General features: G+C 65.2%; 116 protein-coding genes (2 of these 116 only partly in view). 66 read left to right on the top strand and 50 right to left on the bottom strand.

Annotated features, from left to right (window positions below; genetic code table 11):
• Nucleotides 1-110, bottom strand: the start of a protein-coding gene (gene rimK / locus B597_RS34735; protein ID WP_003281074.1) for a 30S ribosomal protein S6--L-glutamate ligase. It extends 796 nt beyond the left edge of the window; 110 of the gene's 906 nt are visible here — the first part of the coding sequence; its start codon is at nt 108-110; the stop codon falls past the left edge of the window.
• Nucleotides 107-574 (bottom strand): retropepsin-like aspartic endopeptidase RimB, encoded by a 468-nt coding sequence (locus B597_RS34740; RefSeq protein ID WP_024162005.1) that lies wholly within the window; start codon nt 572-574, stop codon nt 107-109. Before B597_RS34740 ends, rimK begins: the two co-directional genes overlap by 4 nt.
• Nucleotides 575-673: 99 nt before the next feature.
• On the opposite strand from B597_RS34740, the gene B597_RS34745 reads away from it, so the two are divergent.
• The 4 genes from B597_RS34745 to B597_RS34760 all read left to right on the top strand — a co-directional run bounded on the left by B597_RS34745 (nt 674) and on the right by B597_RS34760 (nt 4,602).
• Nucleotides 674-1,072, top strand: a complete 399-nt coding sequence (locus B597_RS34745) for an RNA-binding S4 domain-containing protein (RefSeq protein ID WP_024162006.1) — start codon at nt 674-676, stop codon at nt 1,070-1,072.
• A gap of 107 nt (nt 1,073-1,179) precedes the next feature.
• Nucleotides 1,180-2,067 carry an Hsp33 family molecular chaperone HslO gene (hslO, locus tag B597_RS34750; RefSeq protein WP_024162007.1) on the top strand — a complete coding sequence of 296 codons (888 nt, stop codon included), beginning with the start codon at nt 1,180-1,182 and terminating at the stop codon, nt 2,065-2,067.
• 222 nt (nt 2,068-2,289) lie between these two features.
• The gene (locus B597_RS34755; RefSeq protein WP_024162008.1) at nt 2,290-3,834 is read left to right on the top strand and encodes a phosphoenolpyruvate carboxykinase; all 1,545 of its coding nucleotides are present in this window, start codon (nt 2,290-2,292) and stop codon (nt 3,832-3,834) included.
• 165 nt (nt 3,835-3,999) lie between these two features.
• Nucleotides 4,000-4,602 (top strand): nitroreductase family protein, encoded by a 603-nt coding sequence (locus B597_RS34760; protein ID WP_024162009.1) that lies wholly within the window; start codon nt 4,000-4,002, stop codon nt 4,600-4,602.
• Between the two features lie 73 nt (nt 4,603-4,675).
• Here the strand turns inward: B597_RS34760 and B597_RS34765 are convergent, their stop codons facing one another.
• On the bottom strand, nt 4,676-4,918 hold the full coding sequence (locus B597_RS34765) for a DUF2790 domain-containing protein (protein WP_024162010.1): 243 nt from the start codon (nt 4,916-4,918) through the stop codon (nt 4,676-4,678).
• A 349-nt stretch (nt 4,919-5,267) separates the two neighbouring features.
• On the opposite strand from B597_RS34765, the gene B597_RS34770 reads away from it, so the two are divergent.
• Complete coding sequence (locus B597_RS34770) at nt 5,268-7,193, top strand: RecQ family ATP-dependent DNA helicase (RefSeq protein WP_024162011.1); 1,926 nt, start codon at nt 5,268-5,270, stop codon at nt 7,191-7,193.
• Here B597_RS34770 and B597_RS34775 read toward each other — a convergent pair.
• Complete coding sequence (locus tag B597_RS34775; protein ID WP_024162012.1) at nt 7,190-9,211, bottom strand: FIST N-terminal domain-containing protein; 2,022 nt, start codon at nt 9,209-9,211, stop codon at nt 7,190-7,192. The genes B597_RS34770 and B597_RS34775 overlap by 4 nt on opposite strands.
• A 297-nt stretch (nt 9,212-9,508) precedes the next feature.
• Between B597_RS34775 and B597_RS34780 the strand changes: the two genes are divergently transcribed.
• The 5 genes from B597_RS34780 (at nt 9,509) to B597_RS34800 (ending at nt 15,042) form a co-directional block, all read left to right on the top strand.
• Complete coding sequence (locus B597_RS34780; protein WP_024162013.1) at nt 9,509-11,143, top strand: methyl-accepting chemotaxis protein; 1,635 nt, start codon at nt 9,509-9,511, stop codon at nt 11,141-11,143.
• Nucleotides 11,144-11,594: 451 nt separating this feature from the next.
• Nucleotides 11,595-12,512: an aldo/keto reductase gene (locus B597_RS34785; protein WP_024162014.1), complete on the top strand. Its 918-nt coding sequence runs from the start codon at nt 11,595-11,597 to the stop codon at nt 12,510-12,512.
• 10 nt (nt 12,513-12,522) lie between these two features.
• On the top strand, nt 12,523-13,860 hold the full coding sequence (locus B597_RS34790) for an NTP/NDP exchange transporter (RefSeq protein WP_024162015.1): 1,338 nt from the start codon (nt 12,523-12,525) through the stop codon (nt 13,858-13,860).
• Between the two features lie 60 nt (nt 13,861-13,920).
• Nucleotides 13,921-14,343 carry an HPF/RaiA family ribosome-associated protein gene (locus B597_RS34795; protein WP_024162016.1) on the top strand — a complete coding sequence of 141 codons (423 nt, stop codon included), beginning with the start codon at nt 13,921-13,923 and terminating at the stop codon, nt 14,341-14,343.
• Between the two features lie 132 nt (nt 14,344-14,475).
• Entirely contained in the window at nt 14,476-15,042 is a 567-nt protein-coding gene (locus B597_RS34800; RefSeq protein WP_024162017.1) for a hypothetical protein, read from the top strand.
• Between the two features lie 600 nt (nt 15,043-15,642).
• Here B597_RS34800 and B597_RS34805 read toward each other — a convergent pair.
• On the bottom strand, nt 15,643-16,194 hold the full coding sequence (locus B597_RS34805) for an ATP-dependent Clp protease proteolytic subunit (RefSeq protein WP_024162018.1): 552 nt from the start codon (nt 16,192-16,194) through the stop codon (nt 15,643-15,645).
• On the opposite strand from B597_RS34805, the gene B597_RS47015 reads away from it, so the two are divergent.
• Entirely contained in the window at nt 16,174-16,407 is a 234-nt protein-coding gene (locus B597_RS47015; RefSeq protein WP_152028166.1) for a hypothetical protein, read from the top strand. The two genes, B597_RS34805 and B597_RS47015, sit on opposite strands and share 21 nt — an antisense overlap.
• On the opposite strand, the gene B597_RS34810 is transcribed toward B597_RS47015, so the two are convergent.
• Both B597_RS34810 and B597_RS34815 read right to left on the bottom strand, forming a co-directional pair.
• Nucleotides 16,404-16,751 (bottom strand): con-10 family general stress protein, encoded by a 348-nt coding sequence (locus B597_RS34810; protein ID WP_024162019.1) that lies wholly within the window; start codon nt 16,749-16,751, stop codon nt 16,404-16,406. The two genes, B597_RS47015 and B597_RS34810, sit on opposite strands and share 4 nt — an antisense overlap.
• 230 nt (nt 16,752-16,981) lie before the next feature.
• Nucleotides 16,982-17,893 carry a LysR family transcriptional regulator gene (locus tag B597_RS34815; protein ID WP_024162020.1) on the bottom strand — a complete coding sequence of 304 codons (912 nt, stop codon included), beginning with the start codon at nt 17,891-17,893 and terminating at the stop codon, nt 16,982-16,984.
• A gap of 102 nt (nt 17,894-17,995) precedes the next feature.
• On the opposite strand from B597_RS34815, the gene B597_RS34820 reads away from it, so the two are divergent.
• The 4 genes from B597_RS34820 (at nt 17,996) to B597_RS34835 (ending at nt 22,859) form a co-directional block, all read left to right on the top strand.
• Nucleotides 17,996-19,234 carry a 3-hydroxyacyl-CoA dehydrogenase gene (locus B597_RS34820; RefSeq protein WP_024162021.1) on the top strand — a complete coding sequence of 413 codons (1,239 nt, stop codon included), beginning with the start codon at nt 17,996-17,998 and terminating at the stop codon, nt 19,232-19,234.
• Nucleotide 19,235: 1 nt separating this feature from the next.
• Entirely contained in the window at nt 19,236-21,026 is a 1,791-nt protein-coding gene (locus tag B597_RS34825) for an acyl-CoA dehydrogenase C-terminal domain-containing protein (RefSeq protein ID WP_024162022.1), read from the top strand.
• Between the two features lie 197 nt (nt 21,027-21,223).
• The gene (locus tag B597_RS34830) at nt 21,224-22,387 is read left to right on the top strand and encodes an iron-containing alcohol dehydrogenase (RefSeq protein WP_024162023.1); all 1,164 of its coding nucleotides are present in this window, start codon (nt 21,224-21,226) and stop codon (nt 22,385-22,387) included.
• A 40-nt stretch (nt 22,388-22,427) separates the two neighbouring features.
• Nucleotides 22,428-22,859, top strand: coding sequence for an acyl-CoA thioesterase (locus B597_RS34835; protein ID WP_024162024.1), 432 nt, complete (start codon nt 22,428-22,430; stop codon nt 22,857-22,859).
• Nucleotides 22,860-22,968: 109 nt separating this feature from the next.
• Here B597_RS34835 and B597_RS34840 read toward each other — a convergent pair whose 3' ends face one another.
• The 4 genes from B597_RS34840 to yrfG all read right to left on the bottom strand — a co-directional run bounded on the left by B597_RS34840 (nt 22,969) and on the right by yrfG (nt 28,016).
• Complete coding sequence (locus B597_RS34840; RefSeq protein ID WP_024162025.1) at nt 22,969-23,424, bottom strand: YMGG-like glycine zipper-containing protein; 456 nt, start codon at nt 23,422-23,424, stop codon at nt 22,969-22,971.
• Between the two features lie 204 nt (nt 23,425-23,628).
• On the bottom strand, nt 23,629-24,483 hold the full coding sequence (gene fdhD / locus B597_RS34845; protein ID WP_024162026.1) for a formate dehydrogenase accessory sulfurtransferase FdhD: 855 nt from the start codon (nt 24,481-24,483) through the stop codon (nt 23,629-23,631).
• Nucleotides 24,484-24,610: 127 nt separating this feature from the next.
• On the bottom strand, nt 24,611-27,169 hold the full coding sequence (locus tag B597_RS34850) for a PAS domain-containing hybrid sensor histidine kinase/response regulator (RefSeq protein ID WP_024162027.1): 2,559 nt from the start codon (nt 27,167-27,169) through the stop codon (nt 24,611-24,613).
• A 166-nt stretch (nt 27,170-27,335) separates the two neighbouring features.
• Complete coding sequence (gene yrfG / locus B597_RS34855) at nt 27,336-28,016, bottom strand: GMP/IMP nucleotidase (RefSeq protein WP_024162028.1); 681 nt, start codon at nt 28,014-28,016, stop codon at nt 27,336-27,338.
• Between the two features lie 119 nt (nt 28,017-28,135).
• Between yrfG and nudE the strand changes: the two genes are divergently transcribed.
• Together nudE and cysQ are read left to right on the top strand one after the other, a co-directional pair.
• Nucleotides 28,136-28,702, top strand: a complete 567-nt coding sequence (gene nudE, locus B597_RS34860) for an ADP compounds hydrolase NudE (RefSeq protein ID WP_024162029.1) — start codon at nt 28,136-28,138, stop codon at nt 28,700-28,702.
• Nucleotides 28,699-29,535, top strand: a complete 837-nt coding sequence (gene cysQ / locus B597_RS34865) for a 3'(2'),5'-bisphosphate nucleotidase CysQ (RefSeq protein ID WP_024162030.1) — start codon at nt 28,699-28,701, stop codon at nt 29,533-29,535. Before nudE ends, cysQ begins: the two co-directional genes overlap by 4 nt.
• 114 nt (nt 29,536-29,649) lie before the next feature.
• On the opposite strand, the gene B597_RS34870 is transcribed toward cysQ, so the two are convergent.
• Both B597_RS34870 and B597_RS34875 read right to left on the bottom strand, forming a co-directional pair.
• On the bottom strand, nt 29,650-30,102 hold the full coding sequence (locus tag B597_RS34870) for a thioesterase domain-containing protein (protein WP_024162031.1): 453 nt from the start codon (nt 30,100-30,102) through the stop codon (nt 29,650-29,652).
• A 182-nt stretch (nt 30,103-30,284) separates the two neighbouring features.
• A complete protein-coding gene (locus B597_RS34875; protein WP_226924969.1) occupies nt 30,285-30,722 on the bottom strand; it encodes a YkgJ family cysteine cluster protein in 438 nt (145 codons plus the stop codon).
• 167 nt (nt 30,723-30,889) lie between these two features.
• Between B597_RS34875 and B597_RS34880 the strand changes: the two genes are divergently transcribed.
• From B597_RS34880 to B597_RS34900, 5 genes are all read left to right on the top strand, one after another.
• Complete coding sequence (locus tag B597_RS34880) at nt 30,890-33,340, top strand: glycogen/starch/alpha-glucan phosphorylase (RefSeq protein WP_024162034.1); 2,451 nt, start codon at nt 30,890-30,892, stop codon at nt 33,338-33,340.
• A 183-nt stretch (nt 33,341-33,523) separates the two neighbouring features.
• Nucleotides 33,524-34,534 carry a class 1 fructose-bisphosphatase gene (locus B597_RS34885; RefSeq protein WP_024162035.1) on the top strand — a complete coding sequence of 337 codons (1,011 nt, stop codon included), beginning with the start codon at nt 33,524-33,526 and terminating at the stop codon, nt 34,532-34,534.
• 3 nt (nt 34,535-34,537) lie between these two features.
• Nucleotides 34,538-35,140, top strand: coding sequence for a DUF924 family protein (locus tag B597_RS34890; protein ID WP_024162036.1), 603 nt, complete (start codon nt 34,538-34,540; stop codon nt 35,138-35,140).
• Between the two features lie 68 nt (nt 35,141-35,208).
• Nucleotides 35,209-35,463, top strand: a complete 255-nt coding sequence (bamE, locus tag B597_RS34895) for an outer membrane protein assembly factor BamE domain-containing protein (RefSeq protein ID WP_024162037.1) — start codon at nt 35,209-35,211, stop codon at nt 35,461-35,463.
• Nucleotides 35,464-35,489: 26 nt separating this feature from the next.
• Nucleotides 35,490-36,023, top strand: coding sequence for a lipocalin family protein (locus tag B597_RS34900; RefSeq protein WP_024162038.1), 534 nt, complete (start codon nt 35,490-35,492; stop codon nt 36,021-36,023).
• Nucleotides 36,024-36,036: 13 nt separating this feature from the next.
• On the opposite strand, the gene B597_RS34905 is transcribed toward B597_RS34900, so the two are convergent.
• Nucleotides 36,037-36,318, bottom strand: a complete 282-nt coding sequence (locus tag B597_RS34905; protein ID WP_051519738.1) for a hypothetical protein — start codon at nt 36,316-36,318, stop codon at nt 36,037-36,039.
• Between the two features lie 78 nt (nt 36,319-36,396).
• On the opposite strand from B597_RS34905, the gene pip reads away from it, so the two are divergent.
• Nucleotides 36,397-37,368 carry a prolyl aminopeptidase gene (gene pip / locus B597_RS34910; protein ID WP_024162039.1) on the top strand — a complete coding sequence of 324 codons (972 nt, stop codon included), beginning with the start codon at nt 36,397-36,399 and terminating at the stop codon, nt 37,366-37,368.
• A 9-nt stretch (nt 37,369-37,377) separates the two neighbouring features.
• On the top strand, nt 37,378-37,815 hold the full coding sequence (gene dtd, locus B597_RS34915; protein WP_024162040.1) for a D-aminoacyl-tRNA deacylase: 438 nt from the start codon (nt 37,378-37,380) through the stop codon (nt 37,813-37,815).
• 13 nt (nt 37,816-37,828) lie between these two features.
• On the opposite strand, the gene B597_RS34920 is transcribed toward dtd, so the two are convergent.
• Complete coding sequence (locus B597_RS34920) at nt 37,829-38,248, bottom strand: UPF0158 family protein (protein WP_024162041.1); 420 nt, start codon at nt 38,246-38,248, stop codon at nt 37,829-37,831.
• A gap of 95 nt (nt 38,249-38,343) precedes the next feature.
• Nucleotides 38,344-38,577: a twin-arginine translocase TatA/TatE family subunit gene (gene tatA / locus B597_RS34925; protein ID WP_024162042.1), complete on the bottom strand. Its 234-nt coding sequence runs from the start codon at nt 38,575-38,577 to the stop codon at nt 38,344-38,346.
• Between the two features lie 171 nt (nt 38,578-38,748).
• On the opposite strand from tatA (B597_RS34925), the gene gspK reads away from it, so the two are divergent.
• Nucleotides 38,749-39,765 carry a type II secretion system minor pseudopilin GspK gene (gspK, locus tag B597_RS34930; protein WP_024162043.1) on the top strand — a complete coding sequence of 339 codons (1,017 nt, stop codon included), beginning with the start codon at nt 38,749-38,751 and terminating at the stop codon, nt 39,763-39,765.
• A 49-nt stretch (nt 39,766-39,814) separates the two neighbouring features.
• Here gspK and B597_RS34935 read toward each other — a convergent pair whose 3' ends face one another.
• Nucleotides 39,815-41,863, bottom strand: a complete 2,049-nt coding sequence (locus tag B597_RS34935; protein WP_024162044.1) for a PhoX family protein — start codon at nt 41,861-41,863, stop codon at nt 39,815-39,817.
• Nucleotides 41,864-42,063: 200 nt separating this feature from the next.
• Here B597_RS34935 and B597_RS34940 point away from each other — a divergent pair, with 200 nt between their 5' ends.
• Genes B597_RS34940 through B597_RS34990 form a run of 12 tightly spaced genes read left to right on the top strand, consistent with a single transcriptional unit; the run spans nt 42,064 to nt 52,870 of the window.
• Nucleotides 42,064-43,698, top strand: a complete 1,635-nt coding sequence (locus B597_RS34940; protein WP_024162045.1) for a bifunctional UDP-sugar hydrolase/5'-nucleotidase — start codon at nt 42,064-42,066, stop codon at nt 43,696-43,698.
• Nucleotides 43,695-44,129 (top strand): pilus assembly protein PilZ, encoded by a 435-nt coding sequence (locus B597_RS34945; protein WP_024162046.1) that lies wholly within the window; start codon nt 43,695-43,697, stop codon nt 44,127-44,129. The genes B597_RS34940 and B597_RS34945 overlap by 4 nt, the downstream gene beginning before the upstream one ends.
• A gap of 4 nt (nt 44,130-44,133) precedes the next feature.
• Entirely contained in the window at nt 44,134-46,086 is a 1,953-nt protein-coding gene (gene gspD, locus B597_RS34950) for a type II secretion system secretin GspD (RefSeq protein ID WP_031323453.1), read from the top strand.
• 5 nt (nt 46,087-46,091) lie between these two features.
• On the top strand, nt 46,092-47,540 hold the full coding sequence (locus B597_RS34955; protein ID WP_024162047.1) for a GspE/PulE family protein: 1,449 nt from the start codon (nt 46,092-46,094) through the stop codon (nt 47,538-47,540).
• Nucleotides 47,541-47,551: 11 nt separating this feature from the next.
• On the top strand, nt 47,552-48,754 hold the full coding sequence (gene gspF / locus B597_RS34960) for a type II secretion system inner membrane protein GspF (RefSeq protein ID WP_024162048.1): 1,203 nt from the start codon (nt 47,552-47,554) through the stop codon (nt 48,752-48,754).
• A 12-nt stretch (nt 48,755-48,766) separates the two neighbouring features.
• Entirely contained in the window at nt 48,767-49,210 is a 444-nt protein-coding gene (gene gspG / locus B597_RS34965; RefSeq protein WP_024162049.1) for a type II secretion system major pseudopilin GspG, read from the top strand.
• 2 nt (nt 49,211-49,212) lie between these two features.
• Nucleotides 49,213-49,677: a prepilin-type N-terminal cleavage/methylation domain-containing protein gene (locus B597_RS34970; protein ID WP_024162050.1), complete on the top strand. Its 465-nt coding sequence runs from the start codon at nt 49,213-49,215 to the stop codon at nt 49,675-49,677.
• Between the two features lie 5 nt (nt 49,678-49,682).
• Nucleotides 49,683-50,039 carry a type II secretion system protein gene (locus B597_RS34975; protein WP_003297240.1) on the top strand — a complete coding sequence of 119 codons (357 nt, stop codon included), beginning with the start codon at nt 49,683-49,685 and terminating at the stop codon, nt 50,037-50,039.
• Complete coding sequence (locus B597_RS34980) at nt 50,036-50,623, top strand: PulJ/GspJ family protein (RefSeq protein WP_003297241.1); 588 nt, start codon at nt 50,036-50,038, stop codon at nt 50,621-50,623. Before B597_RS34975 ends, B597_RS34980 begins: the two co-directional genes overlap by 4 nt.
• 14 nt (nt 50,624-50,637) lie before the next feature.
• Nucleotides 50,638-51,768, top strand: coding sequence for a GspL/Epsl periplasmic domain-containing protein (locus tag B597_RS34985; RefSeq protein WP_003297243.1), 1,131 nt, complete (start codon nt 50,638-50,640; stop codon nt 51,766-51,768).
• Entirely contained in the window at nt 51,765-52,202 is a 438-nt protein-coding gene (gspM, locus tag B597_RS46060; RefSeq protein WP_003297245.1) for a type II secretion system protein GspM, read from the top strand. The genes B597_RS34985 and gspM overlap by 4 nt, the downstream gene beginning before the upstream one ends.
• A complete protein-coding gene (locus B597_RS34990) occupies nt 52,199-52,870 on the top strand; it encodes a hypothetical protein (RefSeq protein ID WP_024162053.1) in 672 nt (223 codons plus the stop codon). The genes gspM and B597_RS34990 overlap by 4 nt, the downstream gene beginning before the upstream one ends.
• 119 nt (nt 52,871-52,989) lie before the next feature.
• Here B597_RS34990 and B597_RS34995 read toward each other — a convergent pair whose 3' ends face one another.
• From B597_RS34995 to ubiE, 9 genes are all read right to left on the bottom strand, one after another.
• Nucleotides 52,990-53,697, bottom strand: coding sequence for a 16S rRNA (uracil(1498)-N(3))-methyltransferase (locus B597_RS34995; RefSeq protein ID WP_003297248.1), 708 nt, complete (start codon nt 53,695-53,697; stop codon nt 52,990-52,992).
• A complete protein-coding gene (gene tatC, locus B597_RS35000; protein ID WP_003297249.1) occupies nt 53,694-54,497 on the bottom strand; it encodes a twin-arginine translocase subunit TatC in 804 nt (267 codons plus the stop codon). Before tatC ends, B597_RS34995 begins: the two co-directional genes overlap by 4 nt.
• On the bottom strand, nt 54,494-54,928 hold the full coding sequence (gene tatB / locus B597_RS35005; protein WP_003297251.1) for a Sec-independent protein translocase protein TatB: 435 nt from the start codon (nt 54,926-54,928) through the stop codon (nt 54,494-54,496). The genes tatC and tatB overlap by 4 nt, the downstream gene beginning before the upstream one ends.
• Before the next feature lie 75 nt (nt 54,929-55,003).
• Entirely contained in the window at nt 55,004-55,234 is a 231-nt protein-coding gene (gene tatA / locus B597_RS35010) for a twin-arginine translocase TatA/TatE family subunit (protein ID WP_003297252.1), read from the bottom strand.
• A 20-nt stretch (nt 55,235-55,254) separates the two neighbouring features.
• Entirely contained in the window at nt 55,255-55,587 is a 333-nt protein-coding gene (locus B597_RS35015; protein WP_003297253.1) for a phosphoribosyl-ATP diphosphatase, read from the bottom strand.
• Nucleotides 55,580-55,975, bottom strand: a complete 396-nt coding sequence (gene hisI, locus B597_RS35020) for a phosphoribosyl-AMP cyclohydrolase (RefSeq protein WP_003297256.1) — start codon at nt 55,973-55,975, stop codon at nt 55,580-55,582. The genes B597_RS35015 and hisI overlap by 8 nt, the downstream gene beginning before the upstream one ends.
• 49 nt (nt 55,976-56,024) lie before the next feature.
• Nucleotides 56,025-57,635, bottom strand: a complete 1,611-nt coding sequence (gene ubiB, locus B597_RS35025; RefSeq protein ID WP_003297258.1) for a ubiquinone biosynthesis regulatory protein kinase UbiB — start codon at nt 57,633-57,635, stop codon at nt 56,025-56,027.
• The gene (locus tag B597_RS35030; RefSeq protein ID WP_003297260.1) at nt 57,632-58,255 is read right to left on the bottom strand and encodes a ubiquinone biosynthesis accessory factor UbiJ; all 624 of its coding nucleotides are present in this window, start codon (nt 58,253-58,255) and stop codon (nt 57,632-57,634) included. Before B597_RS35030 ends, ubiB begins: the two co-directional genes overlap by 4 nt.
• Nucleotides 58,255-59,025, bottom strand: a complete 771-nt coding sequence (gene ubiE / locus B597_RS35035; RefSeq protein WP_003297262.1) for a bifunctional demethylmenaquinone methyltransferase/2-methoxy-6-polyprenyl-1,4-benzoquinol methylase UbiE — start codon at nt 59,023-59,025, stop codon at nt 58,255-58,257. Before ubiE ends, B597_RS35030 begins: the two co-directional genes overlap by 1 nt.
• 184 nt (nt 59,026-59,209) lie before the next feature.
• Between ubiE and B597_RS35040 the strand changes: the two genes are divergently transcribed.
• Entirely contained in the window at nt 59,210-59,488 is a 279-nt protein-coding gene (locus tag B597_RS35040) for a polyhydroxyalkanoic acid system family protein (RefSeq protein ID WP_003297264.1), read from the top strand.
• 184 nt (nt 59,489-59,672) lie between these two features.
• Here the strand turns inward: B597_RS35040 and B597_RS35045 are convergent, their stop codons facing one another.
• The 6 genes from B597_RS35045 to B597_RS35070 all read right to left on the bottom strand — a co-directional run bounded on the left by B597_RS35045 (nt 59,673) and on the right by B597_RS35070 (nt 67,469).
• Complete coding sequence (locus tag B597_RS35045; protein WP_003297266.1) at nt 59,673-61,595, bottom strand: methyl-accepting chemotaxis protein; 1,923 nt, start codon at nt 61,593-61,595, stop codon at nt 59,673-59,675.
• Nucleotides 61,596-61,850: 255 nt separating this feature from the next.
• The gene (locus B597_RS35050) at nt 61,851-62,225 is read right to left on the bottom strand and encodes a gamma-butyrobetaine hydroxylase family protein (RefSeq protein WP_003297267.1); all 375 of its coding nucleotides are present in this window, start codon (nt 62,223-62,225) and stop codon (nt 61,851-61,853) included.
• 84 nt (nt 62,226-62,309) lie between these two features.
• Complete coding sequence (gene hslU / locus B597_RS35055; protein WP_003297269.1) at nt 62,310-63,653, bottom strand: ATP-dependent protease ATPase subunit HslU; 1,344 nt, start codon at nt 63,651-63,653, stop codon at nt 62,310-62,312.
• A gap of 191 nt (nt 63,654-63,844) precedes the next feature.
• Nucleotides 63,845-64,381, bottom strand: a complete 537-nt coding sequence (hslV, locus tag B597_RS35060; protein WP_003297271.1) for an ATP-dependent protease subunit HslV — start codon at nt 64,379-64,381, stop codon at nt 63,845-63,847.
• 142 nt (nt 64,382-64,523) lie between these two features.
• Complete coding sequence (locus tag B597_RS35065) at nt 64,524-66,896, bottom strand: FdhF/YdeP family oxidoreductase (protein ID WP_003297272.1); 2,373 nt, start codon at nt 66,894-66,896, stop codon at nt 64,524-64,526.
• Nucleotides 66,897-66,986: 90 nt separating this feature from the next.
• Nucleotides 66,987-67,469 carry a tRNA (cytidine(34)-2'-O)-methyltransferase gene (locus B597_RS35070; RefSeq protein ID WP_003297274.1) on the bottom strand — a complete coding sequence of 161 codons (483 nt, stop codon included), beginning with the start codon at nt 67,467-67,469 and terminating at the stop codon, nt 66,987-66,989.
• Here B597_RS35070 and B597_RS35075 point away from each other — a divergent pair.
• Nucleotides 67,468-67,902, top strand: a complete 435-nt coding sequence (locus B597_RS35075) for a hypothetical protein (RefSeq protein WP_024162054.1) — start codon at nt 67,468-67,470, stop codon at nt 67,900-67,902. The genes B597_RS35070 and B597_RS35075 overlap by 2 nt on opposite strands.
• Before the next feature lie 169 nt (nt 67,903-68,071).
• Here B597_RS35075 and ntrC read toward each other — a convergent pair whose 3' ends face one another.
• The 5 genes from ntrC to glnA all read right to left on the bottom strand — a co-directional run bounded on the left by ntrC (nt 68,072) and on the right by glnA (nt 73,497).
• Entirely contained in the window at nt 68,072-69,508 is a 1,437-nt protein-coding gene (gene ntrC, locus B597_RS35080; RefSeq protein WP_024162055.1) for a nitrogen regulation protein NR(I), read from the bottom strand.
• Entirely contained in the window at nt 69,505-70,587 is a 1,083-nt protein-coding gene (gene glnL / locus B597_RS35085; RefSeq protein WP_003297277.1) for a nitrogen regulation protein NR(II), read from the bottom strand. Before glnL ends, ntrC begins: the two co-directional genes overlap by 4 nt.
• A gap of 170 nt (nt 70,588-70,757) precedes the next feature.
• On the bottom strand, nt 70,758-71,384 hold the full coding sequence (locus B597_RS35090) for a DUF4124 domain-containing protein (RefSeq protein WP_024162056.1): 627 nt from the start codon (nt 71,382-71,384) through the stop codon (nt 70,758-70,760).
• The gene (locus tag B597_RS35095; RefSeq protein WP_024162057.1) at nt 71,381-71,926 is read right to left on the bottom strand and encodes a DUF4124 domain-containing protein; all 546 of its coding nucleotides are present in this window, start codon (nt 71,924-71,926) and stop codon (nt 71,381-71,383) included. Before B597_RS35095 ends, B597_RS35090 begins: the two co-directional genes overlap by 4 nt.
• A 164-nt stretch (nt 71,927-72,090) precedes the next feature.
• Entirely contained in the window at nt 72,091-73,497 is a 1,407-nt protein-coding gene (gene glnA, locus B597_RS35100; RefSeq protein ID WP_003297280.1) for a glutamate--ammonia ligase, read from the bottom strand.
• Nucleotides 73,498-73,836: 339 nt separating this feature from the next.
• On the opposite strand from glnA, the gene thiI reads away from it, so the two are divergent.
• The 5 genes from thiI to B597_RS35125 all read left to right on the top strand — a co-directional run bounded on the left by thiI (nt 73,837) and on the right by B597_RS35125 (nt 79,389).
• Nucleotides 73,837-75,291: a tRNA uracil 4-sulfurtransferase ThiI gene (gene thiI / locus B597_RS35105; RefSeq protein WP_003297282.1), complete on the top strand. Its 1,455-nt coding sequence runs from the start codon at nt 73,837-73,839 to the stop codon at nt 75,289-75,291.
• A gap of 167 nt (nt 75,292-75,458) precedes the next feature.
• Complete coding sequence (gene typA, locus B597_RS35110; protein ID WP_003297284.1) at nt 75,459-77,279, top strand: translational GTPase TypA; 1,821 nt, start codon at nt 75,459-75,461, stop codon at nt 77,277-77,279.
• A 183-nt stretch (nt 77,280-77,462) separates the two neighbouring features.
• Complete coding sequence (locus B597_RS35115; RefSeq protein WP_003297286.1) at nt 77,463-77,993, top strand: DUF3455 domain-containing protein; 531 nt, start codon at nt 77,463-77,465, stop codon at nt 77,991-77,993.
• Between the two features lie 107 nt (nt 77,994-78,100).
• Nucleotides 78,101-78,664: a sigma-70 family RNA polymerase sigma factor gene (locus B597_RS35120; RefSeq protein WP_003297288.1), complete on the top strand. Its 564-nt coding sequence runs from the start codon at nt 78,101-78,103 to the stop codon at nt 78,662-78,664.
• The gene (locus B597_RS35125) at nt 78,661-79,389 is read left to right on the top strand and encodes an anti-sigma factor (protein ID WP_003297290.1); all 729 of its coding nucleotides are present in this window, start codon (nt 78,661-78,663) and stop codon (nt 79,387-79,389) included. Before B597_RS35120 ends, B597_RS35125 begins: the two co-directional genes overlap by 4 nt.
• A 168-nt stretch (nt 79,390-79,557) precedes the next feature.
• Here the strand turns inward: B597_RS35125 and B597_RS35130 are convergent, their stop codons facing one another.
• Nucleotides 79,558-80,130 carry an antibiotic biosynthesis monooxygenase gene (locus B597_RS35130; RefSeq protein ID WP_003297292.1) on the bottom strand — a complete coding sequence of 191 codons (573 nt, stop codon included), beginning with the start codon at nt 80,128-80,130 and terminating at the stop codon, nt 79,558-79,560.
• A 182-nt stretch (nt 80,131-80,312) separates the two neighbouring features.
• Here B597_RS35130 and B597_RS47330 point away from each other — a divergent pair, with 182 nt between their 5' ends.
• Nucleotides 80,313-80,477 carry a hypothetical protein gene (locus B597_RS47330; protein ID WP_192939398.1) on the top strand — a complete coding sequence of 55 codons (165 nt, stop codon included), beginning with the start codon at nt 80,313-80,315 and terminating at the stop codon, nt 80,475-80,477.
• Between the two features lie 138 nt (nt 80,478-80,615).
• Here B597_RS47330 and B597_RS35135 read toward each other — a convergent pair whose 3' ends face one another.
• Both B597_RS35135 and B597_RS35140 read right to left on the bottom strand, forming a co-directional pair.
• Entirely contained in the window at nt 80,616-81,062 is a 447-nt protein-coding gene (locus B597_RS35135; protein ID WP_003297293.1) for a DUF2147 domain-containing protein, read from the bottom strand.
• A gap of 143 nt (nt 81,063-81,205) precedes the next feature.
• Nucleotides 81,206-81,595 carry a DUF4168 domain-containing protein gene (locus B597_RS35140; protein WP_003297295.1) on the bottom strand — a complete coding sequence of 130 codons (390 nt, stop codon included), beginning with the start codon at nt 81,593-81,595 and terminating at the stop codon, nt 81,206-81,208.
• A 149-nt stretch (nt 81,596-81,744) separates the two neighbouring features.
• On the opposite strand from B597_RS35140, the gene B597_RS35145 reads away from it, so the two are divergent.
• The 5 genes from B597_RS35145 (at nt 81,745) to B597_RS35165 (ending at nt 86,967) form a co-directional block, all read left to right on the top strand.
• Nucleotides 81,745-83,226: a sensor histidine kinase gene (locus tag B597_RS35145; protein ID WP_003297297.1), complete on the top strand. Its 1,482-nt coding sequence runs from the start codon at nt 81,745-81,747 to the stop codon at nt 83,224-83,226.
• Nucleotides 83,219-84,607 (top strand): sigma-54-dependent transcriptional regulator, encoded by a 1,389-nt coding sequence (locus B597_RS35150; protein ID WP_003297299.1) that lies wholly within the window; start codon nt 83,219-83,221, stop codon nt 84,605-84,607. The genes B597_RS35145 and B597_RS35150 overlap by 8 nt, the downstream gene beginning before the upstream one ends.
• A 66-nt stretch (nt 84,608-84,673) precedes the next feature.
• Nucleotides 84,674-85,132 carry a YehS family protein gene (locus B597_RS35155; RefSeq protein WP_003297300.1) on the top strand — a complete coding sequence of 153 codons (459 nt, stop codon included), beginning with the start codon at nt 84,674-84,676 and terminating at the stop codon, nt 85,130-85,132.
• Nucleotides 85,133-85,285: 153 nt separating this feature from the next.
• Nucleotides 85,286-86,554, top strand: a complete 1,269-nt coding sequence (locus B597_RS35160; protein ID WP_003297302.1) for a PQQ-dependent sugar dehydrogenase — start codon at nt 85,286-85,288, stop codon at nt 86,552-86,554.
• A gap of 62 nt (nt 86,555-86,616) precedes the next feature.
• Complete coding sequence (locus B597_RS35165; protein WP_003297303.1) at nt 86,617-86,967, top strand: c-type cytochrome; 351 nt, start codon at nt 86,617-86,619, stop codon at nt 86,965-86,967.
• A 219-nt stretch (nt 86,968-87,186) separates the two neighbouring features.
• Here the strand turns inward: B597_RS35165 and B597_RS35175 are convergent, their stop codons facing one another.
• On the bottom strand, nt 87,187-87,678 hold the full coding sequence (locus B597_RS35175; protein ID WP_003297304.1) for a BCAM0308 family protein: 492 nt from the start codon (nt 87,676-87,678) through the stop codon (nt 87,187-87,189).
• Nucleotides 87,679-87,845: 167 nt separating this feature from the next.
• Here B597_RS35175 and B597_RS35180 point away from each other — a divergent pair, with 167 nt between their 5' ends.
• The 3 genes from B597_RS35180 (at nt 87,846) to B597_RS47335 (ending at nt 89,580) form a co-directional block, all read left to right on the top strand.
• Complete coding sequence (locus B597_RS35180; RefSeq protein ID WP_003297305.1) at nt 87,846-88,514, top strand: phosphoribosyltransferase; 669 nt, start codon at nt 87,846-87,848, stop codon at nt 88,512-88,514.
• On the top strand, nt 88,511-89,164 hold the full coding sequence (locus tag B597_RS35185) for a dienelactone hydrolase family protein (RefSeq protein ID WP_024162059.1): 654 nt from the start codon (nt 88,511-88,513) through the stop codon (nt 89,162-89,164). Before B597_RS35180 ends, B597_RS35185 begins: the two co-directional genes overlap by 4 nt.
• Before the next feature lie 113 nt (nt 89,165-89,277).
• Nucleotides 89,278-89,580, top strand: a complete 303-nt coding sequence (locus tag B597_RS47335) for a hypothetical protein (RefSeq protein WP_024162060.1) — start codon at nt 89,278-89,280, stop codon at nt 89,578-89,580.
• A 9-nt stretch (nt 89,581-89,589) separates the two neighbouring features.
• On the opposite strand, the gene B597_RS35195 is transcribed toward B597_RS47335, so the two are convergent.
• From B597_RS35195 to B597_RS35215, 5 genes are all read right to left on the bottom strand, one after another.
• Complete coding sequence (locus tag B597_RS35195; protein WP_003297308.1) at nt 89,590-90,033, bottom strand: ketosteroid isomerase-related protein; 444 nt, start codon at nt 90,031-90,033, stop codon at nt 89,590-89,592.
• A gap of 132 nt (nt 90,034-90,165) precedes the next feature.
• Nucleotides 90,166-90,561, bottom strand: coding sequence for a hypothetical protein (locus B597_RS35200; RefSeq protein ID WP_003297309.1), 396 nt, complete (start codon nt 90,559-90,561; stop codon nt 90,166-90,168).
• Nucleotides 90,562-90,609: 48 nt separating this feature from the next.
• On the bottom strand, nt 90,610-91,491 hold the full coding sequence (locus B597_RS35205; protein ID WP_003297310.1) for a hypothetical protein: 882 nt from the start codon (nt 91,489-91,491) through the stop codon (nt 90,610-90,612).
• A 15-nt stretch (nt 91,492-91,506) separates the two neighbouring features.
• Nucleotides 91,507-91,983: a curli fiber surface-exposed nucleator CsgB gene (locus B597_RS35210; RefSeq protein WP_003297311.1), complete on the bottom strand. Its 477-nt coding sequence runs from the start codon at nt 91,981-91,983 to the stop codon at nt 91,507-91,509.
• Nucleotides 91,984-92,161: 178 nt separating this feature from the next.
• Entirely contained in the window at nt 92,162-92,746 is a 585-nt protein-coding gene (locus tag B597_RS35215) for a helix-turn-helix transcriptional regulator (protein WP_003297312.1), read from the bottom strand.
• 261 nt (nt 92,747-93,007) lie between these two features.
• Here B597_RS35215 and B597_RS35220 point away from each other — a divergent pair, with 261 nt between their 5' ends.
• The 4 genes from B597_RS35220 to B597_RS35235 all read left to right on the top strand — a co-directional run bounded on the left by B597_RS35220 (nt 93,008) and on the right by B597_RS35235 (nt 96,727).
• Nucleotides 93,008-94,720: an OPT/YSL family transporter gene (locus tag B597_RS35220; RefSeq protein WP_003297314.1), complete on the top strand. Its 1,713-nt coding sequence runs from the start codon at nt 93,008-93,010 to the stop codon at nt 94,718-94,720.
• 70 nt (nt 94,721-94,790) lie between these two features.
• Nucleotides 94,791-95,864 carry an AI-2E family transporter gene (locus B597_RS35225; RefSeq protein WP_003297315.1) on the top strand — a complete coding sequence of 358 codons (1,074 nt, stop codon included), beginning with the start codon at nt 94,791-94,793 and terminating at the stop codon, nt 95,862-95,864.
• 116 nt (nt 95,865-95,980) lie between these two features.
• Nucleotides 95,981-96,289 carry a hypothetical protein gene (locus B597_RS35230; RefSeq protein ID WP_024162062.1) on the top strand — a complete coding sequence of 103 codons (309 nt, stop codon included), beginning with the start codon at nt 95,981-95,983 and terminating at the stop codon, nt 96,287-96,289.
• Nucleotides 96,290-96,433: 144 nt separating this feature from the next.
• A complete protein-coding gene (locus tag B597_RS35235; RefSeq protein WP_003297318.1) occupies nt 96,434-96,727 on the top strand; it encodes a hypothetical protein in 294 nt (97 codons plus the stop codon).
• A 67-nt stretch (nt 96,728-96,794) separates the two neighbouring features.
• On the opposite strand, the gene serA is transcribed toward B597_RS35235, so the two are convergent.
• Complete coding sequence (gene serA / locus B597_RS35240; protein ID WP_003297319.1) at nt 96,795-98,024, bottom strand: phosphoglycerate dehydrogenase; 1,230 nt, start codon at nt 98,022-98,024, stop codon at nt 96,795-96,797.
• Between the two features lie 199 nt (nt 98,025-98,223).
• On the opposite strand from serA, the gene B597_RS35245 reads away from it, so the two are divergent.
• The 4 genes from B597_RS35245 (at nt 98,224) to B597_RS35260 (ending at nt 102,267) form a co-directional block, all read left to right on the top strand.
• Nucleotides 98,224-99,618 (top strand): FAD-binding oxidoreductase, encoded by a 1,395-nt coding sequence (locus B597_RS35245; protein WP_003297320.1) that lies wholly within the window; start codon nt 98,224-98,226, stop codon nt 99,616-99,618.
• Nucleotides 99,619-99,647: 29 nt separating this feature from the next.
• Nucleotides 99,648-100,313: a fumarylacetoacetate hydrolase family protein gene (locus B597_RS35250; protein WP_003297322.1), complete on the top strand. Its 666-nt coding sequence runs from the start codon at nt 99,648-99,650 to the stop codon at nt 100,311-100,313.
• Between the two features lie 94 nt (nt 100,314-100,407).
• The gene (locus tag B597_RS35255; protein ID WP_003297323.1) at nt 100,408-101,304 is read left to right on the top strand and encodes an SdiA-regulated domain-containing protein; all 897 of its coding nucleotides are present in this window, start codon (nt 100,408-100,410) and stop codon (nt 101,302-101,304) included.
• Between the two features lie 75 nt (nt 101,305-101,379).
• A complete protein-coding gene (locus B597_RS35260) occupies nt 101,380-102,267 on the top strand; it encodes an SdiA-regulated domain-containing protein (RefSeq protein WP_024162063.1) in 888 nt (295 codons plus the stop codon).
• 54 nt (nt 102,268-102,321) lie between these two features.
• On the opposite strand, the gene rpiA is transcribed toward B597_RS35260, so the two are convergent.
• A complete protein-coding gene (rpiA, locus tag B597_RS35265; RefSeq protein ID WP_003297325.1) occupies nt 102,322-102,993 on the bottom strand; it encodes a ribose-5-phosphate isomerase RpiA in 672 nt (223 codons plus the stop codon).
• 135 nt (nt 102,994-103,128) lie between these two features.
• Between rpiA and ilvA the strand changes: the two genes are divergently transcribed.
• Together ilvA and B597_RS35275 are read left to right on the top strand one after the other, a co-directional pair.
• Nucleotides 103,129-104,664 (top strand): threonine ammonia-lyase, biosynthetic, encoded by a 1,536-nt coding sequence (gene ilvA, locus B597_RS35270; protein ID WP_082321523.1) that lies wholly within the window; start codon nt 103,129-103,131, stop codon nt 104,662-104,664.
• Between the two features lie 20 nt (nt 104,665-104,684).
• Complete coding sequence (locus tag B597_RS35275) at nt 104,685-105,113, top strand: DUF2269 family protein (RefSeq protein ID WP_003297328.1); 429 nt, start codon at nt 104,685-104,687, stop codon at nt 105,111-105,113.
• Between the two features lie 34 nt (nt 105,114-105,147).
• Here the strand turns inward: B597_RS35275 and B597_RS35280 are convergent, their stop codons facing one another.
• A complete protein-coding gene (locus B597_RS35280; RefSeq protein ID WP_003297330.1) occupies nt 105,148-105,801 on the bottom strand; it encodes a histidinol-phosphatase in 654 nt (217 codons plus the stop codon).
• A 185-nt stretch (nt 105,802-105,986) separates the two neighbouring features.
• Between B597_RS35280 and B597_RS35285 the strand changes: the two genes are divergently transcribed.
• A complete protein-coding gene (locus B597_RS35285; protein ID WP_003297331.1) occupies nt 105,987-106,466 on the top strand; it encodes an RNA pyrophosphohydrolase in 480 nt (159 codons plus the stop codon).
• A 24-nt stretch (nt 106,467-106,490) separates the two neighbouring features.
• Entirely contained in the window at nt 106,491-108,764 is a 2,274-nt protein-coding gene (ptsP, locus tag B597_RS35290; RefSeq protein ID WP_003297332.1) for a phosphoenolpyruvate--protein phosphotransferase, read from the top strand.
• A gap of 15 nt (nt 108,765-108,779) precedes the next feature.
• On the opposite strand, the gene B597_RS35295 is transcribed toward ptsP, so the two are convergent.
• The gene (locus B597_RS35295; RefSeq protein WP_003297333.1) at nt 108,780-109,535 is read right to left on the bottom strand and encodes an NRDE family protein; all 756 of its coding nucleotides are present in this window, start codon (nt 109,533-109,535) and stop codon (nt 108,780-108,782) included.
• Nucleotides 109,536-109,727: 192 nt separating this feature from the next.
• On the opposite strand from B597_RS35295, the gene B597_RS35300 reads away from it, so the two are divergent.
• On the top strand, nt 109,728-110,039 hold the start of the coding sequence (locus B597_RS35300; protein WP_003297335.1) for a sulfite exporter TauE/SafE family protein. Its footprint extends 471 nt past the window's final position; 312 of the gene's 783 nt are visible here — the first part of the coding sequence; its start codon is at nt 109,728-109,730; its stop codon lies beyond the right edge, outside the window.

Below are 110,039 nucleotides of genomic sequence, written 5' to 3' on the forward strand. Positions count from 1 at the left end.
GCGCGCAGCGTATCGATCACCACAACCTCATGGCCCCGTTGCTGGCCGGCTTCGACCAGGCGACGGGTGGAATACAGGCGCGGATTGCGCGACAGCACGGCGATTTTCATTGAGCACCGGAAGAAGTGAGGATCAGGGGTTTGTCCTGGATGTAGGTTCGCGACGGGTCGATCAGCCACTGCCCGTCGATCAGCGCCTTGGAGCCGAGCAGCAGACGGTAGCGCATGGTCTTGCGACACGTGAGGGTAAACTCCACCGGCCACACGTGGCTGCCCAGTGCCAGCAGCGTACGCACCACGTAACGCGTCTGCACCTGGCCGTTGGAGCTCTTGATCAGCTTGCGGGTGACCAGCGGCGCCTCGCAGCGGTGGCGGCTCTGAACCAGCGTGCCCAGATGAGCGGTGAAACGGACCCAGCGCTGGCCGTCGCGTTCGAATTCGCTGATGTCGGTGGCGTGCAGCGCCGATGTGCTGGCCCCGGTGTCGACCTTGGCGCGCAGGCCCACCACGCCGAGGTCCGGCAGGGCGATCCATTCACGCAGACCGATCACGGTGTGGGGGTCGAGTCTCTTCAATGGGGGCGTCCGAAAAATTTGCCGCATTCTAGTCGGCGTACATGACAACTGCATCCGTCTGTAACAACCTAGAACCACGAATACAGACCGAGCTGGCCGATGACTGAAAAAGACGACGACAAGGTGCGCCTGGACAAGTGGCTATGGGCTGCACGCTTCTTCAAGACCCGCGCACTGGCCAAGGCGGCCATCGAAGGTGGCAAGGTGCACTGTCGAGGCGAGCGCTGCAAGCCGAGCAAGGAACCCAAGGTGGGTGACGAGCTGGTGGTTCGCATAGGCTTCGACGAGCGCACGCTGGTCATCCGTGCGCTGTCCGCGGTGCGCCGTGGTGCTCCCGAGGCGCAGGCGCTCTATGAAGAGACGCCGCAGAGCCTGGCTGCGCGCGAGGAAGCGGCTGCGCAGCGCAAGGCGGGTGCGCTGGGCATGCAGACCGACGGACGGCCGAGCAAGAAGCAGCGTCGGCAGATCCAGTACCTGCGTGACTTCAAGCCCGGCTAGTCAATCAATGCAGGCGATCGGTGCCGCCACCCGGCAGTCGCCCTTGGTCCGGACGGGCTTTGCGCCTAAAATCGCCGCTTCCTCCGCCGTTTCCTGCGAGTCCGGGCATGTCCGACCAAACTCAGCGTTTTCTCTTCGATGATTCCGATGTTCGCGGCGAAGTCGCCACGCTCGAGGAAAGCTATCAGCACGTGCTGGCCAAGCACGCTTACCCGGAGCCGGTCGCGCAGCTGCTCGGCGAACTACTGGCCGCCGCCGCCCTGCTGGTCGGCACGCTCAAGTTCGACGGGCTGCTGATCCTCCAGGCACGCTCCAGCGGCGCCGTGCCGTTGTTGATGGTCGAATGTTCCAGCGCCCGCGATGTACGTGGCATTGCCCGCTATCACGCCGAGCAGATCCAGCCGGGTGCGAGCCTCGCCGAATTGATGCCGGAAGGCATGCTGGCGATCACCGTCGATCCGGCCAACGGCCAACGCTACCAGGGCATCGTCGGTTTGGACGGGGTCAATCTGGCCCAGTGCCTGACCAACTATTTCGCCGCTTCCGAGCAGTTGCCGACGCGCTTCTGGCTGAATGCCGACAGCCGCCGGGCCTGCGGCCTGCTGTTGCAGCAGCTGCCGGCCGATCGCATCAAGGATCCGGAAGAGCGCGACGCCAGCTGGCAGCATCTGCGTACCCTGGCCGATACCCTGACCGCCGAGGAATTGCTGGGGCTGGACAGTGAAACCGTGCTACATCGCCTGTACCACGAAGAGCAGCTGCGCCTGTTCGACGCCTTGCCGATTCGCTTTCGCTGCAGCTGTTCGCGGGAACGCTCGGCCCGTGCACTGGTCAGCCTGGGCGAGATCGACGCCCAGCAGCTGGTGGCCGAGCAGGGCGGTGCGGTGAGTATCGACTGCCAGTTCTGCAACGAGAAGTACACTTACGATGCCGCCGACGTCGCTCAACTGTTCGCCGGCGGGGGCAGCGACGCGCCCTCGGATACGCGCCACTGATCAGCCATTGCCGACTGCGGGACGCGTCGGGCCGGGCCTTGGCGCGTTCCCTAACGCTAGCTGGATGGCGCTCGGCGCCAGCAATGAACTATTTGGCCATCACGGCCTCATACCCAGCGCGGCGCATTATCTGGCATAATCGCGCGCACTTTTCGATGTAGCTCGTCGTTCGGCGGGCTACAACAGCATGGAGGAATCGGCCCAGGGCCGACGGGAACACTCATGACGCAAGCCACCAACGCCGTGTACACCGACATCAGCACCGCTCAACTGATTGAAGAAGCCGTCAAGCGCACGGAGGGCGAACTGTCCGCCAATGGCTCTCTGGTGGTGAAGACCGGGCACCGCACGGGTCGTTCTCCGGCTGACCGCTTCATCGTCGAAGAGCCCAGCACCCAGCACAAGATCGCCTGGGGCCCGATCAATCGTCCGTTCCCGGCGGGCAACTTCGAATCCCTGTGGAATCGTGTCGAAGCCTATATCGGCGAGCGTGACAGCTTCGTGTCTCATGTCCATGTCGGTGCCGATCCCGAGCACTACCTGCCGGTCAAGATGACCACCGAAACGGCCTGGCACAACCTGTTCGGCCGTTGCCTGTTCATCACCCCGGAACAGTTCAACCCGGCGGGCCTGAGCGAGTGGCGCATCCTCAACGCGCCTTTCTTCCAGTGCGTACCGGAGCGTGACGGCACCAATTCCGATGGCTGCGTGATCATCAACTTCGCCGAGAAGAAGGTGCTGATCGCCGGCATGCAGTACGCCGGTGAAATGAAGAAGGCGATGTTCTCCGTGCAGAACTTCCTGCTGCCGGACGTCGACGTGCTGCCGATGCACTGCGCCGCCAACATCGGCGAAGATGGCGACACCACCCTGTTCTTCGGTCTGTCCGGTACCGGCAAGACTACCCTGTCGGCCGACGAGAGCCGCTACCTGATCGGCGACGACGAGCACGGCTGGGGCGTTGGCCGCGTGTTCAACATCGAGGGCGGCTGCTACGCCAAGTGCATCGACCTGTCCGAGAAGAACGAGCCGGTGATCTGGAAGGCCATCAAGTTCGGCGCCGTGCTGGAAAACGTGGTGCTCGACGAGCGTACCCGCCTGCCGGACTACGCCGATGCCAGCCTGACGCAGAACAGCCGTGCCGCCTACCCGCTGCAGCACGTCGAGAAGCGTTCCGAGAAGAACCTCGGCGGCGAGCCGAATGCGGTGATCTTCCTGACCTGCGACCTGACCGGCGTACTGCCGCCGGTGTCGATCCTCAACAACGAGCAGGCCGCCTACCACTTCCTTTCCGGCTACACCGCGCTGGTCGGTTCCACCGAAATGGGTTCGGGCAGCGGCATCAAGTCGACCTTCTCCACCTGCTTCGGCGCGCCGTTCTTCCCGCGTCCGGCCGGCGAGTACGCCGAACTGCTGATCAAGCGCATCAACGGTTTCGGCTCCAAGGTCTACCTGGTCAACACCGGCTGGACCGGCGGTGGCTACGGCGTCGGCAAGCGCTTCAACATCCCGACCACCCGTGCGGTGATCGCGGCGATCCAGAGCGGCGCGCTGATCGGTGCCGAGACCGAGCACCTGCCGATCATCAACCTGGACGTGCCGAAGGCCGTCGCTGGCGTCGACACTCAGTTGCTGAACCCGCGCAACACCTGGGCCGACAAGAGCGCCTACGATCAGGCCGCGAAGGAACTGGCAACGAAGTTCGTCGAGAACTTCAAGAAGTTCGACGTCTCCGACGCCATCCGCAACGCCGGTCCGCAGCTCTAAGCTGTCCGCTGCGTCATCGAAAAAGCCGCCTTCGGGCGGCTTTTTCGTTTGGGCCGGATGGCAACTCGGATCAAAGGTGTCGATGATTCTTATCGGACAAGGCGCATGGATTCGATTGGTCGGTGCCCTTAGCATGGCGCCACTGTTTTCTCACGAGGAACCGCCATGAACACTGAAGAAGCCATCCGCACCCGTCGCGCCGTCAAAGCCTACGACCCGAGCTTTCAGCTCAGCCGGGAGGAGAAGGACGAGCTGCTGCAATTGGCATTGCTGGCACCCTCTGCCTTCAACCTGCAGCATGTGCGCTTCGTCGAAGTCAGTGATCCGGCGCTGCGTGCGCAGATCCGCGAGGTGGGCTGGAACCAGGCGCAGATGACCGATGCCTCGATGCTGGTCGTGGTCTGCGCCCAGGTCGACAGCTGGGAGAAGAACGTGCGCCGCGTCTGGGAGGGCGCGCCGGCTGAGGTGCAGGACTACATGGCCGGTGCGATCGACAACTATTATCGCGGCAAGCCGCAGACGCAGCGTGACGAAGCCATGCGCAGTTGCGGCCTGATGGCGCAGACCTTGATGCTCGCCGCCCGCGGCAAGGGCCTGGATTCCTGCCCGATGGATGGCTTCGATTTCGACGCGGTCGGCAAGCTGATCAACCTGCCGGACAACCACGTTATCGCGCTGATGGTCGCGGTGGGCAAGCGTGCTGCCGAGCCCAAGCCGCGCGTGGGCAAGCTGCCGTTCGACGAGGTGGTCATCCGCGACCGTTTCTGAGCGCATCCCTGCAACGGGAGGGGAGCATGTGCTGTGCTCCCCCCCGTCTGATCCAGTTGCGCGCTCTATTGGCTCAGTTCTGGATCTTGCAGGCTTCAGACAGCGTCCGATAGGTCAGCCTGCGCTCTGCACCCGTGGTATCGCGATAGGTCATCAGCGCGTCGGTCACTTCGCAGTAGGGTGTGGGTTCGATCCTTATCGAGGTGACAGAAGCGACATCCAGCTTCGTGCCATAGGTATAGATTTCGGCTGCGCCGTTGTCGGCCTGGGCGAGGGAGGAAAAAAGCAGGGCAGTGGCAATAAGGGTTTCACGCATCGCAGGGCATCCTGTTCTGGTTTATGGGCGGTCCTGTTCGCGTGCCGAATCACTCGACCCGGCGTCGCTTATGTTTTTTCAGGAGCCGGGCAATCGTAGAGCTAGATAGTCACCTAACGATAATTGACGATTGCAATCCTGCCGATTGACCGAAATGGCTAGCCGTTTCGTTCGCGTCTTGTCCCCGGCACGCCCTGCACCCTGCGGCGGCAGCGCGTAGGGTGGATGTCGCTTTTCACATCCACCGTGACGCCAGTGCAGCTATTTGGTGGATCGGTGAAGCGTGATCCACCCTACGCCCCCCGCGCCTTGCTACCCTCCGGCCCTCCAGTCAACGGAGTGACTCAGCATGATCGAACAGACCCTCAGGCAGACATTCGGCTACGACGGCTTCCGCCCCGGCCAGGAACAGGCCATCCGCGCCGTGGTGGCGGGACGCTCGGCCGCCGCGATCTTCCCCACCGGCTCTGGCAAGTCGCTGTGCTATCAGCTGCCGGCACTGCTGCTGCCGTACCTGACCCTGGTGGTCTCGCCGTTGCTGGCGCTGATGCAGGACCAGCTGGCTTTTCTGCACAGGCACGGCATCGCTGCCGGAAGCATCGATTCGGCGCAAAGCCGCGAGCAGGCCAGCGAAACCATGGCGCGGGCCAAGTCCGGGGAGCTGAAGATCCTGATGATTTCCGTGGAGCGGCTGAAGAACGAGCGCTTTCGCCACTTCATCGGCCAGGTACCGATCTCGTTGCTGGTGGTGGACGAGGCGCACTGCATCTCCGAGTGGGGGCACAACTTCCGTCCCGACTACCTCAAGCTGCCCGACTACCAGCGCCAGTTCGGCATTCCCCAGGTGCTGCTGCTGACCGCCACGGCGACGCCGCCGGTGATCGCCGACATGCAGGCCAAATTCTCGATTGCCGCAGACGACGTGGTGACCACCGGCTTCTACCGGCCCAATCTCAATCTGCTGGTGGAGCCGGTCAGTGGCTTCGCCAAGCAGCGTCGGCTGGTGGAATGGCTGGGCGACAAGGGCGGCCAGCCGACCATCGTCTACGTCACCCAGCAGAAGACCGCCGAGCAGGTCGCCGAGCACCTGGCGCAGCGCGGCTTTCCGGCCAGCGCCTATCACGCTGGCATGGCCCACGAACTGCGTGAAGCGATCCAGCGGCGCTTCATGCGCGGCGAGCTGAACTGCATCGTTGCCACCATCGCCTTCGGTATGGGCATCGACAAGGCGGACATTCGCAACGTGGTGCACTACGACCTGCCCAAGTCGGTAGAGAACTACAGCCAGGAGATCGGCCGCGCCGGGCGCGATGGCCAGCCTTCCGACTGCCTGGTGCTGGCCAATCGCGACAGCCTCAGCGTGCTGCAGAACTTCGTCTACGGCGATACGCCGGAACGCGAGGGCATCCGCTGCGTGCTCGACGAGCTGCTGCAGACCGGTGCCGGCGGGCAATGGGAGCTGATGCTCAACCAGCTGTCGGACCAGAGCAACATCCGCCAGTTGCCGCTGAAGACCCTGCTGGTGCAGCTGGAACTGCGCGGCATCATCGCACCGCGTTTTGCGTATTTCGCCGAATACCGATTCAAGTACCTGCTCGAGCCCGAGGCGCTGGTGGCGAAGTTCGAAGGCGCGCGGCGGCAGTTCGTCGAGGCCATCGTGCACACTTCGGCGCGGGCACGGACCTGGTGCACCCTGGATTTCGACGCGCTCTACCAGCAGTACAACGCCGACCGCGCACGGGTGGTCAAGGCGCTGGAGTACTTTCAGGAAAAGGGCTGGATCGAACTGGAGAGCAAGCAGATGACCGAGGTCTACGCATTGCTCGATCAGCGCTTCGATGCCGAGGCACTGAGTGGCGAACTGCACGCCTATTTCAAGCAGCACGAAGCGAGTGAGATCGCCCGTATCGACAACATGCTGGCGCTGTTCGAGTCCGCCGAGTGCCTGAGTCAGCGGCTGGCCGCCTATTTCGGTGATCGCCAGGCGCCGCAGCGCTGCGGACATTGCTCGGTCTGCCGCGGGCAGGTCGCGCAGCTGCCCGAACCGCCTGCGCGGTCGCCGCTCGCCGAGATAGACCTCGAGAGCCGCTGCGCCGACTTCAGCCAGCGCTACCGACAGCTCAAGGGCGACGCGCCCAGCGCCGAATGCCTGACGCGCTTCCTGTGCGGCATCAGCGTGCCCTTGTTCACCCGGCTCAAGGCGCGCCAGATTGCCGGATTCGCTTCGCTGGAGGCCTATCCCTACGCCGAGGTACGCCAGCGGCTGACAGCTTAGCGCGCGGTCAGGCCGATCAGCCGGTCGGCCACGCCTTTGGTCTGGCGCGACGTGTCGGCAGTCAGGTTGCTGGAGTTTTCCAGTGCATCGAGCAGGCCGGTCAGCGAGCCGACGCCCGCCGATTGCGTTTCGATGTGCTGCGCCACCGCGCGGATCTCGCTGGCCAGACGGTCGATGTCGGTGCCAATCTCTTCGGCATTCTTGCCGGTGATCTCGGCCAGCTTGCGCACTTCGTCGGCCACCACGGCGAAGCCGCGGCCCATGTCGCCGGCACGTGCCGCTTCGATCGCAGCGTTCAGCGCCAACAGGTTGGTCTGTCCGGCGATCTGCTGGATGGTCTGCACCACCGACTGGATGCGCAGGCTCGACTGCGCCAGGTCGCGGGCACTGCTGACGACCTCGTCGGCCTGATGAACCATCTGTTTGACCGAGCTGCCGGCCCGTTCGATGACGCTGCCCTGCTCGGTGATGTTGAGTGTCAGGTCGTCCATCGAACCGTGCAGTTCACTGGCGCACTGGCTCAACTGGGCGGACAGCGCATACCGCTCCTCTGCCGCCTGGGACAGGACCTGGCCGAGATCGGCCAGGCCGCGGAATACCGGGCGGATGTGTTCGTCGAGGCCGTTGACGTCCACCGTACTGCTGTAGTCGTGGCACTTGAACTGCTCGATCTGCTTGACCACCACCTGGCTCAGGCCGGTGAGCTTCTTGATCTGCCGGCGCAGGAAGAAGGCCTTGAACTCGCCGTGATAAGCGATGAAGTTGTCGGTGTACTCGTCGCGGAAATCGTCCTTGCCGTTGGTGCGGAAGAAAAACACCGCGGTCAGCGTCTGGTTGAGGTTGAGTCCGAGGATCTCGCCGAAGGTGGAATAGCCCGTTACGGGCACGTCATCGAACACCGGGTCCATGCCGCCCAGTGCCTGCTCGTTGTTCAGCCGGCGCAGGATGCAGTCGTTGAGGATGCCCACCAGCGGCTTGCCGGGTTTGTTGCGCATGAATTGCTGATAGTCGCGGCGCGTGGCTTCGGCCAGCGGGGTGCGCTTGACCATGACCAGCTCCTCGCCGGGCGCCACATCGCAGAACAAGTGCACGCGTTCGTTGGCGAAGTCGATCCGCGAGATCGAGCGGACGAAGACCTCCTCGCCGACGCGGATGGCGAAGGAGTAGTCGGCGAGCCGCTGCTCCAGCTCCTGCGGTGCGCATTTGAGCGCCTCGCACAGTGCCTGCACCATGCTGCGGATATTGCCCCGGGCGTCGACCACCTGGCTGATGTAGCGGTCTTCCAGGGAGGCGCTGAGCACGCTCAGGCTGAGCGGCGTCGGCTCGAAGTTCTGGCTCTTGAACACGCCGAAGCGCACGTCTCGCGCGCACTTGAGGAAGACGATCAGCGCATGGTTCTGATAGCTGCGCTTGCCGTCGTGCAACTGGGTCTTCTGGAAGTCCAGCTTGCCACCGGCCGAGCCGCCGACGAACAGGCAGGGGAAACGCCCGGATTCGTACAGCGCCTCCATGAAGAACGACTCCGAGGCGGACAGCCCGTCGAAGAAGATATTGGCCAGGGTGTCGCGGTAGTCGATCTTCATCGACACCTGCAAGCGCTTGATCGAGGCGCTGAGCCGGGCGATGCGCTCGGCCATCGGCAGGCGCTGGCCCTGGCCACGGATGTCCTCGCTGGCCAGCGGTACCTGCACCACTTCGGCGGCGGCGATGACGCTGGCGTCGAACAGCTGCAGCACCACCCGGTCCCATTGCTCGCCAGTGCCGCAATAGAGCCGCTGGCCCTCACTGGACAGCTCGCCGGCAGTGCTGCAGAGGCTGATCGCCGCCGCCGGGAAACGCTGCGATACCTGCTTCGCCACATGATCCAGATCGAGGTGGGGGGAAACGAATCCGGCGATGTAGGTCGGGTTGAAGCGCAGCGCCGCCAACCGTTGCTCGAGCTGCTGCGCGGAGCAGAGCAGGCTCGCAGTACCGTTGGTTTGCGTGTGGCCTGGCTTGAAGCGGGAAAGCGAAATCATGGGCGGTACTCACGCTCTGACTGATCGGCAGTGGATCAGGCTATTTCGATATCGGTGCCGACGATGTGCTCCGCATGCCACTCGGCGCGTCATCTATCGTCAAGTTATCGGCCGCTGGCTGAAAGATCGCCATGCCACCATGGTCTTCATCCCGAAGTACTGGGTTGGCTGGCGTTCCGACTTGCCATGGCTCAATTGACTTCGGCTGCGCTTGTGCAATTGTCGGCTTGGATCAGCGACTGTTGCCGTAGTCGTTGTAGCCGATAAACCATGAAAAGCCCTCCAAGGAGCGGTCCCATGACCCGCCTGTTCATCGATCTCGGATTCCGCTGGAAAATCACGCTGCCCATCGGTGCACTGGCCATCTTGCTGATGCTGATGGGCATCGTTGGCATGCGCGGCATCGAACGTGTCGCCGATTCCAGCGAAGTACTGGCCACTCGGCATTTGCCGGCGATCGGCCTGCTGCTCAACGCCGATCGCGACCTCTACCAGGCGTTCGTCGCCGAACGCAGCCTGCTCGACAGCGATGCCGGCGAGCATGTGCAGGCGCTCAAGGCCAGCCATGCGGAAAACCTGCAGCAGGCATACGACCGGGTGCAGAAGTACGCGGCCATGCAGCCGGGTGCCGAGGCGCTGGCGCTGGTCGAGCAATTCAACCGTGGTTTTGAGCAATGGTCTGCGCTATCGCTGCGCGTCATCGAGCAGATCGGTGTGGATCATCAGGCCGCCAGCGTGCTCAGTTTTGGCGCCAGCGAAGTTCACTTCAATGCCATGCGCGACGCCATGGACAAGCTCGGCGAGCTTGAAGAGCAGGCGGCCAATGCCGAGGGCGAGGCTGCCATCGCCGAAGGTGCGAGCACTGCCACCCAGCAGGGGGCGGTACTGCTGGTCGGCCTGCTTGGCTGTGTACTGTTGGTGCTTGGCCTGCCGCTGGTGGTACTGCGCCCGATGCGCCGACTGCTCGATCGGCTGCGGCAGATTGCCGAAGGCGATGGTGATCTTCGTGCTCGCCTGGATGTGCATTCGGCCGATGAGCTTGGCCAGCTCGGCAGGGCCTTCAATCGCTTCCTCGACAAGCTGCAGCCGCTGATCGCCGAGGTCGGCCGGGTGACTGGCGAGGTGGAGACCGCGGCGCGCAGCATGGCGGCGATGGCGTCGACCAATGATCAACTGATCAGCCGCGAACACGCTGCGGTCGATCAGGTCAGTACGGCGGCGACCGAAATGAGCGCCGCGGTACATGAAGTTGCGCTCAACGCACGGAGCGCATCGGACGCCGCGCATGCCGCGCAGACACAATCGCAGCAGGGGGCTGCGGTAGTCAGCAGTACCATCCAGTCGATCCGCCAGCTGGCGCAGGATATCGAAGGGGCATCGCAGAGCATCGGTGCGCTGGCCGACGAAACCGCCAGTATCGGCGCGGTGCTCGAAGTGATCCGCGGTATCGCCGAGCAGACCAATCTGCTTGCGCTCAACGCGGCCATCGAAGCGGCCCGTGCCGGCGAGCAGGGGCGCGGGTTCGCCGTGGTGGCCGACGAAGTGCGGGCGCTGGCAGCGCGAACGCAGGATTCGACCAAGGACATCCAGGCGCGCATCGAGCGGTTGCAGAATGGCGTCGACAAGGCGGTGCAGGCCATGCAGACCGGCAGCAGCAAGGCAAGTGACAGCGTCGAGCGAGCCTCGGGTGTCGATCAGGTGCTGGCGCAGACCTCCATGGCGGTGCAACGCATCAACGACATGGCTGCGCAGATCGCCACGGCATGCGTGGAGCAGAGCAGCGTCACCGAGGAGATCGCGCGCAACATCACCGATATCCGTGACCTGTCCAACGAGGCCGCGGCGTACTCCTCGCAGGGCATGCTCGCCAGTCAGCAGCTGTCGGGACTGTCGAAGACGTTGTCGGACCTGGTCGGCCGCTTCCGCACCTGATGCCGGCCGCGCCGTATCAGGGCGAGCCGACAGCAGCCTGCCCAGGCCGCTGTCGGCGGGCAGGAGAAGCAGCTGATGCTGAATACCTGCAGCAGCCCGATGGCATAGGCCGGCAGCGATCAGGCCGGAGCATGGATGCGCGCGGCGATGTGGAGGACACGCAGGCATCGAAGCGCTGCCGGCGAAGGTGAAAGGGCGTGGGGTGTCTCGTCTGTTGCGCGCCAGTCATCACCGCGCGGCAGGCATAAGGTGCGGCGCAGTAACCCGCAGACAAAATCATATTGCCGCTATGGGCGAAGCGCCCGGCTGGTTGCGCAACCCTCAGGGATTGCCGTTCTGAAACATCGGGAAAAGCTCCCGCGTGTCGCCTGGCGGGTGTGTCGGAACGACTCGGCCATACTCATGGATCGAAGTCACAGCCGCCATCCTACCGTCCCCTGGAGCCTTCGCCATGCCCACGCGCCGTCAACTCATTCAACATTCAGCCATGCTCGCTGCGATGCTGTCGCTCGGCCCGTTGCTGGCGACACCGGTACGGGCCGCCGAAGGATTGCGCAGACGCACGATTCCCTCCAGCGGGGAGATGTTGCCGGTCGTCGGCCTTGGCACTTCGCGCACGCACGACGTCGGCCTCGATGATCCCGACATGGACCGCCTGCTCGATGTGCTGCGTGTCCTGGTCGAGGGTGGCGCCTCGCTGATCGACACTGCGCCGAGCTACGGCAATTCAGAGCGTGTCACGGGCGAGCTGGTCAAGCGGCTCGGTGAGCGCAAGAGGGTGTTCCTCGCCAGCAAGGTGTCCTCGACCGGGCGTGAACGCGGCATGGCGCAGATCGAGGCGAGCTTCAGGGCGCTGCAGACCGACACCATCGATCTGCTTCAGGTGCACAACCTGCAGGACACCAGCACCCAGCTGGGTTTGCTGCGCGAACTCAAGCAGGAGGGGCGCGTGCGCTACATCGGTGTGACCCACTATCTGGAGTCTGCCCATGACCGGCTGCTGGAAGCGCTGAAGCAGGAGAAGGTCGATTTCGTGCAGTTCAACTATTCGGTCAGCGAGCGAAATGCCGAGAAGCGGTTGCTGCCGTACTGCGCCGATAACGGCATCGCCACGTTGATCAACCGGCCGTTCACCCGCGGCAACCTGCTCTCCCGGGTCAGGGGCAAGCCGCTGCCGGACTGGGCCGCGGAGCTCGACGCCAGCTCCTGGGCGCAGTTGCTGCTCAAGTTCATCCTCGCCGAGCCGGCCGTCACCGCCGTCATTCCGGCGACCTCCAACCCACGCTACATGGCAGATAATCTGCTGGCGGGGCAGGGGCGGCTGCCGGATGCGCGGCAACGCCAGCTGATCGTCGAAGCCTTCCGCTGAGTCGGGTGGGATGCTCTTGGCGACCGCAGCGCGGATTGCCGCGCTGATCAATGCCCGCCCCGGCGAACTGCGCGCTGCACTGGCCGGCTTCGGACTGTTCTTCTGCCTGTTCTCTGGCTACTTCATGCTGCGGCCGATTCGCGAGTCCATGGGCATTCAGGGCGGCGTGGAGAACCTGCAATGGCTGTTCACCGCGACCTTCGTCGCCATGTTGCTGGCGGTGCCGCTGTTCGCCTGGCTCAATTCCCGGGTGGCGCGCATCCATTACATCGACTGGGTGTACGGCTTCTTTTGCACCAACCTGCTGCTGTTCGCCGCGCTGTTCTTCCTGTTGCGCGACGGCATCTGGCTGGCACGGGTGTTCTATGTGTGGATCTCGGTCTACAACCTGTTCGTGGTGTCGGTGGCCTGGAGCCTGATGGCCGATGTGTTCGACGCGCCCCAGGCGCGCCGGCTGTTCGCCTTCATCGCCGCCGGGGCCAGTGTCGGCGGGCTGGTTGGTCCCGCGCTGAGCGCATTGCTGGTGGGCGTGCTCGGGCAGTTCGGACTGATGCTGCTGGCGGCACTGCTGCTGGCCGTGGCGGTGGCGCTCAAGCACTATCTGATGGCCTGGCGCGACGTGCAGGGTGCCGGGCGTCCCGGTGCCGAGCATGCCGAGACGCCGAAACGTCCGGTGGCAGGCAACCCGTTCAGCGGTCTGACCCGGGTGCTGGGTTCGGGTTACCTGCTGGGTATCGCGGTGTTCGTGCTGCTGCTGACCACGGCCAGCACATTTCTGTACTTCGAGCAGGCGCGGCTGGTGGCGGAACTGTTCCCCGACAGGGCTGGCCAGGTGCGGGTATTCGCTGCGATCGACTTTCTGGTGCAGGCCGGTGCGCTGCTGTCGCAACTGTTTCTCACCGGGCGCATCGCCCAGCGCCTGGGGGTGCGGGTACTGCTCGCCGCGGTGCCGGCGCTGGTCTGCCTGGGCTTCGTCGGCCTGGCACTGGCGCCGGCCTTCGCCGTGCTGGCGGCGGTGATGATCGTGCGTCGCATCGGCGAATACGCTTTCGTCCGGCCGGGGCGCGAGATGCTCTTCGCACCGCTGGATGCCGAGAGCAAGTACAAGGCCAAGAATTTCATCGACACCGTCGTCTATCGCGGTGGCGATGCATTGAGCGGCTGGGCCAGGAGTCTGCTCGACGGCCTCGGGCAGGGGACCTGGCTGGTCGCCGTGTCCGGTGCCGTGCTTGCTGCGCTCTGGGGCCTGGTGGGCTGGTTGCTCGGCGGGCGCGCCGATCGCGCCAGCGCTGGCGAGGATGGGGAGCACCAGGCATCGTCGCGACCCTTAACCGGACGAAGCCGCTGAACCTCGCAGGCGCCAGCGCCTCGAACCCTAGTAGGTACGTCATCTATCAGGAGTAGTCGTATGCATGTTCAGGTCAACAGCAACCACATTCCCGGCAGCGTAGAGCTGCACGAGTGGGTCGGTACTACCGTCGAGGGCCGCTTGGAGCGGTTCGACGATTTCCTGACCCGCGTGGAAGTCCATCTCAGCGACGAGAATGCACAGAAGGCCGGTGCCGATGACAAGCGCTGCCAGATCGAAGCCCGTCCCAAGGGCCATCAGGCGGTGTCCGTCACGCACAAGGCCGAGTCCATGCAGTTGGCCGTCGATGGCGCCGCCGAGAAGATGCACCATGCGCTGGAGCATCTGATGGGCAAGCTGGACACGCGGGTATTGTCGAGCGGCGAGCTAAATGATCCGTTGCTGGATGAACAGCCCCAGGCCGTCAAGGATGCCATGCTAGAAGAGGAGTTCCTGGAAAAGCAGGACGAGCTCGACAAGTGACGGCGATGGCCCCGGTCGGTCGCCGGGGCATCCGTCCTGAGCGGGCCATCGACCCTCTCCTCGCGTTCCGACCTGTCTGGCGCCTGGGCATGGGCCGCGAACGCTTACCTGTGGTCAGTCCGGTCGATATCCATGCAGATCATTCTCGTACGGCACGGTAGACCCGATCACGCCGCGGCGCGCTGGAGCACGCCGGCCGGTATGAAGGCTTGGGTCGAGCGCTATAACTCCGCCGCGGTCGTCGCTGGCGAGCGGCCGGATGGCCTGGTAGTCCTTGCATCCTCGGTGGGTGTGGTGGTCTGCAGTTCGTTGCAGCGTTGCATCGAGTCCCGCTCACACCTGGAGTGCGATTGCTGCGAGGTGCCCGACCCGCTGTTCGCCGAGCCGCACCTGCCCTATCCGGACTGGGGCTTGCCTGTGCTGCCGTCGAGGTTCTGGCGCGTGGTGTTTCGTACGGCATGGTTCTTCAGTTTTTCCAGCCACACCGAGCATGTCCGCGCCACAACCGAGCGCGCCAGCCGGGCGGCGGATCGTCTGATCGAATTGGCCGAAGCCAACCACAGCGTCTTGCTGATGGGGCACAAGATCATGAACGCTCTGATCGCGCGGCAGCTCCGCCAACGCGGCTGGCGCGGTCCTCCCTTTCCCTTGTTTTCTGGCTATTGGCAACCGAGTCGTTATGCGAAGGCGCCGGGCTAATCCAAAGTGCTTCCCGCCGATCCAGACGCACTCTATGAAGGGAATCGGGACTAGGCTCTGTACGAAAAGTGCCTGCGCTCGGTGATGCTTCGTTAAATACGGGTTCGGAATGCTCATTTACAGCACGTAAACTCCGCCTCCTCACCCGTTTTTGCCTCGCCTGACCTTCGCTCGACGACTTTTCGTACAGAACCTAATACGCCCGCTGTGGATGCATTTGAGATGGTGCTTTGAAATGCCGCTCGCACCCCGCTTGTGCCAGCAGTCGAGCGCCGTCCGAACGTGCGGCGAAACGGGCGCCAGGCCGCGGGTCACGGAAGCTGGCATACGACGCTGGGCCATTTCAGGCGTGAGGTATGGCAAAAGGCTTACAGGGCGTAGCGCCGATCTCCGCTTCTGCCAAACCCCACAGGGTAATTAATCTACACACACTCTGAAGCGCAGGAAGCGCTCAGGATCAGGATGATCGACCACCGCCAGGAAGGCATTCGAAAGGACTTCGGACTGGTCAGAAAAAAACCCGCTTCGGCGGGTTTTTTGTTGCCTGCGTCGCCCCGGCTTGATGAGCCGCTGGAGAAAAAGGCCGCAATCCATCCCGCTTCAGCTGGGAATGCTCCAGCAGGTGGCATCGACTGGCTGGGCTGCTTCATCTATCGCGTCGATGAGGCCGCAGCGCAAGGCATCGTTCGGTTCGAGGATGCGTGGGGCGCCGCAAAGGTACGCGCGGATATCCAGTTGCTCTTCGGCGTCACGGGTTCTTTGCGCAACGATTCGCGCGTACAGATCCAGATCCCGGTCCAGGCTCATCGCATATTCGGAAATCCGCGCATGGTCCACCGATCCGCTCAGCGTCCAGTGAAAGGGATGGAACAGGAACTTGCTGTAGCAACAGGCAGTACGGCGCGTCCCGGCCAGGAAAACGATATTGCCCATTGATTCGACCGTGCCGAGGTTATGTGTATGTACCGGCACCGGAAGGGATCGAAGAAAGTTGTACAGGGAGAAACCATAACTGCACTCTCCGCCCATGGTGGCAATCTTGATCACCAGTTCGGAGGCGCCCTGCTTGATTGCCTGGCTGCAGTAATCGATAAGTTGGGCAGTGTTCACAGCATTGATAGGCGCCGTGAAATGAATGATATGGCTGCTCATAAATGGATTCTTTTGGTTTCCATATTGCGAACTGAAATAAAGGGCCCAGCTATTCGCGCTTTTTATATTTCCAGTAATGCTGAAGATTATGCTTTAGACTCGGCGCCGAAACGCTTGTCGGTCATCGGAAAAGAAAAAAGCCCTGTTGCCAGAAAAAATTATGAGCGAAGCGGGAAAGTTATTCCTTACCCGCTTCCCGCTTGCCTGGTTTAACTGTTGCGGCCACCTCCGTGGCTGTTCTCACCGCCCTTGCGGCCTGCCTCGGAGGCCTTTTCGCGGTCGTTGGCGAAATTGCCACCACTGTTCTCGCCGCCCTTGGCGCCGGCTTCGGCCGCACGCTCGGGGTCGTTCTTGAAGTTGCCGCCGCTGTTTTGTCCGCCTTTGCTGCCGGCTTCAGCTGCACGCTCGGGATCATTCTTGAAATTGCCACCGCTGTTTTGGCCACCCTTGCTGCCAATTTCCTGATAGAACTCCTTGTCGTGGCTTGCCGCGGTCGCTTCGCCGCCTTTTTGGCCGGCTTCGTTTACGCTCATGCTGCCCTTATTCTTGTCAACCATAATTGCCTCCGCAGAGTTGTAGTTTATTTCGCTAGCGGCGCTTGCGCTTGAATAAAAACGTTCAAGCAACGCCTCATAAGGTCTGAGGGGAGCCGCCCCAAGGAGTTCAGCGATATTGATATGCGTAGACGAGTGGTTGGCAACGTCTCGTTAAACGTGATTCATGGCGAGCATGAACATAGCGCGCGGCCTCGTGCCTGATATTGCCGCGATATCTGCATTGGGATGTTCTAGAGGTGCGTAGCCTTTGGTGCGGTTGCGCTGATTTGTTCGATCAGCCAGCGCAGCGCGGTATCGTTCTGCCGTTGCGCCAGACTTACGATATCCAGCTGGAATCCGTTCAGTTCGAACGGCAAGTCGAACAACTGCAGCGGCAGCAATCGCGCGAAATAGCGTGCCAGCTGCGTCGGCAGCACGGCAGCCAGATCGCTGCTGGCAATGATGTGCGCAGCCTGCAGGTAGTTGGGCGTGGTATAGACCACGTCCCGGCGCAGATCCTGCTCCTCCAGCCATTGATCGACCATGCCGCGCGTCTGTCCGCCGTGGACCCAGAGATGGCGCAGGCGCAGAAAATCGTCCAGATCGAGCGTCTCGCCAACCTGTGGGTGGCCCTTGCGCACCGCGACCTGCAGGGTTTCGCTGGCCCAGTGGCAGGCATGGAAGCGCGTCGGCACCTCGACGAAGCGGCCAAGAACCAGATCCAGTTCGCCTCTGTCCAGTGCCTCGGTGGGCAGGCTTGGTGTGAGATGCTCGATAGCCAGCTGGACACCTGGCGCAACCTGCGCCAGGCGCGCCATCAGCTTCGGCATGCAGAGCAGCTCGACGTAATCGGTCACGGCGATGACGAAGCGCTGGCGGCTGGTGGCCGGATCGAAGAAATCTCCGGCGTTGAGGGTGTGTTCGATCTGCTGCAGCGCATCGCGGATCGGTGCTTCCAGGCTGAGCGCCCGCGGGGTGGGTTGCATGCCGCGGCCGACACGTACCAGCAGCGGATCGTCGAGCAGTTCGCGCAAGCGATTGAGAGCGTTGCTCACCGCCGGTTGGCTGAGGGAAAGACGCTCGGCGGCGCGCGAAACGTTGCGTTCGCGAAGCAGGACATCCAGTACGCGCAGCAGGTTGAGGTCGAAGTTATAAATATTCATTCGGTGAATCCGAAACATCACAAGACTAAATTTCAAAAATAGTAGCGTCTTCGTCTATGGTTGGTCTCCAGTTTTTCCAGCCTTGCAACGAGGACAGCTGCAATGAGCCAAATCCGCTTCGCTATCCAGACCGCCGCCGTAATCGGCGCGGGCACCATGGGCCGCGGTATCGTCATGAGCCTGGCCAACGCCGGCGTGCAGGTGCGCTGGCTGGACAACAATCCCGAGATGCTCGAGCAGGCGTTGGGCGTGGTCGTCGATACCTACGCGCACAACGTTCGCCAGGGCCGCATCGATGAAGCCCTGGCCGAGGCGCGCCGGGCCTGCATCAGCAAGGCCGCGGATTACCAGGCGCTGGCCGATGTCGATCTGGTGATCGAGGCGGTGTACGAGAACCTCGAGCTGAAGCAGAAGATCTTCCGCGAGCTGGACGGTATCGTGAAGCCGGAGGCGATCCTCGCCAGCAACACCTCGGCGCTGGATATCGACGCTATTGCCGCCGCCACCGGGCGCCCGGAGCAGGTCGTGGGGCTGCATTTCTTCAGCCCGGCGCACATCATGAAACTGCTGGAAATCGTGCGCGGCGCGAAGACCTCGAAGCAAGTGCTTGAGGCTTCCACGGAGCTCGGCAAGCGTATGGGCAAGGTCAGCGTGATCGCCGGCAACTGCCAGGGGTTCATCGGCAACCGCATGCTCGCCACCTACGTGCGCGAGGCGCGGGCGATGCTGCTCGAGGGCGCCTACCCGCATCAGGTGGACGCCGCGCTGCAGGGCTTCGGCTTCGCCATGGGGCCGTTCCGCATGTACGACGTGGTCGGCATCGACCTGGAATGGCGCGCCCGCGAGCTGGCCGGCGAGGGCCAGGACGAGCCGGAAGTGCAGGTCGACAATCGTCTCTGCGAGCTGGGCCGCTTTGGCCAGAAGTCGCGCATGGGCTACTACCGCTACGCCGAGGGCAGCCGCCAGGCCGAGCACGATCCTGAAGTGGACGCGCTGGTGCAGCGCGAGTCCGAACGCCTCGGCTACCAGCGGCGCGACATCGGCAGTGAGGAGATCCTCGAACGCTGCCTGCTGGCGCTGGTCAACGAAGGCGCGAAAATCCTCGAGGAAGGCATGGCCGAGTCCAGCGCCGATATCGACACCGTCTACCTCTACGGTTACGGCTTCCCCGCCGAAGTCGGCGGGCCAATGACCTGGGCCGATCGTCAGGGCCTGCCGGCGATTCGCGACCGCCTCAATGCGCTGGCCGAGCGTCATGGCGAGCACTGGCAGCCGGCCGAGCTGATCGACAGCCTGGCCACCCTCGGCGGCCGTTTCGTCGACTACAAGCAGGAGGCCTGAGATGGAGTACAAGGCACCCCTGCGTGACATGCGCTTCGTGCTGCACGAGCTGTTCGACGCCACGGCCCATTGCGAGCTGCTCGGCAACGGCCTGGACCGCGAGCTGATCGACGGTGTGCTGGAGGAAGCCGCGCGCTACACCGGTGGCGAGATCGCGCCGCTCAATCGCAACAGCGACGAGGAGGGCGTGACCCTGGAAAACGGCGAAGTGAAGACGCCGCAAGGGTTCGTCGAGGCCTACAGGCAGTATGTCGACAATGGCTGGGCGAGCATGACCGGGCCGAGCGAGTACGGCGGCCAGGGTTTCCCACAGCTGGTGGCCTGCAACTTCCACGAGATGCTGATGGCGGCGTCGCTGTCATTCCGCATCTACTCCGGCCTGACCGAAGGCGCGGTGCTGGCGCTGTACAAGCACGGCAGCGATGAGCTGAAGAACGCTTACCTGACGAAGCTGGTCAGCGGCAGCTGGAGCGGCACCATGTGCCTCACCGAGCCGCAGGCCGGCACCGATCTCGCGTTGCTGCGCACCAAGGCCGAACCCCAGGCCGACGGCAGCTACAGGGTCAGCGGCAGCAAGATCTTCATCTCCGGTGGCGAGCACGACATGAGCGAGAACATCGTGCACCTGGTACTGGCGCGCCTGCCGGATGCACCGCCCGGTGTGAAGGGCATCAGCCTGTTGCTGGTGCCCAAGTTCATCGCCAAGGCCGACGGCACACCGGGCGAGCGCAACGCGCTGTCCTGCGGTGCCATCGAGCACAAGATGGGCATCAAGGGCGCGGCGACCTGTGTGATGAACTTCGACGGCGCCACCGGCTGGATCGTCGGAGAGCCCAACCAGGGACTGGCCTGCATGTTCACCATGATGAACGACGCGCGTTTCCAGGTAGGCTTGCAGGGTCTTGGCATCGCCGAGCAGGCGTACCAGGGCTCGCTGGCCTATGCCCGCGAACGGCTGCAATCGCGTGGACTGGCCGGTGCGCAATACCCGGACAAGCCGGCCGATCCGATCATCGTCCACCCGGACGTGCGGCGCATGCTGCTGACCCAGAAAACGCTGGTCGAGGGCAGCCGCATGCTGGCTGCCTACTGCGCGCGGCAGCTGGACCTCGAGCACGGCCATCCCGAGCCGAGCGACCGCAAGGCGGCGAGCAGGCGCGCGGCGCTGCTGATTCCCATCGTCAAGGCGTTCTTCACCGACATGGGCCAGGAAGTCGCCAGCCTGGGCGTGCAGGTCTATGGCGGTCACGGGTATATCCGCGAGTGGGGAATGGAACAGCTGATGCGCGACAGCCGCATCACCCAGCTCTACGAGGGCACCAACGGCATCCAGGCGCTGGACTATATACGCCGCAAGTTGCTTGGTGACGGCGGCGCGGAGCTGTCGGCATTGCAGGCGGAATTCAGCGAGGTCTGTGATCGGCAGATCGACCGGCCGGCACTGCATGACATGGCCAGCAAGGTGCAGGCGCGTATCGGCGAATGGCGCGAACTGAGTGCCGAGATCATCGCGGCCACCGGCCGCGATCCGCAGGAGATCGGTGCGGTTTCGGTGGATTTTCTGCAGTACTCGGCCTATGTCTTGCTGGCCGGATTATGGCTGCAGGCGGCGGGACGGGCACAGGATGCGCTGGAGCAGGGCGCGGGCGAGGCGGCGTTCTATCAGGCCAAGCTGGCCAGTGCGGATTTCTACCTGCGCCGGGTTTTGCCGCGCGCCAGTGCGCATCGTGAAGCGATCCAGGGCGGCGCCGAATGCCTGATGGCGCTGCCGGAAACGGATTTTGCGTTTTGATTTTGCGCTGGGTGAGGGCGCCCGACGAGCATTCCTTGTCGTTGTGGCGGGACGCGTAGTTGGTGTTCGCGAGCAAGCTCGCTCCTACAGGGGCAAACGGCGTACCTCGTCTGTAGGCGCGAGCCTGCTCGCGAAACGAGGAACGACAAAAACGTAGTTGCCTTCTGTAGAGACCCATACATATCAAGAGGATCACCATGCATCCGTTCAGCTTTGCCACAACCGCTCAATTGATCTGCGAGCCCGGCTCGTCGCGGCGGCTGGCCAGCCTCTGCAAGGAGCGCGGGGCGCGCTCGGTGCTGGTGGTGACCGATCCGGGCATTACCCGTTTCGGCCTGCTCAATGAGGTCTTGCCGGGCTTCGAGACCGAAGGGCTGCAGGTCGCCGTGTACGATCAGGTCATCGCCGATCCGCCGGAACACATCGTCACGGCTGCGGTGGAGCAGGCCAAATCGCTCAAAGCCGATCTGATCATCGGCTTCGGCGGCGGCAGCTCGATGGATGTCGCCAAGCTGGTGGCCTTGCTGGCGCATCCGGACTGCAGTCAATCGCTGCAGGATATCTATGGCGTGGGCAACGCCAAGGGCCAGCGCCTGCCGCTGATTCAGGTGCCGACCACCGCGGGCACCGGCTCGGAAGTCACGCAGATCGCCATCATCACCACCGGCGAAACAACCAAGATGGGCGTGGTCTCCACGCTCTTGTTGCCGGACCTGGCACTGCTCGACGCCGACCTCACCCTTGGCCTGCCTCCGGCGGTGACCGCAGCCACCGGTATCGACGCCATGGTGCATGCCATCGAGGCCTACACCAGCGCGCTGAAGAAAAACCCCATGTCCGACCTGCTGGCCCGCGAAGCGCTGCGCCTCTTGGCGGCCAATCTCGACGAGGCGGTGCACAACGGCAGCAACCGCGAGGCACGCCAGGCCATGCTGCTCGGCGCCTGTCTGGCCGGTCAGGCTTTTGCCAACGCGCCGGTGGCGGCGGTGCACGCGTTGGGCTACCCGTTGGGCGGCAATTTCCATATCCCGCATGGGCTGTCGAATGCGCTGGTGTTGCCGCAGGTGCTGCGTTTCAACGTCAGCGCGGCGGCTACCCACTATGGCGAGCTGGCGCCGATCATCCTCGGCGATCGCCTGCGCCAGGACGACCCTTCGAGCTACGCCGAGCAATTGATCGAGGCGTTCGAGCAGATGAGCGCGCGGGTTGGCCTGCCGACCCGTCTGCGCGACGCCGGCGTGCCGGAGGCGATGCTGCCGCAACTGGCGAAGGAAGCGATGCTGCAGCAGCGGCTGCTGGTCAACAACCCTCGCGAAGTGACCGAGGCCGATGCCCTGGCGATTTATCAGGCGGCGTACTGAGCGAACCCTTTCAATCACTGCGCTCCCGTGGAGAACGAGCATGCCCGAACAACCCAAGCACCTGCGCCGCGACTACAAGCACTTCCAGCCGATCACTACGCGCTGGCACGACAACGACATCTACGGCCATGTGAACAATGTCGTCTATTACGGCTTCTTCGACACCGCGGTGAACAACTACCTGATCCAGCAGGGCGGTCTGGACATCCGGGACGGCGAGATCGTCGGCTTCGTGGTCAGCTCGGCCTGCGACTATTTCGCCTCGATCGCCTATCCGGATCTTATCGAGGTGGGTGTACGGGTGGCGAAGCTGGGCAACTCTTCGGTGCAGTACGAGTTGGCGATTTTCCGCGAAGGCGAGCAGGAGGCCAGTGCCGCGGGCAGGTTCGTGCATGTGTTCGTCGAACGGGCAAGCAACCGCCCGACGGCCATCCCCGGGGGCTTGCGCGCCGCGCTGGAAGCGCTGGCCTGAGGCGGCTCGCTGCGGCAACTAAGGCAGCTGGAAAGATCGCCCGGAGCGGCTGAGGCTGGTCCGGGCGGTGCGCTGCCGTCTGCGAATGGCATGCTGCCGTCTGTGGTCCTCAGTGATGCTTGTGCTTGTGCTTGTAATGGCCTTTGGCCTTGCCGGGATGCCCGTAGTAACGGCGATCGTCCCGGTAGCGGCGGTCGCTGCGATCGTCGTCATCGCCATAGGCATTGCCGATTGCCCCACCGGCACCACCGCCGACGGCTGCGCCGATGAGTCCGCCGGTGCTGCCCCCGACGCGCTGCCCGATGACGTTGCCGCCGGCTGCACCGAGGCCGCCGCCAATCGCCGCTTCGGTGCGGCTGCGTTTGTCCGCGCCGACCATGCCGCCTGCCGCGCCGCCAACACCGGCACCGATGGTGGCGCCGGTAGCGCCCCCCAGATGCTCTCCAACCACCGAACCGAGGGCACCGCCCAGGGCACCACCGACGGCGGCTTCGGTGTTATTGCCGGCGAAGGCGGCACCGCTGAGCAGAGAGGCGGACAACAGGCAAATCGAGGCGTACTTCATGGCGTGTTCCCGTAAGTGGAGTTGCGCCGCGATCCTTACCCGCCGCTCCGCTTCGGGCAAGGCCTTGCCGATGAAATGCGTGATGCTCTGCTCGTTTCATAACTCTTTGATTTTTAGCGGGAACCGGGGCCCTTTCCGATGGTCACAGCTGGCTTGCAGCGGGCCCGATCAGCACTGTTGCGCCGTTGCATGCGGGCATCGGATTCAGGCATCGGGTGCCGTCTTCATCAGTGCAGCCGGGCTGTAGACCCGCGGCGGGCTGTGCTGCGGCAGATGAATCAGGTTCAGGTTGTGTCGTTGTGCCCACTGGGCGGCGAGACCGGTGGGTGAAGACAGGCTCACCAGGGTCGGGATGCCGGCCCGCTGCACCTTGTGCACCAGCTCCAGGCTGCAGCGACTGGTGACGATCGCCAGTCCGCCATCCGCCGTGTAGCCGGCGCGTGTCATGGCGCCGATCAGCTTGTCCAGCGCATTGTGCCGGCCGATATCCTCGCGTCCCAGGCGTAGCGTGCCGCTGGCGTCCATGAACAATGCGGCGTGCATGGCGCCGCAATCACGCCCCAGTGGCTGAAACTCACCGATGCGCTGGCGCAGGTCCTGCAGCCAGTGCGCAGGCGGCAGCGCCGCGGGTGGCATCACCGGCAGCCGGGGCAAGGCCTGCTCCAGCGCCTCGACGCCACACAGGCCGCAGCTGCTGTTGCCCGGCAGTTGTCGACGCTGTCGCTTGAGCCGCCAGAAGGTGCGACTGGATATCTCGACTTCCGCGCGTCGCGCATTGCCGCTGCCCTGCAGGCGGATGTCGTAGATGTCCGCCAGCGAATCAATGAAGCCGTTGGCCAGTGTGAAACCGACGACGAAATCCTCCAGGTCGGCTGGCGAAAGCATCATCACCGCCTGGTTGAGGCCGTTGTAGGCGACCGCCAGCGCGCATTCCTCGGCGAGAGCCGCCGTGCGCTGCTCGGCTTCTTCGATAGGCTGATAGCAATAACGCTGGCTGGCGCCAGCGGGCGATTGCGTGGCGGCGGTGCAGCCAGCGGTCAGACGAGGCGGGGCATTCATCGGCAAGCTCGTTCCTGATAGGTCTTGCAGGGTCGGCAGTTGGGCAGGCGGATTGCCGGGCAGGCGCCCAATGGCTGCGCCAGCGGCCGATGGATAGGGGTTATGACCGTGGCCGGCCGCGGACGATTCACCGTTGGTCGTTCTTCGCCAGCATGTCGCGCACGCGCTTGGCGAGCGCGTCCAGGTTGAACGGCTTGCCGATCATATCCATACCCGGTTCGAGGAAGTCCGGGTTGGCCGCCTGGCGCGCATATCCGGTCATGAACAGCACCGGCAGGCCGGGGTGTTGCTGGCGTGCGATATCGGCCAGCTGACGTCCGTTCATCCCCGGCAGGCCGACATCGGTCACCAGCAGGTCGATGGCCGCCGCGTCTTCGAGGATGCGCACAGCGGCGTTGCCGTCAGCCGCTTCCAGGGCCTGGTAGCCGAGCATCCGCAGTACGTCGATAACCAGCAGGCGCACCGCCGGGTCATCCTCCACCACCAGGACTGTCTCGCCCTGTTGCGCGCGCAACGGGCCTTCCGTCTCGCCGGACGGCGGGGCCGCCTCAGCCAGATCGTCGAACACCGGCAGGTAGAGGCTGACCTGGGTGCCCTGGTCGGGCTCGCTGGCGATCTGCACGTGGCCGCCGGCCTGGCGGGTGAAGCCATAGACCATGGACAGGCCCAGTCCGGTGCCCTGGCCGATCGGCTTGGTGGTGAAAAAGGGTTCGAAGACGCTGGCCAGGACCTTGGCACTCATGCCGCAGCCGCTGTCGGTAAGACGCAGGATGACGTAGCGGCCGGGCGCCAGTTCGCCCACCTCGCCCTGTTGGCGAAGTTCGACATTGCGTGTTTCCAGCAGCAGGTCTCCGCCGTCGGGCATGGCGTCGCGGGCATTGATGACCAGATTGAGCAGCGCGCTCTCCAACTGGTTTTCGTCGCTCGATACCGGCCACAGGCCGTCCTGCAACTGGTTGCGAATGTGGATATGGCAGCCCAGGGTCCGGCTGAGCAGATCGTGCATCGAGTCGATCAGCTGGTTCAGTTCTACGCGCCTGAGATTCAGCGGCTGCCGGCGGGCGAAGGCGAGCAGGCGATGGGTCAGCGCCGCGGCGCGGTTGGCCGAGGTCACCGCCGCTTCGATGAAGCGCTGGGTTTCGCCATGACGGCCGGACTGGATGTAGCGCTGGATCAGGTCCAGGCCGCCGATGATGCCGGTCAGCATGTTGTTGAAGTCATGGGCGATGCCGCCGGTCAGCTGGCCTACGGCCTCCATCTTCTGTGCCTGGCGTAGCGCGTCCTGCGCCTGCTCGCGGCTGGCCATTTCCCTGAGCAACCGCTCGTAGACTTCGGCCAGCGCCTGGGTACGCTCCTGGATCCGGCTCTCCAGCGTCTCGTTGAGTTCGCGCAGGGCCTGCTCGGCGCGCCAGCGCTCGGTGACGTCCAGCGACATGACGAAAAAGCCCAGCACCTTGTCCTGAGCGTCACGGCGCGGCAGATAGTGGACCAGCATGCGCCGTGGCTGTCCGTCGCGGTGGAGGCTGCTGGCCTCGAAAATCACGTCCTGACCGGCCAGCGCAGCGCGGATGCTCTCGCGTCGTTCGGCGTACACCTTTTCGCCCAGCACCGCCCGGGCGGTTTTGCCGCGCAGCCACTCGATGGGATGGCCGAACCAGTCGCTGTAGTAGCGGTTGTTGAAACGAAAGCGTTCGGCCGTGTCGATATAGCCGATCAGCACGGGCAGCGCGTCGGTGATCATCTTCAGTTCGGCTTCGTTCTGGCGCAGCGCATCTTCGCTTGCCTGCTGCTGGGTGATGTTCATCACCGCGCCGGGGAAGCGCTGCGGCCGCCCATCCTCATCGCAATGGCGGCGTCCCCGCGCCAGTGCCCAATGCGTCTCGCCGTCTGGCTTGCGCAGGCGATAGCGTTGCTCGAGGTCGCCGCCCCTGGCGATGCAATGAGCCAGTGCCGCCTGCAGTCGCGGCCGATCTTCGGGGTGGACATGATCGAAGAAGTCTTCGGTGCGCAGGCCGGTCGGCCCTGATCGTTCCACCGGGACGATGCGCAGGAGTTCGGCATCCTCGGGTAGGTCGCTACTGGCGAGGTCCCAGTCCCATATGCCGATCAGGTTGCTCGCCTCCAGCGCCAGTTGCAGGCGCTGTCCGCTGATCCGGTGCGCTTCGGCGCTGAGCTTGTAATGCAGGGCGGTTCGCGACAGGCGCGTCTCGGTACGCACGCGCTCGCTGGTTTCGCTAAGGCACAGCAGCAATCCGCCGATGCCGGGCGCATCGCGGATGGGGCTCAGCGCGAGGTCGAACCAGGCTTCGACCAGCTGCCCGTCGCGCTCCAGTGCCAGTCGCTGATTGCGCAGTATTCGCGCCTCGCCGCGACGGGCTCTGTCGCAGGCGGGATCGAGCAGTTCCCAGGTGGCGCCCCAGCGGTGGCAGGCAGGCTGGCCGAGTTCGGCCGGATGGCGGTCGCCGAGCAGCGCGGCGTGGGCATCGTTGTACAGCTGCAACGCCTGGTCGCCCCAGAGGATGCACATGGGCAGTGGCGCGTCGAGAATGGTTTCGAGCAGCAGTCGCAGCGACTGCGGCCAGGTGGCGGAGCAGCCGAGTGCGGTTTCGCCCCAGGGGTGCCGGCGAATGCGTTCGCTCATCTCGCTTTGACTGTGGGGCCAGGGTCCGGCGCCTACTGCTGCCATGTCACTTCCTATCGATCATCCGTGGCTGAACTGCGGGTGGCGGACATCGAGCGCCCGGCGCGCCGTTTCGATGCGTGCCGGCCCTGACTCTTCCCGAGCCGGTTCCCGCCGACGGCAACTGCCGCGTAGTGTAAATCGTCCGGATGGCCGGCGGCAGAGCCAGCCGTCACGCTAGCTGATCGAGCAGGCTTCCCGCTAGCTCGCGGTAGTCGTCGACGGCAGCGAATTCCTCGGTGTCCTTGGGTGCGCGGCGGCTGTCCGGCTCGCGCACCGCGAGCAGGTGCGCGATGCCGAAGCGCCCGGCGCTGCGCAGGATCGGCAGGCTGTCGTCGATGAACAGCGCGCGGGCCGGGTCGAAATCCAGGTCCTGGCGCAGGGCATGCCAGAACTGTCCTTCTTCCTTCGGGAACCCATAGTCGTGGGAACTGATCAGCCGGTCGAACCAGGGCTCCAGCTCCACCTTCTCGAGCTTGAGCGACAACGAATCGCGGTGGGCATTGGTGATCAGCACCACGCGCTTGCCGGCCTTGCGCAGCGCTTCGAGAAAAACGTCGGCCGAAGGGCGCAGGGCGATCAGCTCGGCGATCTCGCGCTTCATCTCGCGAATCGGCAGGTTCAGCTCGCGGGTCCAGTAGTCCAGGCAGTACCAGGTGAGCTTGCCGACGTGTTCGTTGAACAACGGTGCCAGCTCCAGCTCGGCCATGGCGCGGCTGATGCCGTGCAGCTCGGCATAGCGCTGCGGCAGCAGTTCGAGCCAGAAGTGGTTGTCGAAGTGGAGATCCAGCAGGGTACCGTCCATGTCGAGCAGGACGGTGTCGATTTCGGACCAGGGCAGGTTGGCGGTCATGGGCGGACTCGAGTGGCGGCAAGGGATGGGCAGGGTACGGCGGTCGGCTGTCGCAAAGCACTCGCGGCCGGCGCGGGAAGCCGGGTTATGATAGCCGCTCGCGTTTCCAGGAGTTTTCCATGCGCCAGAAACCCACTGTACTTGCCCGTGAGATCGTCGCCAGCAGCCGGCTGTTCCGTGTCGAGGAACTGCAGCTGCGATTTTCCAACGGTGTGGAGCGCACCTATGAACGGCTGGTCGGCAAGGGCAACGGCTATGGCGCGGTGATGATCGTGGCGCTGGCCGATGCCGAGAATGCACTGCTGGTCGAGGAGTATTGCGGCGGCACCGACAGCTACGAGCTGTCCTTGCCCAAGGGGCTGATCGAGCCGGGAGAGGACGTGCTCGAGGCCGCCAATCGCGAACTCAAGGAAGAAGCCGGTTTCGGCGCCCGGCGCCTGGAACTGCTCACCGAGCTGTCATTGTCGCCGGGGTACATGAGCCAGAAGATCCAGGTGGTGCTGGCTCGCGACCTGTATCCCGAGCAGCTGCCCGGTGACGAGCCTGAGCCGATGCGTCTTGAGCAGGTGAGCCTGCATGAGCTGTCGAGCCTGGTGCAGCATCCCCAGTTCAGCGAAGGGCGGGCCCTGGCTGCGCTCTATCTGGCCCGGGATCTTCTGACCCAGCGTGGGGAGTTTGGCCAATGACTCATGCATATCTGGCGGCGGTAATCGATCTGGTGCGTCAGGCGGGCGAGGTGATCCTGCCGCACTGGCGTAGCGAACTGGTGGTGGAGGCCAAGGCCGACGAGTCGCCCGTGACCGCGGCGGACATGGCCGCCCACCATGTTCTGCTGGACGGGCTGATGGCGCTGGATGGCAGCATTCCGGTGCTGTCGGAAGAAGACTGCGTGGTGCCCCTGGCCGAGCGTGCCAGCTGGACCCGCTGGTGGCTGGTCGACCCGCTGGATGGAACCAAGGAGTTCATCGCCGGCAGTGAGGAGTTCACCGTCAACGTGGCGCTGATCGAGCAGGGCGAGGTGCGCTTCGGCGTGGTCGGCATTCCGGCGTCCGGGCGTTGCTATTACGGCGGCAGGGATTTCGGCGCCTGGCGCAGCGAAGCCTCGGGCGCTGCCCAGCCGCTGCGCGTGCGTCAGCAGAGTGCGGATGCCTTCACGGTGGTTGCCAGTCGTCGCCACAGCAGTCCGTCGCAAGAGCAATTGCTGGGTCGCCTGCGCCAGCGCTTCGGTGAGCTGGCGTTGGCCAATGTGGGCAGTTCGCTGAAGTTCTGCCTGCTCGCCGAAGGCGCCGCAGATTGCTATCCGCGTCTGGCGCCGACCTCGCAGTGGGACACCGCTGCGGCGCAGGGCGTGCTGGAAGGGGCGGGTGGCGAAGTGCTGGAGGTCAGCGGCGCGCCGCTGCGCTATGCGCCGCGGGACAGCTATCTCAACCCATCATTCCTGGCCTTGCCCAAAGGTGTCGATTGGCGTGACAGCCTGATCGAGATGGCCGCGCAGAGCGACAAGGGCCAGCCGGCATGACGTGCTGGCCGCGGGAACGCTGGACAATGAAAAGCCGCTGGAGCCGCAAGCTCAAGGCTGGAAGAAAAAGCTTGGCGGCTGCGGGCCGAACGCTGGGCGGCAGCCTCCAGCCTCTTATTTGTGCAGCACGAACTGCCCGGTGAAACGCACGGCATCGCGCCCGTCGGCGGCCAGGATGCGACTGTGCAGTTCCAGCCGCGAGCGGCCCCGGCGACGATAGATCGCTTCGAAACGCTCCCACGCCTCAGGGCTCGGTGCCGAGCAGATGGCCATGGCGTCGTCGACCACGGGCAGCGGGTATTCGATCTTGCCTTCGTGAATGACGATGTGGCCGTCTTCGATGCCGGCTTCGCGCAGTCGCAGATGCAGCCAGCCCCAGCCAGCCAGCACCGCAGCGCAGTAGAGGCTGCCGCCGAACATGCTGCTCTTGTGATTGATGTTCGGCTGCAGCGGTACCTGCAGGCGCAACTCATGGTTTTCCCACTGCTCGACACGCAGCCCCAGCGAGCGGGTCAGCGGAATGTCGTGATGGAGGATGGCTTCCAGGTAGCGGCTATCGCGGCTCATGCCGGGTAGGTTCCTAAACGTTACAAAGATACAGACAGACGCCAAGCATGACTCCTGAGTCACGGTTTGGCCAGTCCGTTCGCTCCATTTGCCGGGCTTGTGCAGCCCGCATGGCGCCTGCGCTGCGGCTGGGCGGCAGGTGCGCCACAGGGGCGGGCGCGATGCGTAACGGTGCGTCGGCTTCAGCCCTCGGATTTGCTCCGGTAGGCGCAATAGCCTGGGCGTGGGCCGATGCGCGGGTGGTTGCGGCAGGTGTCCGGTCGCTTGGCATAGACCGTGCAAAGACGGGTTTTGCGGTCCAGATAGAGGCAGTCGCCATTGGTGTGGCGGGTCAGCGTGAAGACCTCGTGCTTGTGATTGAAGTGTTCGACGATGCCGGCCTTGCTCAGGCGCTTGGCGATGTTCTTCGCCGGCTCTTCGCGCTCGAACGCATCGACCAGTTCCAGCCGGATCAGGTCGTCGATGCGCACCTCCACCGGCAAGGTGCAGCAGGTCGCATGGCAGTCACGGCACAGGCCGGCGCTGTAGCGCACCCAGGTTTCCAGGCGTTCCGGGTCGGCGGAGGCGATCAGTCTTGTCTTCACGGGCGGTCTTTCGGTGCGGTTGGGCGGGCGGATCATAGCGACTCGCGCGCCGATTACCAGCGTCTTCCGGTGTCGCTGACCGGACAGGCGGTAGCGCAGATGTAAAGGAAACCTGCAAACCTCTTGCGGAACGTCGAACGGAGGTGAACGGGCGCGACTGCCGTGAGTCCCTCTTGTGTGTCTTCGCTAACCGAGGTCTGTTCATGACGCAGGAATCAGCCGTTGCTACCGCCGATGAAGTTGCCGCTTTTCGTGAGCGGGTGTTGCGCAAGCTCACCTATTCGGTGGGCAAGGACCCGGAGAATGCCTCCGATTACGACTGGTTCCATGCGGTAGCCCTGGCCACGCGCGACAGCACCATCGACCGCTGGATGGACTGTACGCGCGAGGCATATACCAGCGGACAGAAGCGAGTCTATTACCTCTCGCTGGAATTCCTCATCGGCCGGCTGCTGGTGGATAGCCTGAGCAACCTGGGCTTGTTCGAGGTGGCGCGCGAGGCGCTGGCCGGGCTCGACGTGGACATCGACCAGATCCGCCTGCTGGAGCCCGACGCGGCACTGGGCAATGGCGGCCTCGGACGGCTTGCGGCGTGTTTCATGGAAAGCATGGCGACGCTGGGCGTCGTCTCCCACGGCTACGGCATCCGCTACGACCACGGCCTGTTCCGTCAGGCCATCGTCGATGGCTGGCAACACGAACAGACCGAGACCTGGCTGGATCTGGGCAACCCCTGGGAGTTCGAGCGCTCCGAGGTGAAGTACCTGATCGGCTTCGGCGGCAACGTCACCGCGGCCACCAACGAAAAGGGCGCAACCCAGCACTTCTGGCATTGGGCCGAGGGCGTGCGGGCGATCGCCTATGACACCCCGATCGTCGGCTGGCGTGGTGCCGGGGTGAATACCCTGCGCCTGTGGCGGGCCCGCCCCGAAGCGGATTTTCACCTGGCACGCTTCAACGCCGGTGATCACATCGGCGCCGCAGCGGAAGAAGCCCGCGCGGAGAGTATTTCGCGGGTGCTCTATCCGGCCGACAGCACCGAGGCGGGACAGGAGCTGCGTCTGCGTCAGGAGTATTTCTTCGTCGCCGCCTCGCTGCAGGATCTGCTGCGCCGCCATCTAAAGCAGCGCGGCTCGCTGGACAACCTGCCCGACTTCACCTCGATCCAGCTCAACGACACCCATCCGGCCATCGCCGTGGCCGAGCTGATGCGCTTGCTGGTGGATGTGCACAGCTATGAATGGCAGCACGCCTGGCGGCTGACCACGGCAACGCTGTCCTACACCAACCACACGCTGTTGCCCGAAGCGCTGGAAACCTGGCCGGTGGGCCTGATGGAGCGCCTGCTGCCACGCCACATGCAGATCATCTACCTGATCAATGCCTACCATCTCGATTGCCTGCGCGAGCGCGGTATCCACGAAGCCGAGCTGCTGCGCTCGGTGTCGCTGATCGAAGAAGGCCACGGGCGCCGCGTGCGCATGGGTAACCTGGCATTCCTCGGTTCGCACAGCACCAACGGGGTTTCGGCGCTGCACACCCAGTTGATGCGCAAGACGGTATTCACCGATCTGCACGGCTTGTATCCGCAGCGGATCAACAACAAGACCAATGGCATTACCTTCCGCCGCTGGCTCTATCAGGCCAATCCCCAGCTGACCCAACTGCTGGTGGAGCACCTCGGCGAGGGCCTGCTCGATGCGCCGGAAACCCGCCTGCGCGAGCTCGAGCCATACGCCGAGCAGGCGCACTTCCGCCAGCGCTTCGCCGAGCAGCGGCTGGCCAACAAACGCCATCTGGCCAACGTGATTCTGGAGCGGGTGGGCATCAGCGTCGATCCGCAGGCGCTGTTCGACGTACACGTCAAGCGCATCCACGAATACAAGCGACAGCTGCTCAACCTGCTGCACACCGTCGCGCTGTATCACGCGATTCGCGACGATCCGGGCGGCAACTGGGTGCCGCGGGTGAAGATCTTCGCCGGCAAGGCGGCGGCCAGCTACCACCAGGCCAAGCTGATCATCAAGCTGGCCAACGACATCGCCACCACCATCAACGCCGACCCCACCGTGCGCGGCCTGCTCAAGGTGGTGTTCCTGCCCAACTACAATGTTAGCCTGGCCGAGGACATCATCCCGGCGGCCGATCTGTCCGAGCAGATTTCCACTGCCGGGCTCGAAGCCTCCGGCACCAGCAACATGAAGTTCGCCCTCAACGGCGCGCTGACCATTGGCACCCTCGACGGCGCCAATGTGGAGATGAGCGAGCAGATCGGCCTGGAGCACATGTTCATTTTCGGCCTCACGGCCCAGCAGGTGAATGCGCGCAAGCAGGCCAACGAATACAACGCCGAAGCGATCATCGGTGCCTCGCAGCGGCTTGGCGAAGTGCTATCGGCCATTCGTGGCGGTGCGTTCTCGGCAGGCGACCCGGGGCGTTATGTCGGCCTGGTGGACGGTATCAGCTGGCACGACACCTTCATGGTCTGTGCCGATTTCGAGGCGTACTGGCAGGCCCAGCTGGACGTCGAGGCGTGTTGGCGGGACCCGGCTCGTTGGTGGCGGTCGTCCGTATTGAACACCGCGCGCACGGGCTGGTTCTCGTCCGATCGCACCATCCGCGAGTACGCCCGGGAAGTCTGGACAGTGATGTGACGGCAGGCCCGCCGCCGCTTTCCCGCCGGCGGGCAGCCAAAAACTGCGGGGTGACGTGCTCGTGCTGGCCATCTGCTCGCCGTTGCGCTGAACTCTGCCGGGTCCCGGCCTGTCTCAGGGGAGTTAGTTTTCCTACGGCCCTGCTAAACTGCGCGGGTTTATCCTTCCTCCGGAGTCATTTCCATGTCACGCGTAACCCTCAGTCGCTACCTCATCGAGCAGACTCGCAGTAACAACACGCCTGCTGATCTGCGGTTTCTCATCGAGGTCGTGGCACGAGCGTGCAAGGAAATCAGCCACGCGGTCTCCAAGGGTGCCCTCGGTGGCGTATTGGGTAGCGCCGACAGCGAGAACATCCAGGGCGAAGTGCAGAAGAAGCTCGACGTGCTCTCCAACGAAATCCTGCTGGAGGCCAACGAGTGGGGCGGTCACCTGGCCGGCATGGCATCCGAGGAAATGGACAACGCCTACCAGATTCCCGGCAAGTACCCGAAGGGCGCTTATCTGCTGGTCTTCGATCCGCTGGACGGCTCGAGCAACATCGACGTCAACGTCTCGGTCGGTACCATCTTCTCCGTATTGCGCTGCCCGGATGCCTGTTTCAGCCAGAACGATGCGCTCGGCGAGGAAGCCTTCCTGCAGCCGGGGACCAAGCAGGTTGCTGCCGGCTATGCCATCTACGGGCCGCAGACCATGCTGATTCTGACCCTCGGCCACGGCGTGATGGGCTTCACGCTCGATCGTGAGCTGGGCAGTTTCGTGCTGACCCATGAAAACCTGAGCGTCCCGCAGAGCACCGCCGAATTCGCCATCAACATGTCCAACCAGCGCCACTGGGAAGAACCGGTCAAGCGCTACGTCGGCGAGCTGCTGGCCGGCAAGGAAGGTCCGCTGGGCAAGAACTACAACATGCGCTGGATCGCCTCGATGGTGGCCGATGTGCACCGTATCCTCACCCGCGGTGGCCTGTTCATGTATCCGCGCGACACGCGCGACCCGTCGATGGCTGGCAAGCTGCGCCTGATGTACGAGGCCAACCCGATGGCGATGATCGTCGAGCAGGCTGGTGGCGCCGCCACCAACGGTACGCAGCGGATCCTGGAAATTCAGCCGGAGTCCCTGCACCAGCGGGTGCCGGTGTTCCTCGGTTCGAAGGAAGAAGTCGAGCGCGTCACCGGCTACCACCAGGGCTGACCGATGCAGGCGCCCTGGCAGGACTTGCTCCACTGGTGGTTCGGCCAGGGCACCAGCGCCAGCGAGATTGCGGCCGAAAGGCAGCGCCTCTGGTTTGGCTACCGCGCAGAACAGGACGACGAGGCGCGCCAGCGCTTCGGCGCACTGGTCGAACAGGCTCTGAAAGGCGAGTTGCAGGACTGGGCCGAGTCGCCGGAGGGCTGGCTGGCCCTGGTGCTGTTGCTCGATCAGCTGCCGCGCATGATCCATCGCGACACACCGCGTGCGTTCGCCGGCGACGAGCGCGCGCAGCAGCTGGTTCGCGACGGACTGGCCCATGGCGGCGACATGCTGCTGGCGCCGATCCAGCGGGTGTTCATCTACCTGGTGCTGGAACACACCGAGAACCTGGCGGTACAGGATCTGGCCGTGGCCCACTTCGCGGCGTTGCGTGACATTGCCGACGAGCAGGAACAGCCGCTGTTTGCCGGCTTCCTCGATTATGCCGAGCGCCACCGCGATGTGATCTCCCGCTTCGGCCGTTTCCCGCATCGCAATGCCATTGTCGGTCGTGCATCCAGTGACGCCGAACGACTTTTTCTGCTACAGCCGGGTTCGTCCTTCTGAGCAAGGCGGCCGCTGCGCAGTGCCATTCCCTTAGCGCGTTGAACCTTAGAACAAGCCAGGAGCTCGATATGCCATTGCGTACCCCATTGCTGATTGCCTGCGCGGTCCTGCTGGCTGCCTGCAGTCCGGTCACCCAGGAGAACTTCGCCAGGCTCAAGCCCGGCATGGAGCGGGTCGAAGTCGAGCAACTGCTCGGCAAACCCTCCGAATGCGCCGGTGCGCTGGGCATGGCGAGTTGCACCTGGGGCGAGAAGAATCGCTTCATCAGCGTCCAGTTCGCTGGCGACAAGGTGATGATGTTTTCCGGCAAGGGGCTGAAATAACCACCGAGTAACTCAGGAGAAACCCCATGCGTGCGAGTGTCGCCCTGTTGTGCCTGATGCTGTTGAGCGGATGCGTAGGCGGCGGCTATGAGCAGCCTCCTGAAACGGTGGGTGAGGTGGACCTGCAGCGCTACCAGGGCACCTGGTACGAGCTGGCGCGCTTGCCGATGTTCTTTCAGCGCAATTGCGTACGCTCCGAAGCACATTACCGATTGCAGGCCGACGGCAGCGTGGCGGTGACCAACCGTTGCCAGACGGAAGACGGCGACTGGCAGGAAGCCAAAGGCGAGGCGGTGCCACAGGAAGCCGGTAGCACCGATCGACTCTGGGTGCGCTTCGACAACTGGTTCAGCCGGCTTTTTCCTGGCCTGACCAGAGGCCACTACTGGGTGCTCTATCTGGATGAGGGCTACAACACCGCGCTGGTCGGCAGCCCGGATCGCAAGTACCTCTGGTTGCTCGCGCGGGACACCGAGGTCGACCAGGCGACCCGTGATCGTCTGCTCGGCGAGGCCGAGCGACGCGGCTATGACACCGACGAGTTGCTCTGGCGTGAGTGATCTCTGATCCGTTTCAGCCCCATTTCAGACGCGACAGCGGACCGGATAGCTCGGCTCGGCCCAGTGGCGCTGGCTGCGGGTGATCACCCGGACGTCGCGCTGCGCCTGGCCCGCTCGCGGTCATGCTGCTGGCGGGCCTGAAATCGCTGTGCAGCATCAATTCGCCGGGCTGCTTGTTCTCCACGAGGGCCTGCACCTGCTCCGCTGCCTGTTGCCGCTGTTTTTCCGGGTCGTAGCGAGCACCGTCGGAGAGTGCCGGCAGTAACGTCAGCGCCGCTATTTTCCAGGCCGGCATGCTCAACTCCACGAACCTCGCTATGATGCCGCTAACGTCATGCGGGCCGGCCGGCCCGCCGCAGATCAGGAGTGTGCCATGCAGACCTTGTATCCGGAGATCAAACCCTACGCCCGGCATGAGCTGGCGGTGGAAGAACCGCATGTGCTCTATGTCGACGAGAGTGGGTCGCCGGATGGTCTGCCCGTTCTGTTCGTCCATGGTGGCCCCGGCGGCGGCTGCGACGCCCTCAGTCGGCGTTTCTTCGATCCCACCCTGTACCGCATCATCACCTTCGATCAGCGCGGCTGTGGTCGCTCGACACCGCATGCCAGCCTGGAAAACAACACGACGGCGCATCTGATTGCCGACATGCAGCGTATTCGCGAGCATCTGGGCATCGACAAGTGGGTGCTGTTCGGCGGTTCCTGGGGTTCGACGCTGTCGCTGGCCTACGCGCAGAGCAATCCCGAGCATGTGCACGCCTTGATTCTGCGTGGCATCTTTCTCTGCCGCCCGCAGGACCTCGCCTGGTTCTATCAGGAGGGCGCCAGCCGGCTGTTTCCCGATTACTGGCAAGATTTTCTCGCGCCTATTCCGCCCGAGGAGCGCAGCGACCTGATGCAGGCCTTCTATCGCCGGCTCACCGGTAATGATCAGATCGCCCAGATGCACGCGGCCAAGGCCTGGTCCTGCTGGGAGGGCCGAGCCGCCACGCTGCGGCCGAACAGTCACGTGGTAGAACGTTTCGCCGATGCGCACCGGGCGCTGTCGATGGCGCGCATCGAGTGCCACTACTTCGTCAACCAGGCGTTCCTCGAAGCGGACCAGTTGCTGCGCGACATGCCGAGGATCGCCCATTTGCCTGGCATCATCGTGCATGGCCGCTACGATGCAATCTGTCCGCTGGACAATGCCTGGGCGCTGCACCAGGCCTGGCCGAACAGCGAGCTGCAGATCATTCGTGATGCCGGGCACTCGGCAGCCGAAACCGGCATCACCGATGCGCTGGTGCGTGCCACCGGCGAAATCGCCCAGCGTCTGCTCGACCTGCCGCCGGTGGATGCCTGAGGAGCCCTGATGAAAGCGCTTATCCAACGCGTTCGCCAGGCCCGCGTCGAGGTTGCCGGTGAGGTGGTCGGTGCCATCGATCAGGGCTTGCTGGCGCTGGTCGGTGTCGAGCGTGAAGACGACCCTACCAGGGCCGACAAGCTGTTGCACAAGCTGCTCAACTATCGGGTCTTCAGCGACGATCAGCACAGGATGAATCGCTCGCTGCAGGACATCGGCGGTGGCCTGTTACTGGTTTCGCAGTTCACCCTCGCCGCCGACACCCGCAGCGGTTTGCGCCCGAGCTTCTCCAGCGCGGCGCCGCCGGCACACGGCGAAGCACTGTACGACTATCTGCTGGCGCAGGCGCGACAGCGGCATCCGCAGGTGGCTTGCGGGCGTTTCGGTGCAGACATGCAGGTACACCTGATCAACGACGGGCCGGTGACCTTCCTGCTGGAAAGCTGAGCGGCTGGCGTGGTCAGTGGCGTGCAGGTTCCAGATCATTGTCGCGCAGCCAGGTGATCGCGTATTCGCGCAGCTGAACCGTCTGGTAGCGCAGCCAGGCCTCACGCACCTCCGGAAAGTCCTCCAGTTTGAAGTCGAAGGTGCGCAGCGGCTTGCGACCCTTCAGCGCGTTGCTCAGCACGGCGTGGGCGATGGGGTCGTGCTGGGTGAACAGGAAGGCTTCGCGCATGGTGATCGATTGCGCGAGCTCCAGCGGTTCGATATGCAGATAGCGATCCGTCTTGACGTCGTACTTTTCCGTTGCCCCCGGTAGCGGGCTGCCAGGGAAAATCGCGCGTATCTCCCCGCTTTCCAGATCGAGGTAGTAGTCGGCGATGTCGCGCCCGTCCAGAGCATATTCCAGACGGTGCATGTCGATGGTCAGTGGTCGCATGGGCAGTCCGATACTGTGGGTCGCACGGCTTGTGACCACCGATGGCAGCGAAGGTGCGACGCCCACCGGACCCGCGGCGCATCGATCAGTGACCGTCAGACCTGTTCGGGGCGCTGCGCGGGGCTGGCTAGGCGGTCGCCGCTCGCCACCTGGGCTGGGCGCTCCTCCAGAACCGGTCGGTCCTCTTCGGTGGCGACCGAGCTGCGAAAGCCCTTGATCGCGTCACCCAGGTCCGAGCCCAGGCTCTTCAGGCGCCTTGTGCCGAACAGCATGACGAGAATGAGCAGGATGATCAGGAGTTGCCAGACGCTGATGCCGCCGAGTCCCATGGTGTTTCTCTCTCCAGTCGCGGGAAGCCGAATGCGCTTCGCTCATGGTTGCAGCATGCCGTTCCCGTGTGACGGGGGGATGACGGCGGCAGGCGCCGGGCGGAGCCGGTTGCCACTGTTCTGCAACCATTGCCGGGTTAACTGACGGGTTTGAACCGGAGAGGGCATGACATGAAGCGACACCGGCAAGACGGCGTGGCGCTGCTGATGGTACTGCTGGCGCTGGCCCTGCTGGCGGGCGGCCTGAGCTGGCTGGCTCAGCAAGGACGCCAGGAGGTCGATACGGCGCGGCAACTGCAGTTGCGGGTGCAGGCCCGGGCGGCGGAAACGGCGGCGCGGGCGTTCGCCGTCCAGGCGTTGCGCGATCCGCTCTGGCGCCAGAGCCCGCTGTTCTGGCAGGCACTGCGCGGCCAGCCGCTGCCCTACCGCTTCGCGCAGGGCAGCGCCCGCCTGCAGTTGCGGGACCTGCGCAGTTGCTTCAACGTCAACGCCCTGCTGGGCGAGGAGAGCGAGCGGGCCCGGCGTCAGCTCCTGCACCTGCTGGGGAGGGCGGGGCAGGGGCCGAGCATGGCGGACGAGCGCCTGGTGCAGACGCTGGTGGACTGGCTCGATCCGGACGGACAGGCACAGATGCAGGGGGCCGAGGCCGATCAGTACCTGCGCGCGTCCAGCGCCTATCTGCCGGCCAACCAGCCGATGCGCGAGACCAGCGAGCTCAACCTGCTGCTGCCGGCCGATGCGGGCCGCTACCTGCGTCACCCGGCGCTGTGCGCGCTGCCGGACACCTCTGGCTGGCGGCTGAACGCCAATGCACTGACCCTGGACATGCTGCCGCTGCTGGAGGCGTTGTACGAAGGGGAACTGCCGCGCTCGTTGCTGACCCGGCTGATTACCGCCCGGCCCGCCGACGGCTATCGGGATGCGGACGCGCTGCGGCGTCATCTCGGCGCACTGGACGAGGCGACCTTCACCCGGCTGGCCGAAGGTCTGCTGCTCAACAGCGACCACTTCCTGCTGGGCCTCGCATTCGAGCTGGACGAGCAGCGCTACCGCACGGTCTATCAGGTGGAGGTGCGTGGCGTCTCCAAGTGGTACAGCCGCGTCCCGGCTCAGCAGGTGCTGTTCCGCAGTCGGCAGCCGGCACCCCTGTGGACGGACGATGCCGCTTCCGTCCCGCTGATGCCCTGAGCGGGCACAAAAAAGCCGGCGCCTGGGGCGCCGGCTTTTTCATCGGGGGTCAGAGGGCGATTTCGCCGCCGTCGATCCGCTCGATGACGACCGTGGAGGCGCGCGGACGAACCGTGGTGCCGGCGGGTGCGGCTTCGGTGGCGTCTTCGCTGTACGGCCAGTTACGCGGGTGCTGGATGTTCAGGAACAGGGTCTTATTGTCCGGCGTGAAGGCCAGACCGGTCACTTCGCAGCCGTTGGGGCCGACGAAGAAGCGACGCAGGTCGCCCTGGTTTTCGGCGCTCACCGGCACCTGGTTGCCTTCGGCATCGACCAGGGTGGAGGGAATCACCGCCAGCATCTGGTCGTTGGTGGCGTTGGCCACGGCATTGCCGCCGTTGTCGGTCTGGATCCAGAGGATGCCGCGGCTGTCGAACACCAGGCCATCGGGGCTGGCGAACTGGTTCAGATCGGTCAGGCCGGAGCGGTTGATCTCGGGACCGGCATTGGCGTCGGAGCCGTAGACGAAGATGTCCCAGGTGAAGTCGGTCTGGTTGTCTGCGTCGCGCCAGCGGATGATGTGGCCGTTGACGTTCGGCACCCGCGGGTTGGCGGCATTGGCCTCGGTACGGTTGGAGTTGTTGGTCAGGGTCAGGTAGACATCACCGTTGACCGGGTTGACCGTGGTCCATTCCGGGCGGTCCATCGGCGTCGCGCCCAGGGCGTCGGCGGCGCCGCGGGTGTTGAGGATGATGCTGGGCAGGTCGCCATAGATCGAGCCGAGGGTGCGGCCGCTCTGAGTCAGGCTGTCCTCGGTGAGCGGCAGCCAGACACCGCTGCCATCGGCATCGAAGCGGGCCACGTAGAGGGTGCCTTCGTTCATGTACTTGGCGCCGGTGGCCAGGCGATCGCTCGGGTTGGCGTCGGCCGGGTCCCACAGGGCGGCGGAAACGAACTTGTAGAGGTATTCATGCTGGGCGTCGTCGCCCATGTAGAACACTACCGGCTTGCCGGCCTCGGTCAGGCCCGGCCAGCAGCCTTCGTGGCGGAAGCGGCCCAGAGCGGTGCGCTTGACCGCACGGGTCGAGGCGTCGTAGGGGTCGATCTCGACGATGTAACCGTAGCCGCTGGCCTCGTTGCGGTAGTCCTCCAGGGCGCTGGCACCGCGGGGGGTGATGTCGAAGCGGGCGAACTCGTCGTCCACTTCGCTGGCGTCGCCGGCGGCGGTTTCCCAGCGGTAGTTGCCGTTGCGGGTGGAAATGCCGATCCGGCTCTGGTCCTCGGGCAGCGCACCGCTCGTGTTGACGAACACGCCCGGCCAGTTTTCCTCGCAGGTCAGGTAGGTGCCCCAGGGGGTGTAGCCGTTGCCGCAGTTGTTGTTGGTGCCGCGGGTCTGGGTGCCGTTGCGGGAGAACGGGGTCTTGACGTGATCGGTGCCACGCAGCGGGCCGGCCAGATCCATCACGCTGGCGGTGGTGAAGCGGCGGTTCAGCGGATCGTTCTGGATCACCTGCCAGCGACCGTTCACCTTGGTGATGCGCAGGACGCTCACGCCATGGGCGTTGATTTCCTTGCGCACTTCCTCGGCCGGGCGGACGCCGTCGGTCAGGGTCGCGCCGTTCGGATGCAGGGCGTTCTGATCGATGTACTCGTGGTTCATCACCAGCAGGCCGTCCTCGGAGCTGCCGTTGATGGGGAAGAAATGCATGCCGTCGTGGTGCATGCCCACCGCGTTGGCCTGGTCCTGCGCGCTGTTGCTGCCATCGTCCTGCCAGGCATTGGCCAGGCTGTTCAGCGGCGTGCCCCAGGGGGCGAAGACCCGGGCGGTGTAGCCGGCGGCGACGACCGCGGCGTCGGTCTTGGAGCCGGGGATCGACTCGAAGCCCAGGCTGAGCGCCACCGGTTCCGTCGGTTCGGGGGTGGTGGGGCTGGCGCTGTCGGAACTGCTGCTATCGCTGTCGAAGCAGCCAGTCAGACCGACCCCGGTGATCATGGCGATGGCGGCGCCGAGCCCACCACGGACCACGCTGCGACGGGACAGGTATTTGTCCAGCACCGAATCCATGGGTTCGTTGTGGCTGGTATTGAAAGTACGGCTATCGCCTGTTTCGCGACTCATGTCTTCCTGCTCCTTAGCGGTTGGCTTTGACTCCGGGCCGGACTCTAGTGGCCAAATGTGATGATTCCTTGATGGTTTTATTAAAACGGTTTTAAGACGTCGTAATTTCAGCTCTTTCTGGAACAAGGCGAGATGACATGAAAGTGTCACCTTTTCGTCTCAATATCGCCCCGCAGTCGAGCAGTCAGGGGTGAGAAGCAATGGCAGGAATGGGGCGTCGTCAGGTACTGGGGTGGTTGTCGGCAGGCATGGCGGCATCCTGGCTGAGCGGCTGCGCCAGCTCGGCCGGGCGGCCGGCATCCGGTGCCTCGGTGGACCTGCTGTATGTCGCCGATACCCTGGATGCTCGCCAGCCGGGGTTGCCAGTGGTGCCGCGCACACGGTTGGGCCCGGCCTCCCGTATCGGCCAGGCGCCCTGGATCACCGGGCCGAGCGCGCGTATCGCCCTGGCCCGTCACACCGCGCTGGCTCCCCTCCTTGATGCGTCCTTCGCATCCGTGGAAACCGGCGGATATGCCGTGCTGGGCGCGCTGCTGGAGCGGCTTCGCGCCGAGGCGGGTGAAGGCAACAGCCTGGTCCTGGAAAACGGCCAGTGCTGGAACGGCAGTGGCCTCGCCTATCTTACCCAGGGCCAGTCGGGGCTGCAGGGCAGCCGTCTGCTGGGCTCGGAGGTGCGCGTCAGCAGCGACGAGCGCGTGCTCTGGCCGGCACAGGCGGCAGGCCTGTACCGACAGTGGGAGCGGCCCGTGCTGGGTGCCGGCCTGCCCGAAGGGCTCGGCACCCGGCCGCTGGCGCTGTTCGAGCGGGGCGGTGCGCGTATCGCCGTGGTCGGCATCACCGACCCCTACGCGGCGGACCAGATGGGTAGCCTGGTGCAGTGGTTCGACGCCCTGCAGCCGGCGCTGAACCAGGCGCGCGAGCAGGCCGACCTGGTCATCGCGCTGGCCGACGTCGGCACCGGGCCGGGTCTGTGGCTGGCCGAGCGGCTGACACAGGTGGATCTCGTCCTGTGTGCCCGCGGTCAGGACCTCTGGCCCGAGCCGATCGAGGTGCGCCAGGCCTCGGGCCGCCAGGTGCCGCTGCTCCTGGCCGGCAGTCGCGCCTGTGGCACCTTCCGTATCCGTTGCCGCGCCGAGGCCCGCGGCTGGGTTTTCCAGACCGACTTCCATCCGGCGTTCGCCGAGCGCCTGGATGCCGCCGGCCGGCAGCGGGCGGCGCACCTGCAGGGCGAACTGCAGGCCCAGCGCGCCAGCCACGCCGGCTGGCTGGACCAGCCGCTGGCCCGGGCGCCGGAGCCACTATGGCGCCGCGATGTGCGCGGCGGCAGCTGGGACCGGCTGATCCACCAGGCCCTGGCCGAAGGCTATGCCGGCAGCGTGCTGCTGCCCGGACTGCGCTACGACAGCCCGCTGCGCCAGGGACAGGCCATCACCCGCGAACATCTGCTGAGTCTGACCGGCAGTCATCCGGCCCCGCTGCTGGAAAGACCTACCCGGCAACTGGGCCAGGTGCTGGAAAATGCGGCCGAGCAACTGTTTGGCGACCCCCTGATTCTCGACAACAGCCGGGACCTGCCTCGTCTGCTCGGCCAGCCGTGGCAGATCGCCTACAGTCCCGCCGGCAGGCGCATGCTGGATGTCGAGGCGCAGGCCGAGCAGTGCCGCACCTTCGGCCTGGGGCCGGGCGAAGAGGCTGGCCAGCCGCTCTGGCAGCATCTGGAAGCCTTCCTGCGCCAGCGGCCCGCCGACTGGCAGCTGGCCGAGCTGACCCTGCCGGAGATGCTCTATGTACAGGGCCATCCCGGCTGGCATCCGCTGCGCGAGGACGCGGCATGACGCGCCTGCGGTTCCCCGCCTCCCTGCTTCTGGTATCGCTGGCGGCCTGGCTGGCGGCCCAGTGCGTACTGACGCTCTGGCACCCACCAGCACCGCTGCCCGCGGCTTCCCCGGCCGCTGCGCCGGCGGTCGACCTGCTGGCCGATCACTGGCAGGGAGCTGCCGCGCCGGTCAGCCTCGACGAGCTGCCGCTGACCACCCTCGAACTGGAATGGATCGGCGGTCTCAGGGCCGAGCCGCTAAGCGCGACGGTGGTGGTGCTGGGCTATCGCCAGCGCCAGCGCACCCTGACCCAGGGCCAGCGGCTGGCGCCCGGGATCGTGCTCGAGCGAATCGACGAGCGCGGGCTGATTTTCGATCATCACGGCAGGCGCGAACGCCTGCCCTGGCCGCCGGGGCGGCCATTGCTGGGACTCAAGCGCCATGGGTGAAGGAATGAATGCTGTCGTGAAGTTTGCCTGTCGTGGTGCACTGCTGGGACTGCTGACCATCGGCTTCGCCGTGCCGGCGCAGGAGCTGGATCTGCCGCTGGCCGAGGATACCGAACGCTACGAAGTCAACTTCGTCGATACCGAGCTGACCGAGTTCATCGACAGCGTGTCGCGCATCACCGGCACCACCTTCATCGTCGATCCGCGGGTGCAGGGCAAGGTCTCGGTGCGCACCATCGAGTTGCGCAGCGCCGAGGAGATCTACGACATCTTCCTCGCCCAGCTGCGCGCCCAGGGCTATGCCGCAGTGGACCTGCCCGACGGCAGCGTGAAGATCGTGCCCGACCAGGCCGCGCGCCTGGAGCCGGTGCCGGTGGAGACGGCCGAGCGTCCCGGACAGGGCAGCGACGGCATGGCCACCCGCGTGTTCAGCGTGCGCAACGCCGCCAGCGAACAACTGCTGAACATCCTCAAGCCCCTGGTGGATCCGCGGGTCGGGGTCGTCACCCCCTATCCCTCGGCGAACCTGCTGGTGGTCACCGACTGGCGCAGCAATCTCGGGCGGATCGACGCCCTGCTGCGTCAGCTGGACCAGGTCAGCGACGAGCCGGTGGAAACCCTGCCGCTGCGTCACGCCAGCGCCCGTGATACCGCCCGGCTGGTCAGCCAGTTGCTGGGCAAGGAGGCGGACGGGGACAGCGCCCAGGTGGTGGCCGACCCGCGCAGCAACGCCCTGCTGGTGCGCGGCAGCGCGGCCAGCCGCGACCGGGTCAGGCGCCTGCTGGGCCAGCTCGACGTGGCCCGCGAGCACGTCGGCAACACCGAGGTAGTCTATCTGCGCCATGCCCGGGCCGGCGATGTGATCAAGGTCCTGCGCGGCCTCGGCCAGGACAGTGCCGTGCCGGTAACCGAGGGCGTCGCAGCGGTGCCGGCGGTGACCAGCGACGGCGTGCGCCTGGAGGCCGAGGAAGGCACCAACGCCATCGTCATGCTGGGCCCCGACAGCGAGCTGACCGCCTACCGCGAGATCATCGAGCGGCTCGACATCCGCCGTGCCCAGGTGGTGGTCGAGGCGATCATCGCCGAGGTCTCCGACAGTCGTGCCCGTGAACTGGGCGTGCAGTGGCTGTTCCTCGATCCCGACAGCAAGCTGCCGGCGGGCAGCGTCAACTTCAACAACGGTGTCGGCATCAACAGCCTGGCCGCGGCGGCGGCCACCGGCAACTACGGCACGCTCGGCTCGCTGCTCTCGGGTATGGAGGGCGTCACCGCCGGCATCGGTCATCTGGGCGGCGGTATCAACTTCATCGCCCTGCTCAACGCACTCAAGAGCGAGACCGGCTTCAACCTGCTGTCCACCCCGACCCTGGTGACCCTGGACAACGCCGAGGCCTCGATCCTGGTCGGCCAGGAGGTGCCCTTCGTCACCGGCTCGATCACCCAGAACAACGCCAATCCCTACCAGACCATCGAGCGCAAGGAAGTCGGGGTGAAGCTGCGCCTGAAGCCGCAGATCAACATCGACAACACCGTGCGCCTGGACATCATCCAGGAGGTTTCGTCGCTGGCCGACAGCACCCGGGCCAGCGACGTGATCACCAACAAGCGCGAGATCAGGACCTCGGTGATGGTCGAGGACAACGGCCTGGTGGTGCTCGGCGGGCTGATCAGCGACGAGGTGGCCGACAGCAATCAGGGTGTGCCGCTTCTGAGCGATATCCCTGGACTTGGCCGGCTGTTCCGTTCCAGCGCCCGCAGTCAGGTCAAGCAGAACCTGATGGTGTTCATCCGCCCGCGCATCGTCCGCGACGCCCTGACCCTCTCGCAGCTGAGCGGGGAGAAGTATCGCAACCTCAATGCGGTCAGCCCGCTGGGGCTGCCGGCGCTGGCCGAGGAGGGTGGACTGCTCGGCCTGTTTCCCGCCAGCCGCGCGCGCCTGGGCGGTCTGACGCCATGAGCGAACTGTTGCCCTACCGCCTGGCGCGCCAGAGCGGCATCGCCCTGGTGCCGGATGCCGACGGTGTGCATCTGCTGCTGCGCGAGACGGCCGATCCGGACCAACTGCAGGAGGTGCTGCGTGTGCATGGTGTACCCTCCGTGTGCCAACGGCTGGACACCGCAGCCTTCGAACGAGAACTGGGACGGCTGTACCAGGCCGGCGAGTCGGCCACCGCCGGGCTGATCGAAGGCATCGCCGAGCAGGTCGACCTGGCCGGACTGATGAGCGAGCTGCCGCGCATCGAGGACCTGCTGGAGAGCGAGAACGAGGCGCCGGTGATCCGCCTGATCAACGGCCTGCTGGCCGAGGCGCTGCGGCTGAAGGCCTCCGACATCCATATCGAGACCTTCGAACAGCAACTGCTGGTGCGCCTGCGGGTCGATGGCCAGTTGCGCGAGGTGCTGGCCCCGCCACGGGCGCTGTCGGCCATGCTGGTGTCGCGGATCAAGGTCATGGCGCGGCTGGACATCGCCGAGAAGCGCCAGCCGCAGGACGGGCGCATCAGCCTGCGCGCCGGCGGCCGCGAGGTGGACATCCGCGTCTCCACACTGCCCGGCATTCATGGCGAGCGGGTGGTGATGCGGGTGCTCGACAAGCAGGCCAGCCTGCTCGACCTGGCCAACCTGGGCATGCCGGCGGAGGTGGAGCGGCGCCTGCGCGCCTGCCTGACCCAGCCCAACGGCATCATCCTCAACACCGGGCCCACTGGCTCGGGCAAGACCACCACGCTCTACGCCGGACTCAATGCGCTGAGCGACGGCAGTCGCAATATCCTCACCGTGGAGGACCCGGTGGAGTACGCCATCGCCGGCATCGGCCAGACCGCGATCAACCCACGCGCCGGCCTGACCTTCGCCAGCGGCCTGCGCGCCATCCTGCGCCAGGACCCGGACGTGATCATGGTCGGCGAGATCCGCGACGTGGAGACCGCGCAGATCGCGGTGCAGGCGAGCCTGACCGGCCATCTGGTGCTGTCCACCCTGCACACCAACAGCGCCGTGGGCGCGGTGACCCGCCTGCGCGACATGGGCGTCGAGGCATTCCTGATCGCCTCCAGTCTCAAGGGCGTGCTGGCCCAGCGCCTGGTGCGCCGCCTGTGCGAATGCGCCCGGCCGCGCCCGCTGCTGGAGGCCGAACGTGCGCTGCTGGCGGGAATGGAGGCACTGGCGCAATTGCACGAGCCGGTTGGCTGCGAGGCCTGTGGGCATAGCGGCTATCGCGGCCGACTGGGTCTCTACGAGTTCATCGAGCTTGACGCCGGGCTGATCGGCCTGCTCTACGCCGGGGCCAGCGAGGTGCAGATGGAGGAATATCTGGCGACGCGGCGCCAGAGTCTCGCCGGCGCCGCCATCGAGCGCCTGCGCCTGGGCCAGACCAGCCTGGCCGAAGTGTTGCGCGCGGTGCAGCGCTAGGAGCCCGGACGATGCCGACCTATCGCTACCAGGCGCTCGACGTTGATGGCCGCCAGTCGCGCGACCTGATCCAGGCCGACAGCGAGCGACACGCCCGCCAGTTGCTGCGCGAGCAGGGCCTGCTCGCCCGCCAGCTGAGCCTGCAGCCGGCCGGCCGTCAGGCGCCGCGCGGACGCCGCCTGAGTCATGCACAGCTGTGCGAGCTGACCCGCCAACTTGCCACCCTGCTGGGCGCCGGCATTCCCCTGGCCGAGGCTCTGTCGACCCTGGAGCGCCAGTTCGGCGATCCGGCCTCGCGCGCGCTGCTGGTGGCGCTGGGCGCCTCGCTCGCCGAAGGTCACGGCCTGGCCGAAAGCCTGCGCCGCCAGGGCGGCCCGTTCGACACCCTGTACTGCGCGCTGGTGGAGGCCGGGGAGCGCTCCGGCCGCCTGGCGCCGGTGCTGGAGCGCCTGGCCGACCATCTGGAGCAGGTCCAGCGCCAGCGCCACAAGGCGCGCACCGCACTGATCTATCCCGGGGTGCTGCTGCTGGTGTCCACGGTGGTGGTGGTGGGGCTGATGACCTTCGTCGTGCCCCGGCTCACCGAACAGTTCGATCACGTCGGGCGCAGCCTGCCGTGGATCACCCGACTGCTGATCGCCATCAGCGATGGCCTGCTGCTGGCCGGGCCCTGGCTGCTGGTTCTGCTGGCGGCCGGCGGCCTGCTCGGTGCCGCCCTGATGCGCCACGAAACCTGGCGCCTGCGGCGCGACCGCCTGCTGCTGCGCCTGCCGCGCCTCGGCACGCTGTTCGCGGTGCTCGACAGCGCCCGGCTGTCACGCAGCCTGGCGATTCTCGCCGGCAGCGGGGTGCCGCTGCTGGAAGCGCTGCAGGTGGGCACCGCCACGGTCGGCAACGGGCAGATCCGTCTGGCGCTGGATATGGTGCGCGAACAGGTCAAGGGCGGCGTCAGCCTGCACCGGGCGCTGTCGGCCAGTGGCCACTTTCCGCCGCTGCTGCTGAACATGGTCGCCAGCGGCGAGGCCAGCGGCACTCTGGCCGAGATGCTGGAACGGGTGGCCGACAGCCAGGAGCGCGCCTTTGCCCGCCAGGTGGACATGGCGCTGGCGCTGTTCGAGCCACTGATGATCCTGCTGATGGGGGCCATCGTGCTGTTCATCGTGCTCGCCGTGCTGCTGCCGATCATGCAGCTCAACCAGGGCCTGAATTTCTAGGAGACCGAAACCATGCTCAATCACGTCCCGTCCACCTTTCGCCAGCGCGGCTTCACCCTGATGGAGATCATGGTGGTGATCTTCATCATCGGCCTCTTGGTAGCCATTGTCGCGCCCAACGTAATGGGCAATCAGGACCAGGCCATGCAGCAGAAGGCGCGCGCCGACATCGCGACGCTGGAGCAGGCGCTGGACCTGTACCGGCTGGAGAACCTGCGCTATCCCACCTCCGAACAGGGGCTGAAAGCCCTGATTGAGCAGCCGACCAGCGAGCCGCTGCCGCGCGCCTGGCGTGCCGATGGCTATGTCCGGCGCATGCCAGTGGACCCTTGGGGCTCCGCGTACCAGTACCGTTCGCCCGGTCAGTACGGGCGTATCGACGTGTTCTCTCTCGGTGCCGATGGGCTCGAGGGCGGGGAGGGACTGGATGCCGACATCGGCAACTGGAACCTCTGAGGATGCCCGCCCGTCCGGCTGCCATGGCCCGGGGTTTCACCCTGCTGGAGCTGCTGCTGGTGCTGCTGGTGATCGGTCTGATGACCGCTCTGAGCGTGGCCTGGCTGGCGCCCGGCGAGGCGCCGGTGCGCGAGGCGCTCGCGCGGCTGGCCGACGAGGCGCGGGTACTGCAGGCGCAGGCCCGGCAGGGCGGGCGCATCCTCGGCCTGCGCTGGGGCGCTGGCGGCCCCGAGCGGGTCGGCCTGAGCGTGGCGGACGGTGTCCCGCGGTGGCGCGTGGAGCCGCTGCGCCTGCCCGCCTGGCCGGCCGACCTGGTGCCGGACCGGCCCGTCTCGGCCGAGCCCTGGCTGGTGTTCACCCCGCACGGCGTCGCCCGGCCGGTCCAGGTGAGCTGGCGCTGGCCGGGTGGCGGCGAACGCTGGACCTGGCAGAGCGACGGCGGGTTGCGGGTCGTCGCCCTGCCATGAGGCGCATGCAGGGCTTCACCCTGCTGGAAGTGATGGTCGCGCTGCTGATCGCCGCGACCCTGGCGGTGATGGTCAATGGCGTGTTGCGCCAGCGTATCGATACCCATCTGGCGGTGCGCGAGCGACATCTGGCTACGCTATGCGCGCGCGAGCTCGGTGCCCGCTTCGAGGTCGAGGGCTACTGGCCACAGGGCAACCGGGTCCAGGGGCTCCTGCGCCAGGGCGCCGGCGAGTGCCACTGGCGGCTGCAACTGGGCGGCACCGGCGTGGTCAACCTGCGACGGGGCGAGTTGGCGATCCATGCCGATGCCTCCGCCAACCGGCCGATCGGCCATTTCACCCTGTTTCTGCAGCGGCCATGAGGCGGCGGCAACGGGGCCTGACCCTGATCGAGCTGCTGGTGGCGATGGCGCTCACCGCGCTGATCGGCGTGTTGGTGGCGGCATTGGTCAACGGCTGGCTGAACGTGCGCGAACGGCTGGGCGCCGTGCAGCGGCCCGAGGTGCTGGAGTTCTGCCTGGCGCTGGAAAGCCGCTTCGACGGCCTGACGCTGCGCCAGCTCTACGAGCAGCGCCTGCCGCTACCGGTGCGCTGGCTGGACTGGCGGGCCGACGCCGCCCAGCTGCAGTGGGTGGCCTTGGCCGCCTGGCCGCCGGTCGAGGGCATGACCCGGCTGCAGCGCCAGCGGCTGCGCTACGAGGCGGATGCACAGCGACTGGTGCTATATGCCAGCGGGGACCTCTATGCGGCCGGCGCACCGCGTTGGGAACCACGCGAGCGGCTCGAGGGCGTCGAGCGGGTCGTCCTCGGCTTTCGTCAGGGCCAGCGTTGGCTGGCCTATCCATCCACTGTCGCCGCCCTGCCGAACCGGGGCGTGCGGCTCGAATTCCTGCATCAGGGGGAGCCCTATGTCTGCACCTTTGCCCTGCCGGACACGCGGCCATGAACGGAGCGCCACTTGTGTCTAGGTATCCTTTCGGCGGTGGCCGGCGCCGCGCGCCGGCGTCCACGCTGTTGCTGCGCCCCGCGCCGCCAGGCCATACGAGGCCCTGGGACTGGCTGGTCTGGCGGGACGGCGAGGTGCTCGAGCGGGGCGCCTGGCCGGTTCCCGATCAGTGGCGCGGCCTGTCCTGCGCGCTGGTGGTGCCGGCGCCCTATTGCAGCCACTTCGAACTGCCGGCACCGCCGGGGCTGAAGCGCCACGAGTGGCCGCTGCTACTGGAGGAGCGCCTGTTGCAGCCGGTCGAGTCGCTCGTCATCGCCTGTATCGGTCGGCGCGACCGCTATCTGCGGCTGGTAGCGGTCGAGCGGGCGTTGATCAGCCACTGGCAGAACGAATGCGCGGCGCGGGGCCTGCAGCCGCGCGCCTGGTGGTCGGAGTTCCAGCTGCTGCCGGAGCCTGCGCCGGGCGAGCCGGTGGTCTGGAACGGGAACGGATACGCCTGTCTCAAGCGCGTCGAGGCGGACGGAGTTCATCACTGGCTCGCCTGGCCACAGGTGCTTGGCGAGCTGCCGCCGAACGAGCCGGCGCCAGCGTATCGAGAGGTGACTGAGGGCGGACCGCTGCCCGTGCCAGCAGCCGGACTACCGGCGCGGCTGGTCAGCCTGGTCGACTCCCGTCGGCCGAGTCAGCGTCGCGACTGGCCCGCCGGTCGTCGACTGCTCGGGCTGTGTGCGAGCCTGGCGCTGTGCTGGGGTGTGCTGCTGGCCTGGCAGGAGCACCGGCAGGGGCAACTCTGGCAAGCCCGGCTCGGCGAGTTACTCGGGCCGCTGAGCTCGCCGCGCCAGGCCGAGGTGCGGCTGGCGCAGATGCAGCGTCAGCACCGCGACTGGCAGTTCCGCCAACGCCAACTGGCCACCCTGAGCGGGCAGGTCGGTCGCTGGCTGCAGGATGAGCCCGGCTGGCAGGTCCGGGAAAGCCGCTTTGACGGTCGCCACTGGCAGTTGACCCTGTCCGGCCATGGTTCATCGCTGAGCCGCCCCGAACCCTGGCAGCGGCTGGGTGAGGCCGCTGGCGCGACAGCCGTGCTGGAGGTGCAGGCGCAGACCCTGAGCGCCCGCTTCGATCTGGGTGCAGGAGACGAAACATGACATTGGAGGCCATGCGGAATCACTGGCAGGCGCTTCCGGCGCCCCGCCAGCGGCTGCTGCTTGCCGGTTGGGTGCTGGTTGGGCTGATGCTGCTGTATGTATTGGCGCGTCCGCTCTGGGCCGGATGGCAGGAGGCCCGGCACTGGCAGCGGCTGGCGGTGGCGGCCGCCGCTCTGCCGGCTGTGCAGCCGCTGACCGCCGAGCGCTGGCGCCTGCTCGCCGAGACCAGTCGGGTGCTGCTTACCGGTGTGGAGGCGCGCGAGGGTGGCTGGTGGGTCCAGGGACAGATCGCCGACGCCCGCGACCTGAACCGGTTGATGCAGGCGGTGGCCGGGCAGGGCTGGCAGGTTAGCCGCTGGAGCCTGCAGCGGGCCGATGCGGGCCTGGTATTCGAGCTGCAGACGATGCGCGGGGACGGGGAGGCCGGCCGGTGAGGGGCTTTCTCCTGTTCTGGGCCGTGCTGGTCTTCGCCCTGGCTCTGCTGCTGGGCTCGCCTGCCGCTTTCTGGCTGGCGCGCGTCGACTGGCCGGAGGGCTGGGAGCCGCAGGCGGTATCCGGCAGCCTGTGGCGGGGACGGATGGGCAGCATCGGCCAGTTCGGGCCGGTGACCTGGGAGGTCTCGCTGTGGCGTCCCGGCATCGATGCGCTGGCCGGTTTCCAGCAGCGTGGCTGGGCGGCTTCCGTACGCGGCTGGCCTTGGGCCTGGCAGGCCAGTCTGCAGGAACAGGGGCCGCTTAATGGGCAGCCGCCACTGATCCTGGTGGACGGCGAGTGGCAGGGGCGGCTGGATGTCGAAGGGCAGTGGCGGCGCTGCGAGAGCAGTACGGGGCAGTTGCAGGTGCCGGAACTGCGGCTGGTCTCGCCCTGGGTGATGCTGCTGGGGCAGGGACGGGTCCGGCTCGATTGCAGCGAAGGTGCACGGATGCTGGCGAGTCTGGCGCGCGAGGGCGAGCACCACTTCGAGGCCGAGGCCGATCTGCTGGCGCGGCGGACGCACTTGAGCGGGCGGATCGAGGGGGGCGCGGAACTGGCTGTGCTGCTGCGTCAGTTCGGCCTCTTGGGCCCGGGGCAGCAGCGTTTCGAGACGACCGCGAACTGGTAGGGCGCACGCGCGTTGCCCCGGGTGGTTTTGGTGGATGAGTGGTGAGGACAGCAGCGGCGCGCCTTTCGCGGACAAGGCCCGCCCCGGCGGCCTTCATTCTTGCCCGCGAAAGCCGCGCATCAGAACAGTCTGGCCAGCAGTGCGCTGACCGCGGTTTCCACCCGCAGGATGCGCTCGCCCAGCTGCACCGGGGCCAGGCCGGCCGCGGCGAGCTTGTCCACCTCGTAGGGAATCCAGCCGCCTTCCGGGCCGATGGCCAGGGTCACCGGCCCGTCGATGGCGCGCGGGCAGGCCGGGTAGTCGCCCGGGTGGCCGAGCAGGCCCCGGGTGCCGGCGGCCAGGGCCGGCAGGCGGTCCTCGACGAAGGGCTTGAAGCGTTTCTCGATGATGACTTCCGGCAATACGGTATCGCGCGCCTGTTCCAGTCCTAATACCAGCTGCTCGCGAATGGCAGCCGGTTCGAGGAAGGGGGTCTGCCAGAAGCTCTTTTCCACCCGGTAGCTGTTGAGCAGTACCAGCCGCGGCACGCCCATGGCGGCGACGGTCTGCAGGACTCGGCGCAGCATCTTCGGCCGCGGCAGGGCCAGCAGCAACGTCACTGGCAGCTTCGCTGGCGGCGGCTGATCGAAGCTGACCTGAAGCTCGGCCTCGTCGGGCGCCATGCGCAGTAGCGAACCATGGCCCATGGCGCCGCCAAGCTGCCCGACCTTCAGGCTTTCGCCAACCACGGCGCGGTGCACCTGCTGCAGGTGGGTCAGGCGGCGATCACGCAGCAGCACACGGTCATCGGCGATGAAGTCGGCCGGCTCGAGCAGCAGCAGATTCACGGACGGGGTGCGGGCGGCTGTCCGCCGGTATCCGGCGTTTCGTCCTCGGTGTCGCCGCTCGACGACTCTTCGCGCCGCTTTACCATGCTTCCGCAGATCAGCCCGGCCTCGAACAGCAGCCACATCGGCACGGCCAGCAGCGACTGGGAGAACACGTCCGGTGGCGTCAGTACCATGCCGACCGCGAAACAGCCGACGATCACATAGGGGCGGCTCTTGCGCAGGGTCGCGACATCGACGATGCCGACCCAGATCAGCAGAAAGGTTGCCACCGGGATTTCGAACGCCACGCCGAAGGCGAAGAACAGCGTGAGGACGAAATCCAGGTACTGGCCGATGTCGGTCATCATCGCCACGCCTTCCGGTGTCACGCTGGCGAAGAAGCCGAACATGATCGGAAACACCACGAAGTAGGCGAAGGCCATGCCGCCGTAGAACAGGAAGATGCTCGATACCAGCAGCGGTACGGCGATGCGCTTCTCGTGCTTGTACAGCCCTGGGGCGATGAAGCCCCAGATCTGGTGGAGGATGATCGGCATCGAGAGGAACAGCGCGACCATCAGCGTCAACTTGAACGGCGTCAGGAACGGCGAGGCGACACCGGTGGCGATCATCGTCGCGCCTTCCGGCAGATAGGCACGCAGTGGTGCGGCGACCAGTGCGTAGATCTGCTGGGAGAAGTAGAACAGGCCGCCGAACAGCAGGCCGATGGCGGTCACGCAGCGCAACAGACGCCTGCGCAGCTCGGTCAGGTGGGCGACCAGCGGCATTTCCTGATCATTGATGAAAGGCTGGTTCATGGCTCGGGCGATCTGTCGGGGCGGGGAGTGGGCGCCGGCTCGACGCTGCGCGTCGTTTGCGCAGGCGATGCGGCGATGGTGCCGTTGTCCACACTGGTGCTGGAACTTACCGCGGCAGGCGGCGGTGAGCCTGTGCTTTCGCTGGCGGCGGACGCATCGCTGCCGCTGGTACCGCTGGGCGATGCGGGCGGCATGATGCTTTGCTTCATCTCCCGCTCGAGGTCGAGGATGCGCTCGTTGTGCAGTTGCCGACGGATCTCGTCGGCACCGATCTCGCGCTCGACCTCGGCCTTGATGTTGCTGAAGCTGCGCTTCAGCCGGCCGATCCACAGGCCGGTGGTGCGTACCGCACCCGGCAGGCGTTCCGGGCCGAGCACCAGCAGCGCCACCAGGCCGACCAGCAGCAGTTCGGTGAAACCGATATCGAACATCAGGACGTGCTCACATCAAAAGGGAAAGCGGTCGCGCGGCGAGGCTTCGTCCGCGTGTCCGCATCGAACGTATGCCTAGTCTTTCTTGGTCGGTTCTTCGACCTTGCGCGCCTGCGCGTCGATGGTGTGGTTCTGCTTGTCTTCGACGCCGGGCTTCTCCTCTTCGGTGCCCATGGACTTGCGGAAGCCCTTGATCGCATCGCCGAGATCGGAGCCCAGGCCTTTGAGGCGCTTGGTGCCGAACAGCATGATGACGATGAGCAGGATGATCAGGAGTTGCCAAATGCTGATGCCGCCAAAACCCATGGTGATTTCTCCGATGTGAATCAGGTTTGCGGACGCGCGGCTTTTTCCGCGTGTCCGGAGAGACCGAAACGCCGGTCCAGTTCATCCAGTACCGCCTGCGGATGCTGGTCGAGCGCGGCCAGCATGACCAGGCTGTGGAACCAGAGGTCGGCGGTTTCGTAGATCAGGTCGCGGGGATCACCGCTCAGCGCGGCATCCTTGGCAGCGAGAATGGTTTCCACCGACTCTTCGCCGACCTTTTCGAGAATCTTGTTCAGGCCCTTGTGATACAGGCTGGCGACGTAGGAGCTGTCCGGCGCCGCACCCTTGCGGGCTTCCAGCACCTCGGCCAGACGGGTCAGGGTGTCACTCATGCTTGTGCTCCGCATAGATGGCGTGCGGGTCCTTGAGAACCGGCTCGACGACCTTCCAGGCGCCGTTCTCGAAGACACGATAGAAGCAGCTTTCCCGCCCGGTGTGGCAGGCGATGCCGCCGATCTGCTCGACCATCAGGATGATCACGTCGGCATCACAGTCCAGGCGCAATTCGTGCAACTGCTGCACATGCCCGGACTCCTCGCCCTTGCGCCATAGCCTGGCACGGGAACGTGACCAATAAATTGCACGTTGCTCCTGCGCGGTCAGTGACAGCGCTTCGCGATTCATCCAGGCCATCATCAGTACGCGGCCGGTCCTGTAGTCCTGGGCGATCGCCGGGACCAGGCCGTCGGCATTCCAGTTGATTTCGTCCAGCCAGTTCATCGGATTCTCCGCTCAATGCGCCAAGTGTGCCAGCCCGCACGGGCGATGGCTATCGGCGCACCACGATGTAGATGCCGGCCAGCAGCATGACCCATGCCGGCCAGGCGGTGATCGCGACAAGGTTCTCTGCGCTGGCTGCCAGCGTGGCGCCGCTGCCCAGCAACAGCGCACCGGTCAGACGTAGCGGCCAGCCCTGGTGGCGTTCATGCCATGGCGGCGGCGGATTGTTCGCGTGGGGGTGTGACATGCGCTCCAGCAATTCGCGGGTCATGTGCGCCAGGTGGGGCAATTGCTCGATCTGCGCGTGCACGTTCTTGATCAACTGCTTGGGGCTCATGCGCTCGCGCATCCAGCGCTCAAGGTACGGCTGCCCAGTGCTCCAGAGGTCAAGGTCCGGGTACAGCTCGCGACCGAGGCCTTCGATGTTGAGCAGGGTCTTCTGCAGCAATACCAGCTGTGGCTGCACTTCCATGTTGAAGCGCCGCGCCACCTGGAACAGGCGCACCAGCAGCTGGCCGAAGGAGATGTCCTTCAGCGGCTTCTCGAAGATCGGCTCGCAGACGGTGCGGATCGCCGCCTCGAATTCGTTGACCTTGGTTTCCGCCGGCACCCAGCCCGAGTCGATGTGCAGCTGGGCGACCTTGCGGTAGTCACGCTTGAAGAAGGCCATCAGGTTGCGCGCCAGGTAGTCCTGATCCTCCGGCGTGAGGCTACCGACGATACCGAAGTCCACCGCGATGTACTGCGGGCTCCAGGGCTGGTGCGTGCTGACGAAGATGTTGCCGGGGTGCATGTCGGCATGGAAGAAGCTGTCGCGGAACACCTGGGTGAAGAAGATCTCCACGCCGCGCTCGGCCAGCTGGCGCATGTCGGTGTTCTGCCGTGCCAGCCCGGCCATGTCGGTCACCGGTACGCCGTAGATGCGTTCCATGACCAGCACCTGGGGGCGGCAATAGTCCCAGTAGACCTGCGGCACGTAGAGCAGCGCGGAGCCTTCGAAGTTGCGCTTGAGCTGGCTGGCGTTGGCCGCTTCGCGCAGTAGATCGAGCTCGTCGTAGATGGTCTTGGCGTAGTCGTCGACCACTTCCACCAGGTGCAGGCGGCGGGCATCGATGGAGATGCGCTCGGCGGTATTGGCCAGCATGAACAGCCAGGCCAGGTCCTGGCCGATGATCGGCCGCAGATTCGGGCGCACCACCTTGACCACTACCTCCTCGCCGGAACGCAGTTTGGCCGCGTGCACCTGGGCCACCGAGGCGGAGGCCAGCGGCTTGCTGTCGAAGCGGGCGAAGATTTCTCCCACCGGAGCGCCCAGCTGGCGCTCGATCAGCGCCGTGGCGACGGCTGAATCGAAAGGCGGCACGCGGTCCTGCAGCATCGCCAGCTCTTCGGCGATATCCGGCGGCAGCAGGTCGCGACGGGTGGAGAGGATCTGGCCGAACTTGATGAAGATCGGTCCCAGCCCCTCCAGCGCCAGACGCAGGCGTGCGCCACGCGACAGCTCGCTGCGCCGGCGCGGAACCCAGCGCCAGGGCAGCAGATAGCTGGTGCCGCGCAACCACCAGGGCATCGGCAGGTCGAGAATGATGTCATCGAGGCGGTAGCGGATCACCACCAGCAGGATGCGAAACAGGCGGCGTGCGGCGGCGAACAGCTTCATTCGGGGCGATCTGGATTCAGGTTGAGGGCGAGGCGCTCGACGCGCGCTTCGAGTCGGTCGAGGGCAAGTTTCATGTCATCCAGCTCGTCGAAACGCGCCTGGGCTTCGGCCTGGCCGACCAGTGCACGGGATTCCTCGCTGAGGTAGTCGGCCAGATCCTGGCGCAGCGAGCCGGCGCTATCGCGTAGCCAGCCCAGCGGATTGCGCAGGCTCGAATCGACCAGCTGCGCGCCGACCGGGCCGAACCAGCGGGAAATTTCGTAGGCCCAGTCGAGTTCCAGATCCTGCAGAACTTCCGCCAGGTTCATCAGCAGGGCGCTGTCCCCGTCGATCTCGACCTCGGCGCCATGCAGCACGGCGGTCTTGTTGCGGCTGCCAGCCAGGCGCAGCAGGCTGCTCGCCGGCGCGCGCAGGCGGCAGTCGGCGTCGCTGCCCCAGTCACCGGCCAGGCGCAGGCCCTCGTCGTCGGCAAGGATGAACAGCCGCCAGGCCGGCGCCGTGCAATCGATCTCGATGACCCGGCCGCTCAGGCGCGCCAGTCGCGGCAATGCCGAGGGGTCCAGGCGCAGGAGGCGATTGATGCCGCGCTCGGCGCCGGCCAGCAGGGCAGTGCGCAGCATCAGGGTTTGATGCCGCGATGCAGGGCGACGATGCCGCCAGTCATGTTGTGATAGCTGACGCGCTCGAAACCGGCGCTCTCCATCATGCCCTTGAGGGTTTCCTGATCCGGGTGCATGCGGATCGACTCGGCCAGGTAGCGATAGCTCTCGGCGTCGTTGGTGATCAGCTTGCCCATCATCGGCAGCAGGCTGAACGAGTAGGCGTCGTAGGCCTTGGAAAACAGCTGGTTGGTCGGCTTGGAGAATTCCAGTACCAGCAGACGGCCGCCCGGCTTGAGCACGCGCAGCATGGAAGCGATGGCGTCTTCCTTGTGGGTGACGTTGCGCAGGCCGAAGGCGATGGTGACCACGTCGAAGTGATTGTCCGGGAAGGGCAGCTTCTCGGCATCGGCCTGGACGAACCTGACGTTGCCGGCCACGCCCTTGTCCAGCAGCTTGTCGCGGCCGACCTTGAGCATCGAGGCGTTGATGTCGGCCAGCACCACCTCGCCGGTGGGGCCGACGATGCGCGAGAACTGCCGGGTCAGGTCACCGGTACCGCCAGCGATATCCAGCACGCGATTGCCGTGGCGAACGCCGGACAGCTCGATGGTGAAGCGTTTCCAAAGCCGATGGATGCCCCCCGACATCAGGTCGTTCATCAGGTCGTACTTGGCGGCCACGGAGTGGAACACCTCGGCTACCTTCTGCGCCTTCTGGCTCTCCGGCACGTTCTTGTAGCCGAAATGGGTGGTCGGTTCTGCGTCACGCTCTTTGCGGGGATCGGTCATGTCACTGTCACCGGGAGAATGTGCCGCGCATTCTAAACCCAAAAGCAGCCACAAGCTTCAAGCCGCAAGCTACAAGTAAAAAGCAGGAAAAAGCGTGACGGCTCTCTGGGCGCCAGCTACCAGCTGATTCGCTTGCAGCTGCTGCTATAGTGCGCGCCTTTTCGGGCGCAGCCAGGGAGTCCACATGGCCCAGATCATCGTCGAACGTTCCCACAGTCTCGGTCGCGATGCGGCGCGAGAGAAGGCCGAGCAGTTGGCCGGGCGGCTGGCCAGCGAGTATGGCGTGCGCTGTCAGTGGCAGGGCGATGTGCTGGCGGTCAAACGCAGCGGGGCGGACGGCCGCATCGAGGTGCGCGAGGACAGCGTCAGGGTGCAGCTCAACCTCGGCCTGCTGCTGTCGGCGATGGGTGGCAGTATCAAGGGGCAGATCGAGCGCGCGCTCGACCATGCGCTGCAGGCCTGACTGGCGAGCGGCTGCGACCTTTTACCGCAACTGTCGTGACGCGGTTCGGTGGCCGGCAGCAGGCTCCGCCCCGATCAGGCTGACCGCAGCAGGCGGTGGTTGCCGTCTCGTTCAGGTTCGCCATGTCTGCACGGCATAGGCACACCTGCCTGATGTTCGTGGTCCGGCACTATTCGTAGAGAACCTAGAGGCGAAAGCGCCCGACGCGCTGCTGCAGGTTCTCGCCGAGGCGAACCAGTTCCTGGCTGGCGCAGGCGTTGCGTTCGCCGGCCGCTGCGCTGCGTTCGGCGACGTCGCGCACGCTGACGATGCTGCGGCTGATCTCCTCGGCGACGCTGCTCTGCTGTTCGGTTGCCGCGGCGATCTGCTGGTTCATCGTATCGATTGCGGCGATGCGCTGGCTGATGTCCGTGAGCAGGCTGCCGGCGCGGCGGGACAGGCCGACGGTTGCATCGCTCAGCTCGCGACTCTGCTGCATCGAGTCCATGGCCTGTTGCGTGCCGTGCTGCAGCGCTTCGATCAGTTGCTGGATTTCTTCGGTGGATTGCCGGGTGCGCTGGGCCAGGCCGCGGACCTCGTCGGCGACCACGGCGAAGCCGCGGCCCGCATCACCGGCCCGGGCGGCCTCGATGGCGGCGTTGAGGGCGAGCAGGTTGGTCTGTTCGGCAACGTTGCGGATCACCAGCAGGACACTGCCGATCGCCTGGCTGTCGTCTTCCAGGCGCGCCATGGCATCGGCCGAGCCGGCGACCTGCCTGGCGGTGCGCTCCATCCGGCTGATCATCTGCGCCACCAGTTCGTCGCCCTCCTGCGCCTGCTGCCCGGCTTGCTGGCTGGCCTGCGCGGTGTCCACCGCATAGCGCGCGACTTCCTGTACCGTCGCCGCCATCTGCTCGATGGCCGTGGCGACCTGGTCGGTCTCCTGCTTCTGCTGGTCGATGTCTTCACGGTTGCGGCTGGATACCGCCGACAGGCCGCTGGCCGCCTCGCCGAGCCGTAATACGTCCTGACCGATACCGCCGATGAGCTGGCGCAGACTGTGCTGCATATCGAGCATGGCGCGCTGCAACTGGCCGAGTTCATCGCGTCGATCGACCTGTAGCGACTGCCCCAGGTCGCCGTTGGCGATGCCGCCGGCGAAGGTCAGCGTGCGCCGCAGCGGGATGGTCACCTGCCGGGCGATCAGCCAGGCGGTGGCGCTACCCAGCAATAACGCCAGCGCGGCGCCGATCAGCAGTTGGATCTGGCTGCGCCGCTGTGCGTCGGTCAGGTGCCGCTTGTGGCGCTCGGCCAGTGCCTGCGCGTGCTGGCCGAAATCATCCGCACTACGCTGAAGCTCGGCACGGGCCCGCTGGCTGTTGGCCAGACTTGTCTGCAGCTCCGCCAGGGCATCGCGGTAGCTCTGCAGCATGCCGTCGACCAGGAAAAGTTGCGAAGCCAGCGACGGGCCGAGGGTCTTGCGCAGACGCGAGAGCAGGTCGAAAGTGCGGCCGAGCGCCTTGCTGGCAGCGTCGGCGGCGGCCTGGTCCGGGCGTACCCGCAGGGTTTCGACATGCTGGCGGGTCAGCAATAGCTGGTCGACCAGTTCGGCAAGGCCGCGTACGTCGGCCAGCCCGGCGGGGATGTCGTCGCTGAATTCCAGTGCGGACAAAGCCTGACGCTGTAATGAGCCGAGGCTCAGTGTGCTGGCGTCGGCATGGTGGATCAGGGTGTCCTCGGCTTTCCGGTGAGCCTGGGCTGCGGCCAGTAGCGCTTCGACTGCAGCCTGGTAGCGCTGCAGGTCCTCTTCCAGCACGGCCATGTCGGCGCCGATGGAGCCGGTCAGCCGGGCGATGGCCTCGTGCAGCGCGGCAATGTCCTGCTGCAGTTGTTCGGCATGGGCCGAGTCGCCCTCGAGAATCAGGCGCAACTCCACCAGCCGGGTGCCGAGCGCCGCGCGGTCGAGCTCGTTGAGCGCTCCCAGCGTGTCGCTGCCGGACGCCAGATCCAACAGGCCGCGCTGGCCGATCAGCATCACCGCCAGGGTCAGCAGCAGGGTCAGGCCAAAGCCGAGGGCGAGTTTGCGGCCAACCGATAGATTGGCCAGTAAGGACGAGAGAGGGGACATCCGCGGACTCCGACTGAAAACCTGACCGACTGTGCAAGATTCGGGTCAGGTTCGCGGCTTCCTGTCAGGGCTGCACCAACGCGGCATTTCCCGCCCTGGCAACGTCATTGCGTGCTCAGCCGTGGGGCGTGGCGGCTCGCCCGTGCTCCCTGGCGGCGCATTGGTGAGGGTTGGCTGGGGCCTGCGAAGCCCAACGAACGGATCGTTATACGGCGTGTGCATGTCGGGTGTCGGCGCTGCGCGCCTCAACCCAACCTACAGCATCAGTCGTACCGCTGAGATGTCCGGGTCGCGGGATTTGCCGGCGTCCGCCAGCGCCTGCAGATATTCGCTCCACAACGCCTGCTGGTTGCGCGCCAGGCGTTCCAGGTATTCCCAGGTGAACAGTCCACTGTCGTGGCCGTCGCTGAAGGTCAGCTTCAGCGCGTACTGGCCGGCGGGCTCGATCTGCTCCAGGCCGACGTTCAGCTTGCCGGTCTGCAGCACCGGATTGCCATGGCCCTGTACTTCCGCCGAGGGCGAATGCACGCGCAGGAATTCGGCGCTGAGCACATAGCGCTCGTCGGCAGCGTATTCCAGTTCAAGGGTCTTGGATGCCTTGTGCAGCTTGATTGCGGTGGGGATGCGCATGGATCAGCTCCAGGCCCCAAACCGCAAGCGACAAGTCGAAGCAGAGCCTGCTTGCGGCTTGCAGCTTGCGGCTGGTGGCTGCTTTTAAAGGATATAGCGCGACAGGTCTTCGTCCTGCGCCAGCTCGCCGAGGTGCTCGTTGACATAGGCGGCATCGATGCGGATCGCCTCGCCATCCTGCTTGGCGGCGATGTCGCCGGCGCTGAAGGAAACCTCTTCCAGCAGTCTTTCGAGCAGCGTATGCAGGCGGCGTGCGCCGATGTTCTCGGTCTTCTCGTTGACCTGCCAGGCAATCTCGGCAATGCGCTTGATGCCGTCGTCGAGGAATTCGATGTGCAGCCCCTCGGTCTTCAGTAACTCGCGATACTGCTCGGTGAGCGCCGCATGCGGTTCGGTGAGGATGCGCTCGAAGTCTTCCGGCGACAGCGCCTTGAGTTCGACGCGGATCGGCAGGCGGCCCTGCAGTTCAGGCACCAGGTCGCTGGGCTTGGACAGGTGGAAGGCGCCGGAGGCGATGAACAGGATGTGGTCGGTCTTGACCATGCCGAGCTTGGTGTTGACCGTGCTGCCCTCGATCAGCGGCAGCAGGTCGCGCTGTACGCCTTCGCGGGAGACGTCGGCGCCGCTGGTGTTGCCACGCTTGGCGACCTTGTCGATCTCGTCGATGAAGACGATGCCGTTCTGCTCCACGGCCTCCAGGGCGCGCGCCTTGAGATCTTCTTCGTTGACCAGACGCGCGGCTTCTTCGTCGCGGATCAGCTTGAAGGCTTCCTTGATCTTCAGCTTGCGGCTCTTCTTCTTGCCCTTGCCCATGTTGGCGAAGAGGTTCTGCAACTGGTTGGTCATCTCCTCCATGCCGGGCGGGGCCATGATCTCCACCCCGGCCGGGCTATCGGCCACCTCGATGTCGATCTCCTTGTCGTCCAGCTGGCCTTCGCGCAGGCGCTTGCGGAACAGTTGGCGGGTGTTGGAATCGCTGCTATGCACCGGCTCTTCGCTGAAACCCACCGGACGTGCCGGCGGCAGCAGGGCATCGAGGATCCGCTCTTCGGCGGCGTCCTCGGCACGGTGGCGCATCTTGTGCACTTCCTGTTCGCGCAGCATCTTCAATGCCGCGTCGGCCAGATCGCGAATGATCGATTCGACGTCGCGGCCGACATAACCGACTTCGGTGAACTTGGTCGCCTCGACCTTGAGGAACGGCGCATTGGCCAGCTTGGCCAGGCGGCGCGCGATCTCGGTCTTGCCGACACCGGTCGGGCCGATCATCAGGATGTTCTTCGGGGTGACTTCCTGGCGCAGCTCGGCCGGCAACTGCATGCGCCGCCAGCGGTTGCGCAGGGCGATGGCGACGGCACGCTTGGCGTCGTCCTGGCCGATGATGTGGCGGTTGAGTTCGTGGACGATCTCGCGGGGCGTCATGGACATTTTTTCAATACTCCGAGAGCTGAGCAGGGAACGAACAGGCAGCTTGAAAAACGTAGGCGAGGCGGGCAAGACAAGGCAAACACAGGCGAGGACGCGGGGCTTAGTGGCCTAAATGAGCAGGCCGACTGGGCTCGCAATCGAGCCTGTGTTTAACGCAGTATTGCCAACGCAGCTAGTTTTTCATCGGCCGGTCAGATCGCGCTGTCCAGCTCCTCTATGGTCAGGTTCTGATTGGTGAACACGCAGATGCTGCCGGCGATGTTCAGGGCCGTCTCGGCAATTTCCTGGGCCGACATGTCGTCGCCGGCCTTGAGCAGCAGCGCCTTGGCTGCGGCCTGGGCGAAACCGCCGCCGGAGCCCATGGCGATCAGGTCGTCTTCGGGCTGCACCACGTCGCCGTTACCGGTGATGATCAGCGAGGCGTCCTTGTTGGCCACCGCCAGCATGGCTTCCAGGCGGCTCAGCGAGCGATCGGTACGCCAGTCCTTGGCCAGCTCGACGGCGGCACGAACCAGATGCCCCTGGTGCTTCTCCAGTTGCCCCTCGAAGCGTTCGAAGAGGGTGAAGGCGTCCGCCGTGGCGCCGGCGAAACCGGCCAGCACCTGGCCGTGATACAGCCGGCGGACCTTCTTGGCGTTGCCTTTCATGACGGTGTTGCCGAGGGAAACCTGGCCGTCGCCGCCCATGACGACTTTGCCGTTGCGGCGCACTGAAACAATGGTGGTCAAGGGAATTTCTCCACACTGCGGGGCGATGTCTGCCCGATTGCGGTTGATATGGGGGATTGCCGGCAGCTTTTCAACGGCGGCCGGCGAGGTTCATCGGCCGCCGTCGTACGCTGCTGGCGCCTCGTACTGCGCATTCGGCTGCTCAGGCAGGCCCGGGTTGTTCGCTACGCTGCGGGCGACTGGGCTGGCGCGGCACGTCGCCGGCAACCGCCGCGGCGATCAGCTTGCGCAGGCGCACCGGAATCGACTTGGCCGCCGGCACCTTGCTGCGTTCGGCGTGGTGCCAGACCGGCAGCAACGCGTTGCATTCGGGGTAATAGCCGGCGCAGCAGCCCTCGGGAATGTTATAGGGCGTCACCCGCAGCGGGCTGACCGCACGGTGCACTCCATCGTCGACCACGGTGATCGCCTCGATGCGGTCGCCTTCGGCCAGGCCGAGGCGGACGATGTCGTTGCGGTTCATCAGGATCACCGCGCGGGTGCCATGGATACCGCGGAAGCGGTCGTCGTAGCCGTAGACGGTGGTGTTGAACTGGTCATTGCTGCGCAGCGTCATCATTTGCAGCACGTCGTGCTGCTCGTGGCCATCTTCTTCGGTATCCGGGTCGGCGACCAGTGACGGCGGGTTGATGAAGTTGGCCTTGCCGGACTCGGTGTCCCAGCGTCGCTCGCTGGCGCCGAGCGGACGATGGAAGCCGCCGGGCTCCATCATGCGCACGTTGAAGTCGTGGAAGATGTCCGGGTAACTCTCGGCGATGGCTTCGCGTATCAGGCTGTAGTCCGCAACCCAGGCGTCCCAGTCCAGTATCGGGTTGGGCGCCAGCGTGGCCTTGGCCAGTCGCGCGATGATTGCGGGTTCCGACAACAGCATTGCATCGGCCGGCTCGGCAGCGCCGCGCCAGGCGCGGATGCAGCCGGTGCTGTCCTCGGTGGTGTGACGCTGCTCGCCGGTGGCCTGGCGGTCGATCTCGGTGCGCCCGAGACAGGGCAGGATGTAGGACACCTCGCCGGTGATCAGGTGGTTGCGATTGAGCTTGGTCGACACCTGGACCGACAGCCTCAGCCTGCGCCAGGCCGGCTCCATCTGCAGGGTGTCGGGAATGGCGCGGACGAAGTTGCCGCCCAGGCCGATGAAGCCGCGGATGCTGCCATCGAGAATGCCTTCGCAGGCTTCCACGGTGTTCACGCCGTCATCGCTCGGTGGCTCGAAGCCGAACTGTCGGCGCAGGTTGTCCGCCGGGACCTTCGCCGCCTTTTCGGTGATGCCGACGGTGCGCTGGCCCTGCACGTTGGAGTGACCGCGCACCGGCAGGATGCCTGCGCCTTCCTTGCCGATGTTGCCGCGCAACAGCAGCAGGTTGACCAGCATCTGTATGGTCTGCACGCCGTAGCGGTGCTGGGTGAGGCCCATGCCATAAGGTGCTATCACTCGTTCGCAGCGCGCATACACCGTCGCTGCCGCTTCCATCGCCGAGCGGCTGAGCCCCGAGCGGCGCTCCAGTCGCGCCCAGCTGTAGCTGCGAATGCGCTGCTCGAAATCCTCGAAGCCATGGGTGTGCTGCTCGATGAAGGCGATTTCGAGCACGCGCTTGCGACCCTCGGCGACGGCCTGATCGTCCATGTCGAACAGCGCCTTGCACATGCCTGCTATGGCAGCCATGTCACCGCCGATGACGAGCTGATGATACTGGGTGCTGATCACCGTGCTGTCCGGGGTGAGCATTTCGCGCGGCGATTGCGGGTTGACGAAGCGCTCCAGCCCGCGCTCGCGCAACGGGTTGAAGGTGACGATCTGCGCGCCGCGCTCACGGGCTTCCTGCAGTTGATGCAGCATTCGCGGGCTGGAGGTACCGGTGTTGTGGCCGAAGAAGAACAGCCCGTCGGTGTGCCTGAAGTCGTTCAGGGTGACGGTGGCGACGGGCACGCCGATGCTCTCCGGCAGCGCCACCGACGTGCTCTCGTGGCACATGTTGGAACTGTCCGGCAGGTTGTTGGTGCCGTACATCCGCGCCAGCAGGCCATACATGTATGCCGTCTCCAGTGCCGCGCGGCCGGACATGTAGAACACCACCTGGTCGGGATCGGCCATGGCCCTGAGTTCGGCACCGATCTCGGCGAAAGCTTCGTCCCAGCTGACCGGCTGGTAGCGGTCGCTGATCGCGTCATAGCGCAGCGGCTGGGTCAGCCGGCCCTGCTGCTCCAGGTCGAAGTCGCTCCAGTTGAGCAGTTCGCTGACGCTGTGCCTGGCGAAGAACTCGGGGCCGCAGCGCAGCGAAGTGTTTTCCCAGGCGGTGGCCTTGGCGCCGTTCTCGCAGAACGACAGCGGCTTCGCCGGGTGCGGCTTGGCCCAGGCGCAACTGACGCAGGCGAAGCCGTCGATGGGCTTGTTCTGCTTGAGCAGCAGTCCGATGCCGGCCGGCGAGACGCGTTCACGCAGCAGGATATTGGCGACGGAGTAGGCCGACCCCCAGCCGCCGGCGGGTGCGCGGTAGGGCCTGAACTTGATCTGGGACACGTCGTTTCTCCTTCTGCCAGGGGAGCTTGTCTGTGTACGACGGGACCCGAGCCGGATCGTTCAGGGTGCTTTGTCACAAGGTTGTGCGGCTCACTCCATGGCGAAGCCGTGCTGGCGCCAGGCCTCGTACACCGCGACGGCCACGGTGTTGGACAGGTTCAGGCTACGACTGTCGGGGCGCATCGGCAGACGCAGGCGCTGCTCGTTTGGTAGTGCATCGCGGATCTCCGGCGGCAGGCCGCGGCTTTCCGGACCGAACAGCAGCGCATCGCCGCGGCGATAACGCACCTCGTGAAACGGCTGCGAGCCCTTGGTGGTGAAGGCGAACAGCCGTGGGCCATCGGGATTCGTCTGGTCGATGCCGATCCGCTGCAGGCAGGCCGGCAGATCGGCGTGGCGCTCCAGCGTGGCGTATTCGTGGTAGTCCAGCCCGGCGCGGCGCAGGCGTTTGTCGTCCAGCTCGTAACCCAGGGGCTCGATCAGGTGCAGGTGGCACCCGGTGTTGGCGCAGAGCCTGATAATGTTGCCGGTATTGGGCGGAATTTCCGGTTGGAACAGGATCACGTGAAACATGCGCAGCACCGAGGTTGAAGACCGGCGGCATTCTACCGAGAAGGACCCGATGCGGCGCATACGCAGGACCTTTTTCGGTTCGCTGGTGCTGATCGGGCTGCTGGTCGGCCTGATGATCGGCCGGCTCACCGCACCCGGGCCGGTGCAGCTGGAAACCATCAAGGTACTGCCGCAGGGTTTGGCGCTGCGCTTCGATCGCGAACCAGAAGTATACGGTGAGCATCTCGAGGGCGCCGTCGCGCTACTGTTCCAGGCGCAAGGCGAGGCGCAGTCCGGTCAGTTGCAGATCGATGGGGTGCGCGTGGCCTGGCGGCTGCAGGACACCGAAAAAGGCCTGCTGCTGCATCTGGTCGCCGCCCGCCCATTGCGGGGCGAATGGGCCGGGCGGGCCGAAGCCGGCGGCTGGCGGTTTCAGGTGCGAGTCGCGCCGTAGCGTGGATGGCCGAAGCCATCCACGCGGATACGGTGCCGGATCATCACCAGGCATATCCATGGCCGCTGCGCGTGGAAAATCGCTTTGCGGGTTTTCACCCTGCGATTCAACCAGCCTCCGGCGGCTCCGCTTGCACAAAGCGTGCAGCGCACCACACGGGAGCATGGACTCAGCTGTCGTCCCCGTCCTCGTCGTCCCCGCCATCGACGCGCATGCCCAGTTCCTTGATCTTGCGCGTCAGCGTGTTGCGCCCCCAGCCGAGCAGCAGCGCGGCGTCGCGACGGCGACCGGCGGTGTGCTTGAGCGCGGTTTCGATCATGATGCGCTCGAATGCCGGCACCGCCTCGTCGAGCAGGTTGCTCTGGCCACGCGCCAGTGCCTGGTCGGCCCAGTTGCGCAGTGCCTGTTCCCAGTTGTGCGCCGGTTGCGCCTCGGCCTGCTGGTTGAGCAGCTCCGGCGGCAGATCGTCGACGTGTACCTCGCGCCCGGAGGCCATCACCGTGATCCAGCGGCAGGTGTTCTCCAGTTGGCGCACGTTGCCCGGCCATGGCAGGTGCTGCAGGTACTCCTTGGTTTCCGGCTTGAGCACCTTGGTTTCCACCGAGAGCTCGTGCGCGGCGCTGGCGAGGAAATGCTCGGCCAGCGCCGGGATGTCCTCGCGACGATCGGACAGGCGCGGGATATGGATGCGGATGACGTTCAGCCGGTGGAACAGGTCTTCGCGGAACTTGCCGGCCTGCACCAGGGTTTCCAGATCCTGGTGCGTCGCGGCGATGATGCGCACGTCGACCCGTACCGGCGTATGGCCGCCGACCCGGTAGAACTCGCCATCGGCCAGGACCCGCAGCAGGCGAGTCTGGGTGTCGGCCGGCATGTCGCCGATCTCGTCGAGGAACAGGGTGCCGCCGTCGGCCTGCTCGAAGCGGCCACGGCGCTGGTTGGCCGCACCGGTGAAGGCGCCTTTCTCGTGACCGAACAGCTCGGATTCCATCAGGTCCTTGGGGATCGCGGCCATGTTCAGCGCGATGAAGGGTGATGCCGAACGCGGGCTGTGGCGGTGCAGGGCGTGGGCGACCAGCTCCTTGCCGGTACCGGATTCGCCGTTGATCAGCACGGTGATATTGGAGTGGCTGAGGCGGCCGATGGCGCGGAACACCTCCTGCATCGCCGGCGCCTCGCCGATGATCTCGGGCGTGTGGTGGCGGTTGGCCGGCTGCTGCTGGTTCTGCTGTTCCTGCGCATGCTGGTTGGCGCGCTTGACCAGCGACACGGCGTCATCGACATCGAACGGCTTGGGCAGGTACTCGAAGGCGCCGCCCTGGTAGGACGCCACGGCACTGTCCAGGTCCGAATGGGCGGTCATGATGATCACTGGCAGGCGCGGGTACTGCTCGCGAATCTGCGAAAGCATGTCCAGGCCACTGATACCGGGCATGCGGATGTCGGAGATGATCACATCCGGCTGCTGGCGCGCCAGCCGGGCCAGCACGCCGTCGGCACTGTCGAAGCTCTGCGTGGCCATGCCTTCCTGTTGCAGGGCCTTCTCCAGGACCCAGCGGATGGAGCGGTCGTCGTCGACGATCCAGACGTTTTCGCTTCGACTCATGCTGATATGGCTCCTTGTTCCAGCGGGAGGAAAATCGAGAAGACGGTGTGCCCGGGGTGGCTCTCGCACTCGATCAGGCCCTGGTGCTGACTGATGATGTTCTGGGTGATGGCAAGGCCCAGCCCGGTTCCGTCCGGGCGGCCACTGACCATGGGATAGAAGAGCGTGTTCTGCAATTCGGCCGGAATGCCCGGGCCGTTGTCGATGATCTCGATACGCGCCACCAGGCGATGGCGAATATGGCCGATGGTGAACTGGCGCAAGGTGCGGGTGCGCAGGGTCAGGCGGCCGAGCCCCAGTTCGTTCTGCCCGGCGAGCGCCTGCATGGCGTTGCGCATGATGTTGAGCACGGCCTGGATCATCTGCTCGCGATCCATCAGCACTTCGGGAATGCTCGGGTCATAATCGCGCACCAAAATGATGCTTCCCTGGCACTCCGCTTCGATCAGGCTGGCGACATGTTCGAGTACTTCGTGAATATTGGTCATCGCCAGCGACGGCAGCTTGTTCGAACCGAGCATGCGGTCGACCAGATTGCGCAGCCGGTCGGCCTCTTCGATGATGACTTCGGTGTAGTCCTTCAGATGCTCTTCGGGCAGCTCGCGAGCCAGCAGCTGCGCCGCGCCGCGAATCCCGCCCAGCGGGTTCTTGATTTCATGAGCCAGGCCGCGAACCAGCATCTTGGTGGTTTCCTGCTTGGACAGCTGGGCCTCTTCCTTGGTGATGCGCAGCAGGCGGTCGCGCGGCAGCACTTCCAGCAGCAGCATGGTTTCCTGGCGTGTCAGTACCGGGGTCACGGCGTAGTCCACGGTCAGCGACTGACCGGTGGCAGAGGTCAGGGTGGCTTCGCGCTTGGTGAACGGATGGGCTTCTTCCACAGCCTGGCGCAGCGCGGCGAGGGCCTCGGATGATTCGGTGAACAGCTCGCTGATGAATTGCCCGTGGCTGCGCTGGCCGCTGACGGCGAGCAGCATTTCGGCGGCCGGATTCATGTATTCCAGGCGCAGGCGCGAGTTGAGCAACAGCGTCGCGGTGGTCAGATTCTCGATCAGCAGGCGTTGCAGGGCTTCGTTGATCATGGCTGGTCTGCGTCCGGATGTTCAGGCAGGAAATGCAAGAACCAAACCAAGGCGCGCCAAAGCGGCGCGGATTGGCCAAGTGCTGCGCAGTGGCTGCCTGCCCGATGACCCATATTGGTGACTGACGGTTTGAGCGATGTAAAGACGCACCAAATGTGTGCGCCTTGTGATCATAGAAAGGGCACGAAGGGAATGTCGCGTTTTTCCACTGGCTTGTCTTTCAGTGGGCATTCCGGGCGGACGCCGTAGTCGGTCTTGCGGCATGGCCTGACCATACGTTGCTGGGCCAGGGATGTGCGGATCAGATGGAAGGTCCGGCGTGCGCTGCGTTGCAGTTCGTGCCCCTGCTCGTCCAGCACGGCTACCGCCAGCTGATGGCTGCCCCGGTCGACATTGCTCAACTCGAACGTGGCCTGCCCGCCCGGTGCGCCGAAGGGCTGCCCGTCGAGCAGCACCTGGTAGGCATGTCCGGCGTGCAGTTCGGGCTCCGCTTGCACGGTGACGCTGAGCGTGCCGGCGTTGTTGCGAATCGTCTCGTCGTCGGCAGGGCTGAGGATGTGCAAGTGATAGTCGATGACGGCAACCGTCACCGGTGGCTCGGTGATGGCGGCGGGCGGCGCTGTGGGTGCCGGCATGCTGTTCGCGGGCTTCAGCCTTACTTCTTCAGCCGCCTGGCCGGCCGGGCGGTCGGTGAAGACCCGGTTGCCCTCGGCGTCTACATAGGAGTAGATGCCGGCGAGGGCGGGCCAGGTAGCCATCAGCAGCAGGCTGGCGGCTAACTGCCGGAGCTGGCTCAAGGTGCAGGTCTCGGTGGCGGTGGCCGCAATGCCGGGCTCGAGGTATTGACCCGCTGCACGGTGAACAACTGCGGCTCGCTGCGCTGGATAACGCGTTCTCCGCGAAGGACTTCGATCTGCAGGCGATGCTCGCCGCGATCGACATTGTTCAGTTGCAGGGAGGTAGTGCTGCCGGGGGCGGCCTGGGGGATGCCGTCGAGCAGAAAGCGCAGGGTATGACCACGCTGCAATGCCGGTTCCAGCAGGGCGCTGACGACGAAGGTGCCATTGTTGGCACGCAGCGCTTGCTCGTCCGGAATGCCGCTCACCTGCAGTGTCCGGTAGGGCGCTTGCTGCGCCTGCCGCTCCGGCAATGGCGGTGGTGGCTCGGGGGTGCGAATGTTCACGGTGTTGGCCGGTGGCAGGTCGATCGTGTCGGCCTTTACGCCTTCCGGTGGCTGGTTGGTGAACACCGTGTTGCCTTGTCCGTCGATGTACTTGTAGATCTCGGCGAAGGCCGGGACGCTGAAGATCAACAGCAGGCTGAGCAGTGCGCTACGCATGGGAGACTCCGCGGAGTTGGACTGCCGAAGCCTTGCACTGCGTCGACTCGCAGGCAAGTGCGATCGGTGGGATTTGCGAGGCGTGACAAGCTGCACGAATCGCCGCCGGACTGCAGAAACGAAGAAGGCCACCCGAGGGTGGCCTTCCTTTCACGTGAGCTGGATCAGACGCTGTAGTACAGGTCGTATTCCAGCGGGTGCACGAAGGTGCGCACCTTGATCTCTTCCTCGGACTTCAGCTCGATGTAGGCATCGATGAACTCGTCGGAGAACACGCCGCCCTTGGTCAGGAACGCGCGGCCCTTGTCCAGCTCTTCCAGGGCTTCCTTCAGGCTGCCGCAAACCTGCGGGATCAGCTTGCCTTCTTCCGGCGGCAGATCGTAGAGGTTCTTGTCGGCGGCATCGCCAGGGTGGATCTTGTTCTGGATGCCGTCCAGGCCAGCCATCAGCAGTGCAGCGAAGCACAGGTACGGGTTGGCAGCCGGGTCCGGGAAGCGCGCTTCGATACGGCGGGCTTTCGGGCTCGACACATACGGGATACGGATCGAGGCGGAACGGTTGCGAGCCGAGTAGGCCAGCATGACCGGCGCTTCGAAGCCCGGGACCAGACGCTTGTAGGAGTTGGTCGACGGGTTGGTGAAGCCGTTCAGTGCCTTGCCGTGCTTGATGATGCCGCCGATGAAGTACAGGGCGGTCTCGGACAGGCCGGCATAGCCTTCGCCAGCGAAGGTGTTCTTGCCATCCTTGGAGATGGACATGTGTACGTGCATACCCGAACCGTTGTCGCCATACAGCGGCTTCGGCATGAAGGTCGCGGTCTTGCCATAGGCGTCGGCGACGTTGTGTACGCAGTACTTCAGGGTCTGAACTTCGTCAGCCTTGGCGACCAGGGTGTTGAACTTCACACCGATCTCGTTCTGACCGGCGGTGGCCACTTCGTGGTGGTGCACTTCGACGACCAGGCCCATCTCTTCCATGGCGTTGCACATGGCAGTACGGATTTCGTGGTCGTGGTCGCACGGCGGAACCGGGAAGTAACCGCCCTTGACGGCCGGGCGGTGGCCCTTGTTGCCGCCTTCGACGTCGCCGTCGGTCATCCAGGAGCCTTGCTCGGAGTAGATCTTGAACATCGAGCCGGAAATGTCGGACTTGAACTTCACTTCGTCGAAGATGAAGAACTCCGGCTCCGGGCCTACGAATACGGTGTCACCGATGCCGGTGCCTTTGAGGAACTCTTCGGCGCGCTTGGCGATGGAGCGCGGGTCGCGGTCGTAGCCCTGCATGGTGCTCGGCTCGACGATGTCGCAGACCAGGATCAGGGTCGGCTCTTCGGTGAACGGGTCGAGAGCGGCGGTATCGTCGACCGGCATCAGGATCATGTCGGAGGCTTCGATGCCTTTCCAGCCATGGATGGAGGAGCCGTCGAACATCTTGCCGTGCTCGAAGAAGTCTTCATCCTGGGCGTCACGAGCCGGAACGGTGACGTGGTGCTGCTTGCCTTTGGTATCGGTGAAGCGCAGATCAATCCACTTCACATCGTAATCTTTGATCAGTTGAAGCGACTTCGACATGGTGTTCTCCAAGTGGTGGAAGCGTGACAGTGAGCTTCCGAATCAGGGTGAAGCCGGGCGGCGATGTTCCGCCAAGGCGACCTGCCTCACAAGGGAGCAAATTGCATGCCAGTGCTCTTTCTTGGAACTACAGGCCCGTATCAGCGGTGCTGCGGCAATTCTCCGCGTCACAGCTTAGCAATAGCCGGATATTGGTGCTCGAAAATGGTGCGATATGTTGTTTGTGCGCATTGTTTTGGTGCGTTTAGCCGCTTTTGAAGAAAGCGATTAAATGTTGAGCAGTTTCCGCTATACTCCGCGCCCCTCTTTTCCTGCCACGTCGGCACCCGCGCTGTTTCCATGAAGCTGATCGTCAAGGTTTTCCCCGAAATCACCATCAAGAGCCCACCGGTGCGCAAGGGCTTCATTCGCCAGTTGGCGAAGAACATCCGCACCGTGTTGCGCGAGCTCGATCCCGGCCTGCGGGTCGAGGGCGTGTGGGACAACATCGAGGTGGAAACCGCGCTCAGCGAGCCGAAGCTGCTGCGCGAGATGATCGAGCGCCTGCGCTGCACACCCGGTATCGCCCATTGCCTGGAGGTCCATGAATACCCGCTGGGCGATCTCGATGACATCGTTGCCAAGTGCAAGGCGCACTACGCCGAGCGTCTGCCGGGCAGGATCTTCGCGGTGCGCTGCAAGCGTGCCGGCAAGCATCCGTTCAGCTCCATGGACGTCGAGCGGCATGTCGGCAGCCAGTTGCGCCAGCAATGCGGCGCGGCCGGTATCTCGCTGAAGGCGCCGGAAGTCGAGGTGCGCATGGAGATTCGCGATCAGCGTCTGTTCGTCGTGCACGAGCAGCACAATGGTATCGGAGGCTATCCGCTGGGTGCGCTGGAGCAGACCCTGGTGTTGATGTCCGGTGGCTTCGATTCCACCGTCGCCGCCTACCAGATGATGCGGCGCGGGCTGATGACGCATTTCTGCTTCTTCAACCTCGGCGGCCGTGCCCATGAGCTGGGGGTGATGGAAGTCGCCCACTATCTATGGAAGAAGTACGGCAGCTCGCACCGCGTGCTGTTCATCAGCGTCCCGTTCGAGGAAGTGGTCGGCGAGATCCTGCAGAAGGTCGACAACAGCCAGATGGGCGTGGTCCTCAAGCGCATGATGCTACGTGTCTCGACGCAGATTGCCGAACGCCTGCATATCGACGCGCTGGTCACCGGCGAGGCGATCTCGCAGGTCTCCAGCCAGACTCTGCCGAACCTCTCGGTGATCGATTCGGCCACCGACATGCTGGTGCTGCGCCCGCTGATCGCCAGCCACAAGCAGGACATCATCGACACTGCCTTCGAGATCGGCACCGCCGAGTTCGCCAAGAACATGCCCGAGTACTGCGGCGTGATCTCGGTGAACCCGACCACCAAGGCCAAGCGCTACCGCATCGAGCACGAAGAAAAGCAGTTCGACATGGCTATTCTCGAGCGGGCGCTGGCCAGTGCCCGCCAGGTCGCCATCGATCGCGTGATCGATGAACTGGGCCAGGATTTGCAAGTGGAAGAGGTCGCCGAGCCAAGTGTGGGCCAGGTGATCCTCGACATTCGTCACCCCGACGCCGTCGACGACGAACCGCTCGAACTGGCTGGCATCGAAGTGCAGGCGCTGCCGTTCTACGCGCTGAACAACCGATTCAAGGAGCTGGATGAAAATCGCCAGTACCTGCTGTATTGCGACAAAGGTGTCATGAGCCGCCTGCATGCTCACCATCTGCTGAGCGAGGGGCATGTCAATGTACGCGTCTATCGTCCGGCCTGACTCATCGGTGAAACAGCCGGGGTTGCTTGGCGGCAGCATCCGCCACCGCCCTCCCGACCGGCATTGATCGCAAGGCCATGCCATTACAACCTCGGACAGCCTGACGCCGTCCGGACTACTTCAAGCTTCCAGCCTCAGCTCGAAGCTCTCTAAAGAGAAACGAATCAGTGATCGAGAATCTACGCAACATCGCCATCATCGCCCACGTCGACCATGGCAAGACCACCCTCGTCGACAAGCTGCTGCGCCTGTCCGGCACCCTTGACCGCAAGGAGCTGGAAAACGAGCGCGTGATGGACTCCAACGACCAGGAAAAGGAACGCGGCATTACCATCCTGGCCAAGAACACCGCGCTGAAGTGGAACGGCTACAACATCAATATCGTCGACACCCCCGGCCACGCCGACTTCGGCGGTGAAGTCGAGCGCGTGATGAGCATGGTCGACTCCGTACTGCTGGTGGTCGACGCCCAGGACGGCCCGATGCCGCAGACCCGCTTCGTGACCCAGAAGGCGTTCAAGGCCGGCCTGCGTCCGATCGTCGTGGTCAACAAGATCGACCGTCCGGGCGCGCGTCCTGACTGGGTCATCGACCAGATGTTCGACCTGTTCGACAACCTCGGCGCCACTGACGAGCAGCTGGACTTCCCGATCGTCTACGCCAGTGCCCTGAACGGCATCGCCGGCATGGATCACGAGAAGATGGACGACAACATGGACGCCCTGTTCCAGGCCATCATCGACCACGTTCCGGCACCCAAGGTCGACCTCGACGGTCCGTTCCAGATGCAGATCTCGCAGCTGGACTACAACAGCTTCCTCGGCGTGATCGGCATCGGCCGCATCGCCCGCGGCACCGTCAAGGCCAACAGCCCGGTCACCGCCATCGGCGCCGACGGCAAGAAGCGCAACGGCCGTATCCTCAAGATCATGGGTCACTCCGGTCTGCAGCGCGTCGAAGTGCAGGAAGCCGAAGCCGGCGACATCGTCTGCGTATCCGGCATGGACGAGCTGTACATCTCCGACACCCTGTGCGACCAGAACGCCGTCGAGGCCCTGCCGCCGCTGACCGTCGACCAGCCGACTGTGAGCATGACCTTCCAGGTCAACGACTCGCCGTTCGCCGGCAAGGAAGGCAAGTTCGTCACCAGCCGCAACATCAAGGACCGCCTGGAAAAGGAACTGCTGCACAACGTGGCCCTGCGCGTCGAGCCGGGCGACAGCCCCGAGAAGTTCAAGGTATCCGGTCGTGGCGAGCTGCACCTGTCGGTGCTGATCGAAACCATGCGTCGTGAAGGCTTCGAGCTGGCCGTAGGCCGCCCGGAAGTGGTGATCATCGAGAATGAGGCCGGCGAGAAGCAGGAGCCGTACGAGAACGTCACCATCGACATCGAAGAGCAGCACCAGGGCCCGGTGATGGAGCAGATGGGTCTGCGCAAGGGCGACCTGAGCAACATGGTCCCGGATGGCAAGGGCCGTGTGCGCCTGGAATACACCATCCCGGCGCGTGGCCTGATCGGCTTCCGTAACAACTTCCTGACCCTGACCTCGGGCTCGGGCATCCTGACCTCGACCTTCAGCCACTACGGCCCGATCAAGGCCGGCGAAGTGACCAACCGCCAGAACGGCGTGCTGGTCTCGATGGCCACCGGTACCGCGCTGACCTACTCGCTGGAAACCCTGCAGGCACGCGGCAAGCTGTTCCTGGCGCCGGGCGACGAGATCTACGAAGGCCAGCTGTGCGGCATCAACAGCCGTGACAACGACCTGGTGCTCAACCCCACCAAGGGCAAGAAGCTCGACAACATGCGCGCTTCCGGCAAGGACGAAGTCATCGCCCTGGTTCCGCCGATCAAGTTCACCCTCGAGCAGGCGCTGGAATTCATCGCCGACGACGAGCTGGTGGAAGTGACGCCGAAGTCGATCCGCCTGCGCAAGAAGTACCTCAACGAGAACGACCGCAAGCGCTTCGAGCGCAGCAAGGTCTAAAAAGAGCTGCAAGAGAAAGCCCCGTCCGGTGAAAGCCGGCGGGGCTTTTTTGTGGTTGCTGATATGGCAGCGGGTAGACCGGCATCGATTTTTTTCGGTTGTCGTGCATCCGTTCGATTCTCTGGCGTGTAGTACAGACAGCGGCCCTCTCGCCGCAAACCAGATCACTACCGGAGAATTACGATGAACGCGACGCTCTTCCTGAACATGACCGGACTCGCCTTGGCACTTGGCGGCAGCGCTACTGCCCTGGCGCAGCAAGATGTCGCGGACGCGGTGAAAGTCCCTGACGGCTACAGGGTCAGCATGGAAACGGTCGGCGTCGGCGAGATCACCTATGAATGCCAGGCCAAAAGCGATGCCGCTGGCGGAATGGCCTGGGTCTTCGTCGGTCCGAAGGCGGCGCTGAACGATCGCAGCGGCAAGCAGGTGGGCACCTACTACGGCCCGCCCGCCACCTGGGAAGCCAGCGATGGCTCCAAGGTGACTGGCACGCAGCTGGGCGTGGCGCCTGGCGGGGAGGGCAACATTCCGCTTCAACTGGTCGAGGCGAACCCGGCCGAAGGCTCCGGTGCGATGACCGGCGTTCGTTACATCCAGCGCCTGGCGACCAAAGGCGGTGTAGCGCCGGAGGCGGCGTGCATGGCGTCGAACAAGGGCGAGCGCCAGACGGTGGCGTATCAGGCGGACTATCTTTTCTGGGCGCGCAAGTAAGCGGGGCGTTCAAGCGGTGATCCGCTCGCACTGAGCGCCGATTGCCTCTAAGCTCCTCGAGCCCCGGCGCAGTTGCCGGGGCCATCTCCAACCGAGTGACGGATCACGTGTCAGCGCAACCAGCCCTGTTCGATTACGAAGCCGCCCTGCATGCTTGCGCCCGCGGTGAGCGTTCCGCCTTGCATGGGCTTTACCAGCAGGAAAGCGCACGCCTGCTTGGCGTGGCCCAGCGCATCGTGCGCGACCCGGCCCTGGCCGAGGACATTGTCCATGACGCCTTCATTCGCATCTGGAACAAGGCCGCCAGTTATGACTCCGCGCGCGGATCGGCGCGCGGCTGGATCTTCAGTGTTACCCGCCACCTTGCGCTCAATGCGGTGCGCAACGACGCCAGGCAGGTCCAGCTGGACGACTCTGACGCGGCTGTCGAGGCTCAGGACGCCATTCCCGGCTGGCAGGCGCAGACCGACGCCTTCGATTGGCGGGTCAGCCCCGGCCGCATGGATGCCTGCCTCGAGCAGCTCGAGCCGGTGCGTCGCAATTGCGTGTTCCACGCCTATGTCGACGGCTATTCCCACCAGGAGATCGCCCAGCGTCTTGGCGCGCCTCTCGGCACGGTTAAAGCCTGGATCCGGCGCAGCCTGACTGCCCTTCGCGAGTGCATTGGATGAATACCGAACCGAAAGGTCCCGACGAGAGCCTGCACGAGCTGGCCGGCGAGTACGTGCTCGGCACCCTGTCCGCCGCCGAGCGTGAGCGGGTCGAGCGACGTCTGGACACCGAGCCCGCCCTGCAGGCAGCGGTCGACTACTGGGAGCAACGGCTGCTGCCGCTGACCGACCTGGCGCCGCCGCAGACACCATCATCGCGTCTGTGGCCGCGTATCGAGCGCAGCCTGGATGAGTCCCGGCGGCAGACAACTCCGGCTCCGAGCGTGCGTCGGTCCGGCCTGTGGCATAGCCTGGCACTATGGCGAGGGTTCGCGGCGGCGGGAATGAGCGCCGCGCTGGTACTCGGCGCCCTGCTGCTGACACGTGTGGCGCCAGAGCCCTCGCCGACCTGGCTTGTGGTACTGGCAACGCCTAACGAGCTTTCGCCCGGCTGGGTAATGCAGGCCGGGAATCAGGGCAGGGAGCTGGAGCTGATTCCGCTGGGCGTTACCCGGATTCCTTCCGACAAGGCGCTGCAGCTATGGACCAAGGCCGATAGCTGGCAGGCGCCCGTCTCCCTCGGTCTGGTCAAGCCGGGCGAGCCGTTGAAGATTCGCCTCGACGACCTGCCTCCGCTGCAACCCGATCAGTTGTTCGAGCTCACGCTGGAGCAACCTTCAGGCTCGCCGACCGGCAGACCGACTGGCCCCATCCAGTTCATCGGCCGCGCGGCAAAGGTGATATGACGAGAAAGGCCAGGGGAAAGGGGATTCTGGCCTGTCTGCGAGGTGCTTCGGATCGCTTCCGGCATCTCCGCTAACCTGGCGCCGTTTCCAAGGACTGGAGAATGCGACCGCTTGCCTGACCTCGCGTTAGTCTTTCTCGCGCTCCAGCTTGAGTAAGGTCCCGCTGGCTCAGCGGGGCGTGACCGGCGCGCCACTGCGCCGCCAGGCCGTGCGTGCCGGCTTGTGCAGCCAGGAAGCCAGCAGGCGGGTCGACAGCGGGATGAACAGGTAGGTCATCAGCGGCGTCAGCGCCAGGGTGCTGAGCAGGATGCGCAGCGTCAGTGGCAGTTCGCTCAGGGCATCGCCGAACAGGATGTGGAACAGCAGCGAGACGGGAAAGAACGCCAGCCAGATCGCCACGCTCTGCTTCCAGCGTGGTGGCAGGCGGTCGCCATTGCCGAACCAGGCGTCGATGCCGTGGACGCGGTGCTCGTGGGGCTGGGCGAAGAGTTCGCCGCCGCGTTGCAGCCAGGCACGACGCGAGGCCGAATGTTCCCAGGCATCGAGGGTCGGTTCGTCGGCGAAGCGGAAGATCATCTGGTACTCGTCGTCGCCCGCTGGTGGGGCAAGCACGCCAGAACCGAGGTAGCCAGGAAAGTCGGCGGCCAGTTGTTCGCCCTCGTGAAGCCAGGCGAGGAAGTCGTGGTAACGACCGTCGCGCACGCGGCGGGCCACCATCAAAGTGACGGGTTCGCTAGACATCGTGTATCTCCAGCATCAGGCCGGCGACCCGGATAGGGCGTTCGGCGTTACGCAGCGCCGGGGTGGTGGGCTGCGATGAAGGCCATGCGAGGATCGTTCCGGTTGGCGGAGATCCCCGGTGCGCGCGGCGTTCCGGTTAGGTCGGCAGCGCGGGTGCGTCACTATACGGGGAAAGTGCCCTGTTGAGCAGCGCGGCTCGCACCACCGTGGACACCGTTGCCGCCACGCGCAAGATCGGCCTGCCCATGGTGGCGGCCCTGGAGCTGGACTATTCGTCCGGCAGCCGGATAGTGCGGCGAGCAACGTACACCAGTAGGTTGGCGCTTGGCGCGGTGCAACGAGAATGACCGCAAGCGCTACGAGCGCAACGAGGTCTGGCCGGGACTGAAGTAAAGCAAGGGCACCTTCGGGTGTCCTTGTGGTTTGTCAGGTGCATGCTGCGCAGCGGCCTGCAGGACTTGGTAGGGCGGCCTCGGTCGCCCGCTTTACTGACGGACCCAAATCTGCGTGCGGCCCAGCGCCTCGATGCCGATGTAGCCGCGCACCTCCAGCTTGTCGCCGCCTTCGAGCAACTTGGCCTTGGCGTGGTAGGTCTTGCCCTTGGCCGGGTCGAGGATGGTGCCGTCGCTCCAGGCCTGCTCGCCGTCCGGCTTTAGGTCCCAGAGGATGGTCATGCCAGTGATGGGCTGATCCCTGCGCTCCCCGTCGCATTCGCTGCAGACCGGGTTCGGCCCGTGATCCGATTTCAGGATTTCGGCGACCTTGCCGCTCAGCGTGCCGTCGGCAGCCTGCTGGATTTCGACGATGGACTTGGGCTTGCCGGTTTCGTCGTCGATGGTCTGCCAGCGGCCGGCAGGCGATTCGGCAGCAAGGGTCAGTGAGGAGAGCGAGAGTGGCAGGGCCAGCAGCAGGGCATTGAACAGTGAGCGCATGGTGTCTCCAGTGTGGAAAAGGCAGCGCCGACTCTAGCACCGCTGTTTTCGTTACGCTGGACCAGGTGGCTGACCGGCCGGTTCTCCTGCCTGGGTGCTGGCGAAGCGCAGCCATTTCTGCGCCTCGCCGGCGTCCTCCGGCATTACTGCATCATCGCGATCACCCGGTTGCGCAGTTCCGGGTCGGTCTGCACGGCCTCGTTGATGGCGTTGTACTCGTCGATGCTGATGTCGTTTTCCTCGATCACGCCGAGCATCTTCTCGTTGGCCTGCTGCTGAAGATCGCGGGCCTTGTTGGCGTCTTCGGTCTGCTGCAGCTTGCCGGTGAATTCCTCGCGGATTTCCATGATCTCGCCGAGTGACTCGGCAAAGCTTTCCAGTTTTTTCTCACCGAACTGCTGGGCCTGTGCACCGGCCGCCGGCTGCGCGGTAGGGGCCGGGTTGGCTGATTGCGCCGATGCAAGGGGGGCGGCCAGGCCGAGGAACAGCGAGAAGATTCCGGCGAAGGCGAGACGAGCGTTGTGCTGGGTCATGTTCATTCCTGCTTCGGTTAAAGACGCTTTCGACAGTGCAGCAGCCGTGCCAGGTGCTAGCTTTTAACGTAACTGATTGAAAGATAAGTAATTGATCGTTTCATCGGGGCGCGCTGGCCGTAGCCAGTGGCCTGCTGTAGTGTGCCGGTATGACACATGTATCAATCTGGCAGCGCCCGGCGAGCCTGCGTGGCGCGCTTTTGCTTAAGGTCATCGTGCCGCTCATGGCGATCATGTTCGGCTTCAGTTCGGTGGTGCTCTGGACGGTCGAGCGCAGCAGCGAACGGCGCCTGCAGGCCGAGGTGGAACTGGTCGCGCGGGCGGTGCGCCTGCCGCTCAGCGCCAGCCTGGAGAAGAACCACGAGCGCACCCTGCAGCAGGTGCTCGAGTCGGTGCTTGGCGTCGGTCGCGTGTATGGCGCCTATGTCTACGACCGTGACGGCAAGCTCGCGGCGTACGCTGGCGCGGTGGAGCCGGATCAGGACGAGTCGGCGATCCAGCAGCTTACCGCTGGCGGTGAGCGAACCGGCGCCTATCAGCGCATCAACGGTCGCGCCGTGTATTCCTACTTCGTCCCGCTGGAGGAAAGCGGCGGGCAGATCAATGGCTTGTTGCAGGTAACACGGCGCTGGGGCGATTTTGAGCGGGACATCCGTCGCCTGCGACTGATCGCCGCCGGGCTGGGCGGACTGCTGGCGGGTGTGGCGCTGGTGGTGATCCTGCTCGGCCATCGCTCCGCAGTGGGCCGGCACCTGCAGCAGCTGGCACGCAGCATGGAGCGGGTTGCCGCCGGCGAACGCGAGCACCGCGCGCCACGCAGCGGGCCACAGGAAGTCGTCGTACTGTCCGGTGCGCTGAACCAGATGCTCGACAGCATTGCCGCCGCCGAACGCCAGGTGGCCGAGCAGCAGGTCCGCGAGGAGCAATTGCAGGCCCGCCTGCGCCAGAGCCAGCAACTGGCTGCGGTGGGTCGTCTGGCGGCCGGTGTGGCGCATGAGTTGGGCAGTCCGCTGAGCGTGATCGACGGCAAGGCGCAGCGCGTGTTGCGCGACGACGCGCTGGACGAGCCCTATCGCCGCGCGCTGTTGCAGATTCGCCAGCAGGTGGCGCGGCTCAGTGCCATTGTCCGCCAGTTGCTGGATTTCGGCCGTGCCGCTGGCTCGCCGCTGCGCAAGGTGCCCGCCGAGGTGCTGGCACATTCGGCCGCCGCGGCGGTTGCCGACGAGCTCGCCGCGCTGCAGGTGCGGCTAGAGCTGCAGGCACCGGCGCAAACGCTGTACTGCCGGGTCGACCCGCCGCGTTTCGAACAGGCGCTGACCAATCTGCTACGCAATGCCGCACAGGCCAGCCCTGGCGGATTGGTACGGCTGCGCTGGTGGCGCGATAGCGCCGAACTGATGTTGCAGGTCGAGGACGATGGCCCCGGCATTGCCGAGTCGAACCGCGCCGCGCTGTTCGAGCCGTTCTTCACCACCAAGCCGGTCGGAGAAGGCAGTGGCCTCGGCCTGGCCGTGGCGCATGGCGTGGTCAGCGAGTGCGGCGGCCGCATCGAGCTGGTGAGTGGACAGTTGCCGGGGGCGGCGTTTCGCATCGCACTGCCATTGAGCGAAGAGGAGGTCGAGCATGACTGATGTGTCGCAGGAGCGGGTCCTGCTGGTCGAGGACGACGACAGCCTGCGCCAGTTGCTGGTCGAGGAGCTGGAAGATCGCGGCCTGCAGGTGCGTGCGCTGGCCAGCGCGGAGGAGGCGGTCGGCTCGCTGGAAAGCTGGGAGCCGGCGCTGGTGGTCAGTGATCTGCGCCTGCCCGGCGCCGATGGCATGGCGCTGCTGCGACGGGTCAAGAACATGCAGGCGGCACCGGCATTCCTGATCATTACCGCCTTCGGCAGCATCCAACAGGCGGTGGCCGCTTTGAAGGAGGGGGCCGACGAGTTTCTCACCAAGCCGCTGGATCTCGAGCACTTCGCCCTGGCGGTCGCCCGCGCGCTGGAGACGCGGCGCCTGCGCGACGAGGTACGGCGCTTCCAGCAGTTGCTCAGCGATGATCGCTTTCACGGGATGCTGGGGCGCAGCCGGGTGATGCGCGGGCTGTTCGACCAGATTCGCCAGCTCGCCCGCGCTGAGGGGCCGGTGCTGGTGATCGGCGAGAGCGGCACCGGCAAGGAGCTGGTGGCCAGAGCGGTGCATGCCGAGAGCGAGCGCGCCAAGGGGCCGTTCCTCGCGATCAACTGCGCCGGGCTGCCGGCCGAATTGCTGGAAAGCGAATTCTTCGGCCATGTCGCCGGTGCTTTTACCGGCGCCAACCGCGCGCACAAGGGGCTGTTCCAACAGGCCGACGGCGGCACGCTGTTTCTCGACGAGATCGGTGAAATGCCGCTGCCGCTGCAGGCCAAGCTCTTGCGGGTGCTGCAGGAAGGCACGATCCGCCCGGTGGGCGCCGAGCGCGAGCTGACGGTGGACGTACGCATCATTGCCGCCAGCAATCGCCCGCTGGAAACCGAGGCCGGCCGCGAAGCCTTTCGCGAAGACCTGTTCTTCCGTCTGGAGACCTTCATCCTCCAGGTGCCGCCATTGCGCGAGCGCGAGGAGGATCTCGAGCTGCTGGCTGCCGGCTTCGTCGCTCACTTCGCTGCCCGCAGCGGGCGGCCGGTGCGCGGCCTGGCGCCAGCGACGCTGGAGCAGTTGCGGCGTTATCCCTTTCCCGGCAACGTGCGCGAGCTGCAGAATGCCATCGAGCGTGCGGTCACCTTCTGTCATGGCCGCAGTATCGAGCTGGAGCACCTGCCCAGCCGTATCGCCGGCTATCGTCACGACAACGCCCGCAGCGCCGGCGTCGAGCTGCTGGCCCGGCTCAGCGACGGCCCGTTGCTGCCGACGCTCGAGGAGCTGGAGCGGCGCTATATCGAGCATGTGCTCAAGCTGGTGGACGGCAACAAGCGCCGTGCCGCCGCGTTGCTCGGTATCGGCCGGCGCACGCTGTACCGACGCCTGGGCGAGCGCGAAGAGGGTTGATGGTCCTCGCCGTGGCGGCGCTGAGCGCGCACACTGCGCGCCCTCACACTCAAGCAAGGACCCAGCATGCTCAACAACGATGTTCTGCGTAGCCTGCGCTACATCCTCAAGGCCAGCGACGCGCAGATGGCCGAGATCGCCGTGCTCGGCGGTGCGGCCGTGGAGAAGGCCGAACTGATCGCCTTTCTCAAGCGGGAAGAAGACGAGGGCTATCAGGAGTGCGGCGATGAGCTGATGGCGCACTTCCTCGACGGGCTGGTCTGGTTCCGCCGTGGCAAGGATGAGAGCCGTCCGGCTCCGGCCCTGGAGCTGCCACTGAGCAACAACCAGATCCTCAAGAAGCTGCGCGTGGCCTTCGAGCTGCGCGACGAAGATCTGCAGGCGATTCTGCAGGCGGCGGACTTGCCGCTGTCCAAATCCGAACTCAGCGCCCTGTTCCGCAAGCCCGGCCACAGCAACTACCGTGCTTGCGGCGATCAGCTGCTGCGCAACTTCCTCAAGGGCCTCGCGCTGCGCCAGGCGTGACCGACACCGCACGGCACCTCGAGTGGTAAATGGCGAAGCGGCCGCTACGCTGAAGCAGGCAGCAAACCGCAGGCCCGGCGCGTCACTCGCGTCGCCGGGCAACGCCATAACAACAAGCTGACCGCCCCACGTGGCGGTGCCGAGGTGCGTGCCATGAAGATTTTCCGCCTGACCCTGAGCGCCCTGCTCGCGATGAGTTGCGCCGCCGCCAGCGCGGCGCCGACCAGCGACGAAGCACTGGAGCGCATGCGCTCGATGAAGACTACCGGCCAGTCGCTGGACATGAAGACCATTCCCCAGGATGGCCCCACCGCCGATGCCATCCGCGAGAATCTCAAGCGCATCAAGCTACCGGAAGGCTTTCGCATCGACCTCTACGCCGTGGTGCCGGATGCGCGGCACATGGCGGTCGGGCCGTCCAGCGGCGTGGTCTTCGTCGGTACCCGCAAGACCGACCTGTGGGCCGTCACCGACCGCACCAAGAACCGCAGCGCCGATGAGGTGAAGCGTTTCGCTCCGGCGATCTCCTTCACCCAGCCCGGTCCCTGCTTCAGCCCGGACGGCTTCCTCTTCGTCGCCGAACACAACCGCGTACTGGTGTTTCCGGCCGCGGAGTTCTTCTACGAGGGGCCGGACGTGGCCGCGGACATCGTGGTGCCGACCGGCGAGCTGATCCCCAGGGACGAAGAGAGCTACAACCACGGCGCGCGGGTCTGTGCCATCAGCCCGGACAACAAGCTGACGATCTCCCTCGGCCAGCCGCACAACGTACCGCCCAAGGACAAGCTGGAGCTGTACGCCAAGCACGGCATCGGCGGCATCGTGCGCATGGAGCGCGACGGCAGCAAGCGCGAGGTCTACGCCACCGGCGTGCGCAACTCGGTGGGCATCACCTATCACCCGACGACCAAGGAGCTGTGGTTCACCGACAACCAGGTCGACGGCATGGGCGACGACACCCCGCCGGGCGAAATCAACCATGCGCCCAAGGCCGGAATGAAGTTCGGCATGCCCTGGTACGGCGGCGGCCAGGTGCGCACCAACGAATATGCCGATGAGAACCCGCCCGAGGGCCTGACCCCGCCGGTGGTGGAGACCACCGCTCACGCCGCCGACATGGGCCTGATGTTCTACACCGGCAAGCAGTTTCCCGAGCAGTACCGCGGCGGGCTGTTCAGCGCCCAGCGCGGCAGCTGGAACCGTACGGTGCCGGCTGGCGCGCGGGTGATGTTCACCCCGTTTGCCGCCGACGGCAGCGGACCGGCCGGCGAAACCATTCCTTTCGCCGAGGGCTGGCTGGACGAGGAGACCGGTGAATACTACGGCCGCATCGTCGATGTCGCCCAGCTCAAGGATGGTTCGCTGCTGGTCAGCGACGACACTGCCGGGGCGATCTATCGCATCTCCTACCAGGGCAAGTAATCCGCCGTGCCGGCCTGGTTGTCTGGTTATTGCCGGCCGGTGTTCAAGCCGAGGAGAGCTGCATGACTGATTTTCGTGAGAGGCGCTTGCGCTGGCTGGCGTTGCTACTGGCGGTGGCTGTGCCGGCGCAGGCGCAGGCGCAGGCGCAGGCGGACGATCTCGCCGCCGGCAAGGCCAAGGCCAAGATGTGCGCGGCCTGCCATGGTATCGACGGCATCGCCAAGGTCGCCGATGCGCCGAACCTGGCCGGCAATGGCGAGCTGTACCTGGCCCGCCAGCTGCAGGCGTTCCGTTCCGGCGCGCGCAAGCACCCGCAGATGAGCGTCATCGCGTCCGGTCTGAGCGATGCCGACATCGCTGCCGTGACGCGCTGGTATTCGGCCATCAAGTTGAGTGTGGAATTGCCGCTGTAGCGAGCCTGTCGCCTGTGACCGGCAGGTTCCGCGCAGCTGGGTCGCCCGTGCGCTGCGGGCGGCCCCTTGCGTGCAGGAGTTCTGCGCGCCAAGGACGGGCAAGGTCGAGCCGTGCCAGGGCGATCCGCTCGGCATCGGGCAGCTGGCTCTGTGCCGAGGGCCGGGCTGCACGTATGGCCACGGGCGAGGAGCGACGTGGCGTGGAGGGCTGGCCCCGGCTCAGTCGCGCCGCCAGTGCACATCCACGTAGTACTCCTCGTTGTCGTAGTGGATATTCAGCTCGCCGTCGTAGGCCGCTTCCAGCGCGTGGCCGATGCGCTGCGCCAGATGCAGGCCGGTGGTGGTCACATTCAGTCCGTCGGCGTCGTCACTGATGGCCATCAGTCGCTCAAGCGGGTGCTCGCTTTTTTCCATCTCCTCGGTGTTGCGTATCAGCCCACAGAGTTCGTCGCTGTGCTGTTTGACGAAGCCACCGCGCAGACTGATGGTGCCGGCGGGCGCATCGTCGGCCATGCGTTGGCAAGCCGGGCAGATGGCTTGCTGCACTTCGGCGGCATGGACCGGTCCCTGCCAGGTCCAGCGGCCGGCCTGATAGGCCGCGCCGCATTGCGGGCAGAGCGTGTCGCTGCGCTGATGCCACGCCTTGAGGTAGGGATCGTGATGTTCGGGCTGAAGGAGTTTGTCGCTGATGCTGTGGCGATGCTTGTCCATTTCGATGCCTCAAGGAAGAGAGGTGGCTTTTGCAGCGTAGTCCACCGGCACAGGCTGGCTGTGCGGCGCGCTGACCGACGGCTGCGATGATTTGGCACAGGATCCGCTACGTTGGCGATTTCTTGGGCCAGACTCAGGTAATCGATCGTTTACGCGAGGAGACCGCCATGTCCGTGACCATCCCATTTCCCGACCGTGGCTATGCGGGGCGGGCGTTGGCCGAGCGTCTGGCGCAGGAAGGTTCCTGGAACGGTGCGCTGGTGTTGGCACTGCCTCGGGGCGGCGTGCCGGTGGGCTATGAAGTAGCGGAGCACCTGGGCCTGGAGCTGGACATTTTGGTGGTACGCAAGCTCGGCACGCCGGGCAATCCTGAACTGGCGATGGGGGCCATTGCCAGTGGCGGCGTGCGGGTGATGAACGAGGACATTCTCCGCTACACCGATGTGTCCAGGGCCGAGATCGATGGCACCGTCGCCCAGGAGACCCACGAGCTGCAGCGCCGCGAGCAGGCCTACCGTGGTGGCCGGCGCTGGCCGGAGGTCAAGGGGCGCGCGGTGCTGCTGGTGGACGACGGCCTGGCCACCGGTGCGACGATGCGTGCTGCGGTGCAGGCAGTGCGCAAGCTGGGTGCCGACAGCATCACGGTGGCTGTCCCGGTGGCCGCGCCGGAGAGCGTCGCGCAACTGGAAAAGCTGGCCGACCGTGTGGTCTGCCTGTATCTGCCCCACGACCTCTACGCCATCGGCCGCTGGTACGTCAATTTCGGCCAGACCACCGACCAGCAGGTGGTGGAACTGCTGCAGCGGGCATGGTCCCGGGGATGGCAGCCGGCATGAACGCCTATCCGTCGAAACCGATGCGTTTCACCCTCGGCAAGGCCCGCCTGCATGGCGACCTGTGCGTGCCGCCGGGCGCGAGCGGACTGGTCGTGTTCGTTCACGGCAGTGGCAGCAGCCGGCACAGTCCGCGTAACCAGAGCGTGGCGCGCCGCTTCCATGACATGGGGCTTGCCACGCTGCTGTTCGATCTGCTCACCAGCGCCGAGCAGCCGGTCGACGAGATCACCCGCCAACTGCGTTTCGACATTCCACTCCTGAGTCAGCGCCTGAGCGGCGTGGTGGATCAGCTGGGCAATGAGGCGAGCCTGCGCGGCTTGCGCATCGGTCTGTTCGGCGCCAGCACCGGAGCCGCTGCGGCGCTGATCACTGCCGCGTCGCGCCCGGCGGACATCGCCGCGGTGGTGTCGCGTGGTGGCCGTGTCGACCTGGCGGATCAGTCACTGCCGCGAGTCAAGTCGGCCACTCTGTTCATCGTCGGTAGCGGCGACCTCGAGGTGCTGGAACTCAACCGAGCGGCGGCCGCACGCCTGCATTGCGTGCATCAGCTGGTGGTGGTGCCGGGCGCGACGCATCTGTTCGAGGAACACGGCACGCTGGAAGAGGTGGCACGGTTGGCCGGCGACTGGTTTCTCAGGCATCTGTGCTGATCCTGTTGCCGGCAGCGACCCGTAAAGCATGCGGTGCAGCACGCGACAGGCACGCCGATTGGCGTGAGTCATGGCAGGCAGGATGATAAGGCCGTCTACGACAAGGCGGTTACATGGACACCCACAACAACCCCTACGCACCACCTCTTGCCACGCTTACCGCCGACGAGTCGAGGCGGATCGAGGCTCTGGCGGTTTGCGCCACCTGGAAACGCCGATTTCTGGCTATAGCCGCGGTGGACCGCACCTGCCTTTGCTCAAGAGCCTGCCCGCCACTGCCCGACCGGGGATGCGGCTTGAGCGGAACCGCTGGCGGGTGCGCGCACGGCATTGGAATCGGCAGTGGGGAGCGCGGCGCCCTGGCGATCAGCGCCTGGCAGGTGGTGCTTCTGCTCTGGCTCGGCTGGCTATGGTGAATCGCTAGCTCAGGGCAGGGCTTTTTCGGCGTAGGGCCGGGTATCCAGCCCGAGCTGAGCACGGAAGCTTTCCATGTCGAACATGGTGCAGATTTCCTGTACCTGCTGGGTCGGGGTGATGGTCCAGAAGGCCATGGCGGAGATGCTGAGCACCTTGTCGCTGGGCGGATAGCCGAACGCCGGCTGCTCGATGGTACCGATCAGCGTGCTCCAGGTGACCACCCGGTTGCCTTCGGCGATGCACTCTTCGACCACCACTTCCAGTTCCGGCATGGCCAGGCGGATCTGCCGAACCATGTCGAGAAACTCGGCGCTGGCGAGCGGCCGACCGATGAAGGAAGTCTTGTAGAGAAAATCCTTGCTGTGCAACTGCTCGGCCAGCGCCAGGTGCCCGCGGTTCCAGGTAAGGTCGATGTGCTGTCGGACGAGTTTCTTGCGGTCATCCAGTGACATGCGCCCTCCAGTGGGCTGCAGATGGCTCGGCAGCGAACTCTAGCAGCGGTCAGGGCCGTGCGGGAGTGTCTTTCGTTCAGTCCGTCTGCAGCTTTGATGCGAAAAGCCGCGCCGCCGGTCCGCTGTCGGCGCTCATGCGATCTGTTCCGGGCTTTCATGATCGCCCTCGTCGGCGTCGTCGTCCGGATAGTTGCGCAGGATCGGCAACTGCTCGACATCGTCGATCCACCACTGCAGCTCGGCCTCGACGCGGGTGTCGTCAGCGACGCCGAGACGATTGTTCAGTGGGCATTGCTGCGTCGGAGTGGCGAGCAGCGTGCCGCTCTGCGCGGTCTGGGCACTGCCGGCCCTGCCGCTGGAGCGAATCTTGAGACGGAAGCGGACCTGCTGTCCGCTGCCCTTGAAGCACAGGGCGAGCGCAAGCCGGCTTCGCTCGGCCGGCTGCAGTTCGAGGCTGACGGCTACCGGAGCGTCAGCAGGGACGGGGGCGGCTGCGAGCAGCCAGGTGGTGAGGGTCATGGTCAGCATCCGTTCTGCTTCCTTTGAGCCAGTCCTGGCTCGGGCCGTCGTTGTGCGCTACTGCTGGACGATGCTTGCGCTGTTGCCAGTGCCGCTCTGCTGGATCGTCGCGCTGCCCGGCAGGCGGGTGTAGTCCTCCAGCGGCATGTTCTGGAGGATGTGCGCCTGGTTGGCGCTGCCCAGCTGGGTGATGCTGGCCTGATGGCCATAGTTGGCCTGCTCGATGCTGGCCAGGTTGTCAGTGCCGTTCTGGATCACCGTCGCCTGGTTCGACATGAAGCTCTGGACGATGTCGACGCTATTGCGGCTGCCGCTGGACGAACCGGTGATGATGCCGCCGAAGCCGTCCTGATCGACATTGAGTCGGTTCGCGTCGCCGTTCTGGCTGAAGTTCAGCTCGTTCTGGTAGTCGCTCTGCTGGATCTCGGCAAGGTTGTAGGCGCCGTTCTGGGCCAATGTCATGCGATTGCCGTCGCCCTGGAAGATATCCGCCATGTTGCCCAGGCCATCCTGGGACACATTCATGTTCGAGCCCTCGAAATACCCCTGTTGACTGAAGGTCAGCCGGTTGTTGTTGCCGCGCTGCTCGACCACGGCGACGGCGAAGCCGGTCTGGCTGCCGCTGAGCCGGTTGCCGTTGCCCGTACTGGCGGCGTCCAGCTGGTTGGCGCGGCCGGTCTGTTCGATGGCGGCGACATTGGCGTTGCCCAGTTGCTGCAGGTTGGCGACGTTGAAATGCGTCTCGCCGACCTGGGCGACGCTTGCCGTGTTCAGGTCGCCGACCTGGCTGACGCCGATCTCGCTGGAGTCGACCATGCTGCCCTGGTAGATGGTTGCAAGGTTTTCCGCGCCGAGCTGCTCCAGTTCGGCGGCGTTCTGAGCCATGGCCTGGGCGACGCTCAGGGTGAGGAGTGTGGCGATTGCTGCGGGCTTGAACATGGGTTCTCCTGGATATCAGCGACCCTGGACGATATTGATCTGCTGACCGACGCCGAACTGCGTGACCGCGCTGCGCAGGCCCTGGCCGACCTGCTCGATGCGCGCATCGTTGTAGGCGCCGTACTGGCTGATGGTGGCCTGGTTGTCGCTGCCGGCCTGGCGGATTTCGGCGAAGTTGCCCTGGCCGACCTGTTCGATGACAGCCAGCAGATCATGGCCATGCTGCAGGATGAAGGCTTCCTGATCGGTACCTTGTTGCAGGATCTGCGCGCCCAGCGTCTGGCCGTTCTGCAGCAGCTCGGCCAGATTGCCTTCACCCTGCTGTTGCAGGATGGCCTGCCGCGACCCCGCTAATGCTGGCAGCGCCTGGGCCGTTGCGGCGCTGAGCGTGCCGCCTGGGCCGAGGTCGCCGTTGTCCAGCAGGTCGGCCGCCTGCAGCGTCGAGCTGGCGAGCCATGCAAGCAGGGCGAAGACAGGCGTGATGCGGCGCATGGGATGGCTCATCGGGTACCAGAAAGGCAGTGGGGCGATTCTTGAACGCTGCAGCGTGGGTTGGATATCCATCCGACGATGGAAAAAGGACTGGCCTGGCGGTAGGCGGGAATTAAGCCGGCTTCGGCTGGTGTGGCGTTCACCTGGCGTGGCCGGATTGCGTCGGGTCGCTACGCTGTCAGACGCGGCATGATTTGTCCCAGTCGAGGTGGCTGCGCAGCAGATAGGCCGCTTCGGCTCGGTTGGAGGCGCCGATCTTGCGCAGCAGGTTGTGGATATGGCTCTTGATGGTGTGGGGGCTCAGGCACAGCTGTTCGGCGATCTCGGCGTTCGACAGCCCTTTGCCCGCCAGCGTCAGAATCTCGCGTTCGCGCAGGGTCAGGCTGGACTTGGTTTCGGCGAGCTGGCGCATGCGTCGCCACTGGCCGAGCAGGCGCTCGGTCAGGACGCGCGGCAGCCAGTCGCCGCCCTGCAGCAGCACGCGGATGCCTTCGAGCAGGTGCTCGCGGGTGGCGTGGCTGTAGAAGACGCCGCGGATGCCCGGGTGCTTCTCGACCAGTTGCTCGGCCTGTTCGGGCACGATGTTCACCAGCGCCACCGGGGTTTGCTCGTCGAGCTGGTCGATGAGGCTGGAGATCTGTTCGGCCTCGGTATGGCCGGCGTCGACCAGAAACAAATCGGCGCCATGATGCTCGGCCGTCTCCAGGCCGACGAGGGCGACTTCGACTTGGGCCTGCTCGCCGAGAAAATGACGAAAGAACAATCCAAGCAGCTCGTTGCCGGTTAACAGCGTGACGGTTGGGGAGTGATCGTCCCGTGTAAGCTCCGCGTCCATGTTCGGTACCTAGTCAGTCGGGCGTGATTGATTAAAAAGTTACTAAACGACCAGCACCTTGCTGCGAAGTTCAGGCGAGCGACGGTGAACGGGCGATGTTCTGCCGGCAGGTGCGCAACTCGGCACAGGGCGAGCGGGGCGTCGCGAGCAGCGCGCGTTTTTGCACGGGGAGGCTGCTAAGGTAGTCAGATGATCGCGACCTCCTCTGCTGTTCCGCCTCGTGAATTCACTGCGCGCGCCCTCTTGACCGGTTTGCTGCTGGGCGCACTGCTGGCGCCGTCGAACGTTTACTCGGGCCTCAAGATTGGCTGGTCGTTCAATATGTCCATCATTGCGCTGCTGATCGGCTTCGCTTTCTGGCAAAGCGCTGCGGCGGCTTTCGGTCGGCCGCGCTGGACGCTGCTGGAAAGCAATATCAGCCAGACCACGGCGTCGTCCTGCGCTTCGATCATCTCCGGCGGTCTGGTCGCGCCGATACCGGCCTATACGCTGCTCACCGGCCAGCAGTTCGATGCGCTACCCCTGATGGGCTGGGTGTTTTCGGTGAGTTTTCTCGGTGTCTGGGTCGCCTGGTACCTGCGCCCGTCGCTGATCGCCACGTCGGGGCTGCGCTTTCCCGAAGGCATGGCCACCCTGGCCACGCTGCAGCAGATCTTCAGCCATGGGGCGGAGGCCGGTCGCCGTCTCTGGGTGCTGGCCAGTGCCGCCGGGCTGGCTGCCAGCGCCAAGCTGGTCGATAGCTTCTTCTGGACGTTGCCGCGCTGGGCGCCGTCTTTGCAGCTGGAGCGGCTGACGCTCGCCTTCGAGCCGTCGCTGCTGTTGCTCGGTTTCGGCGGCATCATCGGGCTGCGCGTCGGCCTGTCGCTGCTGCTTGGGGCATTGCTGGCCTGGGGACTGCTGGCACCCTGGCTGCTCGCCGAAGGGTTGCTGCAGCTGCCGGCCGATGCCCAGGGGCCGCAGTTCGCCGTGCTGATCGATTGGCTGCTGTGGCCCGGCGTCAGTTTGATGGTCTGCGCCACCCTGACTTCACTGGGCCTGCGCCTGCTGCGCACAGGCACCGCAGCACAGCGCCGCAAGCGGCTGCGGCGACCGGCCGCCTGGCCGGCCGCGGGCTTCCTGCTGGCGGTCGCCCTGGTGGTGCTATTGCAGATCAGCCTGTTCGGCATCGAATGGTCCCTGGCGCTGCTGTCGATTCCGCTGGCGCTGCTATTGGCGGCGGTCGCTGCGCGAGTGGTGGGCGCCACCGGCATCCCGCCGATCGGCGCCATCGGTCAGCTCTCGCAGCTGGGCTTCGGCGTGTTCGCCCCGGGCCAGGTGCCGGTCAATCTGATGAGCGCCAATACCGCAGGCGGTGCCGCGGGGCAATGCACCGATCTGCTCAATGACTTCAAGGTCGGGCATGCCATCGGCACCGCGCCGGGCCGCCAGGCGCTGGCGCAGTGCCTGGGCATCCTGCTGGGCAGCGTGGTCGGGGTGCTGACCTATCAGCTGTTGATACCCGATCCGCAGGCCATGCTGATCACTCCCGAATGGCCGGCGCCGGCGGTTGCCACCTGGAAGGCGGTGGCCGAGGCGCTGACCGGCGGGCTTGGCGCGCTTGCGCCCGACGTGCGCTGGGCAATGCTGGTTGGCGCGGCCTGTGGCGTGACGCTCGGTGCGCTGGAAGGGCTGCTGCCCGAACGTCGGCTGCGCTGGTTGCCAAGCTCCGCGGCGCTCGGCCTGGCGTTCATCATTCCGGCGTCCATCTCGCTGATGATGACCTTCGGAGCCGTGCTCGCCTGGGCCTTCGCGTCGCGCTGGCGCAGCCTCGGCGAGCGCTTCGTGATCGTCGCCGCAGCCGGGCTGGTGGCGGGCGAGAGCATGGCCGGCGTCGCCGCCTCGCTCTGGCAGTTGCTGCGCTGATTGGCGGCAATCGCTGAATTAATGCGCGGCGCGGTCTGTCGTACCTCTTGTACTCATCAGGGGGAGCGCCATGTCCGCGACGACACCGCAGAACAATGCCAGGAAGGTCGCCAATCGCACGGTCGTGCAGGCCGCAGTGCTGGCCGTTGTGGTGCTGCTGAGCATCGTCGCCTGGCTGGCGTTCGATTTCCTCTTGCTGCTGTTCGCCTCGATTCTCTTTGGTGTGCTGATCCACGGCGTCAGCCGCTGGCTGTGCAGCAAGACCGCGCTGTCCTACAAGCTGTCCATGGCGGCGTTCTTCGTGCTCTTGCTGCTCGGTCTGGGTGGCGGTGGCTGGCTGGTCGCGCCGAGCATCGCCGAACAGGCCGATGCGCTCTCCGATTCGCTGCCCAAGGCCGTCGAGCGCCTGCGCGAGCGCGCCGGGCAACTGCCCTGGGCCAATGAACTGTTGCAGCGGCGCGAACGTCTGGAGGACTCGCTGCCCGATGGCTCCAGCGCGTTCAGCGTGGTGACCAAGGTGATGGGCTCGATCGTCGGTGCACTGAGCAGTTTCGCCATCGCCTTCGCCATCGGCATCTGCCTTGCCATCAACCCGCAGATATACGTCCGCGGGCTGCTGAAGCTGATTCCGCTGGGCTATCGTCCGCGCGCGGCGGCTGTGCTCGACGAGAGCGGCTCGACGTTGCGCGCCTGGCTGCTGGCCAAGCTGCTGGAGATGCTGCTGATCGGCGTGCTGACCACGCTCGGCCTGTGGCTGCTGGGCATCGAGCTGGCGCTGGTGCTCGGCCTGATCGCCGGATTGCTGTCGTTCATTCCCAATATCGGCCCGGTGCTGGCGGTGATTCCGGCGCTCCTGCTGGCGTCGCTGGAGGGCGGCCGCACGGTGCTCTACGTCGCCGCGCTCTACCTGCTGGTGCAGGCGCTGGAAAGCTACGTCTTCACGCCGTGGATGCAGCAGCGCATCGTCTCGGTTCCGCCGGCGCTGACCATCGCCGTGCAATTGCTGTTCGGCCTGCTGGCCGGGACACTGGGCCTGCTGCTGGCGACGCCGCTGGCAGCGGTCGGCATGGTGCTGGTGCGCATGCTCTACGTCGAGGATCTGCTCGGTGACCGGCCGCAGGCGACCGACGGTCAGAGCGGCTAGGCGCTCTGGCAGGGCGTTCGCCAAGGGCTGTCACGTTTTGTAAAGGCTGACGGCGAAACCCCTGGCGCGTCTTGCTGCCGGATTACATGAACCCCCGAAACATGCAGGAGTCGATCATGAACATGCACAAGATTGCGGCATTCACCCTGGCGGGACTGCTCTCCAGCGCGGCACTCGCTGCCGGCAACACCGGCACTGGTACCGAAACCGATCCCCGCGACTCGATGGGGCACAGCACCGAGCAGCCGGGGGCCATGGGTGGCACGGGCAGCGGAATGGATTCGACCTCCGATACCGGCAAGATGCCGGACGAGACTGAGCGCCCGGCGACCACCACGGGGAGTGATCACGGCACCGGCGTCGATGCAGGCGGCGATGGCGCGGCCGCTGGGCAGGGCAAGACCGGCAAGGGCGGCGCCAACTGACCTTTGGTCATGAACGGCCTGGCAGGCTGCGCTTGCCGGGTCGTTCTGCGCCCGGCCCGACCACTCGGGCGCTGAACGCGGCAGCAGGGAAACCTTGTCGGTGCCGGCATGACGAACCTGCAAGAGCAATGATCGGAGGTGCACATGGGCATGCTGCGTTTGAGCATTCTGCTGGTGTCTTTGGCTGGCGCGTCGACCGCCCTGGCCGAGCCTACCGGGCCGACCCACCCGGAAAAGGCGCGTCAGCATCCGCTGGACAACCGCGAGCCGCGGCCGCAGTCGGACCGGCAGGCGGAGGAGACGCAACAGATCGAAGCGCCGTTGCTGCAGCCGCGCCCGGCGCCGGGCGAAACCGATGTACCGCCAACGCCCAAGCCGCGTGACGAACAGCCAGGGACGGATGTCGATGCCGCAGGTACCCGGGTGCTGCGCGGCTAGTGGAAGCGGATGCGCGCAAACGAAAAAGGGAGGCCGAAGCCTCCCTTTCAATGCACGCGTCAGTGAATCAGAACAGTACGCGGCTGCGGATCGTGCCGTTGACGTGCTGCAGCTTCTCCAGCGCCAGATCGGAGTACTCCTTGTCCACATCGATGACGACGTAGCCGACCTTCTCGTTGGTCTGCAGGAACTGGCCGCAGATGTTGATGCCGTTGTCGGCGAACACCTTGTTGATCTCGCTCATCACGCCCGGAATGTTCTGGTGGATGTGCAGCAGACGATGCTTGCCCGGGTGCGATGGCAGGGCCACTTCCGGGAAGTTGACCGAGGACACCGAGGTGCCGTTGTCGCTGTACTTGACCAGCTTCTCGGCCACTTCCAGGCCGATGTTGGCCTGCGCTTCGGCCGTCGAGCCGCCGATGTGCGGGGTCAGGATCACCCGATCCAGGCCGCGCAGCGGGCTTTCGAACTCTTCGTCGTTGGACTTCGGTTCGACCGGGAACACGTCGATGGCGGCGCCGATCAGGTGCTCGTCCTTGATCGCGGCGGCCAGGTGATCCAGTTCGACCACGGTGCCGCGGGCGGCGTTGATCAGGATGCCGCCCTTCTTCATGGCGCGGATTTCCTTCTCGCCGATCATCCACTGGGTGGACGGCAGCTCGGGGACGTGCAGCGAGACGATGTCGCACATGCCCAGCAGCTCGTACAGCGAGCCGATCTGGGTGGCGTTGCCCAGCGGTAGCTTGGTCACCACGTCATAAAAGAAGACCTGCATGCCCAGCGCCTCGGCGAGTACCGAGAGCTGGGTGCCGATGGAGCCGTAGCCGATGATGCCGAGCTTCTTGCCGCGGATCTCGAAGGAGTTGGCGGCCGACTTGATCCAGCCGCCGCGATGGCAGGAGGCGTTCTTCTCCGGGATGCCGCGCAGCAGCAGGATGGCTTCGGCCAGCACCAGCTCGGCCACCGAACGGGTGTTGGAGTAGGGCGCGTTGAATACCGCGATGCCGCGCTCGCGGGCGGCATTCAGGTTGACCTGGTTGGTACCGATGCAGAAGCAGCCGACGGCGATCAGTCTCTTGGCCGCGTCGAAGACCTCTTCGGTGAGCTGGGTGCGCGAGCGGATGCCGATGAAGTGGACGTCGGCGATCTTTTCCTTCAGCTCCTCGCTGGACAGCGCGCCCTTGAGGTACTCGATGTTGGTGTAGCCGGCCGCCTTGAGGGTGTCGACGGCGTTCTGGTGCACGCCTTCGAGAAGAAGAAACTTGATCTTGCTCTTGTCGAGAGAGGTCTGGCTCATCTGCATTAAAACCTTAAGGCCGAAGGATAGGACTGAAGTGTCCAGCGAAGGCTGGCCGACCCGTCATTAGCGGTATCGGGAGTCTGCCGAGGCACGTTTCAAAGGGGTGCGTATGCTAGCATACGAGCCCCGCGAAACACCCCCACCCCTGTGCTGAAGCGTGCTCAGGGTGACCATGAATCGTATGAGAGTTCCCGTGATGACCGACCCCGCCCTGATCGATGAGCTGAAAACCCTGGTCGAGCCCGGCAAAGTGCTGACCGACGCCGATTCGCTGAATGCCTACGGCAAGGACTGGACCAAGCATTTCGCTCCGGCGCCCTCGGCCATCGTCTTCCCCAAGAGCATCGAGCAGGTGCAGGCCATCGTGCGCTGGGCCAACGAGCGCAAGGTCGCGCTGGTGCCCTCGGGCGGCCGCACCGGCCTCTCCGCCGCGGCCGTGGCGGCCAATGGCGAGGTGGTGGTGTCGTTCGACTACATGAACCAGATTCTCGAATTCAACGAGATGGATCGCACCGCGGTCTGCCAGCCCGGTGTGGTCACCGCGCAGCTGCAGCAGTTCGCCGAGGACAAGGGCCTGTACTACCCGGTGGACTTCGCCTCCGCCGGCTCCAGCCAGATCGGCGGCAACATCGGCACCAACGCCGGTGGCATCAAGGTGATCCGCTACGGCATGACCCGCAACTGGGTCGCCGGGATGAAGGTGGTGACCGGCAAGGGCGACGTCCTCGAGCTGAACAAGGACCTGATCAAGAACGCCACCGGCTATGACCTGCGCCAGTTGTTCATCGGCGCCGAGGGCACGCTGGGCTTCGTCGTCGAGGCGACCATGCGCCTGGAACGCCAGCCGACCAACCTCACCGCGCTGGTGCTGGGTACGCCGGATTTCGACTCGATCATGCCGGTCCTGCACGCCTTCCAGGACAAGCTCGACCTGACCGCCTTCGAGTTCTTCTCCGACAAGGCGCTGGCCAAGGTGCTCGGCCGCGGCGACGTGCCGGCACCGTTCGAAACCGATTGCCCGTTCTACGCGCTGCTGGAGTTCGAGGCCACCACCGACGAGCGCGCCGACCAGGCGCTGGCCACCTTCGAGCATTGCGTCGAGCAGGGCTGGGTGCTCGATGGCGTGATGAGCCAGAGCGAGCAGCAGTTGCAGAACCTTTGGAAGCTGCGCGAGTACATCTCCGAGACCATCAGCCACTGGACGCCGTACAAGAACGACATCTCGGTCACCATTGGCAAGGTGCCGGCCTTCCTCAAGGAAATCGACGCCATCGTCGGCGAGCACTATCCGGACTTCGAAATCGTCTGGTTCGGCCACATCGGCGACGGTAACCTGCACCTGAACATCCTCAAGCCGGATGCCATGGACAAGGACGAGTTCTTCGGCAAGTGCGCCACGGTGAACAAGTGGGTGTTCGAGATCGTGCAGAAGTACAACGGCTCGATCTCCGCCGAGCATGGTGTCGGCATGACCAAGCGTGATTACCTGCACTACAGCCGCTCGGCCGCCGAAATCGAGTACATGAAAGCGGTCAAGGCGGTATTCGATCCGAACGGGATCATGAACCCGGGCAAGATCTTCGCGGCCTGAGTGGGCCCACGGATTATCAGGAGTCTTCGATGAGCTACCAGCACCACTACACCGACGGCACGCCGATCCACTACCCGCTGGGCAAGGTGGTCTGCATCGGTCGCAACTATGCCGAGCATGCCAGGGAGCTGAACAACCCGGTGCCGACCGAGCCACTGCTGTTCATCAAACCCGGTAGCTGCACCGTGCCGCTGGAAGGCGGCTTCAGCATTCCGAGCGATCGCGGCGCAGTGCACTACGAAGCGGAAATCGCCGTGCTGATCGGCAAGCCACTGTCACGCAAGCCGAACGAGGAAGAGGTGCGCGATGCCATTTCCGGCTTCGCCCCGGCCCTCGACCTGACCCTGCGCGACGTGCAGGCCAAGCTGAAGGAAAAGGGCCATCCCTGGGAGATCGCCAAGAGCTTCGACGGCGCCTGCGTGCTGGCGCCGTTCGTGCCGGGCGATGCGGTGGCGGACCTCGGCGACATCGGCATCCGCCTGTCCATCAACGCAGAGGTGCGTCAGGACGGCAACAGCAGCCAGATGCTCAACGCCATCCTGCCGCTGTTGCAGCACGTTGCCGGGCACTTCAGCCTGCAGCCGGGCGATGTGGTGCTGACTGGCACGCCGGCCGGTGTCGGCCCACTCAACCAGGGCGACGAGCTGGTGCTGGAGCTGGTCGGGCTGTCGCGCTTCGAGAGCCGCGTGATCTGACCTGCGCGCGGCGGGGCAAGCCCGCCGCGTCTGCTGCTTCTTTTGCGATCCGTTCTCGTGTTGTAATCCGGCACCTTCCGCTGGAACGCTTCTCATGGTTGTCCGTTATTCCCGCTGGCGTCTGTTCACCGCGGCCGTCCTGTTGCTGCTGTTCATCGTCCTGCTCGTCGCCGCTCGTCTGCTGCACTGGGACGACCAGCTGCGGCTGTACTGGGACGAGCGTTCGGTCAGCGCCGAGCAGCGTGCGGCCGGCATCTGGCTTCCGGACTACGAACTGACGCTGGAGACCACTCTGGCCGGCCTGGAGAAGGCCGAGACTTCGGGCCTGACCTGGAATCCGCTGACCGGCACGCTGTTTACCGTCACCGGCGAGCAACTGGTCGAGTTCACGCCGACCGGCGTGGTGCTGCGTCGGGTCGCGCTGAACGGCTTTGCCGATCCCGAGGCCGTGGAGGCGCTGGGCGATGGCCGCCTGGCGATCGTCGACGAGCGCCGCCGAATGGTCGCGGTGTTCTTCCTCGAGCCGGGGGTGGAGAGCCTCGACCTGGATAGCATGGCCAGCTACGACCTGGGTTTCGCCGAAGCCGGCAACAAGGGCTTCGAGGGACTGGCCTGGAACCCGCGCACGCAACGCCTGCTGCTGGCCAAGGAGCGTGATCCGCAGGGGCTGTTCGAGCTGCCGTTTCCCGGCGAGGACGGCAGCATCGGTGCGCTGGAGGCGTTGCCTGACCAGCCGTTGCTGGTGCGCGACATTTCCTCGGTCACCATCGATCCGCGCAGCGGTCATACCCTGATGCTTTCCGACGAGTCGCGGCTGCTGGTGGAGCTGGACCTGCAGGGTCGGCCGCGCAGCTTCATCAGCCTGTTCGGTGGTCTAAACGGGCTGGTCCAGGGCATCGAGCAGGCCGAAGGCGTCGCGATGGATGCCGAGGGCAACATCTACGTGGTTGGCGAGCCCAACCGCTTCTACGTGTTCAGTCGCAAGCGCTGAAGCCTGCTTCATTAAGCTTGATGTAATTCGGGACGAGCACAATCCCGCCTCCAATTAGAAGAATAAGTGGGAATTATGCGTGCATTGAAAATGCATATGGTCGTGTTACTGGGGGCGGCGCTGCTGTCAGGGGTTGGCGCTGGTATTCATTACCGGCTGTTCGAACGTGGCTGGTTTCATCTCGGCCAATGGCATCAGGGCGAGCAGCGCCAGGAGACCGCCTTGTGGCTACCCGACTATCAGGCCACGATCCAGGGCAAGCGAGTCGACGGCATCGACGACGATCTCTCGGCGCTGACTTTCGATCCGGACCGCAACAGCCTGATCGCCGTCACCAACGGCAACCCGCAGTGGCTCGAGCTCAGCCTCGAAGGCGAGCTGCTGCGGACGATCCCCCTCGTTGGTTTCCGCGACCCGGAGGCCATCGAGTACATTTCCGAAGGGGTGTACGTGATCAGCGACGAGCGTCTGCAGCGGTTGCTGCGCGTCGAAGTGAACGAGCAGACCATGGTCATCGACGCAGCGCAGGCGTCGCAGCTTTCGCTGGGAATCGACGTCAACGGCAACAAGGGCTTCGAGGGCCTGGCCTACGATACGGCGGGCAAGCGACTGTTCGTCGCCAAGGAACGCAATCCGGTACGTATCTACGAAATCTCCGGCTTCCCCTATGCCGCGCCGAAACCCTCGGTGCATATCAATGAGCACGACGCCCGGCTGTTCGTGCGGGACCTGTCCAGCTTGCAGTTCGACGAGCAGACCGGCCATCTGCTGGCGCTGTCCGACGAGTCGCGGCTGGTCGTGGAGCTGGACCGCAGCGGGCAGCCGCTCAGCAGCCTGTCGTTGAGTGCCGGCAAGCATGGACTGCAGCACGACGTGCCGCAGGCAGAAGGCATTGCCATGGGAGCGGACGGCGCGCTCTATCTGGTCAGCGAGCCGAACCTCTTCTATGTGTTCCGCAAGTGACCCGCGAGGCCCGGTCCGGCGCCCGGCCGGCCGTGCCTAACGCGCGACCCGGCATCAGCGCTCGAGCATCTGCACGCCGTCCTTGGTGCCGAGTAGCAGCAGGTCGGCCGGGCGCATGGCGAACAGGCCGTTGCTGACCACGCCGACGATGTTGTTGATCTGCGCTTCCAGTTCCGGCGCGAAGCCGATCAGCAGGTTGTGCACGTCGAGGATGACGTTGCCGTTGTCGGTCACCACGCCGTCGCGGTAGACCGGGTCGCCGCCCAATTTGACCAGCTCGCGGGCCACGTGGCTGCGCGCCATCGGGATGACTTCCACCGGCAGTGGGAAGCTGCCCAACTGCTCGACCAGCTTGCTCGCATCGGCGATGCAGATGAAGGTCTTGGCCACCGCCGCGACGATCTTTTCGCGGGTCAGGGCTGCGCCACCGCCCTTGATCAGCTCCAGGTGCTTGTTGGCTTCGTCGGCGCCATCGACGTAGAACTCCAGTTCGCTCACCGAGTTGAGGTCGTAGACCGGAATGCCGTGTCCCTTCAGGCGCTCGGCGGTGGCTTCGGAGCTGGCGACGGCACCATCGAAGAAGCCCTTGTGCCTGGCCAGCAGGTCAATGAAGAAGTTGGCCGTGGAGCCGGTGCCCACGCCGACGATGCTGCGGTCGGTCAGTTTGGGAACGATGTGGTCGACGGCGGCCTGGGCGACGGCCTGCTTGAGCTGATCCTGGGTCATGGAAGGAATCCGGGCGGAAGAACGAGGCGTGGAGTATAGCGCTCGGCTGGCGGTGGGTCTTGGCCGCTGTGGCTTGGCCGCGGATTGCCGGTGGTCGGCGAGGCGGTCGCGGGAGTAGACTCCCCGTTCCACGCAATGCCCGCCAAGATAGCCAGAATGCTCGAACATTACGTCAAGAAGATCCTCACCTCCCGCGTCTACGACGTCGCCATCGAAACCCCGCTGCAGCCCGCCCGCCAGCTTTCCGAGCGTATCGGCAACCAGATTCTGCTCAAGCGCGAGGATCTGCAGCCGGTGTTCTCCTTCAAGGTCCGTGGTGCCTACAACAAGCTGGCGCAACTGTCGCCCGAGGAACTGGCGCGCGGTGTGGTCACGGCCTCGGCCGGCAATCACGCGCAGGGCGTTGCGCTGGCGGCCAAGCAGCTGGGGATCAAGGCGACCATCGTCATGCCGCGTACCACGCCGGAGCTGAAGGTCCAGGGCGTGCGCGCCCGCGGCGGCAAGGTGGTGCTGCATGGCGATGCCTTTCCCGAGGCGCTGGCCTACTCGCTGAAGCTGGTGGAAGAGAAGGGCTACGTCTACATCCATCCCTACGACGATCCCGACGTGATCGCCGGCCAGGGCACGGTGGCGATGGAAATCCTGCGCCAGCACCAGGGACCGATCGATGCCATCTTCGTGCCGGTGGGCGGCGGCGGGCTGGTGGCCGGCATCGCTGCCTACGTGAAATACCTCTATCCGCAGATCCGGGTGATCGGAGTCGAGCCGGACGACTCCAACTGCCTGCAGGCAGCCATGGCGGCCGGTGAGCGCGTGGTGCTCGAGCAGGTCGGGCTGTTCGCCGATGGCGTGGCGGTGGCGCAGATCGGCCAGCACACCTTCGATATCTGCAAGCAGCATGTCGACGAGGTGATCACCGTCAGTACCGACGAGATCTGCGCTGCGATCAAGGACATCTACGACGACACCCGCTCGATCACCGAGCCGGCCGGTGCGCTGGCCGTGGCCGGGATCAAGAAATACGTCGAGCGCGATGGCGTCAGTGGCCGGGTGCTGGTGGGCATCGATTCCGGTGCGAACGTCAATTTCGATCGCTTGCGCCACGTCGCCGAGCGTGCCGAACTGGGCGAGAAGCGCGAGGCGATCATCGCTGTGACCATTCCCGAGCAGCCGGGCAGCTTCAAGGCCTTCTGCGAAGCCATCGGCAAGCGGCAGATCACCGAGTTCAACTACCGCTACCACACCGACCGCGAGGCGCACATCTTCGTCGGCGTGCAGACCCATCCGGAGAGCGACCCGCGCGCGGCGCTGGTCCAGGGGCTGCGCGACAAGGGCTTTCCGGTCCTCGACCTGACCGACAACGAGCTGGCCAAGCTGCACACACGGCACATGGTCGGCGGCCATGCGGCCGGGGTCAGCGACGAGATGGTGCTGCGCTTCGAGTTTCCCGAGCGACCCGGAGCGCTGTTCAACTTCCTCAACAAGCTGGGCGGGCGCTGGAACATCTCCATGTTCCACTACCGCAACCACGGTGCAGCCGATGGTCGGGTGGTTGTCGGCTTGCAGGTGCCCACCGGCGAGCGCCATCTGGTGCCGGCGGCGCTGGACAAGATCGGCTACCGCTACTGGGACGAAAGCGAGAATCCGGCCTACAAGCTGTTTCTCGGCTAAGCGAACTCAAAGGAAGGCAAATGGACCACTACCTCACCCTCAGAATCATTCATGGCGCGACTGCAGTGCTGTTGCTGCTGGGTGTCATCGTGCATCTGCTGATGCTGTGGAAGGCCGGCCGCGGCAGCGACCAGGCCGTGCTGCAACGCAAGCTGCAGCGCACCCGCCGTATGTCGCTGCCGTTGCTCGCCGTGATCGGCCTGTCGCTGCCGGTGACCGGTTGGTGGCTGACGCACCTGGCCGGCCTGCCGCTGGGACAGCTGTGGCTGCTGGCCAGCTCCGTGCTGTTCCTGGCGCTGATTCCGCTGGTCCTGCTGCTGGCCGGTCGCCTCGCCGCCTGGCAGGCGCCGGGCAGCACAACGGCGGGACGCAATGCCGGCATCTACGCCGTGCTGATCCTGCTGCTGTTGCTGGCGATCACCGCGCTGATGGGGGCCAAGCCAGTCTGAGATCGGGCGGCGCTGAACGGAGCCTCGGCTTGCCTCAGCGCAGCGAGATGATCTGCCAGCCGCGCTCCGTGGCGATCTGGCGCAGGATCGGGTCCGGGTCCACCGCCACCGGATGGGTCACGCGCTGCAGCAACGGCAGGTCATTGCGCGAATCGCTGTAGAAGTAGCTGCCTTCCAGGGATTGCTCGGTTTCCGCGAGCCAGCGCTCGATCCGCTGGACCTTGCCTTCCTGAAAGCAGGGAATGTCGGTCAGGCGTCCGGTGTAGCGGCCATCATGCATCTCGCACTCGGTCGCCAGCAGGGTGTCGACGCCCAGTCGCGCGGCGATCGGGCCGGTGATGAAGCGGTTGGTGGCAGTGATGATCACCACCTTGTCGCCGGCTTGCAGATGCTGGCGCAGCAGCGCCTCGCCCTTGCTCAGCACGATCGGCTCGATGAAATCGCGCATGAACTCCTCGTGCCACTGCTGCAGCTGCGGCATTTCGCTGCGGCCGAGCAGTTCCTGGCAGAAATTCTGGTACGCATGCACGTCGAGGTTGCCGGCCAGGTAGTCCTGATAGAAGGCGTCGTTGCGAGCCTTGTAGCTGCTTGCATCGACGATCCCGCGCTGGCACAGGTATTCGCCCCAGGCGTGGTCGCTGTCACCAGCCAGCAGGGTATTGTCGAGATCGAATAGGGCCAGGCGCACGGTCGGTTTTCCTCAAGGATGATCAGGTCGGTGCCAAGCATAACGGTTAGGCCTGCCGGCGGGCAGTCTCGACGCAGCTGGTCGCTGGCGTCGCAGGCACTGGCTGAATGGCGGCTTGCCGCGCTTTCGGCTTGTCGCGGTTTTGTGGAACAATGCCGCGACATGCGTCTGCGAGGTTGTATGCCGTGATCGATTCCGATGGTTTTCGCCCCAATGTCGGCATCATCCTGACCAATGATGTCGGTCAGGTGCTGTGGGCCAGGCGGATCAATCAGGACGCCTGGCAGTTCCCGCAGGGGGGCATCAATGCCCGTGAGGCGCCGGAAGAAGCGCTGTTTCGCGAACTCAACGAAGAAGTCGGCCTGGAAGAGCAGGATGTGAAGATCCTCGCCTGCACCCGTGGCTGGTTGCGCTATCGTCTGCCGCAGCGTCTGGTGCGTACCCACAGCCAGCCGTTGTGCATCGGCCAGAAACAGAAGTGGTTCCTGCTGCGCCTGACCGGTGCCGAAGAACGTGTGCGCATGGACCTGACCGGCAAGCCGGAGTTCGACGGCTGGCGCTGGGTCAGCTACTGGTACCCGCTGGGGCAGGTGGTCACCTTCAAGCGCGAGGTCTATCGTCGCGCACTTAAAGAACTCGCACCGCGTTTGCCGGTGCGGGACTGAGATTCGGGGAGAAAGCCTCTGAGCATGCTCGGCACGCTGCGCAAGATTGTCCAGGAAGTGAATGCCGCCAAGGACCTCAAGGCGGCGTTGGGCATCATCGTGCTGAGAGTCAGGGAGGCCATGGGCAGCCAGGTCTGCTCGGTCTATCTGCTCGATCCGGAAACCGAGCGTTTCGTCCTGATGGCCACCGAAGGGCTCAACAAGCGCGCCATCGGCAAGGTCAGCATGGCGCCCAACGAGGGCCTGGTGGGCCTGGTCGGCACCCGTGAGGAGCCGCTCAACCTCGAGCATGCTTCCGAACATCCGCGCTATCGCTACTTCGCCGAAACCGGCGAGGAGCGTTATGCCTCCTTCCTCGGCGCGCCGATCATCCACCATCGGCGGGTGATGGGAGTGCTGGTCATCCAGCAGAAGGAGCGCCGCCAGTTCGACGAGGGAGAGGAAGCCTTCCTGGTGACCATGAGTGCCCAGCTCGCCGGCGTCATCGCCCATGCCGAGGCGACCGGCTCGATCCGTGGCCTTGGCCGGCAGGGCAAGGGCATCCAGGAAACCCGTTTCATCGGCATTCCTGGCGCGCCGGGCGCGGCGGTCGGGACGGCGCTGGTGGTACTGCCGCCGGCCGATCTGGATGTGGTGCCGGACAAGCACGTCGACAACATCGAGGCCGAGTTGGCGCTGTTCGAAGCCGCGCTGGAGGCTGTGCGTGGCGACATGCGCAATCTCTCCGAGAAACTCGCCACGCAGATGCGCAAGGAAGAGCGCGCACTGTTCGACGTGTACCTGATGATGCTCGACGACTCGGCCCTCGGTGGCGAGGTCAGCAAGGTGATCCGTACCGGTCAGTGGGCGCAGGGCGCGCTGCGGCAGGTGGTTACCGAGCATGTGCGGCGCTTCGAAATGATGGACGACGCCTATCTGCGCGAGCGGGCGTCGGACGTCAAGGACATCGGCCGGCGCCTGCTTGCCTATCTGCAGGAAGCCCGCCAGCAGACCCTGACCTATCCCGACAAGACCATCCTGGTCAGCGAGGAGCTGTCACCGGCGATGCTTGGCGAAGTGCCCGAAGGCAAGCTGGTGGGCATGGTTTCCGTACTCGGCTCGAGCAACTCCCACGTTGCCATTCTCGCCCGCGCCATGGGCATTCCCACGGTGATGGGGGCGGTGGACCTGCCGTACTCCAAGGTCGATGGCATCGAGCTGATCATCGACGGTTACCGCGGCGAGATCATCACCAACCCCGGCAAGGTGCTGCGTGAGCAGTACGAGGTGCTCGCCGAGCAGGAGCGCCAGCTCTCCGAGGGGCTCGACGTGCTGCGCGAGTTGCCCTGCGAGACCACCGACGGCCATCGCATACCACTCTGGGTCAATACCGGGCTGCTTGCCGATGTGGTGCGTGCTCAGGAGCGTGGCGCCGAGGGCGTTGGCCTGTATCGCACCGAAGTGCCATTCATGCTCAAGGAGCGCTTTCCCAGCGAGAAGGAGCAGATGGCGATCTACCGCGAGCAGCTGGAAGCTTTCCACCCGCTGCCGGTAACCATGCGCAGTCTCGATATCGGCGGTGACAAGTGCCTGCCGTATTTCCCGATCAAGGAAGAAAACCCCTTCCTCGGCTGGCGCGGTATCCGCGTCACCCTCGATCATCCCGAGATCTTCCTGCTGCAGACCCGCGCCATGCTCAAGGCCAGCGCCGGGCTCGACAACCTGCGCATCCTGCTGCCGATGATTTCCGGCATCCGCGAGCTGGAGGAGGCGCTGCATCTGATCCACCGTGCCTGGTGCGAGGTGCGCGACGAGGGGCTGGACGTGATCATGCCGCCGGTCGGCGTGATGATCGAGGTGCCCGCGGCGGTCTACCTGACCCGTGAGCTGGCGCGCATGGCGGACTTCATTTCGGTCGGCTCCAACGACCTGACGCAGTATCTGCTGGCGGTCGACCGCAACAACCCGCGCGTCGCCGATCTCTACGACTACCTGCATCCCGCCGTGCTCGAAGCATTGCAGCGGGTGGTCAAGGAGGCCCATAGCGAGGGCAAGCCGGTGAGCATCTGTGGCGAAATGGCCGGAGATCCGGCAGCGGCCATGCTGCTACTGGCCATGGGTTTCGACAGTCTGTCGATGAACGCCACCAACCTGCCCAAGGTGAAGTGGCTGCTACGCCAGGTCAGCATGGATGCCGCCCAGCAGCTGCTGGCGCGGGTCATGCTCCTGGACAGCCCGCAGGTCATCCACAGTACGGTCCAGCTGACCTTGCGCAACCTTGGCCTGAGCAAGCTGATCAATCCCTCCGCGGCGGTCTGAGCCGCGGCTCGCCGTTCAGCGCGATGGCGGGTGGCGGTAGCGTACTTCTCCCAGCAGACCTGGCGGACCGAAACTGCGTTCGACGATTTCCAGGGCGCCGTCGGCATGGCGGATCAGTGCGGTACTGGCCCGTGTGCCATAGTCCGCACTGGCGATGAAAATGCTCGACAGTCGCCGCTCCCACTCCAGCGGTACACCGGTCTGCGGCAGTTCATGGTCGGCCGCTGGATGGGGGTCGGCGAGCAGCATCAGCAACCGCTCCGGGGCCGGCTGGTCGAGTTCGTCGGCTAGTGCTTCGCGGGCTTTCTTCAGTTTGGGCCAGGGCGTGTTCAGCGCCGCGTTGGAGAGCCCGTAGACGCCGCTTTCGAGCGCTTGCGGCCTGCCTGTATGAGCGTTCAGGTACCACAGCTCGTTACGATCACCGAGCAGCAGGTTGAACCCGGCATACTCGTCGCGGTGGTCGGCCAGCGCGGCGACGTAGTCCCCTGGCGACTGCTGGCCACGCAGGAACCGCTCGGGCAGTTCGCCGCGCGAACGGCGGCCGGCCGGTTGTCCGGGCGCGCGGATGTTGGTCACCGCGGCGAAGCGGCCGTCGGCGGTTGCGGCCATCCACGTCCCGCCAGCCTGCAGGTCACGCCCACCGATGATCCAGGGCGCATCCTCCCAGGGAGCCAATGGCAGGCTAGGGCGGGCGTGGAATTCGTCGCGGTTGGCGGCGACCACCAGCGGCTGGGCGTGGCCGGGACGCCAGGCGAAAACGATCAGGCACATAGGGAGCCGGAAAAGCCGTCGAGGGCTGGAGGCTAGACGAAAACCCAGGGGCTGCGCCAGCAGGTGATGCAGTCAGGGTCCCATGCCTCGCAACCGGCAACAGTAGCGGATGATTTTTCGCAAAGCCTCCAGCCCCAGCCTCCAGCCCGATTTTCAGCTAACATGCCGCTTTGTTTCGCCGGGACGGGGCACATGGAGTTTCTGCTGTATCTGCTGCTGGGCGGCTTCGCCGGCTTGCTGGCCGGGCTGTTCGGCGTTGGCGGCGGGCTGATCATCGTGCCGGTGCTGGTATTCAGTTTCAGTGCCCAGGGCTTTTCGCAGGAGATCCTCACCCACCTGGCGGTTGGAACGTCGCTGGCGACCATCGTCTTCACCTCGGTCAACTCGATTCTCACCCATCATCGCCTGGGCGCCGTGCGCTGGCCGACGGTGCTCTGGATGACCTTCGGCATCCTGCTCGGCGCGGCGCTGGGCAGCCTGACCGCGGCAGCGATCCAGGGGCCG

This window comes from Stutzerimonas stutzeri KOS6 (genome assembly GCF_000307775.2).
GTDB classification, from domain to species: domain Bacteria; phylum Pseudomonadota; class Gammaproteobacteria; order Pseudomonadales; family Pseudomonadaceae; genus Stutzerimonas; species Stutzerimonas stutzeri_B.

Excerpts from the sequence above, each read along its gene's own strand:
- B597_RS35160 (WP_003297302.1), top strand. The coding sequence starts at position 85,286 with ATGAAGATTTTCCGCCTGACCCTGAGCGCCCTGCTCGCGATGAGTTGC.
- fdhD (WP_024162026.1), bottom strand. The coding sequence starts at position 24,483 with ATGAATGCCCCGCCTCGTCTGACCGCTGGCTGCACCGCCGCCACGCAA.
- B597_RS35040 (WP_003297264.1), top strand. The coding sequence starts at position 59,210 with ATGGCCCAGATCATCGTCGAACGTTCCCACAGTCTCGGTCGCGATGCG.
- B597_RS35075 (WP_024162054.1), top strand. The coding sequence starts at position 67,468 with ATGCGCAGCACCGAGGTTGAAGACCGGCGGCATTCTACCGAGAAGGAC.
- thiI (WP_003297282.1), top strand. The coding sequence starts at position 73,837 with ATGAAGCTGATCGTCAAGGTTTTCCCCGAAATCACCATCAAGAGCCCA.
- nudE (WP_024162029.1), top strand. The coding sequence starts at position 28,136 with ATGCGCCAGAAACCCACTGTACTTGCCCGTGAGATCGTCGCCAGCAGC.
- B597_RS35235 (WP_003297318.1), top strand. The coding sequence starts at position 96,434 with ATGGGCATGCTGCGTTTGAGCATTCTGCTGGTGTCTTTGGCTGGCGCG.
- B597_RS34825 (WP_024162022.1), top strand. The coding sequence starts at position 19,236 with ATGGAGTACAAGGCACCCCTGCGTGACATGCGCTTCGTGCTGCACGAG.
- B597_RS34940 (WP_024162045.1), top strand. The coding sequence starts at position 42,064 with ATGGCAGGAATGGGGCGTCGTCAGGTACTGGGGTGGTTGTCGGCAGGC.
- yrfG (WP_024162028.1), bottom strand. The coding sequence starts at position 28,016 with ATGACCGCCAACCTGCCCTGGTCCGAAATCGACACCGTCCTGCTCGAC.
- B597_RS34885 (WP_024162035.1), top strand. The coding sequence starts at position 33,524 with ATGTCACGCGTAACCCTCAGTCGCTACCTCATCGAGCAGACTCGCAGT.
- B597_RS34935 (WP_024162044.1), bottom strand. The coding sequence starts at position 41,863 with ATGAGTCGCGAAACAGGCGATAGCCGTACTTTCAATACCAGCCACAAC.
- B597_RS34795 (WP_024162016.1), top strand. The coding sequence starts at position 13,921 with ATGCATGTTCAGGTCAACAGCAACCACATTCCCGGCAGCGTAGAGCTG.
- gspF (WP_024162048.1), top strand. The coding sequence starts at position 47,552 with ATGCCGACCTATCGCTACCAGGCGCTCGACGTTGATGGCCGCCAGTCG.
- B597_RS35200 (WP_003297309.1), bottom strand. The coding sequence starts at position 90,561 with ATGCTGACCATGACCCTCACCACCTGGCTGCTCGCAGCCGCCCCCGTC.
- B597_RS34800 (WP_024162017.1), top strand. The coding sequence starts at position 14,476 with ATGCAGATCATTCTCGTACGGCACGGTAGACCCGATCACGCCGCGGCG.
- B597_RS35130 (WP_003297292.1), bottom strand. The coding sequence starts at position 80,130 with ATGTCTAGCGAACCCGTCACTTTGATGGTGGCCCGCCGCGTGCGCGAC.
- B597_RS35095 (WP_024162057.1), bottom strand. The coding sequence starts at position 71,926 with ATGCGTAGCGCACTGCTCAGCCTGCTGTTGATCTTCAGCGTCCCGGCC.
- B597_RS34765 (WP_024162010.1), bottom strand. The coding sequence starts at position 4,918 with ATGCGTGAAACCCTTATTGCCACTGCCCTGCTTTTTTCCTCCCTCGCC.
- tatA (WP_024162042.1), bottom strand. The coding sequence starts at position 38,577 with ATGGGACTCGGCGGCATCAGCGTCTGGCAACTCCTGATCATCCTGCTC.
- hisI (WP_003297256.1), bottom strand. The coding sequence starts at position 55,975 with ATGAACTGGCTGGACGAAATCAACTGGAATGCCGACGGCCTGGTCCCG.
- B597_RS34760 (WP_024162009.1), top strand. The coding sequence starts at position 4,000 with ATGAACACTGAAGAAGCCATCCGCACCCGTCGCGCCGTCAAAGCCTAC.
- B597_RS35205 (WP_003297310.1), bottom strand. The coding sequence starts at position 91,491 with ATGTTCAAGCCCGCAGCAATCGCCACACTCCTCACCCTGAGCGTCGCC.
- B597_RS34755 (WP_024162008.1), top strand. The coding sequence starts at position 2,290 with ATGACGCAAGCCACCAACGCCGTGTACACCGACATCAGCACCGCTCAA.
- B597_RS35115 (WP_003297286.1), top strand. The coding sequence starts at position 77,463 with ATGAACGCGACGCTCTTCCTGAACATGACCGGACTCGCCTTGGCACTT.
- B597_RS35195 (WP_003297308.1), bottom strand. The coding sequence starts at position 90,033 with ATGTCACTGGATGACCGCAAGAAACTCGTCCGACAGCACATCGACCTT.
- B597_RS35230 (WP_024162062.1), top strand. The coding sequence starts at position 95,981 with ATGAACATGCACAAGATTGCGGCATTCACCCTGGCGGGACTGCTCTCC.
- pip (WP_024162039.1), top strand. The coding sequence starts at position 36,397 with ATGCAGACCTTGTATCCGGAGATCAAACCCTACGCCCGGCATGAGCTG.
- B597_RS34835 (WP_024162024.1), top strand. The coding sequence starts at position 22,428 with ATGCCCGAACAACCCAAGCACCTGCGCCGCGACTACAAGCACTTCCAG.
- B597_RS35125 (WP_003297290.1), top strand. The coding sequence starts at position 78,661 with ATGAATACCGAACCGAAAGGTCCCGACGAGAGCCTGCACGAGCTGGCC.
- hslO (WP_024162007.1), top strand. The coding sequence starts at position 1,180 with ATGTCCGACCAAACTCAGCGTTTTCTCTTCGATGATTCCGATGTTCGC.
- B597_RS35150 (WP_003297299.1), top strand. The coding sequence starts at position 83,219 with ATGACTGATGTGTCGCAGGAGCGGGTCCTGCTGGTCGAGGACGACGAC.
- gspG (WP_024162049.1), top strand. The coding sequence starts at position 48,767 with ATGCTCAATCACGTCCCGTCCACCTTTCGCCAGCGCGGCTTCACCCTG.
- B597_RS47335 (WP_024162060.1), top strand. The coding sequence starts at position 89,278 with ATGGACACCCACAACAACCCCTACGCACCACCTCTTGCCACGCTTACC.
- B597_RS35185 (WP_024162059.1), top strand. The coding sequence starts at position 88,511 with ATGAACGCCTATCCGTCGAAACCGATGCGTTTCACCCTCGGCAAGGCC.
- serA (WP_003297319.1), bottom strand. The coding sequence starts at position 98,024 with ATGAGCCAGACCTCTCTCGACAAGAGCAAGATCAAGTTTCTTCTTCTC.
- B597_RS35155 (WP_003297300.1), top strand. The coding sequence starts at position 84,674 with ATGCTCAACAACGATGTTCTGCGTAGCCTGCGCTACATCCTCAAGGCC.
- B597_RS34980 (WP_003297241.1), top strand. The coding sequence starts at position 50,036 with ATGAGGCGGCGGCAACGGGGCCTGACCCTGATCGAGCTGCTGGTGGCG.
- B597_RS35015 (WP_003297253.1), bottom strand. The coding sequence starts at position 55,587 with ATGAGTGACACCCTGACCCGTCTGGCCGAGGTGCTGGAAGCCCGCAAG.
- B597_RS34810 (WP_024162019.1), bottom strand. The coding sequence starts at position 16,751 with ATGGTTGACAAGAATAAGGGCAGCATGAGCGTAAACGAAGCCGGCCAA.
- B597_RS35275 (WP_003297328.1), top strand. The coding sequence starts at position 104,685 with ATGGACCACTACCTCACCCTCAGAATCATTCATGGCGCGACTGCAGTG.
- B597_RS35145 (WP_003297297.1), top strand. The coding sequence starts at position 81,745 with ATGACACATGTATCAATCTGGCAGCGCCCGGCGAGCCTGCGTGGCGCG.
- B597_RS35135 (WP_003297293.1), bottom strand. The coding sequence starts at position 81,062 with ATGCGCTCACTGTTCAATGCCCTGCTGCTGGCCCTGCCACTCTCGCTC.
- tatB (WP_003297251.1), bottom strand. The coding sequence starts at position 54,928 with ATGTTCGATATCGGTTTCACCGAACTGCTGCTGGTCGGCCTGGTGGCG.
- glnA (WP_003297280.1), bottom strand. The coding sequence starts at position 73,497 with ATGTCGAAGTCGCTTCAACTGATCAAAGATTACGATGTGAAGTGGATT.
- B597_RS35070 (WP_003297274.1), bottom strand. The coding sequence starts at position 67,469 with ATGTTTCACGTGATCCTGTTCCAACCGGAAATTCCGCCCAATACCGGC.
- hslU (WP_003297269.1), bottom strand. The coding sequence starts at position 63,653 with ATGTCCATGACGCCCCGCGAGATCGTCCACGAACTCAACCGCCACATC.
- B597_RS35210 (WP_003297311.1), bottom strand. The coding sequence starts at position 91,983 with ATGCGCCGCATCACGCCTGTCTTCGCCCTGCTTGCATGGCTCGCCAGC.
- gspM (WP_003297245.1), top strand. The coding sequence starts at position 51,765 with ATGACATTGGAGGCCATGCGGAATCACTGGCAGGCGCTTCCGGCGCCC.
- gspK (WP_024162043.1), top strand. The coding sequence starts at position 38,749 with ATGAAGCGACACCGGCAAGACGGCGTGGCGCTGCTGATGGTACTGCTG.
- ilvA (WP_082321523.1), top strand. The coding sequence starts at position 103,129 with ATGCCCGCCAAGATAGCCAGAATGCTCGAACATTACGTCAAGAAGATC.
- rpiA (WP_003297325.1), bottom strand. The coding sequence starts at position 102,993 with ATGACCCAGGATCAGCTCAAGCAGGCCGTCGCCCAGGCCGCCGTCGAC.
- B597_RS34775 (WP_024162012.1), bottom strand. The coding sequence starts at position 9,211 with ATGATTTCGCTTTCCCGCTTCAAGCCAGGCCACACGCAAACCAACGGT.
- B597_RS35260 (WP_024162063.1), top strand. The coding sequence starts at position 101,380 with ATGCGTGCATTGAAAATGCATATGGTCGTGTTACTGGGGGCGGCGCTG.
- B597_RS35220 (WP_003297314.1), top strand. The coding sequence starts at position 93,008 with ATGATCGCGACCTCCTCTGCTGTTCCGCCTCGTGAATTCACTGCGCGC.
- B597_RS34875 (WP_226924969.1), bottom strand. The coding sequence starts at position 30,722 with ATGATCCGCCCGCCCAACCGCACCGAAAGACCGCCCGTGAAGACAAGA.
- B597_RS34920 (WP_024162041.1), bottom strand. The coding sequence starts at position 38,248 with ATGCGACCACTGACCATCGACATGCACCGTCTGGAATATGCTCTGGAC.
- B597_RS34770 (WP_024162011.1), top strand. The coding sequence starts at position 5,268 with ATGATCGAACAGACCCTCAGGCAGACATTCGGCTACGACGGCTTCCGC.
- B597_RS34790 (WP_024162015.1), top strand. The coding sequence starts at position 12,523 with ATGCTCTTGGCGACCGCAGCGCGGATTGCCGCGCTGATCAATGCCCGC.
- B597_RS34850 (WP_024162027.1), bottom strand. The coding sequence starts at position 27,169 with ATGGCAGCAGTAGGCGCCGGACCCTGGCCCCACAGTCAAAGCGAGATG.
- B597_RS35255 (WP_003297323.1), top strand. The coding sequence starts at position 100,408 with ATGGTTGTCCGTTATTCCCGCTGGCGTCTGTTCACCGCGGCCGTCCTG.
- B597_RS35045 (WP_003297266.1), bottom strand. The coding sequence starts at position 61,595 with ATGTCCCCTCTCTCGTCCTTACTGGCCAATCTATCGGTTGGCCGCAAA.
- B597_RS35180 (WP_003297305.1), top strand. The coding sequence starts at position 87,846 with ATGTCCGTGACCATCCCATTTCCCGACCGTGGCTATGCGGGGCGGGCG.
- tatA (WP_003297252.1), bottom strand. The coding sequence starts at position 55,234 with ATGGGTTTTGGCGGCATCAGCATTTGGCAACTCCTGATCATCCTGCTC.
- B597_RS34970 (WP_024162050.1), top strand. The coding sequence starts at position 49,213 with ATGCCCGCCCGTCCGGCTGCCATGGCCCGGGGTTTCACCCTGCTGGAG.
- B597_RS34815 (WP_024162020.1), bottom strand. The coding sequence starts at position 17,893 with ATGAATATTTATAACTTCGACCTCAACCTGCTGCGCGTACTGGATGTC.
- B597_RS34785 (WP_024162014.1), top strand. The coding sequence starts at position 11,595 with ATGCCCACGCGCCGTCAACTCATTCAACATTCAGCCATGCTCGCTGCG.
- B597_RS35175 (WP_003297304.1), bottom strand. The coding sequence starts at position 87,678 with ATGGACAAGCATCGCCACAGCATCAGCGACAAACTCCTTCAGCCCGAA.
- B597_RS34840 (WP_024162025.1), bottom strand. The coding sequence starts at position 23,424 with ATGAAGTACGCCTCGATTTGCCTGTTGTCCGCCTCTCTGCTCAGCGGT.
- dtd (WP_024162040.1), top strand. The coding sequence starts at position 37,378 with ATGAAAGCGCTTATCCAACGCGTTCGCCAGGCCCGCGTCGAGGTTGCC.
- B597_RS34905 (WP_051519738.1), bottom strand. The coding sequence starts at position 36,318 with ATGCCGGCCTGGAAAATAGCGGCGCTGACGTTACTGCCGGCACTCTCC.
- bamE (WP_024162037.1), top strand. The coding sequence starts at position 35,209 with ATGCCATTGCGTACCCCATTGCTGATTGCCTGCGCGGTCCTGCTGGCT.
- B597_RS35225 (WP_003297315.1), top strand. The coding sequence starts at position 94,791 with ATGTCCGCGACGACACCGCAGAACAATGCCAGGAAGGTCGCCAATCGC.
- B597_RS34975 (WP_003297240.1), top strand. The coding sequence starts at position 49,683 with ATGCAGGGCTTCACCCTGCTGGAAGTGATGGTCGCGCTGCTGATCGCC.
- ntrC (WP_024162055.1), bottom strand. The coding sequence starts at position 69,508 with ATGAGTCGAAGCGAAAACGTCTGGATCGTCGACGACGACCGCTCCATC.
- B597_RS35030 (WP_003297260.1), bottom strand. The coding sequence starts at position 58,255 with ATGCTGCGCACTGCCCTGCTGGCCGGCGCCGAGCGCGGCATCAATCGC.
- cysQ (WP_024162030.1), top strand. The coding sequence starts at position 28,699 with ATGACTCATGCATATCTGGCGGCGGTAATCGATCTGGTGCGTCAGGCG.
- ptsP (WP_003297332.1), top strand. The coding sequence starts at position 106,491 with ATGCTCGGCACGCTGCGCAAGATTGTCCAGGAAGTGAATGCCGCCAAG.
- B597_RS34780 (WP_024162013.1), top strand. The coding sequence starts at position 9,509 with ATGACCCGCCTGTTCATCGATCTCGGATTCCGCTGGAAAATCACGCTG.
- B597_RS34870 (WP_024162031.1), bottom strand. The coding sequence starts at position 30,102 with ATGAGCCGCGATAGCCGCTACCTGGAAGCCATCCTCCATCACGACATT.
- ubiE (WP_003297262.1), bottom strand. The coding sequence starts at position 59,025 with ATGACCGATCCCCGCAAAGAGCGTGACGCAGAACCGACCACCCATTTC.
- B597_RS35050 (WP_003297267.1), bottom strand. The coding sequence starts at position 62,225 with ATGCGCATCCCCACCGCAATCAAGCTGCACAAGGCATCCAAGACCCTT.
- B597_RS35140 (WP_003297295.1), bottom strand. The coding sequence starts at position 81,595 with ATGACCCAGCACAACGCTCGTCTCGCCTTCGCCGGAATCTTCTCGCTG.
- glnL (WP_003297277.1), bottom strand. The coding sequence starts at position 70,587 with ATGATCAACGAAGCCCTGCAACGCCTGCTGATCGAGAATCTGACCACC.
- B597_RS47015 (WP_152028166.1), top strand. The coding sequence starts at position 16,174 with ATGAATGATATGGCTGCTCATAAATGGATTCTTTTGGTTTCCATATTG.
- tatC (WP_003297249.1), bottom strand. The coding sequence starts at position 54,497 with ATGAACCAGCCTTTCATCAATGATCAGGAAATGCCGCTGGTCGCCCAC.
- B597_RS35245 (WP_003297320.1), top strand. The coding sequence starts at position 98,224 with ATGACCGACCCCGCCCTGATCGATGAGCTGAAAACCCTGGTCGAGCCC.
- B597_RS34900 (WP_024162038.1), top strand. The coding sequence starts at position 35,490 with ATGCGTGCGAGTGTCGCCCTGTTGTGCCTGATGCTGTTGAGCGGATGC.
- B597_RS34820 (WP_024162021.1), top strand. The coding sequence starts at position 17,996 with ATGAGCCAAATCCGCTTCGCTATCCAGACCGCCGCCGTAATCGGCGCG.
- B597_RS34890 (WP_024162036.1), top strand. The coding sequence starts at position 34,538 with ATGCAGGCGCCCTGGCAGGACTTGCTCCACTGGTGGTTCGGCCAGGGC.
- B597_RS34945 (WP_024162046.1), top strand. The coding sequence starts at position 43,695 with ATGACGCGCCTGCGGTTCCCCGCCTCCCTGCTTCTGGTATCGCTGGCG.
- B597_RS35165 (WP_003297303.1), top strand. The coding sequence starts at position 86,617 with ATGACTGATTTTCGTGAGAGGCGCTTGCGCTGGCTGGCGTTGCTACTG.
- gspD (WP_031323453.1), top strand. The coding sequence starts at position 44,134 with ATGAATGCTGTCGTGAAGTTTGCCTGTCGTGGTGCACTGCTGGGACTG.
- B597_RS34880 (WP_024162034.1), top strand. The coding sequence starts at position 30,890 with ATGACGCAGGAATCAGCCGTTGCTACCGCCGATGAAGTTGCCGCTTTT.
- B597_RS35250 (WP_003297322.1), top strand. The coding sequence starts at position 99,648 with ATGAGCTACCAGCACCACTACACCGACGGCACGCCGATCCACTACCCG.
- B597_RS34830 (WP_024162023.1), top strand. The coding sequence starts at position 21,224 with ATGCATCCGTTCAGCTTTGCCACAACCGCTCAATTGATCTGCGAGCCC.
- B597_RS34745 (WP_024162006.1), top strand. The coding sequence starts at position 674 with ATGACTGAAAAAGACGACGACAAGGTGCGCCTGGACAAGTGGCTATGG.
- ubiB (WP_003297258.1), bottom strand. The coding sequence starts at position 57,635 with ATGAAGCTGTTCGCCGCCGCACGCCGCCTGTTTCGCATCCTGCTGGTG.
- B597_RS34805 (WP_024162018.1), bottom strand. The coding sequence starts at position 16,194 with ATGAGCAGCCATATCATTCATTTCACGGCGCCTATCAATGCTGTGAAC.
- B597_RS35295 (WP_003297333.1), bottom strand. The coding sequence starts at position 109,535 with ATGTGCCTGATCGTTTTCGCCTGGCGTCCCGGCCACGCCCAGCCGCTG.